The organism is Paenibacillus oceani (assembly GCF_014705615.1).
GTDB classification, from domain to species: Bacteria; Bacillota; Bacilli; order Paenibacillales; family NBRC-103111; genus Paenibacillus_AB; species Paenibacillus_AB oceani.
Genome location: NZ_JACXJA010000041.1, coordinates 1 through 107,396, shown reverse-complemented (window position 1 = coordinate 107,396; position 107,396 = coordinate 1). Strand labels below are relative to the sequence as shown.

At 51.3% G+C, this 107,396-nt stretch carries 74 protein-coding genes, 5 pseudogenes and 1 other annotated feature; of the genes and pseudogenes, 15 read left to right on the top strand and 64 right to left on the bottom strand.

The features are described 5' to 3' along the window. Window positions 1–114: 114 nt before the first annotated feature. Entirely contained in the window at window positions 115–720 is a 606-nt protein-coding gene (locus IDH45_RS25730) for a serine hydrolase domain-containing protein (RefSeq protein ID WP_190931009.1), read from the top strand. Window positions 721–1,476: 756 nt separating this feature from the next. Continuing rightward, a complete protein-coding gene (locus IDH45_RS25725; protein ID WP_190931008.1) occupies window positions 1,477–1,833 on the top strand; it encodes a hypothetical protein in 357 nt (118 codons plus the stop codon). A 314-nt stretch (window positions 1,834–2,147) separates the two neighbouring features. On the opposite strand, the gene IDH45_RS25720 is transcribed toward IDH45_RS25725, so the two are convergent. Then, a complete protein-coding gene (locus IDH45_RS25720) occupies window positions 2,148–2,948 on the bottom strand; it encodes an AraC family transcriptional regulator (RefSeq protein WP_190931007.1) in 801 nt (266 codons plus the stop codon). A gap of 279 nt (window positions 2,949–3,227) precedes the next feature. Here IDH45_RS25720 and IDH45_RS25715 point away from each other — a divergent pair, with 279 nt between their 5' ends. The 6 genes from IDH45_RS25715 (at window position 3,228) to IDH45_RS25690 (ending at window position 13,838) form a co-directional block, all read left to right on the top strand. Then, window positions 3,228–4,559: an ABC transporter substrate-binding protein gene (locus tag IDH45_RS25715; protein ID WP_190931006.1), complete on the top strand. Its 1,332-nt coding sequence runs from the start codon at window positions 3,228–3,230 to the stop codon at window positions 4,557–4,559. A gap of 806 nt (window positions 4,560–5,365) precedes the next feature. After that, window positions 5,366–6,805, top strand: a complete 1,440-nt coding sequence (locus tag IDH45_RS25710; protein WP_190931005.1) for an L-fucose/L-arabinose isomerase family protein — start codon at window positions 5,366–5,368, stop codon at window positions 6,803–6,805. A 21-nt stretch (window positions 6,806–6,826) separates the two neighbouring features. Further along, entirely contained in the window at window positions 6,827–9,355 is a 2,529-nt protein-coding gene (locus IDH45_RS25705) for a hypothetical protein (protein ID WP_190931004.1), read from the top strand. 185 nt (window positions 9,356–9,540) lie between these two features. Continuing rightward, the gene (locus tag IDH45_RS25700; RefSeq protein WP_190931003.1) at window positions 9,541–10,608 is read left to right on the top strand and encodes a Gfo/Idh/MocA family protein; all 1,068 of its coding nucleotides are present in this window, start codon (window positions 9,541–9,543) and stop codon (window positions 10,606–10,608) included. A 3-nt stretch (window positions 10,609–10,611) separates the two neighbouring features. After that, on the top strand, window positions 10,612–11,487 hold the full coding sequence (locus IDH45_RS25695) for a sugar phosphate isomerase/epimerase family protein (RefSeq protein WP_190931002.1): 876 nt from the start codon (window positions 10,612–10,614) through the stop codon (window positions 11,485–11,487). A 212-nt stretch (window positions 11,488–11,699) separates the two neighbouring features. Continuing rightward, window positions 11,700–13,838: a glycosyl hydrolase family 28-related protein gene (locus IDH45_RS25690; protein ID WP_190931001.1), complete on the top strand. Its 2,139-nt coding sequence runs from the start codon at window positions 11,700–11,702 to the stop codon at window positions 13,836–13,838. Between the two features lie 669 nt (window positions 13,839–14,507). On the opposite strand, the gene IDH45_RS25685 is transcribed toward IDH45_RS25690, so the two are convergent. The 16 genes from IDH45_RS25685 to IDH45_RS25610 all read right to left on the bottom strand — a co-directional run bounded on the left by IDH45_RS25685 (window position 14,508) and on the right by IDH45_RS25610 (window position 30,008). Then, on the bottom strand, window positions 14,508–15,446 hold the full coding sequence (locus tag IDH45_RS25685) for a hypothetical protein (protein WP_190931000.1): 939 nt from the start codon (window positions 15,444–15,446) through the stop codon (window positions 14,508–14,510). A 669-nt stretch (window positions 15,447–16,115) separates the two neighbouring features. Continuing rightward, complete coding sequence (locus IDH45_RS25680; RefSeq protein WP_317891289.1) at window positions 16,116–17,258, bottom strand: extracellular solute-binding protein; 1,143 nt, start codon at window positions 17,256–17,258, stop codon at window positions 16,116–16,118. Next, window positions 17,258–17,650 (bottom strand): VOC family protein, encoded by a 393-nt coding sequence (locus IDH45_RS25675; RefSeq protein WP_190930999.1) that lies wholly within the window; start codon window positions 17,648–17,650, stop codon window positions 17,258–17,260. The genes IDH45_RS25680 and IDH45_RS25675 overlap by 1 nt, the downstream gene beginning before the upstream one ends. 88 nt (window positions 17,651–17,738) lie before the next feature. Then, on the bottom strand, window positions 17,739–18,068 hold the full coding sequence (locus tag IDH45_RS25670; protein ID WP_190930998.1) for an ArsR/SmtB family transcription factor: 330 nt from the start codon (window positions 18,066–18,068) through the stop codon (window positions 17,739–17,741). A gap of 8 nt (window positions 18,069–18,076) precedes the next feature. Beyond that, window positions 18,077–18,706 (bottom strand): SRPBCC family protein, encoded by a 630-nt coding sequence (locus IDH45_RS25665; protein ID WP_317891288.1) that lies wholly within the window; start codon window positions 18,704–18,706, stop codon window positions 18,077–18,079. Between the two features lie 273 nt (window positions 18,707–18,979). After that, window positions 18,980–19,513, bottom strand: coding sequence for a hypothetical protein (locus IDH45_RS25660; protein WP_190930996.1), 534 nt, complete (start codon window positions 19,511–19,513; stop codon window positions 18,980–18,982). A 137-nt stretch (window positions 19,514–19,650) separates the two neighbouring features. Then, entirely contained in the window at window positions 19,651–20,166 is a 516-nt protein-coding gene (locus IDH45_RS25655) for a GNAT family N-acetyltransferase (protein WP_190930995.1), read from the bottom strand. A gap of 296 nt (window positions 20,167–20,462) precedes the next feature. After that, the gene (locus IDH45_RS25650; protein WP_190930994.1) at window positions 20,463–21,203 is read right to left on the bottom strand and encodes a creatininase family protein; all 741 of its coding nucleotides are present in this window, start codon (window positions 21,201–21,203) and stop codon (window positions 20,463–20,465) included. Between the two features lie 29 nt (window positions 21,204–21,232). Next, window positions 21,233–21,688, bottom strand: coding sequence for a hypothetical protein (locus tag IDH45_RS25645; protein WP_190930993.1), 456 nt, complete (start codon window positions 21,686–21,688; stop codon window positions 21,233–21,235). Beyond that, the gene (locus IDH45_RS25640) at window positions 21,667–23,487 is read right to left on the bottom strand and encodes a glycoside hydrolase domain-containing protein (RefSeq protein WP_190930992.1); all 1,821 of its coding nucleotides are present in this window, start codon (window positions 23,485–23,487) and stop codon (window positions 21,667–21,669) included. Before IDH45_RS25640 ends, IDH45_RS25645 begins: the two co-directional genes overlap by 22 nt. Before the next feature lie 180 nt (window positions 23,488–23,667). Further along, the gene (locus IDH45_RS25635; RefSeq protein ID WP_190930991.1) at window positions 23,668–24,522 is read right to left on the bottom strand and encodes a sugar phosphate isomerase/epimerase family protein; all 855 of its coding nucleotides are present in this window, start codon (window positions 24,520–24,522) and stop codon (window positions 23,668–23,670) included. Between the two features lie 14 nt (window positions 24,523–24,536). Further along, entirely contained in the window at window positions 24,537–25,262 is a 726-nt protein-coding gene (locus IDH45_RS25630; RefSeq protein WP_190930990.1) for a cysteate racemase, read from the bottom strand. A gap of 29 nt (window positions 25,263–25,291) precedes the next feature. Then, window positions 25,292–26,395 (bottom strand): Gfo/Idh/MocA family protein, encoded by a 1,104-nt coding sequence (locus IDH45_RS25625; protein ID WP_190930989.1) that lies wholly within the window; start codon window positions 26,393–26,395, stop codon window positions 25,292–25,294. Between the two features lie 115 nt (window positions 26,396–26,510). Further along, the gene (locus tag IDH45_RS25620) at window positions 26,511–28,184 is read right to left on the bottom strand and encodes an extracellular solute-binding protein (protein WP_190930988.1); all 1,674 of its coding nucleotides are present in this window, start codon (window positions 28,182–28,184) and stop codon (window positions 26,511–26,513) included. A 73-nt stretch (window positions 28,185–28,257) separates the two neighbouring features. Then, window positions 28,258–29,139: a carbohydrate ABC transporter permease gene (locus IDH45_RS25615; RefSeq protein WP_190930987.1), complete on the bottom strand. Its 882-nt coding sequence runs from the start codon at window positions 29,137–29,139 to the stop codon at window positions 28,258–28,260. A gap of 23 nt (window positions 29,140–29,162) precedes the next feature. Beyond that, window positions 29,163–30,008 carry an ABC transporter permease gene (locus IDH45_RS25610; protein WP_223836957.1) on the bottom strand — a complete coding sequence of 282 codons (846 nt, stop codon included), beginning with the start codon at window positions 30,006–30,008 and terminating at the stop codon, window positions 29,163–29,165. Window positions 30,009–30,395: 387 nt separating this feature from the next. On the opposite strand from IDH45_RS25610, the gene IDH45_RS25605 reads away from it, so the two are divergent. Both IDH45_RS25605 and IDH45_RS25600 read left to right on the top strand, forming a co-directional pair. Then, window positions 30,396–31,577, top strand: a complete 1,182-nt coding sequence (locus IDH45_RS25605) for an N-acetylglucosamine-6-phosphate deacetylase (RefSeq protein ID WP_190930986.1) — start codon at window positions 30,396–30,398, stop codon at window positions 31,575–31,577. Window positions 31,578–31,656: 79 nt separating this feature from the next. Further along, window positions 31,657–32,868 (top strand): right-handed parallel beta-helix repeat-containing protein, encoded by a 1,212-nt coding sequence (locus IDH45_RS25600; protein ID WP_190930985.1) that lies wholly within the window; start codon window positions 31,657–31,659, stop codon window positions 32,866–32,868. Between the two features lie 81 nt (window positions 32,869–32,949). Here IDH45_RS25600 and IDH45_RS25595 read toward each other — a convergent pair whose 3' ends face one another. The 9 genes and pseudogenes from IDH45_RS25595 to IDH45_RS25555 all read right to left on the bottom strand — a co-directional run bounded on the left by IDH45_RS25595 (window position 32,950) and on the right by IDH45_RS25555 (window position 42,537). After that, window positions 32,950–34,725, bottom strand: a complete 1,776-nt coding sequence (locus tag IDH45_RS25595; RefSeq protein ID WP_190930984.1) for a cache domain-containing sensor histidine kinase — start codon at window positions 34,723–34,725, stop codon at window positions 32,950–32,952. Beyond that, entirely contained in the window at window positions 34,715–36,364 is a 1,650-nt protein-coding gene (locus IDH45_RS25590) for a response regulator (RefSeq protein WP_190930983.1), read from the bottom strand. The genes IDH45_RS25595 and IDH45_RS25590 overlap by 11 nt, the downstream gene beginning before the upstream one ends. A gap of 397 nt (window positions 36,365–36,761) precedes the next feature. Continuing rightward, window positions 36,762–38,429: a 2-isopropylmalate synthase gene (leuA, locus tag IDH45_RS25585; RefSeq protein ID WP_190930982.1), complete on the bottom strand. Its 1,668-nt coding sequence runs from the start codon at window positions 38,427–38,429 to the stop codon at window positions 36,762–36,764. 77 nt (window positions 38,430–38,506) lie between these two features. Then, window positions 38,507–38,769: a binding site (T-box leader), on the bottom strand. A 199-nt stretch (window positions 38,770–38,968) separates the two neighbouring features. Continuing rightward, complete coding sequence (locus tag IDH45_RS34340; protein ID WP_223836964.1) at window positions 38,969–39,322, bottom strand: hypothetical protein; 354 nt, start codon at window positions 39,320–39,322, stop codon at window positions 38,969–38,971. A 19-nt stretch (window positions 39,323–39,341) separates the two neighbouring features. Further along, window positions 39,342–39,515: pseudogene (locus IDH45_RS35345) on the bottom strand (AraC family ligand binding domain-containing protein); the annotation flags it as partial. A 128-nt stretch (window positions 39,516–39,643) separates the two neighbouring features. After that, on the bottom strand, window positions 39,644–40,099 hold the full coding sequence (locus IDH45_RS25570) for a DinB family protein (RefSeq protein WP_190930979.1): 456 nt from the start codon (window positions 40,097–40,099) through the stop codon (window positions 39,644–39,646). Window positions 40,100–40,168: 69 nt separating this feature from the next. Next, window positions 40,169–41,404, bottom strand: a complete 1,236-nt coding sequence (locus tag IDH45_RS25565) for a sensor histidine kinase (RefSeq protein WP_190930978.1) — start codon at window positions 41,402–41,404, stop codon at window positions 40,169–40,171. Between the two features lie 208 nt (window positions 41,405–41,612). Beyond that, window positions 41,613–41,969 (bottom strand): PH domain-containing protein, encoded by a 357-nt coding sequence (locus IDH45_RS25560; protein ID WP_190930977.1) that lies wholly within the window; start codon window positions 41,967–41,969, stop codon window positions 41,613–41,615. Between the two features lie 16 nt (window positions 41,970–41,985). Beyond that, the gene (locus IDH45_RS25555; RefSeq protein ID WP_190930976.1) at window positions 41,986–42,537 is read right to left on the bottom strand and encodes a helix-turn-helix domain-containing protein; all 552 of its coding nucleotides are present in this window, start codon (window positions 42,535–42,537) and stop codon (window positions 41,986–41,988) included. Window positions 42,538–43,021: 484 nt separating this feature from the next. On the opposite strand from IDH45_RS25555, the gene IDH45_RS25550 reads away from it, so the two are divergent. Next, complete coding sequence (locus tag IDH45_RS25550) at window positions 43,022–43,966, top strand: helix-turn-helix domain-containing protein (protein WP_190930975.1); 945 nt, start codon at window positions 43,022–43,024, stop codon at window positions 43,964–43,966. Window positions 43,967–44,199: 233 nt separating this feature from the next. On the opposite strand, the gene IDH45_RS25545 is transcribed toward IDH45_RS25550, so the two are convergent. The 3 genes from IDH45_RS25545 to IDH45_RS25535 form a co-directional block, all read right to left on the bottom strand. After that, on the bottom strand, window positions 44,200–45,531 hold the full coding sequence (locus IDH45_RS25545) for an ABC transporter substrate-binding protein (protein ID WP_190930974.1): 1,332 nt from the start codon (window positions 45,529–45,531) through the stop codon (window positions 44,200–44,202). Window positions 45,532–45,724: 193 nt separating this feature from the next. Continuing rightward, complete coding sequence (locus IDH45_RS25540) at window positions 45,725–47,560, bottom strand: hypothetical protein (protein WP_190930973.1); 1,836 nt, start codon at window positions 47,558–47,560, stop codon at window positions 45,725–45,727. A 486-nt stretch (window positions 47,561–48,046) separates the two neighbouring features. After that, entirely contained in the window at window positions 48,047–49,642 is a 1,596-nt protein-coding gene (locus IDH45_RS25535) for a LamG-like jellyroll fold domain-containing protein (protein WP_190930972.1), read from the bottom strand. Between the two features lie 227 nt (window positions 49,643–49,869). On the opposite strand from IDH45_RS25535, the gene IDH45_RS25530 reads away from it, so the two are divergent. Beyond that, a complete protein-coding gene (locus tag IDH45_RS25530; protein WP_190930971.1) occupies window positions 49,870–50,805 on the top strand; it encodes an AraC family transcriptional regulator in 936 nt (311 codons plus the stop codon). A 195-nt stretch (window positions 50,806–51,000) separates the two neighbouring features. Here the strand turns inward: IDH45_RS25530 and IDH45_RS35340 are convergent. The 3 pseudogenes from IDH45_RS35340 to IDH45_RS25520 all read right to left on the bottom strand — a co-directional run. Continuing rightward, window positions 51,001–51,057, bottom strand: a pseudogene (locus IDH45_RS35340) (hypothetical protein); the annotation flags it as partial. 11 nt (window positions 51,058–51,068) lie between these two features. Further along, window positions 51,069–51,491, bottom strand: a pseudogene (locus IDH45_RS25525) (alcohol dehydrogenase catalytic domain-containing protein); the annotation flags it as partial. Between the two features lie 39 nt (window positions 51,492–51,530). Then, window positions 51,531–51,819: pseudogene (locus tag IDH45_RS25520) on the bottom strand (hypothetical protein). 179 nt (window positions 51,820–51,998) lie between these two features. Here IDH45_RS25520 and IDH45_RS25515 point away from each other — a divergent pair. Beyond that, window positions 51,999–52,886, top strand: a complete 888-nt coding sequence (locus IDH45_RS25515) for a LysR family transcriptional regulator (protein ID WP_190930970.1) — start codon at window positions 51,999–52,001, stop codon at window positions 52,884–52,886. 75 nt (window positions 52,887–52,961) lie between these two features. Here IDH45_RS25515 and IDH45_RS25510 read toward each other — a convergent pair whose 3' ends face one another. From IDH45_RS25510 to IDH45_RS25490, 5 genes are all read right to left on the bottom strand, one after another. Next, window positions 52,962–60,968: a cadherin-like beta sandwich domain-containing protein gene (locus tag IDH45_RS25510; RefSeq protein WP_190930969.1), complete on the bottom strand. Its 8,007-nt coding sequence runs from the start codon at window positions 60,966–60,968 to the stop codon at window positions 52,962–52,964. Window positions 60,969–61,227: 259 nt separating this feature from the next. Then, window positions 61,228–61,947 carry a YebC/PmpR family DNA-binding transcriptional regulator gene (locus IDH45_RS25505; protein ID WP_190930968.1) on the bottom strand — a complete coding sequence of 240 codons (720 nt, stop codon included), beginning with the start codon at window positions 61,945–61,947 and terminating at the stop codon, window positions 61,228–61,230. Window positions 61,948–62,318: 371 nt separating this feature from the next. Beyond that, window positions 62,319–62,504, bottom strand: coding sequence for a hypothetical protein (locus tag IDH45_RS25500; protein ID WP_190930967.1), 186 nt, complete (start codon window positions 62,502–62,504; stop codon window positions 62,319–62,321). Between the two features lie 131 nt (window positions 62,505–62,635). Continuing rightward, complete coding sequence (locus IDH45_RS35090) at window positions 62,636–67,123, bottom strand: FIMAH domain-containing protein (RefSeq protein WP_190930966.1); 4,488 nt, start codon at window positions 67,121–67,123, stop codon at window positions 62,636–62,638. Window positions 67,124–67,227: 104 nt separating this feature from the next. Continuing rightward, window positions 67,228–68,562, bottom strand: coding sequence for an ABC transporter substrate-binding protein (locus IDH45_RS25490; RefSeq protein WP_190930965.1), 1,335 nt, complete (start codon window positions 68,560–68,562; stop codon window positions 67,228–67,230). A 518-nt stretch (window positions 68,563–69,080) separates the two neighbouring features. On the opposite strand from IDH45_RS25490, the gene IDH45_RS25485 reads away from it, so the two are divergent. Further along, the gene (locus IDH45_RS25485; RefSeq protein WP_190930964.1) at window positions 69,081–70,499 is read left to right on the top strand and encodes an extracellular solute-binding protein; all 1,419 of its coding nucleotides are present in this window, start codon (window positions 69,081–69,083) and stop codon (window positions 70,497–70,499) included. Between the two features lie 456 nt (window positions 70,500–70,955). Here the strand turns inward: IDH45_RS25485 and IDH45_RS25480 are convergent, their stop codons facing one another. From IDH45_RS25480 to IDH45_RS25360, 25 genes are all read right to left on the bottom strand, one after another. After that, window positions 70,956–71,447: a 2Fe-2S iron-sulfur cluster-binding protein gene (locus tag IDH45_RS25480; protein WP_190930963.1), complete on the bottom strand. Its 492-nt coding sequence runs from the start codon at window positions 71,445–71,447 to the stop codon at window positions 70,956–70,958. Window positions 71,448–71,494: 47 nt separating this feature from the next. Then, window positions 71,495–71,680: a hypothetical protein gene (locus IDH45_RS25475; protein ID WP_190930962.1), complete on the bottom strand. Its 186-nt coding sequence runs from the start codon at window positions 71,678–71,680 to the stop codon at window positions 71,495–71,497. A gap of 355 nt (window positions 71,681–72,035) precedes the next feature. After that, the gene (locus tag IDH45_RS25470; RefSeq protein ID WP_190930961.1) at window positions 72,036–72,257 is read right to left on the bottom strand and encodes an FAD-binding protein; all 222 of its coding nucleotides are present in this window, start codon (window positions 72,255–72,257) and stop codon (window positions 72,036–72,038) included. Between the two features lie 135 nt (window positions 72,258–72,392). Beyond that, window positions 72,393–73,169, bottom strand: coding sequence for a LamB/YcsF family protein (locus IDH45_RS25465; protein WP_190931012.1), 777 nt, complete (start codon window positions 73,167–73,169; stop codon window positions 72,393–72,395). 36 nt (window positions 73,170–73,205) lie between these two features. Then, window positions 73,206–73,460, bottom strand: coding sequence for a hypothetical protein (locus IDH45_RS25460; RefSeq protein WP_397327105.1), 255 nt, complete (start codon window positions 73,458–73,460; stop codon window positions 73,206–73,208). A gap of 491 nt (window positions 73,461–73,951) precedes the next feature. Continuing rightward, entirely contained in the window at window positions 73,952–75,412 is a 1,461-nt protein-coding gene (locus IDH45_RS25455) for a serine hydrolase domain-containing protein (protein WP_190930960.1), read from the bottom strand. A 146-nt stretch (window positions 75,413–75,558) separates the two neighbouring features. Further along, entirely contained in the window at window positions 75,559–79,395 is a 3,837-nt protein-coding gene (locus IDH45_RS25450; RefSeq protein ID WP_190930959.1) for a stalk domain-containing protein, read from the bottom strand. A 413-nt stretch (window positions 79,396–79,808) separates the two neighbouring features. Next, the gene (locus IDH45_RS25445) at window positions 79,809–80,645 is read right to left on the bottom strand and encodes a zinc-dependent alcohol dehydrogenase (protein ID WP_190930958.1); all 837 of its coding nucleotides are present in this window, start codon (window positions 80,643–80,645) and stop codon (window positions 79,809–79,811) included. Between the two features lie 6 nt (window positions 80,646–80,651). Further along, entirely contained in the window at window positions 80,652–81,620 is a 969-nt protein-coding gene (locus IDH45_RS25440; protein WP_190930957.1) for a C-terminal binding protein, read from the bottom strand. Beyond that, the gene (locus IDH45_RS25435) at window positions 81,617–83,101 is read right to left on the bottom strand and encodes a sulfatase-like hydrolase/transferase (RefSeq protein ID WP_223836956.1); all 1,485 of its coding nucleotides are present in this window, start codon (window positions 83,099–83,101) and stop codon (window positions 81,617–81,619) included. The genes IDH45_RS25440 and IDH45_RS25435 overlap by 4 nt, the downstream gene beginning before the upstream one ends. 9 nt (window positions 83,102–83,110) lie before the next feature. Then, a complete protein-coding gene (locus IDH45_RS25430; protein WP_190930955.1) occupies window positions 83,111–84,310 on the bottom strand; it encodes an MGH1-like glycoside hydrolase domain-containing protein in 1,200 nt (399 codons plus the stop codon). A 107-nt stretch (window positions 84,311–84,417) separates the two neighbouring features. Further along, window positions 84,418–85,821 carry a nitrilase-related carbon-nitrogen hydrolase gene (locus IDH45_RS35085; protein WP_190930954.1) on the bottom strand — a complete coding sequence of 468 codons (1,404 nt, stop codon included), beginning with the start codon at window positions 85,819–85,821 and terminating at the stop codon, window positions 84,418–84,420. 75 nt (window positions 85,822–85,896) lie between these two features. Continuing rightward, window positions 85,897–88,125, bottom strand: a complete 2,229-nt coding sequence (locus IDH45_RS25420; protein ID WP_190930953.1) for a beta-L-arabinofuranosidase domain-containing protein — start codon at window positions 88,123–88,125, stop codon at window positions 85,897–85,899. Between the two features lie 110 nt (window positions 88,126–88,235). Then, window positions 88,236–89,798 (bottom strand): extracellular solute-binding protein, encoded by a 1,563-nt coding sequence (locus tag IDH45_RS25415; RefSeq protein ID WP_190930952.1) that lies wholly within the window; start codon window positions 89,796–89,798, stop codon window positions 88,236–88,238. A 69-nt stretch (window positions 89,799–89,867) separates the two neighbouring features. Beyond that, window positions 89,868–90,749, bottom strand: a complete 882-nt coding sequence (locus IDH45_RS25410) for a carbohydrate ABC transporter permease (RefSeq protein WP_190930951.1) — start codon at window positions 90,747–90,749, stop codon at window positions 89,868–89,870. 21 nt (window positions 90,750–90,770) lie between these two features. Further along, window positions 90,771–91,628 (bottom strand): ABC transporter permease, encoded by an 858-nt coding sequence (locus tag IDH45_RS25405; protein WP_190931010.1) that lies wholly within the window; start codon window positions 91,626–91,628, stop codon window positions 90,771–90,773. 352 nt (window positions 91,629–91,980) lie between these two features. Next, on the bottom strand, window positions 91,981–94,284 hold the full coding sequence (locus IDH45_RS25400; RefSeq protein WP_190930950.1) for a helix-turn-helix domain-containing protein: 2,304 nt from the start codon (window positions 94,282–94,284) through the stop codon (window positions 91,981–91,983). A gap of 176 nt (window positions 94,285–94,460) precedes the next feature. Then, window positions 94,461–95,093: a hypothetical protein gene (locus IDH45_RS25395; protein WP_190930949.1), complete on the bottom strand. Its 633-nt coding sequence runs from the start codon at window positions 95,091–95,093 to the stop codon at window positions 94,461–94,463. Window positions 95,094–95,723: 630 nt separating this feature from the next. After that, window positions 95,724–98,237, bottom strand: a complete 2,514-nt coding sequence (locus IDH45_RS25390) for a DUF4838 domain-containing protein (protein ID WP_190930948.1) — start codon at window positions 98,235–98,237, stop codon at window positions 95,724–95,726. A 52-nt stretch (window positions 98,238–98,289) separates the two neighbouring features. Next, window positions 98,290–99,042 (bottom strand): SDR family NAD(P)-dependent oxidoreductase, encoded by a 753-nt coding sequence (locus IDH45_RS25385; RefSeq protein WP_190930947.1) that lies wholly within the window; start codon window positions 99,040–99,042, stop codon window positions 98,290–98,292. Then, window positions 99,026–100,441 (bottom strand): neutral/alkaline non-lysosomal ceramidase N-terminal domain-containing protein, encoded by a 1,416-nt coding sequence (locus IDH45_RS25380; RefSeq protein WP_190930946.1) that lies wholly within the window; start codon window positions 100,439–100,441, stop codon window positions 99,026–99,028. The genes IDH45_RS25385 and IDH45_RS25380 overlap by 17 nt, the downstream gene beginning before the upstream one ends. Before the next feature lie 27 nt (window positions 100,442–100,468). Beyond that, a complete protein-coding gene (locus IDH45_RS25375) occupies window positions 100,469–101,935 on the bottom strand; it encodes a glycoside hydrolase family protein (protein ID WP_190930945.1) in 1,467 nt (488 codons plus the stop codon). Window positions 101,936–101,968: 33 nt separating this feature from the next. After that, window positions 101,969–103,267 (bottom strand): ABC transporter substrate-binding protein, encoded by a 1,299-nt coding sequence (locus tag IDH45_RS25370; RefSeq protein ID WP_190930944.1) that lies wholly within the window; start codon window positions 103,265–103,267, stop codon window positions 101,969–101,971. Window positions 103,268–103,307: 40 nt separating this feature from the next. Further along, window positions 103,308–104,528, bottom strand: a complete 1,221-nt coding sequence (locus tag IDH45_RS25365; RefSeq protein ID WP_190930943.1) for a Gfo/Idh/MocA family protein — start codon at window positions 104,526–104,528, stop codon at window positions 103,308–103,310. 232 nt (window positions 104,529–104,760) lie between these two features. Then, the gene (locus IDH45_RS25360; protein ID WP_190930942.1) at window positions 104,761–105,609 is read right to left on the bottom strand and encodes an AraC family transcriptional regulator; all 849 of its coding nucleotides are present in this window, start codon (window positions 105,607–105,609) and stop codon (window positions 104,761–104,763) included. Window positions 105,610–105,869: 260 nt separating this feature from the next. Here IDH45_RS25360 and IDH45_RS34315 point away from each other — a divergent pair. After that, window positions 105,870–105,986, top strand: a pseudogene (locus IDH45_RS34315) (transcriptional regulator); the annotation flags it as partial. Here IDH45_RS34315 and IDH45_RS34310 read toward each other — a convergent pair. After that, window positions 105,934–106,332 (bottom strand): S-layer homology domain-containing protein, encoded by a 399-nt coding sequence (locus IDH45_RS34310; RefSeq protein ID WP_223836958.1) that lies wholly within the window; start codon window positions 106,330–106,332, stop codon window positions 105,934–105,936. The pseudogene IDH45_RS34315 and the gene IDH45_RS34310 overlap by 53 nt on opposite strands. A gap of 730 nt (window positions 106,333–107,062) precedes the next feature. Further along, on the bottom strand, window positions 107,063–107,396 hold a 334-nt coding region (locus IDH45_RS25350; RefSeq protein WP_449583424.1), incomplete at its 5' end, for a hypothetical protein.

Genomic DNA, 107,396 nt, shown 5'->3' with positions numbered 1-107,396 from the left:
AATCCCCCTACGCAAGTAGGAGGATGGATACGCCGGAGGGTATAGGGAATCCCTTGCCCCATCTGCCTCGGCGAATGCCGAGAGGCTACGATGGATAACGGGAGGGATGCTGCTATGAATTTTTCTGTTTCGTCCGAATGCTCCGACCGGTCTTTTCTCGCTCACAACCATGAGACGTTGAGGACAAGGATGAACGAGTATCTGCAAGCTTACGAGAAATTGGACTATTTTAGCGGATCTGTACTGGTAGCGCACAATGGCGAGATTGTGTTAAACGAAGGTTACGAGATGGCCAACCGGGAGCATGATGTCAAAAACACACGTGATACGATCTTCCAGTTGGGGTCCTTAAGCAAGTCCTTTACAGCGGCCGCGATCATGATACTGCACGAGCAAGGCAGCATTAGCACGGATCATACGATCGGCCGGTATTTAGCGGATTTTCCGAATGGGGATAAAATCACCATTCATCATCTGTTGACGCATACGTCCGGTCTATCACATCCCGTAGGCCTGAACATGAAAGTACCCACGAGGCTGGAGAATGTTGTACAAAAATTTCGCGACCAGCCGCTTGCCTTTCCTCCAGGAGAGCAGTTCCAATACGGGAATTCCGGATATATTTTGCTGACCTATTTAATTGAGCAAATCTCGGGGAAACCGTTCGTTTTTTCCGGACAAACCCGAACATCTGGTACTGGAGCAACCCGCGTGTTATGAAGGATTTGCCGGAACCTATGAAGCGTTTATTCCGATTCATGTAACCGTGGAGCCGGGGCGTTTGTTCATTACCATATTCGGGTTCAAACTGGAGCTTTTCCTCCAATCGGAAACTGCGGAACAGATTGATTTTATGCGAAAGCGGCATATGTACGTATTTCTTTCCAGAAGAATGATTCCGGGAAAATCGACGGGGCGACCATACATTGGCTTGGGGAGGAAGGATATTACGCCAAAAGGAGAGAGGAGATTCAACATAAAAAATGGTAGAAGGCTGCGATTTTATACACAGTCCCGAAATTGAACCTTACGATGATGGACGGATGACAATTCCCTTGCTGAAGAGGAACGTGATTATCGTCTGTAAGGAAGGGAACATTGAAGCTGCTTAATGGAGAAATATATAGTTAACATAATATTTTTTATGTAAACTTATTTTGATGTGCATACATAACCCATAGTTGAGCAATCCCTATCAATGACTGCCTACTGCGAGAGCACGATATGTGGTTTGGTAAATATCGATTCTTGTCCAGGCTACAATCGATTTTCATTTTTCGTGAGCGAACGCCGGAGGAGAGCGGGAGGACCCGCTACTGTCACGGTTCAAGTAGTTAGCGCGGCCGCAAGGTACGACTGAAGGGGGAAGATTGAAATGTAACCACATACAATTTTGCGCAAGGAGAAGAGTCTCTCTAAAGAGGAGTCCGGGGAGAGGTGCCTACCGATTGGGTCAGCCGTAGGAGGCTGTGCCCCGTGTACGATGTACTAATTACTATGGCTACAATCAAAGTTGTCGTATATGTCAAAGATCTTCCAGTAAATGATGGTTTGCTTAATAAATTGATCCTTATTCGTAGTATGAATCAAAGTATGAATCAAATATTTCGAGATTACCCGGATTCATTATCCATTAGTATTTGGAATGATGAGGGGACCGCGTTAAAATATATAAAAGGGGATTATGTCAAAACTTCTCCCACAGGTTGGGAAGGGCTAGATCATCAAAAAGCTCGTATTTATAAAGACGACAAGGGTACTCATATTAGTTATGGAATAAGCCGTGACGATCATGAGCAGCTGCATTTCGGTTTGGGAAAGGTAACAAATTAATAATACCATTCCAGCATCCGCCGCGGGCATACGTAAGATCGACATTCCCATGCAATATCTGATACTAACGATACAATATATTTGTAAACGGTTCGCCACAGTTAATCGAGGAGAGGTAAGGCAGGAAGGGACTCGTTCGTTGACGTGGCGAGTCCCTTTGTACTTCCAGTTTGCGGTTTTGAAAGCAGCTCCCGGTAATGCGCAAACTTGCATCTCAAGACGAAATCCGTTGTTTCATTTCACTTTACAGACTGGATACTCAGCTGTTCCAGAATCGGTATGGGTCAACTGGATCCCCAACTCATTGATTTTCCCTAAGATAATGCGGAGTCCCGCCATACCTTCGTACGTTCTCTCAAGTAGGCCGAAGGCGGCAATCCGGTCACTTTCTTAAACACTTTGTTGAAATACGATTGTTCGCAAAATCCTAAGTAATCGGATATTTCGCCTATCGACATATGGGAGTGGATCAACATGTTGCACGCTTCGGCGATGCGGATTCGTTGAATATATTCGGTAATTGTCCGGCCTGTCACTTGGCGGAAGACCGTGCTGATATAGTTTGGCGTTCGGTCGACAAATCGAGCGAGAGTTGAAATGTTAATATCTGTACGGTAATGATTCATGATATAGTTTTGAATTTGCATGACGATGGAGTACGATTTCGTTGCCACTTGCCGCGAATCGGTTTCGCCGTTTACGACAGCCAACATTTCCAACAATACGCTGTGATAGATCGTTTCATAGTATTCGGGCTTACGTAGCCAATATTGTGTGAGATCGGAAAAGCGGTTTATCAAATAGTCGCTGTTAAACAGCCGTACATGTAAGTACTGGTTATTTAGCAGCATAGGAACGGTTGGCTCTACGCTTCCTTCCACACGGAAGTGAGCGACGTACCAATGCATATGGGATTGCAGGTTTTCAACGGAGCGCGTCACGCCTTTCGGCACGTAAAGGGCGTCTCCGCGCTTCAAGTGAAGATCATTTCCTTCGACTGTATAAATGCATGCGCCCTCCGTCACCAAAAGCAAAATATGGTTGCTAGTCAAACTTGGAGGCACGATCCAATTCGTTTCGCAGCGTTCGAAATAAATGGCTATTGGCGAAATCATCGGTAATCACCTTCTGATTTAGTATGAAACCAACCGTCGTGTTCGATCACATCATGCTCTTTATGTACCACACAAGTATAAATCGGAACCGTCTACCTTGTCCAACCGGGCGATTTCCGACCAATCAAATCGTAGATTCCTACCAATAACCGTAATCAGGTTCATTGTAATCAAGTTTCTTCGTAGATAAGATAAAACTATATGTGGCCGCATATGAAGTTGCAGTTGAACGGGATAGAGTAAGCGTTTTCTTGTCTACATCATTTAGGGGGGCTATGAATGAAAATGGGATTGAAACAAACGTCACTGCTTTGTGTTATCGGATTACTAGGAGCAGTACTTAACGCTTGTGGAGGCTCAGGACCGACACCATCTGCTGGGATAGCTGAGCCATCGGATGCAACGCAGCAGCCGTCCGTCAGTACGGCACCGGTCACACTCACTTTATTCGCCAATTTGACTCAGGAATACATTGATCAATACATCGTAAGTCATATTAAGCGGGAGCTACCGCACATTACGATTAAGACGATTATCGAAGGAAAAGGCTCGACTGCGCAGGATCTGGTTACGGCGGGAACGATACCCGATCTATTGTTTTTTCCGAATAATAAGCTGCTCGATTACAACGAGCTTGGGCTGCTAACCAATCTGGATCCACTGATCAAGGCGCATAATATCGATTTGTCGCGGATCGACGACGGACTGATTGACAGTGTCCGCAAATATTCCGAGAAGGGCGAACTGCTGACGATGCCGTTCGGAACGGCCAACTATGCGCTCTATTACAATAAAGACATTTTCGATAAGTTTGCCGTGCCTTACCCGAAAGATGGCATGAACTGGGAAGAGGTATACCAGCTTGCTGTCAGGCTTACCCGCAGCGAGGGCGGAGTGCAGTATAAAGGATTCAACTTTGCGCCTTCGATTTATCTCGGCTATAATCAGTTGTCCGCTCCTCTCGTAGCCGATGCGAAGGCGGGGAAAGCGTCGTTTACGACCGATGCGTGGAAGAAGCTGTTCGAGACTTACGGAAAATTCACCAATATTCCCGGCAATGAAACGGCAGCGATCAATAATGACGATTTTACGAAAAATCGCACGGTGGCGATGGGAGCGGGAACGACTTTGTTTCCTACATTGCTCGCGTTGGATAAGGAAGGCAATCCGCTAAACTTCGATATCGTTTCATTCCCGTCGTTCCCGGAAACGCCGAAGACGAGCTTGCAATTTTTGGCCAGTACGTTTGCGATCTCTCCGACAAGCAAATATAAGGATCAGGCGATGCAAGTGATCAAGGTGCTGCTGTCGGATGAAGTGCAGAAGCAAGGCGCAGGCATTCTTCGCCTAACCGCGCTAAAAAGCGAAGAAGTGCGCAAGGCGACTGGCAAAGACTATCCTTCCATTGCCAATAAAAATTTGAAGGCGCTCTATGCGAATAAGCTTGCGCCGACGAAGGAAGCGAGCAAGTACGACGAAATTGCCCGTAAGGCGCTGACAACTTATTTCAGCCAATATGTGCAGGGTCAAAAAGACCTGAACACTGCCCTTCGGGAAGCCGAAGAGGATGTCAATAAAAAAATTGCTGAAGAGATGGCAAAGAAGAAGTAATCCGACAGTACGAGTAAGCTGCATCAAATTTTCTCCTCAGACCGGTATGCCAAAAGCATGCCGGTTGTTTTTTATGTTCAGTTGAAGCTGGAAGCCGTTTCCGCTAATCTATTTGATTCTGGTCATCTTAACATCAACCTAGCTCCAATGAACTCTAAAAACATTCTACACCACGGCGAACTAAAACCAATCTGAGTACGTCCTGGTTCTCATCATTCAGCAATGTTTTAAGCAAAAACAAGTGTACGAAACGGCAACCGGGGAATTCATTATATCTCGAAATCCTTCTTCATTTAACACATATCGTAGTTTTACTCAAAATATCGTTGTTACAATCATGGCTCGTTACCGGATGAATAGCTATGATTAGGTTGTAAGGGCCCTTGCGTATGCGATACGGATTCAAACGTTTATTTCTACTTCTTCATTCCAAACGAGGGGGAAGATAGAGAAATAAAAAGGGTGGCTATCCATTGTCGGTTAAGCGCTTACATCCACCCACTGGCGCAGCTGCGGCACGGATGAAATTGCGAGGAGGGGAGAGCAACGGAGGCGCACTGAAGCAGATTAAGGATGCAATCCGCAGTATTCCGATTTGGTGACAATCGCCTAAGGGATGAATGGTCAAAACCGCCGGGAAGGCAGGGAAAAGGGGCAGCGTCGTACGGCTGGTTTGGTTCTAGCAGCATATGGAGCACCTGCTTAGAGTGGCTGGGGGAAGCTAACGATGCCAGACATGCTTTTACTGCTGCCCGCCTACCCAATCCGAGATGGATATTCAGCTCAAGTAGAGGAGATAGAGAGACATGCGACAATTGGAGAGAAAAAAGGCACGGATCGGCATCGTTACGGTAGGACACGAGCCTTACTGGGCGCAATTTCCGGGATTGAAGGAGGAATTGGAGGGCTACGGCAAGCAGTTCGAGCAAATGGTTAGTGGGTTTGGTGTTGAGGTGGTATACGCCGGATTCACGGACAATGTGGACCGATCGTTTCAAGCTGCGCAATATTTGAAGACGCAGGACGTGGATTTGCTATTTTGCTTCTTGAGCACCTATGTGACGTCGTCTACGGCAGCGACCGTCATTTTGCAGTCCGGCATTCCGGCAGTACTGGTGGCGCTGCAGCCGCAAAATCGGCTCGATTACCACAACACGACAACGTACATGCAGTTGGCCAACGACAACATTTGTTCACTTCCGGAAATCGGCGGCGTGCTCATCCGCGCGGGCAAGCCGGCCATGGGGATCGTCGTCGGAACTTTGCGCGACAACGAGCACGCCATAACCGAGCTGAAGCAATGGTGTCAAGCAGCAAGAGCGGTCCGGGCGTTCAAATATACCAATATCGGTTATTTGGGACATACATATGAGGGTATGTACGACATGAACTCCGACCCGACGGCATTCACGACCGCTTTCGGTGCGCATGTGCGCATGTTGGAAATGTGCGATTTGGCCAAGCTGGTGCGAGAGGTGAAGCCCGCGGAAATGACCGAAAAGCTTGAAGAAATCCACAGTATGTTTACGATAGCTGATCCGTTTATCGATCCGGTTACCCGGCCGGTATGCCGGGAAGATCTGGAGTGGGCAGCGCGCGTGGCGGTCGGGATGGATAGGCTGATCGTAGAATTCGATTTGACGGGCATGGCGTATTACTATCGCGGTTTGGATAACAACGAATACGAGCGGATCAGCTCCAATATGGTGCTCGGCAACTCTTTGCTAACCGGTAAAGGCGTGCCTCTCGCCGGCGAGGCGGACTTAAAGACGTGCGCCGCTATGCTGATCATGGAGAGGCTCGATGCTGGAGGTTCGTTTGCGGAACTGCACCCATGCGATTTTGAGGACAATATCGTATTGGTCGGCCATGACGGCCCGCATAACGTGAAGATCAGCGACGGACGGCCGATCATCCGAGGACTGGAACTGTTTCACGGCAAACGCGGCTCCGGCATCGGCGTCGAATTCAGTATAGCTGCTGGGCCCGTAACGTTGCTCAGCATTTCCCAAGACGAAAACGGTAAGTACAAATGGATTGCGGCGGAAGGAGAATCGATAAAAGGGCTGATCCCTAAAACGGGAAACACGAATACACGCTGTCGGTTTCATAGGGGAGCCGCCGAATTTGTCGAGCAATGGTCCATGGCCGGACCGACGCATCATTTTGCGCTTGGTGTAGGGCGGATGAACGCGCAGCTCGCCAAAGTGTCCCGGATGATGGGAATGTCGCTTGAAATCGTCTGATCAAGGGAGGAGAGCATGAAGATGCACGCAAATTGGGAACGGAGATTGGATTTCGATACGACGACAAACGTGGGAGTGTATCCCAACGAAGCGGGAGGGAAGCGGCCGCTTCGCCGCGTCTCACTGGAGATGAGCTTGAAGCCGTTTCGCCGTATGGAGCCGGCGTATATCGAGCAAGTATGCACAGAAGCGTTCCGGCAATGGCTGCCGCTGATCCGGATGGGGGACATGTGCACTATACTGCTGTGGGTGTCCGACGGCAGCGAAATATTGGAATGGGATGGTAACTTAGAGAGGGAACTGGAGTGGGCGAAATACATCGGCTTCGCAAATGAGGAGATGTTCGGCCATACTCCCGGCGACGGTAATCCACAGACGGCGATTCCTTATATAGATAGCCCGATGACGATCACGTACAGCGATTTGCGAGAAATCGTACGAACGTTGAAGCGTGTTGCCGCCGAACAATTTGGGGTGAAGCTGGAAGTGGGGGCGACCTTTGATCCCGGACCGGAATTCGCCTATTCCGAATTCAAATATAAGCGACATCCAGAAATCAACCGCGCCTGGCTAGGCGGACGCGAAATCGCCCTGAAAGACCACTATACGGTCGTTTGCCCGTGGTCGAAGCTTAATGCTGACCCGACGCCGTATGCCGGCTTTCCTCAGGGGATAGAAGAAGGGACTTCGTTTGGGACGTTTCTCGGCCGCCAATGCGCGAGCTTTCTCCCCAAGCTAGAATTCGACTATATTTGGTTTTCCAACGGTTTTGGATTTTCCTACTTTCCGTGGACATACCTTGGCGCGAACTTCGACGGGAATAAGATGCCGCTTGCCGATTACCGCGAGCTGAGTGGGCTCGTAATGTCGTTCTGGGACGATTTCAAGCGGGAGTGCCCAGGCTTTCGAACGGAGGTTCGCGGAACGAACTACGGATCGGGCATGGAAGCGGCCAAAGATTGTATTCCGCTACTTGAGCTGTACGACAAGCAGTACCTGGAGTTTCCACCTCCGAACTCGCCGTGGGCGGCCATGAATTACGACTTCGGCCTGGAACTTGCTGGGTATATGTCACGGATCGCCTATCTGCCGAAGGAGATGTTCATGTTTCGATTTTACGTTAATGATCCGTGGTTTTGGCAAAATCCGTGGTGGGATTTTTACGACCGTGAGCCGCACGACATTTATTGCCCATTGTCTGTTGGCCGGCTGAATGCTGACGGTCAAATCGAGGGGCCGAGCATTGTGGAAATCTTGTCCATCGACACCGAGAAGGGCAGTTTGTGGGCAGAAGGGCCGAACGAAGTTATCCCGCATATGCAGCGAGCGATCCGCGAGTTCCCGGACCAGCCTGGTTTGCTGACATGGCTTTATCCGTTCCGCGAATACCAGGAGGCGGTCGCCGAAGATGTCAGCCGGTCGGGAACAATATTTTTCGAGGAATGGCTGATTCGCAATGCCATCAATGAAGGTTTACCGCTGAATACCGTAGTGAGTACCGACAATGTCGCTCTCATGAACGCACAGCGGCTTGAGGAGCTAAAGAAGTCTACGGTGCTGCTCGTTCCGGGATCGTTGCTAAAAGGAAAATGGTCCGAATGGGCGACACGGTATATACGAGGCGGCGGCCGGATACTCATATACGGCAAGGTGGAGGACGAACAACTGTGCGCGATACTCAACTTGCGTCATACGGAAGTCGGCCTCGAGGGGGAAATGGATCTTGAGCTGCGAGTAGAACAGCCTGATTCGTCCCAGATATCCGAGCCTGCCTTGCGACTCAACCACGGCTTGCTCATGTCCGCCGGAGCGATCGACGAGACAGTCGCCCAGGCAAACGATCTAGGGACAACTGTACGCGCAGAGGTCCGGCAGGGCGAGAGCTCCCACGTGTTCGCGCTGACCCGGGAGCTGCCCGAATGGCAGGGAGGTCGCGCCAGTTGGGTCAGAGGTTCCTTGCCTTTCGTTGCCGGAGCGAAGCCGGGGCACCTGCCAGTACGTCAAGAAGGCTACTTCGCTGATTCATCGGTTTTGCTGCGCTACGCGCTTGACGATTTTGGCTGGACGCTGCGCCAGGCGCGCGTCGATGCCGAGTCCCGAGCGGTTATGCTATTCATCACCCGCAGCGACAACGCTTATTGGTTTACCGGCTGCGCCCAAGACACGTCGGTCGCCTTCCGGCTGGGAACTCCCGAAGGAGTGCCGCTGTTCCCGGGACAGACTGTGTATGTAGAAGATGGTATCGCGGATTATCGGCTGGGGCGGACGTTTCATGACGAATGCCGCATATTCGTGCGACAGCCGAAACCCGGTCTCGTGTTTTGCCAAGAAAAAAGCCCGTATCCAACTCGGGTAAAGCGCACGGTTAGAACGATCGCTGCATCCCGTTTGAAAGAGGCGGACTTGACCGTTTACCCGCCGCTTGAAGCTTTAAGAAACGGCTTGGTGGAAATAACTCATAATGGGGTACTGATTAAACCGGAGCTTCATCCGAACAACGATCGCTTGATCGTGAAGAACATCAGCGGAGCGATCGGCATCTCTTGGTAGGTTAAACCGAGCGGCTCTTAGCAGGAGGGATACGATCCAGGCTCTACATGAAAATTAGATTTCTTATATTTATATTGATATTTGTAGAGGACTGCTGCCAAATAATCGTTTTCGGTTAATGATTAGCTAGCCGTTATGGATAAATACACTATGGGCGCTACGAGCAGAAAGGAAGATAACCTGGTATGCCTAAACTGAAAGTAGGCGTTATAGGTACAGGAGGCATTGCCGATATTCATATGCGCTCCTATTCCGCAAACCCTGAAGTCGAAATGTATGCGATCTGTGACTTGGTGGAGGAGCGGGCCAGTGAAAAGGCCAAGCAATACGGCATAAGCAAAATTTATACCGATTACCTCGAAATGTTGAGCGATCCTGAGCTCGAGGCCGTAAGCATTTGTACACCGAACCATCTGCACGCTCTGATTTCGATTGCAGCCATTAATAACGGAAAACATGTCCTGGTCGAGAAGCCACTCTGCAAAACCGTCGAGGAAGCGGTCGAAGTCGAGAATGCGGTACGGGCGAGCGACCGCGTGTTACAGGTCGGATTCGTACGCCGTTATGGTAGCAACACGAAAATTGCAAACCGTTTTGTCGAAGCGGGAGAGATTGGCAACGTCTATTACGCTAAAGCGTCGTGCTTGCGCAGAATCGGTAATCCGGGGGGCTGGTTTTCCGACCAGAAACGATCGGGTGGCGGTCCGTTGATCGATTTAGGCGTCCATGTCATCGACCTGTGCTGGTATTTGATGGGCCGGCCGAAGGTCAAATCGATAAGCGGAAATTCATACCATAAGCTTGGAAACCGCTCCAATATCGAGAACCTTGCCTACTACAGATCGGCGGATTACGACCCAGACAAGAACGACGTCGAAGATTTAGCGAACGCCTTGATTCGCTTTGAGAACGGGGCTTCTCTACTAGTTGACGTAAGCTTCTCCCTTCATGCGAAGCAGGATGAAATCTCGGCCAAAATTTACGGAGAAAAAGGCGGCGTAGAGCTCGAGCCCGAGCTGCTGCTGGTCAGTGAAAGACATAATACGATCCTGAATGTTACGCCACAGGTGGACAATCGCGGCTTTGACGGCATCAAAGCCTTCGCGAATGAAATCAACCATTTTGTCGATTCGTGCTTCGGACGTACCCAAACGCTTAGTCCAGTAGAGGATGGCGTGGAAATGATGAAAATGTTATGCGGCATTTACGAGTCGGCTAGAATCGGCAAAGAAATTCAATTCGGGGAGACGTAGCAGATGAAGATGACGAATAAAATCGGTGTCATCGTGGACAGCTTCGGCGTCGGCGTGCGCGAAGGACTGAAAGAAGCGGCGGAGGTCGGAGCGGAGGGTGTGCAAATTTACGCCGTATGCGGAGAGATGGATCCGGATAACCTTTCGGCTGGCGCTCGCAAGGAGCTAAAAGTATATATCGACTCGCTAGGGCTCGAAATTGCCGCTCTATGCGGCGATATCGGCGGCCATGGCTTCCAGGATGCGGCGGCGAACCCGTTGAAGGTGGAAAAGTCCAAGCGGATTCTCGATCTGGCTTTGGAACTGGGCACGAACATTGTCACCACTCATATCGGCATCGTGCCGGAGGAATCACACCCGATTTATGGAAATTTGCTAAAAGCATGCGACGAACTGGCCAGTTACGCAGCGGAGCGAAATGCTTTTTTCGCAATCGAAACTGGGCCGGAAACGGCTATTCATCTCAAGCGGTTCCTGGATAAGCTTTCCTCCAAAGGAGTTGCTGTAAACTTTGACCCTGCGAATTTTGTAATGGTTACCGGAGACGACCCCGTCCAGGGCATCTATACGCTTAAGGATTACATCGTACACACCCATGTCAAGGACGGTGTCAAATTCCACAATTATGTTGATCCGATAGCCGTATACGGTTTCTTCGGACATAAGGGGATGTCGCATGACGAAATCGCCAACTTGGCAAGCGAGGGAGAAGCTTTCCGCGAAGTTCCGCTCGGAGAAGGGAGCGTCAAGTTCGATGATTATTTCGCCGCGCTTTCGGACATCGGCTATAAGGGTTATTTAACGATCGAACGTGAAGTCGGAGACAATCCGAAAAGCGACATCCGCCGCGCGGTCGAGTTTATTAAGAAGTACCGCTAGACGCATATTCAAACAGAGTACTACAACTCCACTGAATGTTGTATGGCAGATTTGTTAAGCCTTTATACGAATCTTCGGATATATTAACCCGCAAATTTGCTTGTTTACATCTCCCGAAATAACATATATTGGAAATAATATTCCAATCCAAAGCATCACTAAAATAGTTCAAGAAACCGAAACACTTATACACCAAACAGGAGGAATAGAACATGAATGGAAAAACCAAAGGAGAGCAATCAAATCGGAGAATAGAGATGAAGGAGAGATTAAGCAGAAGAGAACTCGTAGCTTCGATCGGAATTGCCGGAGCGACGATTGCAGCAGGCGCATTTTTAAGTAACAATATAAGCTTGGCGGCTGGCAATAACAATAGCGAAACTGTAACAGGAAGTGTTTACGGCAATGGGGGCGGATGGGAATCAAATTGCGTTCTTGCCATCACTATTGCCGAATTACGGACGATATCCACAGCAAAATCCGGGAATGTTTATTATGTTACGGATCAGGGGCAAGAGGGACCTTTTTATTATGACTCCTTCGATTCGAGCTCAGCAGATAACACCGGAACCATTATCGTTTCTTCAAGTGGATTGAGGTTCAAACGCATATTTGATGGTGCACTCGATGTCAAATGGTTCGGTGCTCGAGGTGACGGTGTCGCGGATGATACGGTAAATATCAGAAAAGCAATTGCCGCTTTACATGACGGAAGCAGCCTATATTTTCCCAAGGGGGAATATATTATTGATTCCGGATGCTTAGTAATCAGGGGATTAAATCGAGTCAGTATTTACGGTGATGGGGAGTCGTCTTGGATACATCCAAATGGACAAGGGCCGACAGGTGTAAAAAGTTATTTTCATACAACCGTCGCGATAGATCAGTGCAGCAACCTGCAAATCAGAAACTTACGTATCGAAAGTAAGGGAGAAAATTGGGGGAATTCCGACGCCGGCGTCGGTCAAGCATGGGGTGATGGCAGAACAAACTTCTGCATCGAGAAAGGAGGACACGCTCTTCTCGTGGCTCGAAGCACTTCGATTACCGTACAGAATATTACCGCCCGCTATTGCGGCTCTGTTGGAGTGATGTATTTCTCCTCTTGTGACGATATTTTGGTGAGGGATTGTTTTGCGAACGCCAGCTCATTAGGCTATGCGATGTATGCCATCGACAATTGGTGCGCCAATTCCATTAACATGAAAAGAACCTACAACTTTATTAATTGCAACGGTTGGAAGGAGCCGGGATATTCGATTTATTCGGGAAAGGGAGGGATTGTAGCGGAAGGAGACCAATCACTAGTACTGAATGTGAATATTCAGGGGGGAATATTCAAGAACTGCAGAATTGGGGGAGATGCGAAATCTCTTGGATGTGCCGTCTCGGCCATTTTTACCAATTTAACGATGCATGGAGTGGTATCCGACGATTGTCTCATAGGACTGTTCGCGGGAGCACGCGGCTTGAATGCGACCAAAACGGTTCATAGAGTGATCGGCTGCAGCTTTATGAATAATAAAGTGTCAGGTGTGTTTCTAGACTTTAAGAATCCCGGAAGTGGATTTCATCACCTTTATCTGAAGGATACTGTTATTCAGACGTCAGAAGAATCTGCCTGGCATTCTTTTGACGATTTGAGAGTCAAAAAATCGAGTGGCATTGTCAATACAAACTATTTGAGCGGTAGAATCCATCTTTCCAATGTGACCATTACTGGAGCCGAGTATGGAATTTATTCAATGGATTATCTCGACGTCAAATGTTTATCTAGCGAAATTCATGCCACTAAATATGCATTTAATATCTATGGAGGGGGTACATATCAATTATCGGGTTCAGACATCATTTCGGATAATGACACTGCTTTCTTATTCCGAACAGCCAACCTGAATATGTCTGGCGGGAGTACAAATACAAGAACTTTGCGCACTTACATCACGAACAATTATATCAATTCCAATGTCGACCAAAATCTTTTCTCCGTCACGGGAGCGATCTCGGACGTAGAAAGTTTAACCGTTAAGGACAACATCGTGCGAAACGGATATCTTTATTTCAATCCAGGCTCTGCTCAATTCGTACAATTGGATGAAATTTTAAGTTCCATTACGACTAAGGTTGATAGTATCGGACTAGCAGGGACGAATACATTCGTCATATTAAAATTGCCCAAAGACAAACAGTATAATTATACGAAAATTTATACTGAAGCTGGCACTTTATTCAACATTCTTGGTTCAGTTAACGATTATGGTGGCTCGCGAGGAACCTATCTTATTTATTTGCACGGCGACGTCCGTGCGTCTTTTCCGGCAGGTTCTATTTCCAGGGTAATAGGACTGTAGAGCAGTATGCGCATTTAGAACCTATTGTCAGATGATCTAAAAAACACAACATATTCAAAGTAATAGATCCGAGAAGGTCAACAGCCGGACGGAAGCGATACTTCTGCCCGGCTGGGTAAAATCGTAAAATGCTCAATCAGTTCGTTAAGTTCCCTTAGCATAACAAAATGAGGAACTTTGATTGACTATTGACTATACGAATAAACAGTGTTTGGAAATGAGTGGTCAGGATTGGAAGTAGTGCCGTTGTTGATAAATTTATTTCGATACAATGGATGGTTAGAGATGAATGGTTTGAACGGATGAGCGTTTCAGTAAAGGCGAAATCTTGCGTCATGTGATTGCTCATGAAATTAATTCAATCATATGGGGTCAGAGCTATCCCGTATGGAGAGACATTGAACTCCAACCCAACCAAACCAGTCTGTGCGTTGCGACGTCATATTCGAATTGAATACGTTCACATGTTCACAAAACCCGTATTTTATACATATGTCTATAATCGGGCAGACTGCGCCGATGATTTTTAGCTCTTGTCGGATGACAAGAACCTTATCCCATAAATGACAAGAACTTTATCCCATTCCCGACAAATTGTGCAGGCCTTACAAACGAAAAAACGAAAAAACCCAACGCAAATTCCGTTGGGTTTTCAAAACATTGTATTTCTTAAATTGTGAGCCTTGATACGTACTGATCGACGTAAACTTGTAATGATTTATCCTGTTCAGTATTCGGCTCTTCGAAATTTCTCATGGATACACTTTGTGGTGTGAACGAATTCATATTTCGTAATTCTTTCTTTACTCGTTTTGATTTGTGAGGACATTGCATGTTGTAAATTATTTTTTCTAGTTCTACTATATTTCTTGATTCTTTTTTTATTATGTGAACCTCTTGTGGCTCATTTACATTGAATTTGTGTTTAAATATCATATTGGGAATACTTTTTGTTGCCATTATTAAAACTTGATTCCAATCAGGAACACGAATTTGTTCAGATCCATCTTTTGCAATCTCAAGCCATTTATAGAAGTAATTTAAACATAAATCGGATGTGAATCGATTTACAATCCAGTCAAACAGTCTTCTGTTATCAAATTCATAAAGATTGGTGTGGCCAAACAACTTTTCTTTAAAGTCATTTATATGATTTTGGATAAGTTGAGTTGCAAATTCAAATCCATCATATGTTCTGCGATTAGTTTCATCTGCTCTTATAGCAGTGTGAAAATGATCTGTCTGCAGCAAGGTATGTTTCCAAAATACATAGGCAAATGCATACGGACATATTTGAGGAAACGCCCCTTCCTTCTCCTTCCGGAGCTGTTGTAGGGTATGTAAACAAATGTGGTGATTAGCTAAGTATTTTTTTCTTACAAATCTGTCTATGGCTCTGAAACATTGTTTATTTTCATCATATACATGTTCTTTGAACTTCTTACTTAAAGAATAGTCCCTCTTGGTTATCTTCTTTATATGTTCACCGCCAGGAAACCTTGAGGTGATGGCTGGTTTGAGATTAAACATGTCAACAGAAACAGACCGAGAAATAAACAGTAACCGATCTGTTTCAGTTTCAACTCCCCTCCTTGCTAACCAGTTCAACACGTTATCATCCACAATCTTTGCATGGAAATTCCATTCAGACCACTGTGCCAATGTAATATCGGATAATTTATATCCGCATTTACAAGTAAAAGGGTCACTGAAACTGTTGTCACTCAGTAAGAAGGGTATTTGATTCAAACAGCCCGGGCATGCACTAACCAAGTCGATTTGATGAGTGGGACAACATTTAACAAGTAAAAACTGATGCAACCAGCTGTGATAACCCTTCTTCACACACTCAGAACACCACTTCAATGATGGTGGAAACCAAGTATGACTATGCTTAGAAAAATATTCTAATGGTTTTAGGATTGACGAGATTGTGCATCGGTTATGCCTGATCAGGTCAAATTCCAGATATTCCAATAATTTGGCCGGATCAAATCCACTTAAATGAACAAACTCCCTTCTTTTAAATAGATTGAACAAATTATTATATAAGCATTTTAATGAAAAACTAGAAGAAATCATCAAAAGAACTGCGGTCCCATAATAAGCAATTCTTAAAACTACGGAAAAAAAGAACCATTCACTTATTTAGCGAAATGGCTCAAATTGTCCTATTAACACATTATTTCTCCAATAACAAAATCTAAAGACCTGAAGCTACAGAATTATTTAAACAAGAATACATCCAAAAGATAAACTATGCCAAATCTTGTATCTTTATTTATTTTTCTTTAATTCCGGTTCCGCTGACTTTGCTACTTCAGTCAAACTTGACTTAATATCCTGATTTTGTAAAATGGTTTGTTCCAACTTCTTTTGAATATCTGTCTGAATATTCATTAAATAAGGATTACGCCCATAGATATCATTCTTTATAAGTGGAAGAGATTCCATTAATACCGATATGAACTGATCCTTTTTCATTGCACTATATACAGATTTAGATATATTATATGAACTTTTAAACAGATCGGTTGTGATCTCATTACTATCCATCGTTACAAACTTCATAAACTCAAAAGCCAAATCTGCATTTTTAGAATCCTTAAGGATCCCCATTCCTGTAATACTACCATGAATCGACTTAGTTCTTTGAGAAAATGAAGGTTGCACAACCACACCCATATTTTCTTTTTGCTGGTCGGTGAGAAGAGAAAGTTCATTATATTTTGAAACATACATTCCTACCGTACCCTTCTCAACTTCGATCGGAGTATTCGTTATGTATTTGGGTTGAACAATACCTTCATGAACCATCTTGGAATACCATTCGATGGCAGATACACTACTATCGCTATCTAGATACCCTTGCATCGTCAAACCATCTGGAGAAAGAAAAGAACCGCCATTACTAAGAACCAATGATGACAAATGATGATTGGTTAATGGAAAGATCGTAGTGACACCATTTTTTGAAGATGAGGTATCGTTCTTAAGTCTCTTAGCGATCTCAGCAAAATTATCCCACGACCAATCACTTTTGGGTTCGGAAATCCCTAAAGAACTAAATATTTTTTTGTTATACATTACAACAATTGGAGTTGCCCCAACCGGAATTGCAAACAGCTTATCTTCATACTTAAAATTGCCCAATAGATTTGTATCGAAAAATTCGTTAAGATCAGTTCCATTTATTTTTGCTAGTTGTTCGATGTCAATAAATCCATTCTTACCTACAATCGATGGAAGAACGGCGCTACCAAACAAAACTAAATCAGGCGATTTTCCAGCATCAATTACCGCCTTTAATTCATTCGTAATACTTGTATTTGATATTGCATTTGTTGTAATAAATTGAATGGACACGTCGGAGTGCGAAGCTTCAAACTTTTCTTTGGCACGATTATATAGCTCCGTTATTATGGGAGATTAATTTGCCAAGCAACTCCGAATTTATCAACTACCCAACCAAACTTTCTGCTGAACGAGTAATCGCCTAATGGCATTAAGACAGACCCGCCCTCAGATAATTGTTTAAAAAGACGGTCAATTTCTTCTTCCGTCACAGCCGTAATAAAAAGAGAAAACGAAGGTGTAAAATTAAAACCATGCTTGACATGACTATCGATGCACATATATTCCCGGCCCTTTAACGTAAAGGTGGCCTGAAAGACGCTTCCCTCTTCACCTGCTTGATTGGCTCCATAACGAGAGATGCTCGTAATCGCCGAATCCTCGATGATAGAGGTGTAATAATTCATCGCTTCTTCCGCGTTTCCTTGAAACATTAAAAATGGCGTAATCTTTTCCATGACGGGAATGGCTCCTTTTTCTTATTTTTTTAGCGTCGCTGCGGCTGCAAGCAAATATACCACGATAGTCTGAAGGTCTACGAACTTTTTAACTTTTCCGCATCTTTTTGCCCCTCGCGATCTCCGTTTCAAGAGCGCTGAGCTTCGGTTCCCAGAAGGAGCGAAAACGATCGAGCCAAACGTCGACCTCCTGCAGCATCCTAGCGTCCAGCGAATAGATGCGACGCTGTTTATCGATCTTGACGCTGGCAAAACCGTTGTCTCGCAGAACTCGAAGATGTTGCGAAACGGCCGCCTGGGTAATTCCAAAATCATGCTGGATGACCTCAACAATATCACCTGAGCGTCGCTCGCCCTCAGCAAGTAGTTCCAAGATGCGGCGTCTTACCGGATCGCCAAGTACGTCGAAGGCATTCATACGGCCCCCTACAAACCGCTGCCTGTGTAGAAGTCCGTGACCTGCTTCGCTGCGGCCTCGGCCCAAGACGGATTCTCACCGGCTGCAACGGCCGCACGCCGCCAGTCCTCGCTGCAGTCAGCCATGAAAGATTTCCCTTCAATTGAGGCGCTAAAGGCGTTTTCATCCAAACGGTCCATCTCGCCAGTCGAAAGGTGAAACTCCAACCCGACCAAAGCCAGGTCCCAGCCGACACCGACCGCACCCGGTCCATAGTTTTTCCAGTGATCGTCAATCGGGCAAATGTGAGACAACGTCAGGCGGGACCGTTCCTCCCCTTCGGCGGTTATACGCAGCTCGACCCAACTTAAGCCACCACCGAATTCCCAGGTCACGGAAAAATAATGCGGCGGCACACATTCGGTAATTAAGCCACCGGCGTTATCCTTAATTTGATACCGGCCTCTGAGTTTCAAGTCTCCGCTTACCGGCGCAAACCAGCGGAGCAACCGCTCAGGGTTGGTCATCGCATCCCAAAGATCTTCCGGCGTCGTATCGTAAGAGCGCTCCAGCGTAACGTTACGGGCAGGCTTTCCCTCCCGCTCGAGCTCCGACACTGTTCGGGTTACAGCACCCAAACAAGATTCTAAACTGAACACCTTACTCAGCTCCATTACGAATTTTTTGCAATACAATATTTCGCTTATACAAGTTTATGCTTATATAAACTCTAGCTTGTATTTATGATTATGTCAAGTCCGCGGACGGTTTGACGATGTGCGGCCTGAACGTTGCATATAGGATGTATCGCGCAAAAGAAAAGGCGCCGCCAACTAATCCGCAGCGCCTTAATCGTTTGCCACGCTCGCATGGATAAACAAAACAAGCGGTTAGGACTTAGTGTCCCAACCGCTTGCTAATCTTGGTTATAATTATGACTGTAGCTTCATGCGACTCCCGAAACTGTGGCACAAGGCTTCCAACTCACGAAACGGAACGGTGTAGAACGTTAAGTCGTTCACTAGCGACTTCATCGAGCCGGGCAAGGCACAAAGTTTGGAGAACAGCTTGTCTGATTCCCCCTGGTCAGCCGAAGTCCAGAATTGAACTTGCACGACGTCGGGGTTGCCCGCTCTCATCTCGGCGACGAGCGCTTGCAGTCCTCTTATAAATAAAGAGGTTCGCCGATATTCGCTCCGAATAAAGGCAACCTCGACTTGGCATATATGCCGATCCTTATATTCATTGGCTCCCGTGCCGTACACGAACCCTGCGGCAGCTGCTAGTTCGTAAGGCTCTTCATCGATCACGAGCATGCCCTTCCCGAACATCAGAGGGCTGCTTATAAAGCTGAGTTTCATCGCAAATGGATACGGCAAATTCAGCTCGGCGTGATGCTGAAGCAGAAAGCGGATATACGCCTCATGGTCCATCTCCATGTTACAGGGGCGAAACTCGAACGACATTACTTCGGTTGTGCTCTCAAAGTATCGTTCAAGATCGCGATTTTTCCTAATTTGCCGCCGGTTTTCTTGTCAAATCGAGGGGGGATGACGATCATGGGGATCCTCCTTTGGTTGTATAATTCGGTTTCCTGTTATCATTATACCTTGCCGTATTTATTTAAGATACCCTGTAATTTGTTAATTTTGACACAAAACACGAGTTGTTCGAGTTCCGTTCCTTCTCGCGAATAGCTGGTATCGGTAAATTTGGAATACAACCTGCGCAAATATGGATTGTCCGCAAGAGCGGCCAGCCTGATTTCCTGCACTTCCGGATGCAGCTGCGCGATCTGGTTCACCGTATATTGCAGTCCGGTGAGGAATAGGCGCGTCCCCCGATAAGCTTTATCGGCAACAGCCATATCCAAGAAAGCGATGTCTTTGTCCTGAAAATCCCGTTCTGGAGTCCCGTGATAATAAGCGGTCGCCCCGATAACCTGGTTATTCGTGTCTTCAACGAATACCAGGTGGCCTTGAGTTAAATAGGTGTACAGAATTTCTACCATGTCCAGCGTGTAAAAAGATCGATGCAAGTCGTGCTTGTGATCGAGAACGAACACACACACTTTGGCGAAATCGTCATCGGTTGTACAGCGTTTGCATTGCATGGTCATAACATGTGTTCTCCTTCCTATTCCACAGAGCGTCGGTCCGACGGCATTATAATACTAGTAATTTCCGGTTTGATTGAGCAAAGACAGCCGATCGTTTGACGGCTGCCTTCTAGTTTTTTATTGATCTCTCACATTCGTTTATTGTAAGGGAATAAATGAATTAATTAACAGTTTATCATTATAATTCGATAATGATTTCTTGTCCAGAGTGGTAAAAAGATTCCGGCTGTAATCCTAAAACGATTCCAAAAACCTATCACAACCGAAAGGATTGCCCAGCTTCGGCCGCAATGTCGTTACCTCAAACTTGCCTTTAGACGTTTCAGCTTCTCCAGGTAATCGATGGCCCGCGGGACAAACCGTTCGGCGATCAGTCTCCCCTTCTCTGGCGTAGCGGAATCGGGATAACCCCAATATCCGTCCGCGCATAATTCAGTCATGTCCAAATAATCCAGCATACTTTGATCCGCTTCGGGCAACACACCGCCGTCGGGAACCGGCTGTCGGACAAGATCGGGACGCAAATGCATGATCAACGAAGTTTCTTTCTCACCTGCGTGTATATCGCTCGAACCGGGATGTTTGAATGGGCTGTCGTCTCCAATTGCGTTTATGATCGCTCCGCTCAGCAGCACGACCTCCATCTCTGCCTGCCGATCCGCGTAGTCCCGGTTCAGTTGTCGGATCGCAGGTTTTAAAATATAGTTGCCGCCATGCCCGTTAACGAGCAGCAGCTGCTTGAAGCCCGAGCTGTAGAGCGAGTCGGCAATATCGCGGATCACCAGCGCCAAAGTATCTGCACGCAGGTAAACGGTTCCAATTGCCTTGCGATGCTCGATCGAGGAACTGATCGCCAAGGTCGGAAGCAAAAAGGCATCCAGATGCTGCGCCAACTGTTCCGCATATTCGGCGGCGATCATGCTGTCCGTGCCTATCGGCAAATGACTGCCGTGCTGTTCGAGGGCGCCGACTGGCAATACCGCGATCTGCGGCTGCGCCTGCTCGAAGTCCCGCCGCGTGTTGTTCATGGATAACATGGAGCTTCCCTCCCGGGTTCAGGTCACTGTCAAATAAAATACGGCTCGCCGTATACCGACACCTCCAGCACGCCGACGATCTCCTCCTCGGAGTTGCGTACCGGGTAATAGACGGTTTCTTCGCCTCCCGAACGGATGCGCGAGGTCGGCATACCGGCAAATGCGCGGAAAAGCTCCGGCCCCATCTCGATAATATGATGTCCTTCGACCGGCAACGATCTGCCCCCGATCAGTGTCTCCGCTCGGCTCGGATGGTCGGGCCTCCGCACCCATAGACAGCAAGTGACGTCCCGGCGGCTGCGATCGATCCGTTCCGTCAGCAGCAGCGTACGCTTCAGCGCATTGAAGCTGTCCTCGTCAAAGTCAATATCGTCACCGCTGACATAGCTGCGGCGCTCCGGCGTCATTACCTGCTCCAGCCAGTCTCCGCAGAGAAATAGCGAACCGACTCTGGCGATCTCCATCAGCTCGTAAGTATGAGACATTCCCTTGCCTCCCCTTCAATGATCCGCCATAATCGATGCTTGAGCTGCTCGAACAACAGAGGTGACCGGCCGATATGGAGAGCCGACGGGGACGCTTCACTCAGCAGTTCGTTCGTCCACTCGTACGGGGGCCGATCGATAAATGCCGGAGGCTCCGGCCAATCGAATGTGCTGTCGCCGTCCAGGATGGAGCCTACGAGCCGGGTCATCTCGTTTCTGCTGGGCTCGCCGTGATCCCGGATCCACTTCTCCATACATTCCGAAACCTGCATTGCGTTCCGCAGCACCTTGAGCCGGATCGTCGGGATCGGACCCGGGATATCGAACAACCGATCGCCCGGATAAAACACGGCCGTTTTGCCGTTGCTGGCGGGCGTCCGATGCCAGTCGCTCCCCCAATCGACGTTGTTCCACAGCACAAACCCGTTCAGCCCTTGAGCAACGCTGGCCAGCGGCGCGATTGCCGAGCCGAGCAGATTGTGATCGATCGGTTGAGCGCCCAGATAATACCAGAACAAGCAGCCGCGGCTTTGCAGATACGACTGTCCTTCCGGATACCACTTCATAATATTCCGGTTAACGACCCAATGCCTGATCACATCCGCGTATTTCCCGTAATGCAGACCGTAATTCCAACTGGAGTCCGTGCGGAAAATAAAACGTGCCCCGTCTTTGCGCTCCAGCACGTCCGAAGCAAACCCGTAGAAGATGTCGTTGATTTTCTCATCCCAGATAAACCGGGTTTCGTCGCCGTCGTAGGGGAACAACTTGTATCGCTTCTTATGATTGAAGAACAGCTCGAACCGGGTCGATAACCAGCCGCGTTCAGTGAAATGCTCATAAAACTCGCGAAATACATTGGAGAACTCCGTAGCGTATCCCTTCAGCCCGAACTTGATATAATCAGCCGGCCAGTGGAAATTTTGCGGCAAATACATGTGGGGAATCGGAATCTCCCCCCGCTTCGTGCCCTTGAAAGCCGATCCGTCCAGATAAGCGGAGAAATGCTCGTCGAACAAGGACCAATCCTTAACGCGAAGCGACTTGCCTGCGCCTTCCAGCACCGGAGCGAAACTTTCGGGAATGCGTCCGTCATGCGAGTAAGGCAGATTATGAAACACAGTACGGTGTTCATGCGACATCCGATAAAATTGCTTTTCCACCGCAAAATACGATCCGTCGCGGTACCGCTCGGCACGGCGCTCGAGATGGGCGAATTTCCAGGAGATTGAATCGGCGTAGTTGTTCAGACTTGCGGTAATCGTCGATTCATCGGGTACGATCGCCTTCAAAACCGTCAATTGCCACTCATGCCTATCCGCGCTGGCTCCTCGCCGGATCGTAATCGTCCCCGAATATTCGCCAGGAGTCGTATCGGCAGGTACGAACAGATCCATCCAGATTCCCGCATATTGCTGATGCGAAACCGCATTCAAACGGGATACGGACGCAAGAGGGCTGCCGGCCGTTTTCCCTTGCCCCCATGGTACAAGCCCGTCGGGATAGTAACGCTTGCCAATGAGATGGTACCACTGTACATAAAGGGAGTATTCCTCTGCCGAAATGCCCGCATCGCCCTCTCCTCGCAGTAATTCCGGCAAAATGTCTATTTCCTCCGGTCCGTCCGCCGTCATGTCCAGAATAATCTGAAAGGACACATAAGCGTTCCGAGGCGAAACGGACCGAAATGGACGGTCGACAAAGATTGGCTGATTGCGCAGCTCCTCTTCCGTTTCCAGCGTTTGGCCGCTTTGCGGACAGACGCGCAGCATATCCGTGATCAACCAGCTTCGTTTCATTGCGGCTCCCCCATCTTCTTCGGACTAATAAAACCTGCCACTATCGTAGCACCGGCTGCATACGAGCTCTATACGCGAAACCCGGCGTTTACCCGGTCATTTTTATCGTATTTGCCGCGAACCGGTTCTGCCTAACGTTATAACGGAAAAGCTGCGGAACTGTAGTTCGGCAAGGAGGAGTTAACAGGATGAGATAACCTGCCTCAATCCTTCCAAGGACTCCCGGGAGCCGTCCATGATGGAGCCGCTATCCGGTTTGTAGTGGGTTTCGATGACGTAGATTCCCTTGTAGCCGTCTCGCTCCAGTGCCGCGAATTGTTCCTTCCATGGAACGACGCCCCGGCCGATCGGCGCTCCGGTGAACCTGCCGTCTCCGCTTCGCCGCGTATCCTTTAGATGCACATGTGCCAGACGCTTTTTGACCGCCTCGTACCCGTCCGGGAACGGACGCAGCCCGAGATATGCTTCGTTGCCGGGATCCCAAACGATCCGCAGCCATCGTGAGTTTACCCGATCCGCCATTTCTCCGGTTTCTCTCGCCGTACCGCAATTGCAGGATCCTTCATTTTCCAGAAGCAGGGTCATCCGCGCCCTTCCGGCGAGCTCGGCGGCTCGGCCTAGGTAAGCCGCGATTTCCTCGTTGTACCGCTCCGGCTCCTTCTCCCGCCAGAATGAAAATACGCGGATCATACTCGTATTCAACATCTGCGCGATTTCAATCAATCGCGGCAGCCGCTCCAGATGCCGTTCCGCAGACTCCTCTTCATGCCCGAATACATCGCCGAGCGCCGTCTGACGGGCCGGGTCGAGCTTGCACTTGAACAACGGCGAAGCAATCGCAGACACAAGCAGTCCACGTGACCGAATATCCCGCAATACCGTCTGCAGCTCCTCGTTCGTCAAGCTGCTTATGTTCTTCCCGTCGATCATCCGTAATTCGACATAATGCAAGCCTTGCACGGCGATCCAATCCAGCGCCTCTGAAAACCGTTCCGATACCTCATCGGTAATCACTCCGACTTGCTCCCATCGCATCGTCGTTCCTCCATTCAGTTTGCGTTTGCTTTATGAATTGCCAGCTTCGCCAGCGCCAGCGTCGGATCGAACCATTCGTAACGATTGTCCGCCATGAGAAAAGGAATTAACAACGGCAGTTCCGTGCAGCCGGCTATAAAGAGGCGAATGCCTGACGCTGCGTGCCGCTGCACGATTAGGTGGAGTGCGGGCAGCTCTTCATTGTTGTCCAGCTTCCCCGCCTTGACACCTTGGATGGAGTTCCCCACTACGCCTTGCTCCTCCTCCGACGGGAGGCGGATCGGATACTCCGCCAATGCGAATGCACGCTGATACAAGCCGGAGGCAATAGTAGCGTGCGTAGCGAACAGCATCGTCGCGCCCGCGCAATCCGCAAAATCCCGAGTTACCGCTTCAACGGTGCTCCCGATTATGCTGTACAGCGGAATGTCGATCGCCTTGGCGATTTGCTCGTGCCAAACGTGAGCGGTATTGCAGGGCATGACGAGAAAATCCGCGCCGGCCCGCTGCAAGACGAGCGCCGAATGTACAAGCGCCGGAAGCGGGCTCGGAGCCCCCGAGCAGATAGCCTGAACCCGGGACGGGATTTTCGGGTTATTGTTGATCAGAATGTGCAGATGATCCTGGTCCGACGCGGCGCAAGTACCGGCTACTAACTTTTGAAAAAAGTCGACGGTCGCCAGCGGTCCCATGCCGCCCAGTACACCGATGGTCTTGGTGCCGGCTTCAGCGTTCACCATGGACACTCCTCCCGGTACGGCGTCGTTCTTCACCTTGCGCGTCGCACATGCTTGAGGATTCCAGAAGTTGTATACCAGGGGTCCGCCGTATCGATAGGCAGCTGCACGCGTTCGCCCGTGGAAGCGGATTTGTAGATTGCCGTGATAACCTCGATGACGCGTCGGCCCTGCGCGCCGTTCATCGCCGGTTCCCGCTTCTCAGCGATGGCGCGGAGAAAGTCGTTCATAAGCCGGATCTGCACATCACCAGGCTCCTGATTCCCCGCCTGCTCCGATCCGTTCCCGATCCGCTCCAGTTCTCGCGCCGCCGCTTCATCGTGGGCGACGCTGTCGCCATCCCGAACGAGGAGAGTATGATAGCCGAGCGGATAACTTACAGCCTTCGCATAACCGGATATATCCATTCGAATCTCGGAGCGGACGGCGTTGACCGAACAGCCGAACAGCGCGGGTAAACCGCCCCGGAACCGCAGCATCGCCATCGCGACGTCCTCGACCTCGATGCCCTGCTGAACCGTCTCCATATCTGCCTGTACACTCTCGATCTCACCCAGCAGCCAGACGAATACGTCGAGTGCGTGCAGCGCCTGATTGATCGCCACCCCGCCGGATTGACGCTCCCATGTTCCGCGCCATGGCGCCTCGTAATAACGTTCTCCCCTCCAACAGGTCGCGTTTAGCTGGGCGAACCGAAGCGGCCCGAGCGCGCCGCTGTCCAGCACCCGTTTCATCCGCTCATAGTCCCGGTTGAATCGGGTCTGCATAGCGACTCCGAGCAGCCTCCCGTTTTCCCGGGCGGCAGCGATCATTGCATCGCAATCGTCAAGCGACGGAGCGAGCGGCTTCTCGCATAACACATGCTTGCCCGCACACAGCGCTTCGATAACCGGTCCGCGGTGCAAATCCGGCGGCGTGCAGACGGAAATCGCATGAATGTCATCCCGTGCCAGCAGATCTTCCCACGACGCGCATACCTCCGCACTTGACCCCTCCCATCTTGCCAGACGCTCCGCCTGTCTCGAATCGATGTCGTATACGGCCCGGACTTCACAAAGCCCCGCCAATTGCAGGTACGTCTTCATATGCATTCTCGACACGGCTCCGCAGCCGAGGATGCCGATCCCGATCGTCATCGTTTTTCCTCCTGAGATGAAATGTCCTTAATCGAGGTAATGGTGTCGGCCAGCAGAACAAACGCCAGCGGCAGCCGACTCGGGGCCCCGCCGGCGTTGGTGGTTCGCCCGCTTGTTACTTCGCCGCGTCTTTTTGCTTTTTATAGATCGCGTCAATATCGGCGTGATATTTATCCAGGCCTTTGTCTTTTAATGCTTTTTCCAGCGAGGCCCAGTTCGCCTCCATCTTCGACTCGGCCTCCAGAATCATTTTCGGTACCGCTTTGTTCCACTCGGCGATTGCCTCCGAGTTGAATCTTTTAATATCGTCCGTATAGGCCGAAGTCGTAAAAGGCAAATTTTTGACGGCAGGCTTGATCAGCAGATCCGTGAATGTCTTCGCGCCGTAGGCCTTCAGCGCTTCGCGCATCGGCTCGTTCATCGTTTTCTGGTTCCAACTGACCGAGGATGAATAACGGGCGAAATCACCGTCGGACAAATACGCTCCGGCCTGCATCATCTGCAGCAACGGACGCGGATAGGAGAATCCGAGACGATCCCAGGCATCCCCGCCTTTGCCCAGCTCGGTTACAACATAGTCGCTGACGACGCGTTTGCCTCCCTCCACGGTAAAGTATTTTCCTTCGATGCCCCAGCCGACGAGAATTTGGTTTTCCGTCTTGTACATCTCATCGAAGAATTGCAGGATCCTTACGGCATCCTTAGCGTTTTTCGTAATGCCTACCCACTGGTCGCTGCCGCGCAACGAGCTCGTGGATGTCGCGTTGGACACTTTGGTTCGGCCGGGCGCGACGATATCGAACGAGATATACGATTTGTCCGCCATATTCAACTTGACGAGATCGTTGGTGCAGCCGGAAGCGAACGACGGCCCGAACACGGCGAGCACGCGTCCCTGCGCGCACTTTGCATTGAATTGATCGGTGGTCTGCACGAGCGCTTCCCGATCAAATAGGCCGGCTACGTTCATCTTGTTGAAAAACTTGAACAGGTCCGTATACCCCGGCGCGAAGAAACGAAGCACCGGTTTGTCGTCATCGCCGATAAATACGTGCGGCAGCGCAGGCATACCCGCATACATTCGGGCTGAAGTATCGAATACGTTATAGAGCTGCGACGTCGCGCCGAAGTTCGAGAAGCCGATCGTTTTGCCTCCGCGGATTTCGGGATATTTCTTGGCGTGCTCGCTAATCAGCTTGTATACGTCATCCAGCGTTTTGAGCTGCGGATAACCGGCCTCCTTAAGCACGGACGCTTGGATGTGCAGCCAGCCTTTGTCCGCCAGATTTTCTATTTTGCTAGTCGGCGGCGCGCGTAATGCCCATATTTTTCCGTCGGGCTGCTTGAGGGAAGACAAATCGTTGTTAAACGCTTTCATAATGGAAGGCGCATGTTTCGGTATAAGTTCTGTCAGATCGACAAGCGCTTTGGCGTCGGCATAGGCCTTGTACGTATCGTCCCACATAGACACGACATCCGGATAATCGCCGGCGGCCAGCCAGACATTCATCTTTTGCCTCTCGTCGCCGGTCAGAACGTCCCACTTGATCGTTCCGCCGGTCCGTTTTGTAATTTCCCTGGCGATGTCGTTGTCCCAGTTCATCGTCGCGACCGTTGTGTTCATGGAAAACGTGATAGGCGCTTTGGACGCACCGGGCGCTTGCGAATCAGGCGAAGGCGATGGAGCTGGTGAGTTGTTCGAATCGCTGGAGCTGCAGGCCGTCAGCGCCAGAATGGCCGTCAACGCGAAGGCGCCGACCGAGCCGATCCCATATCTCTTCTTACTCATTGTTTCATGACCTCCTCATCTTATTTTATTTCATCCCGCTTAGCGCCGGAAAGTGGAGCTTGGCGGTGCGAAATCAATCCTTCATGGCGCCGAGCGTCATGCCTTGCACGAAATACTTTTGCAAAAACGGATAGACTAGCAAAATTGGTATGGTGACGAGAATCGTCAGTGTCGCTTTTATCGTCGTAGGGGAGATCGTCCGCTGAATCTCTTCCCCCGAGTCTTGATTGACTTGCTGTTCCACGATTTGAATCATTTTCTGCAGTTCGTACTGCAGCACGTTGAGATCCGGATTTCGGCTGTTATACAAATAATTATCGAACCAGCTATTCCATTCATTTACCGAAATGAACAGTGCGATGGTCGCGAAAACCGGCAGGCTGATCGGCATAATAATGCTTGTATAGATGCGAAAGTCGTTGGCTCCATCGATATAGGCAGACTCCACCAAGCCTTCGGGGAGCTGCTCGAAATAAGTCCGCATGATAAACACATGAAACGCTCCGACCAGCGAAGGAATGATATACACCCAGAAGGAATTGATCAGCCCGAGACTTTTGATCAGCAGATACGTAGGGATCAGGCCTCCGCTCACGTACATCGTCAGCACCAGCATAAAGCTGAACAGACGGCGCAGCATAAATTCCTTGCGGCTGAGCACATAGGCCAGCATTCCGGACAAGAAGACGGAGATCACCGTCTGCAATACCGTTCTCAGCACCGAATTGTAGGAAGCGCGAAGCAAGACCGGATTTTCAAACACATATGCGTAGTTTTCCAGCGTGAACACCCGCGGAAAAAAGGTTAAACCTCCCCGCATCGCATCCGTCGTTTCGTTTAACGACAGGACAAGCAGATAAATAAACGGGTAAACCGTCGTAACCGAGATGAGCGCAAGCCCTCCATACAAAACGGCGTCCGTTACGGTTTCGCCGGCGCTTTTTCTAAATAACAAGACAATGCCCCTCCTTACCGGTATTAAAAAATGTTGCTCTTGTAGCGGCGGGCGATCGCATTCACGACGAGCAGCATCGATACGCTTACCGCGGAATTGAACACGCCAACGGCCGTACCGAACGAGAAATTACCCTGGTTGATCCCGAGTCGAAGCGCCAGGATCGATAACACGTCGGAATATTCCTGCACGAGCGGGTTGCCCAGCAAAAACTGCGATTCGAAGCCGCCTGTTACCAGATTGCCGATAGCCAGAATCGTCAGCAGAACAATGGTCGGCACGATGGAAGGCAAAATAATGTACTTGATCCTCGCCCAACGGCCGGCGCCGTCAACCTTGGCAGCGTCGTACAGGCTGGGGTCGATTCCGGCGATCGCCGCCAAATAGATGATCGCACTCCAGCCGAATCCCTTCCAGGTGACGATCAGCGTATGAATGATCCAGAACCATTCCCCCTTGCTGAAAAAAAAGATCCCCTCTTGGATGAAGCCCATCCGGATGAGCATCGCGTTGATCAAGCCGTTGTCCGGAGACATCAGCATGACGGCGATGTTGGCGATAACGACCATCGATACGAAGTGCGGCAAATACGTCATAGTCTGTACCGTACGGACGAACACCTTGCTCTTCAATTCGCTTAAAACGACGGCAAGTCCAACAGCACAGATCGTGCCCAGCGTCAGAGACAGGACATTCATTGCGATATTGTTGCGCAGGGCATGGCGGAAGTCGCTGTTGCCGAACAACGTCCGAAAATGCTTGAACCCTACCCAGTCTGCTTCGAGCAGACTTTGACCCACGCGGTAATCCTTGAAGGCCATCAGCCAGCCCCATAGCGGCACGTATTGAAACAAGATCAGATGCAGCATAAGAGGAATGGACATCCATAGTAGGATATGCTGTCGTCTTATGCGTTTCCAGCTTCCGCTCCCATATGGCGCCGCTTTCAAGACTGCCTGGGCTTTCAAGACGGTTTCTTTTTTCAAGTCTGATCTCCTCCACTCGTCTTTTTTCCAGTATATAGCGGCGACTGTATCCGATTGTATCTAGGAAAGTTGTTGTTTACTGGGGGATTATTAATCAGCTGAATACGACACCTTCACAAGAAGATCCTCAGCGATAACGGCCCTGACGGTTTTACGGGACACCAAAGATGTCGAGCAAAAAGACGGAACAGCCTCATCTTCAGCGCTCCGTAAAGTTGTTATACTAGAGAAGCATCGCGTGAATCAGGTTGGGAAAGGAGCAATCCGCACATGAATACCGGTCAACGCAAAGAAATCCATGCCCTGCATTACCGCTCCGGGAAACCTATGAAAATAACGGTAGCAGGAAACCGATTCGAGTCGATCGAAGCGGCGTCCGACGAACCAGCGGGTATGAATTCTCCGCCGGAAGCGCTGCCGATGGTCGGTCCGGGACTTGTCGATCTGCAGATTAACGGATATATGGGGATCGATTTTAATCATTACCCGGTCTCTCCCCGTCACTTGTCGGATGCAACCCGCCTGCTGCAGCTGGCTGGCGTAACCTCCTATTACCCGACCGTGACGACGTCATCGGACGAATATATCGAGGACTCTCTGAAGGCCATCGCCGCCGCATGTTCTACCGATGCCGAATGTGCAGACAGTATCGCCGGCATCCATCTGGAAGGACCGTTTATCTCGCCGGAGGACGGAGCCAGGGGCGCCCATCTCGCCCGTTATACGAAAGCTCCGGACTGGGAGCTTCTCCAGAGGTGGCAGGACGCGGCCAAGGGCAAAATTCGGATCGTAACGATGTCTCCCGAGTGGCCGGGCTCCACCGCTTTCATTGAAAAATGTAAGCTAAACGGCATCACGGTCTCGATCGGCCACACCTCGGCTTCCCCGGAGCAGATACGCGAGGCAGCCGCTGCCGGCGCGCGTATGTCTACGCATCTGGGCAACGGGGCTCATCTGATGCTGCCTCGCCATCCCAATTACATATGGGAGCAGCTTGCGGACGACTCCCTGCATGCATGCCTGATTCCGGATGGCTTCCATGTCCCGTTGTCCTTCCTAAAGGTAGTGCTGAAGGTAAAGGGTCCGCTAGCGATGCTTGTCAGCGATGCGGTCTCTCTAAGCGGACTTCCGCCGGGAGCGTATCGGTCGCATGGTCGCATCGATGTGATCAAAACCGAGCAGGGCCGCCTGCATCTGGCGGATCAGCCGCAGCTGTTGGCAGGTTCGGCGCAACTGCTGCCTTGGGGAATCGACCATCTCGCCCGCAGCGGCGTTTGCTCGCTCGCGGATGCATGGGACATGTCGTCCATTCGGCCCGCTGCTTTTATGGACCTGCCTTCACAAGCCGGTCTGGAAGCCGGGGCCCCCGCCGATTTCGTCTTGTTTCATTGGACGGGAGAGCAGGTCCATATTCGGAAAACATTCAAGAATGGAATGGAAAGAAGCGGATAGAGGGAATGTGGCGGCAGGGCAACATGCAAGCCGCTCCATAAACCTGGATTACCCTTTTATCGACGGGAGGCTTTCCTTCATGGACATGGAGAAAATTAACGTATTCGTCAGTCCCGGCTCCGGCGACCTGACCGGAGGAACCCATCTGGCGATCCAGGCGGCGATCGACTATGTCTCCGGATTGGGTGGGGGTGTCGTGCGGCTTGGCGCCGGCATCTATGAGATCGACAGCGCGCTTCATCTGCGCACTGGAGTAGAACTGTGCGGCACGCCGGGCGAAACCGTGCTGCGCAGAGGCGAGGAACGCGTCTCGCCTCTGCTGGCCGACGCCGATCTGCATGAGCGCGAAGTAACGGTGCAATACCCGGATTACTTCCCGATCGGCCAGTCGATCATCGTCAAACTGGCCGATCGCAGCAAAGGATTTCTCGATACGACGGCTACAGTAATCGGTAAACGCGGCAGCGTGCTGTACCTGGACCGGGAGCTATATGCGACAATTTTCGTCCATGAAGGTGGCATCGTCTCGACATTAAGTCCTGTTGTCAGCGCCTACGAATGCCGAGATGTCGTACTGCGCCACCTCCACATCGAAGGCAACCGGGAACGCAACTCGCTTGCCAACGGCTGCCGCCTTGCCGGGATTTATTTGTTTCAATGCCACAACGCCCTGCTGGAGCATTGCCAGGTTTACCGGTACAACGGAGACGGCATCAGCTACCAGGGCGGCTCCGACATCGCCGTCGCCCATTGCGATTGCAGCGACAACAGCGGCAAAGGTATTCATCCGGGAAGCGGCACGGATCGCACGCGAATTTCGCACAGCCGGTTTGCCGGCAATGGGATGGACGGCATCTTTTTCTGCTGGCGGGTGCGCAGCGGCATCGTGGAGTATTGCGACTCCTCCGGCAACGGGATGAGCGGCTTCTCGATCGGCCACAAGGACACGGGCAATTGGATCCGGCACAATCGATTTGCAGGCAACCGCTACTACGGCCTATTTTTCCGCAATGAGCCTGATCCGATGGCCGCGAGCCAGAACATCGTGCGGCACAATCGAATTGAGGACAATGGAAGCAAGGAAATGGGCTATGTCGGCATTCGGCTGCGCGGCTCTACACGCGACGTCGAGATTGGCTGCAACGACATCCGCTTCCCGAAAGGCGCCGCCGGAACGATCGGCATCTGCATGGAAGAACACGTCCAGGATATTCGTCTGCTGGACAATACGTTTTTGAATTGCTGTAAAGACGTGCATACTCATTGGCTGCTTGACGAGGAAACCCATTAATTCCCGCCTAATCAAATACGCCAGCGGCTGCCGTATGAAGGCCCCTGGCGTATTTATGCCTATCAGGCTGCTGTGGTTGCCTTACCGATCCTTCAGAACCGGATGCGCGAACTCAACGATAGCTCCGCCGTTCGCTCCGTTCCTTACTCGCAATTGGTACGGCTCACCGAAATAGGTCAGCAGCCGATCGTGTACATTTCGCAGACCGACGCCCTGGCGGCCCGACAGCTCGCCCGCTCTATCGGACAGCAGCGTCTCCGCCCGCTCTCCGAACCCCGGACCGTTATCGCTAACCTCGAAGCGGATGCTTTGCCCGTCCAGTCTCCCTTTGATGACAATTTTGATCCCATCCTCCTTGACGTGGCCGATGGCATGCTTGATCGAATTTTCTACCAACGGCTGAAGCAGCAAGCGGAGACATGAAAGCTGAAGCAGCTCCTCCTCCACCAAATAAACGACGCGGATCGGCGTGTCGGTTCGGTTGTTCTGGATTTTGACATAGGCGCGCACATGCTCCAGCTCCCGATCGACCGTCGTCAGCTCTTTGCCGTCGTTCAGGCTGAGCCGCAGCAGCCTGCCCAGCTCGCTGACCATCTCGCTGATATCCGCCGCGTTGCGGCTCTCCGCCATCCAACGGATCGACTCCAGGGTGTTATACAGGAAATGTGGGTTGATCTGATGCGTCAGCACCTGAAACTCCAGTTCTTTCTTATCCTGGGCGGCTTTCTCCACACTTTGCACCAGATGATCGATGCGATGCACCATCTGATCGAAGCCGCGGTACAGCCAGCCGATCTCGTCGTTGCGGTTGATTTGCTGCCGATGACCGGCGAGATTGTTTTGCCCCACCTTGCGCATTGCCTTCACGAGATTCTGGATCGGCCCTGTGAAGCGGACGGTTATATACGCGAGGATGACGATCGACAGCAGCAGGTAAAAAAACAGGAACGACAAGCTGAGCGTCTCGATCCAGGCAACCGGCTGTTCCAGCACGGCTAGAGGAACCATACTCAACAGCTTCCAGCCGCTATCGAGCGTAGTAAACGAAGCCGCATATTCGGTCCCATCGATCAGGAACTCGCCGGCCCCCCGCCCTTCACCTCCGATAAAATCGATCAGACGTTCGTCGCGCAGCTTGAAGCCGAGCAGGCTCAAGTCCTGGTGATACAGAATCACCTGGTTCTCGTCGAGCAGCATCAGTTGCTGCGATTCCTGCATTTGCAATGGCGCCAGATAATGATGCAGCGTAGAAACCTTAATATCGACAAGCACAACCGCTGTTTCCTTGCGGCTCGTCAAATGATAGAGTCGTTTGATCTTGGAGAGGATCGGCTCCGTGTAGACGGCCGGGTTATGCTGCGGCAAAAACAACGCCCAAAACGGCGGCGAGCCGTCACGGATTTGGCGGAACCATTCCTCACGCTCGATGTCCAGCGAATGATATACAGAATGCTTGAATCGTTGAAACCGCTCCGGTTCAAGAGGGAAGATACGGATCGAGTAACCGTGCGTCTGATTTTGCAGCACGCCCATATAATTCAGCAATCGTTCGGTAAACGCGAGCTCCTCCAGCTCGTTTGGCACTTCTGCCGACATAAGCTCCTGCAGTTCGCTCGAGAACATCAGCTCGTTCTGGAAGGAGCTGGCCAGATTCAAATAATTGTCCAGGTTTTTCCCGCTCTTATCCAAAATCTCCAACGAGGCGTCGGTATTCGCCTGACGGATCGCCTCGATCGACTTGTGGTAAGAAAAGTATCCCACGAAGCCAAATGGGAAAACGATGAGGATAAAAAACAGGAAGATAAACTTGTGGCGGATCGAGAATCGGCTTACTTCGCGGAAACGATTACTTTTCAAGCACACTCACCCGGCTGTTGCGGTACTCTTGCGGAGTCATCCCGAACTTTTTTTTGAACAGCTTGGAAAAATGCACCTTGTCCTGGTAACCGACGATACCGCTGATCTGGTACACCTTCAGATTCAGATCCTTCAAAAGCTCGCAGGCTTTGTCCAATCGGGCGTCCGTTATATATTCGAGAAAATTTTTTTCCGTCACTTTTTTAAACAGCTTGCTCAGCCAAACTGGGGTCACATGCACTTGCTCAGCGACGTGTTGAAGTGTAATCGGCTCGCAATAGTGACTCGCGATGTACTTTTCCGCTTCGTATACAATCTGGTTTTGTCCCACGAATTGCTCCTGGATGCTGGCGGAAGCCCGAATCAGTTGAAGCGTTACTTGCTGCTGTAAGGAATCCAGCGTATCGAAGCGTTCCAGATGCTCCCACAATAAGATCGGGTTCTGATCCCATTCGGACCCTCTCCATCCCAGCTTCTGGGCGTGGCGGAATACGTTATGCATCCATTCGAACGTTTTTTGCTGCAAATCGTTCGTATGCCTGATTTCCCAGCTGCCTGCGAGTTCCGGGAAACCATGCATCATCAGCCGGATTTCCTCCTCGCTGCTGACGATCAGCCTCTCAGCGCTTGCTTTCACGCTCTGTAAAATACGGATCGAGTCGTTTCCCATAGCTCGCTCGTCGGGTTCGCGGTTAGCCTCCGGGTCCCAGCGCACCCTATGATACACAATTGAGGCCTCCGCTTCCCGAAGCATGGCGTATAAACGCTCGATACCTCCTAGTTCACCGCATACACCGCAGCTGACCAGAATGCCTGAGCGTCTTCGTACGTCATCCATAATTTGGACCCCTACAAGGTCCGGAACGAAGGAGTGCCCCTCCGTGTCCTGCTGCCCATCCGATCCGGCTGAATCTCTGCCTAGAAGGCAGATCCACACCCCTTGCTTCCTTCGCACCAGCAACGATTTCCGTTCTTGCCGATCATCGAGATACGATTGCACAGCAGCTTCGACAGTTGCTTCCATCTCGATGATCTCGCGATCGGTTTTACTTTCAGTTAGCGCTTTCATATTATCAATTCCGATTAGAATCAGCAGGAAAGTCGTACTCGGCAGCCACTCCAGACCAATTTGTCCGAAGCGATGATCCAGCCTTGCTTCATGCTCATTGCGAAAAGGACGCTCAAACAGCTCCAGCAGCGTTTCTGTCCGAAGGCGCGGAAGCGCTTCATCCAAACTCTTGTGCCATGCGAGATCTTGCTGCCGCTTGTGCAGTCCGGCGACGGCAATCTGCACCGCTGCGGCCAACTCCTGAAGATTGACGGGTTTCAGCAAATAATCGTTTACGCCCATCTTGAACGCTTCCTTGGCATAATGAAAATCATCGTAGCCGCTTATGATGATCATTCCCCCGCCATACCCGGCCCGATCGAGCTCGCGGATCAGCTCCAGTCCGCTCATCAGGGGCATACGGATATCCGTAACGACCAGATCGATCGAATGATGAGCCGCGATGTCCAGGGCGCCGGGCCCGTCATCCGCCGTATAGATGTGATCAAATCCCCATTCTCTCCAAGGCGCTTGCGAACCCAACCCGTTGCGGATTTCCTTTTCGTCGTCTACAACCAGCACTCCGTACATCGCGTCATCTCCCTCGTCCTGTTATTAAAACGATGCGACTCGCGTTTTGTAAACCCTTTCATTTTGTGCGAAACTTGTTTCTGAAGTAGGTCGGCTGCCAGAATTATACCATTAAGATGCACTTATGAGCCGAATTATTTGCCAAACGCCAAGGATCGGACGCAAAGACGAAACTGCCCCTTCCTCTAGGGTACAACCAGGCGAACGCTTCGAACAGGGGGCAAAGTAGAAGTTAGACGGGGTAAAATTGTCGTTTTCCATTTCTCTTGAGAGGCCTATTGCAAGACGCGGCATGCAACGCAAAACAAGCCTTTTCCCGCAAGGAAAAAGGCTTGTTTCGGTTTATACTTGAACGCTCCTGTCCGGGAGACTGGTCCCTAATTAGCCGTTCAAAGACTCAGGACTCCTTACGACACATTTGATTCACAGCGCTAAACAATGCTTTTATAGATGAGGTCATGATATCCACATCAATGCCGCATCCCCAATATACGGTACCGTTCGAAGCCGTGATACCGATATAAGAAATCGCTTGTGATTTTGAGCCCGTTTCCAGGGCATGCTCATTATAGAACAAATCGGTATATTCTACCCCAAGATGGGTTTGGAGCGCATTACTGATTGCATCCAGTCTTCCGTTTCCGGTGCCCGCAATTTCCTTGACTTCACTGCCGGATCGTATAGTGACTATGGTTTGAAAATCTTCATTGTCCGTAAATCGGTACTTGACAAACTCGACAGGATTCTTTATATTCACATATTCTTTCATGAAAATATCGTATATTTCATCGGGCATCAGCTCCTTTTGTTGCTGATCCGATACGTTTTTCACGCAGTATCCGAAATTTTCCCGCATTTTCGCCGGGAGATTGAGTCCGTACTTCAGCTGCAGAATGTACCCTATCCCACCTTTGCCGGACTGGCTGTTAATGCGAATAATATCGCCTTCATACTCCCTGCCGATGTCCTTGGGGTCAATCAGCAGATAAGGGACAGACCAATTACGGGGCTCCTCGTCCTCCCGCCATTTCATTCCTTTTGCAATGGCATCCTGATGCGAACCGGAGAAAGCGGTGAAAACAAGCTCGCCGCCGTAAGGATGTCTTTCGCTTACTCTCATTTTGGTCAATCGTTCATATACGGAGATGATCGCAGGGATGTTCTCAAAATTCAGCTTCGGGTCTACCCCGTGTGAGTACATGTTTAGAGCAAGCGTGACAATGTCCACGTTCCCCGTTCTTTCCCCATTCCCGAACAATGTTCCTTCAACGCGCTGAGCCCCGGCCAGTACTCCCAGTTCCGCATCCGCCACGCCTGTTCCCCTGTCGTTATGCGGATGAAGCGACAAAATAACATGTTCCCGGAAATTCAAGTGCTCGCTCATATACTCGATTTGGCTAGCATAGATGTGAGGCATCGACATGGATACCGTCGCAGGAAGATTGATGATCACCGGGTTCTCTGAGGTCGGCTGCCATACATCGAGTACGCGATTGCAGATGTCCAGCGCAAAATCAATCTCTGTACCTGTAAAGCTTTCGGGCGAATACTGGAACTGAAAATTCCCTTCTGTTTCTTCTGCACACTGCTTGAGCAGTTTTGCGCCGCTTACAGCGATGTCGATAATTTCTTCTTTGGATTTGCGAAATACCTGTTCCCGCTGCGCCACGGATGTCGAGTTGTACAAATGTACTACGGCTTTTTTCGCACCTTTAAGGGATTCAAAGGTTTTTCGGATAATATGCTCTCTCGATTGGGTAAGTACTTGGATCGTTACATCATCAGGGATCAAGTCCGTCTCGATCAATGTGCGCAAGAAAGTAAATTCGGTTTCCGACGCCGCGGGAAAACCGACTTCGATCTCCTTGAAACCTATATCTACAAGCAATTTGAAGTATTCCAGTTTTTCCTCCAAATTCATCGGAACGATCAACGCCTGATTTCCATCTCGAAGGTCGACGCTGCACCAAATCGGTGCCTCCGTTATATATTCCTTCCGGGTCCAATTCAAGCTTGTCTCTGCCGGCATAAAATATCCTCTTGCATACTTTTCAACATTTTTCATGGTTATCTTCCTTTCATCAATTTCTGCTTGAATTATCTAAAAGCGGACTAAACCCAAAAAAGCCTTTCATCTCCATAAACAGAGACGAAAGACTTTGACATCTTACGCGGTACCACTCCGAATTCATGCCATCGTCGGCATGCACTCTGCGGATAGGGTTGCAAAAAGAGCAACCTTGTATCCTCCTGATGATAACGGCCAGGCTCCGGCTCCACTTACTATAAATGGTTCAGCGAGCAACTCCAAGGTGAGTTCCGATTTTCTTCACGGCTGTTTTGCACCGCCCAACAGCTCTCTGTTCGCTAAGAAAAACCGTACTATTCCTTCTCAACGTGTTAAAATATTAAGGTTAATCTTAAAGCACTTAAACTTTGGTGTCAAGTACAATGTGAACGTGCCGGGTGTGATCCACCCGAAAGCCGATGCAACATGGGCATTTGGATTCCGAAAGGACTGCCTCGCCTCGGTTACTGCATTCATTTGGTGTCATAACTGGCTAACCTCAAAATTTCATGTTTACAAATAGTTGCTGATTTCCTTCAATTTTTGGCGATACCGTTGACCGCTCCTTTGACACAACCCGTATTGTGCAACCTCGCTTCGATGGCGTGGGCCGCATCGATCTGAAGCACCGACCCGGCATTCAGCGGAAGCTCCTCCGCCGGTTCTGTCTCAAGCGGGAGCAAGAGAGAGAGAACTTCCTGGATGATCAGCAAAATATGCCCCTGGAAAAACAAGCGATTCCGGTAGCTTAATTGAATGGCAAAGCGGTGGTCCGAGTCCGGCGAGGCGAGAAGAGGGGGCCCCGACTGCAGCAATTCCTTGGACAGCAATCCCTCCATCTCCCGGAAGTAGGCAGGCAGCCGTGTCCGCTGTATGCGATCTCGTTCCAAATACCGGTAAGCAGCCCGCGCGCAACACGATCGTCTCTTCGCCCACGGTCAGTTCCCCTACGCCTTCCCAGCAGTAACACAGCTCGAATAAATGATGATGATGCCTAGGATACGACCAGTCCGCCGACTTCACCCCGAATTGGCAGCCGACAACCTGCAGCGTATGGCTCGTATTGGAAATGCAAATTTCCATGCTCACGGATTCCCCTCCTCCAAAACGTATCAACAAGCAAGCAGTCGGTATAGCTGAGCAAAAACAGCCGATCGTTTTGACGGCTGCCTTCGAGTTTGCATGGATCTCTCGCATTCGTGTAAGCCCCGTTAGAGCCTCGCGAACGTGATGTAATCGATTTGGGCAGGCTCTGCCGATTCGTTCCGAAGTGCCCGGTTGATCTGTCCCCGGTGATATTGCCCGTGCAAGAGGACCTGTGACAGGATGTCCCGGACGGACGTACGGAACGGAACCCCGCTCTGGTTCGCATAGTCGATCATCTCGTCCAACCCGGACTCCTCGAGTCCTTCGATATAGACGCGATATAACTCGGCGTTACCTTCGAACATCGTCCGGATCGCCGCCAGATCTTCTGCTTGCTCCCACAACGAATATGCCGCGTTGCCCTTGCCCTGCAATCGGGACAACCAGACTCGCTCCGCGACCGCAACATGCCGAACCAGCTTCAGAAGGTCCTTGTTCTTCGTCTCACTCTCCTCGAGCGCGTCCAGGATGCGTGCGTTCGCCCAGTACAGATGGTCCATCATACACTTGATCGTTTTCATTTCGGTCCTCCCTCTCCGTCTCATCGATTATTAGAATTTGCTATCATCCTATACTCATAACGATAAAATTTATAGCAGCGGCAGGTCGATCGACAACTCGCAACCGACCGGCTCGCCTTCGGCATCGGCGGAGGATCGGATGTTCACTCTTCCGTCCAGCAATTGCACCCGTTCGATCATGGACGACAGCCCGAAGCCGGGAACGGCCGAGCCGTACGGCTCTCCATCGCTGACCAGCCGAAATAGCAGCATCCCGTTGGACAAGCGCAGCGAGAATCGAACGCGAATACACTTGCCATGGCGGGCGGCATTGGTCAATCCTTCCTGCAGCGCATGATACAACACCTGTTCCGTCAACCTGCCCGGCTTAATATTCGAGGACAATGAAATATCCGAATCGATGGCGATTTCCATCGTATCTTCCGTATATTGAATCAGCTCGCGGAGCGCCGCCTCCAGTGTCATCGTCTCCGCATCATCCGAGCGGATCAGCTTGACCGCCCTGCCGACATCTTCCAGCCCTTTCCGCACAAGCCCGCTCAGCAACTCCAGCTTTTCCCACGGAACGCGATCCTGTTGTTCCGCAATCTTCTTCGCCGCTTCCAGCTGGACGATCGCCGAGGTCAACGTGTACCCGACAGTGTCATGGATTTCATACGCGATACGGCTGCGCTCTTCCAGCACCGCCATCTCTGCAAGCGTCTCTGCCTTCTCGCGAAACGTCACGGCCAATGATCGGCTCGCCTTCTCCAGCGCGGCCACCCGCAGCTCCACCGTCTGTTCCAGGTTGTGTCGCAACTGCGCTAGCTCTACATGTTTCAGGTGCAGCTCCGCCGCACTTCGTTTCGCTTCCTGGAGAAGCAGAAGCATCCGGATCGAGATCGCCGTGAATCCGCACACGGATACGATAACAAACACGACATACGGCAAACGATCGGATAGTTGGGAATGTAAGTTTAGCGCTTCGGACACGAGACTTACGATCCGATACGGATCAAAAAGTCCCTTCGGGCCGAGCAGATACGCCGTGCAGGCGATCGCCAGCCACACGATCGGGCGGCTGCGGTCAGGCGGCAGAAGATCGTTATCGGCGCGAATCGCTTGGAGCGACCCTACCAATAAGGCGAATCCGGCATATACCGTTGCTGCGTTTCCAGCCATGGCCGACACTCCGAGCACCGGAGGCAGCAGCACGGCGACTATAGCAGTATGCGCGAGCCGATCCGTTCGATCCTTTGCGGCTGTGGTAGGCAGTTTCTGCTCCAAATTCCCCTTCCCTTTGATTCCGATATCGTATAAGGTCATCTGTTCATCACCTCGACATCATCCATCATACCGACGGTCCGTTCCCGACCGCAAGGGTCCCGTTCCCGGGAGGACTGGGAATTTTGCAGGGGCGGCCGGGAGGTTGCAGATTCAATGGAACCGCAGGAATTTGGGAGGGATACCATCGGGTGGATAAAGACTATTGGACGGTATTCGGATATGCCGAAGGGATGATGATGTGATTACACTATCGTTCACAAGAACTGCGTTGCAGCAGAGTGTTTACCAATTGCTCGGGAGCTTCGCTTTCAATTACGATTTTGTTAAATTCATGCTCTTGCAAATCAAGAATGACTACTTTCCTGGCATCACGATAAGATAACAAATGTTTCTTTCCATTAATGACGAAAACCCCGCTTTTATAAGTTAATGCAGAAATGCCGGTTCGCTTTACAGCGGTTATGGGAAACTCAAAATCACCCACCTGCAATTTATCAATCGAAGTGTAAGGAATTTCAATTTTGCTTCTCAAGTTAGTAATTGCCGCCCAGCCTGAAAAATTCAAGATTAGAGCATAATCACCCAAAGTAATCTGAATACTCATTTTCGTATCCGCCTCCTTATTCTTGTGATGGTCCTTTTGATTTTTGGGGAATAAACATGCCAGCAAAAATACGGGGATTGCGCTCGGGCGTCGGTTCGTTATGGATCGCTTTTTCGATGTAGGTATTAATCGAGTCGATGAGCTCCTGAAACTCGTCATTCGTCAAATGCATAGGCGCAAACCAATATCCGAATCCATTCTCTTTGTATTGAGTCGGGGAATTTTCCGTAATATAAGAAGTCGCAAGCTGAAGCAAATTAGCATGGAATGCAGAAAAATGCCGCAAATGATCCTCTTGTGAAGTGACCTCGGCCTCCTTATCCGAAATCTGTATTTGATCCTTCTTGACGGAGAATACCCGTTCTTCCGTTCCTTTCACTTTGTTCGTATCGACTACTTCGATCATATCCGCTTCGATCAACAGATGAATGTGTCGATACAACGTCGCTTGAGGAACATCGCCAAGCTCTTCCAACAGTTGTGCGGTCGTCAGCGGTTTGCCCAGCATTAATTGTTGGATAATCCGCATTCGGATCGGATGTAGCAGCAGATCCGCTTTTCTAGCCATTTCATGGTCCTCCAACATTATCATTTTATATAATGATAATATAATAAATCGGTTTTAATTTCAACAATTTCACTAGAAAGTTATTTCCGATCTTGCCTCCCCACCCCCGGTCGAGATTGGTGAACAGATCGGGTGACGGCCTCACACAGCAGCCTTCTTTGTGCACCGAATATACAAAGTCTTTGTAAGCTTCCACAGCTGCTTTAGTTAGGACTGAACTTCTCACTCCGTTCATTTGCCCGAAACGACCGCGCTCGGGACGGCGAACCTCGCTATCGCCAGCTTATTTCTCCATATACATTGTCGCCCGTTATGGCTTCATGGGGGGGTGCTTGTCGAACGACTTTGGAGCGGTCAGACGTGCCGTCCGCAAACGGTCATCGCAACTATCCAACCGGCACAAACTTTGTACATCGACTATACAAAGATGGCAAGTGTGCTATAATCGATAGTAACTAAAGTTGCATAGTGTGGAGGGATCCTTATGGCAATCGGTAAGGAACGCGCGGCACTGTCCTTCTGGGAAAGTCTGAATATGAAGGTTCGAATAAACTCCCTGTTGTTCGACTTCCAGCTTAATGACAACTTCGAGCCTTTGGTGATGAAGGAAACGCAGGACAAGCATAATCACGCGGCCATCGAGATGCAGTTCATTCTCTCCGGATCGGGACTGCTCCTTGTGAACGATCATGAGTACAGATTCGCACCATACTCCATCCACATCATCGGACATAACGTCTTTCATGCTGTCATCCCGGATTCGCAGTCTCCTCTCAATCGCTTCACCTTACGGTTTACGTTCCGACGCATCTGCGACAACGACGACTGGTTTCCCCATACAGAGGCGGAACAGATTAAGTCTCTGCTGTCTCGTCTCCGTTACAGCGGACTTTACAACAAAGACCATAACGAATCGATTTTCCGCCTGATCCAAGAAATCAGAAATGAATTGAAAACGCCTTCATTAGGGTCGTATGCGAATGCCCAAAGTCTGTTCGCACAAGTTATTGTACGGACGGTCCGGGAAATCGTGCGGGATAGCTACGCCAACACCACGTACACGATGCCGAGCAAAGCCAAGGATAATCAGCGCTCCAGCATCATAGACCGTTTTTTTGTAGATTACCGGCAACAGTTGACCTTGGAAATGCTGGCCGAGCAATTGAATCTAAGCACCCGCCAAGTTAATCGGTTGCTCAAACAGCACTATAACGTTTCTTTCAAGCAGAAGCTGCTTAGTACCCGGATTGAGGTCGCGAAAGATTTTTTGCGGACGAGCGACCTTCCCATTGAGCACATTGCACGTGAAATCGGGTGCGAATCCCCTCCCCACTTTTACTGTATATTTCAGGACAAAACGGGCATGACTCCCTCGGAGTACAGAACGATGATGCGCAGAGCACGCAAATCTGTTGCCCGCTCCTTGTGACTTTGGAAGGATTCCCGTCAACCGCCGGAAATCGGCGAGAGGCCAACAAGCGTTATACTTCGACCGCCGCAGCAGCCGATAGCATAACGCTTGTTGGTTACATCATCTTCCCCATTGCCGAAAATCGGACGATACCGAGCTGTGTATGGCCCTGATCCGGTCATCGGTCCAACAACGCGCATAACAGCGGTATTGATTCCGCTGCGCCTCTTTTCATGATGCCCTCCCTCAGCTTAAGGCTTCGCGAAGGTCGCCTTTAACGTTTCCATTAATTTGGTCGCCTCTTCCTCGGCTTCGCGAAACGCCGTGTTCCTGTCCTTTTCACCGAACATGACCGCAGTGGCATACTTCATGTATACATTTTCGATTGAAGTGGCGTAAGGACCTTTAAAGGGGACATTCGCCAATTTAGAGGCAAATACCGCTTGCCAGTTAATATCTTTAAACTTGGTGTCTTGTCCCAGATTCGATCGTACTTTCTCGCTGCGCAGAACGGGCAGCCGCCCGTTTCGGGCATAGGTTGTCTGAACCTCTTCCGACAACAAATGTTTGATCGCTTCCATCGCAGCGCCCTTGTTTTTGGACATGTTTGTTACGCCCATATAAACGCCGTACGGCTGAGTGCCGACCCCGGGCTGTTCGCTGAACGCCGGGGGTGAAACGATGTCGAAATTCAGCTTATCGAACTTGTCCTGCCAGCCGCTGATCAGGGCGGATACGTACACCATCATTCCTTGCCTGCCTTGAAAAAAACCTTCTTCGAGAACTTTAATAGCCGTCCTCGGCATTACTTTTTTGGCAGCCGGGTCGACATTGCCCGGAGGGGAAACCAGTTTGTCAAAAAACAGCTCCCAGCGGCGGTCCGTATTAATTGTCGGTTTCAGGGTGCTGCGATCGACGGCCGGGATCGAAAGCGGGTTCGTATAAAACAAATACTGCATCATCGGTAAATATCCGAAATATTGAGTGTCTCCCTCCATGCGACTCAGCTTTTTCGCCATCTCGTTAAACGAATCCCACGTCATGCCATTGCTAGGATACTTCACTCCGAATTTGTCAAACAAATCTTTGTTGTAATAGGTGACCATGCTGTCCGTGACGATCGGCAAAGCCAGTATCTTGCCGTCCGCATCGTTTCGAAACCCTTCGATCGTGACAGGCTCGATGCTGTTTAAATCCACTTTGTGCGTCTTGATTAATTCGCTCATATCGTATTGGATGGCGTTCGGCAAAGCGGTAGTCAAGAAGTAGCCGACGGAGTGGTAATAGACGTCTATCTGCGTACCGGCTGCCAGAAGATCTTTCAGGTAAGTTCCCGGGCCATGCTGCTCGATATACTTAATCGTGTAGTTCGGAAACTTTTTACGCAGAACATTTCCGAATTGTTGATCGAATGCTTCTTGAGAGCCTCCTCCTTCGGTGTAAAACACCAATTCCACTTTTTCCGCCGGCGCAGGGACCTCCTCCTGTCGCGCATTTGGCGGCGTCTCCTCCGGCTTGCTGCATGCGGAAAGGACGAGCATGAATGAGAGACAGCCTATCCCAATTTGTCGTAACGTTTTCATTTGTAGTGTTCCCCCTTGTATAAGGCTAGAATCGGTTTCCAAGCAAAGTGAGCTGTTCGCGCTGGTTATCAATATAGAATACGGGTGTACCCTATTGATTACGCAAATTGTAAAATCGCCCATTGCCGTACTTCCGTTGTAACTGACTTTCATCGAATCACCGTTAATAAGGAAACGTGCCGTTTATGATCGTTTAAGAAAACAGCACGAACCATACCGATCCCGGATCGGTTAGTACGCCTGAAGAATTGTAGGTTCGAATCTCGAAAACCGTAGTAGAGATCGGGACGAACTCCGCCGACATCTCCATACTGAGGCGCGCCGTTGGAATAACGACATAGTTGATGTCGGGCATCGGTTTCGCAAGCGTCACCGTTATGACGCCTACGGAAGTACGAGCAGCTGTGAACGGACGCCCAGTCGCCTTTACAACCGCAGCCGTACCGCCGGACACCGTGATCCGGCCGCGCGCAGCCGCCGTCCCTTCGCCGCCAATGGTGGTATAGGAATATAGGCTGATCGTGCCGTCCTTCAGCATCTCGCCTGTGCGACGGTTATTTAGAACGCCAAGACCTGTCGTTGCCAGCGAGGTGCTGGATGCGCCCATGACCGTAACGCTGCCCTCGAACGTGGACCCCACCTCAATCAGCTCTGGAACTGTAGCATTACCAGTTACTCCGGACAGCGTGTTCGTGCGGGGTTCCGAAGCTGCGATCTGACTTAGGCTTATGCCAACCGTGCTCTCTTCGAGGTGTACGCCGGATGCCACCAGATTATCTTTAGCCATCAGCACGCCCTGTCCCAGCTTGCCGCCGGTTACCTGGGCGCCGGTGATGGTGGCGTGCCGGAGCAGGACCAGGGCGCCGCCGGCGCTGGAGTAAACTCCGCGGCGGATTCCTGCGCTCGGGAGAACCGTGCTTGCATAAATCTCGACATCGGAGATCTCGAATAAGGCCGGACCGCCGTTGCCGGTGTTGTAATGGATGCCGAACGAGGTGAAGTCCCGTATGACGCATTCGAATACGCCGCTATGCTCATGTGCGCCGTCGGTGTACACCATGGCGCGATCCAAGCCCTTGTAAGTATTGCCGCCTGCGACGGTAAGCTTCTCCAGACGGGCGGCGAACACGTATTGACCCGGGGGGCGCGTAGGGTGATCAGGCCCGGTCGGTCCAAGCGTGATCGCATGGCCGCTGGCCAGCGTTCTGAAGTGAAGAATCGTTGCGGCCGTCCCCTCGCCCTGCAAGGTCATGCGATCGCGTACGTTCAGAGGCACACCGATGCCGTAATTTCCTCGCGGGAACTTGATGATGCCGCCATAACCGCCGCCTACAGCTTTTTCCGCGTAATCGAACAGCGGTTGCAGCACCACGTTATTGGCGCCGTTCAGAGTGGCGTCATTCTTGGCGCCCCACTGCAACACATTAAACGTATTGGAACCGTAGTTCCTGTGCACCCAGCAGCCTGTAGCGCCTGGGGAAGTTTCGCCCGTCCCGGCGATATAGGCGGCGAGCGCTGCCTCCGTGCCATCCCATGGCACGGTAGGACTGACAATATTCCCGCCGTTGTGCTGGGATCGTGGACGTGTAGAATCCCATACGAACTGTGCACCGCCAACCGGGCCGATCAGCGTACCCGCCCATCCCGGATGGTAGCTCGTTGTCTCGACGAAATCGCCTTGGCAACTGCCGATTAGACCGGACAGAGAGCTGACGTTGTCCACATGCCTGCATACCTTTCCTAAGTGGGCAGCGCCTTTGTTAACGTATACGGAATCTGTTACATCATCATCCTTGTCTCTCGCATATCCTGGAGTCATACTGCTCATTACGGTGCCTGCAGCCATGGCGACGCTCGCAAGACCTACCGACGCGAGCAGTTTTCTTCTGCTGATGGAAGCTCCCGTCGCTTGCCCCTCGGTACCATCCGTCCGGTCCGATTGTTGCATGATCGGCTGTACCTGTGGCCCGCTTCCGTTTAGCTGCTGCTCTTCCCCGGTTGGATCTTCATTGCGGTTTTGTTCCGACATGTTCATTCCTCCATTATGGATCATGTATATGACTGAACGATGGATGATCTTTTCTTTCGCGGCTATGTCAGGCGCGTTCCCTACATCGCTGCACCTCCGAATTTGGTTTGTTGAAAAACAGTGAACATTAATACGCTTTCAAATTGAATCTTGTCCGGAAACGGCTTTCCTCTGGTATGATTGATATCCCCCTCCTTGACCGGTCTCCTAAAGCGTAACAAAACTTATTTTTGCCCACAATTAGCAAACAGGACATGTTTTCCAAAAGCGTGTCCGGGGCAGTCGAACGATGTCGTTATGTGCGTCGAGGGTAGAATCCCGCGCAACGCAGCAAAGCCTGCCCGCATAACGGCACGGGCAGACTTGGTCACAGGAAGCGTCGAGTTCTTCCATCTGTATATGCGTGCAATCGACGGTTGAATCGCGCGGTTAACGGCGATTCCGAGTCACGGTCTCGACTGTGCTTCCTCCTTGATCGGTTCGTTTTTATTGGCGGTACAGCTCGGCTGCTTCTTGCTCGGATATAGCGCCATCCAGCAATTCCACTTCACGGATTTTGCCGGAAAAATGAGCTTGCGGCCCTTTGCCCAGCACAAGCGGCGTACGGCCCAATTCACCCCGTTTCGCCGGGTCGATCGGCGCGGAAGATACAAGTACCCCATCCAGGTACAGAGTGAGGCGCTCCAGATCATAAGTGATCACGGCACGATGCCACCCGTCTGGTACAGAACGATCCAGAGTCACAAGCGGATCATTTCGCAAACTCCACACTTTGCCGCCCGGCAATGTACCCGCATACAGTTCGCCGCCATATACAGCCATCGACCATACCCGGCGGTAACGAATGTCCGGATTTTCCGGTTCAAGGACGCCGGACAGCGTCCATTCGCCATCGCCGGCATAACGGTATACATGGCCGCCTGGCAATGTACCGCCGTACAGCTTGCCGCCAAACATGGAGATCCCCATCACTTCCAGCTCAGATCCCATCAACCCGTAATTGCTCCATTGCCGGTCTCCCTCATAACGCAGCATGCGCGCTTCCGGCCAGACCCCCATCAGCAGATCGTTATGGTACACCGCAAAACAATAAACTTGATCGCATTTTTCTACTTTCCCTTCATACACCCAGTCTTCATCCAACGTGCGGCTGTACACACCCTGGAGCTCGTTGCAGCCGATATACAATCGTTCCCGGTAAGCCGCCAAAGTCATGGTCCGCGTCTTTCCTTCCGGCCCTGGCGCGCCCAGATCCTCACATGCCCCCGTTTCATCATAAGCGTACACGCCCGGAGTATAAAAGGACATCGCGATCAGTTTGCCTTGATAAACCACCATCGAAGCAGCACTGTCCGAGCCGGGAAGCTCAGCGAACAACGACCACGTCCGACCGCCCTCATATCGGTATATTTTTCCGCCCGGCTCCATATTGGGCGACTCCGGCAGAGCGGAGCCGGACGCTTTGTAACGCATCGTACTCGCATACAGCTTGCCTTTATACTCGATTAACGACCATACCGAATTACTGTCATCCGGATTGCCGCAGTCGATCCATTCGTCGTTCTCACCCAGTTTGTAGACTCTGCCTTTGTTGTCCCGCGCATCATCGAACACTCCGGCATACAATCCTCCCTCATACACGCATAAGGTACAGATCAGACGGCTGTTGCCCGGGGTGCCGCGATCCTGCCACTGGTCCGCTGCCGATTCGGGCAAGCTCCAGCCAAGCTGCAAGTTCCGCCAGTTCGGTTGAGTGGACGTTACCCCTGCCTGCGTCAGCACGGACAAATGCCAGCCCGTCATCTGCTCCTCGGCATACCGGCTGCATATTCCTCCGGGAAGCGATCCCTTCTCATCATGAATTTCGAATTCCACGGAGAGAGTGAAGGGACGGGCGCCATGGGTCCACTCCGAATCCGGCAGCACAATGGCCGACTGCTCCCCGTCAAAGACGGCTCCGTCCTGGAATTGTACGGCTACCGCTTGCCCATGACGCTGATCCGTCGAGGCATCCCGGCAGTCCTCGCGCAACGGCCAATACCCGATACGCGCTCTGTTTGTTTTCGTTGCTTCTTGTTCCATCCCGATCATTCCTTCTTCTATATTTGGATGTATGCCGGAGAACATGATCCTTTCATCCGCTCCTGCCTCTATACTAAATCATGAAAACCGGCGACACATGCCGAAAATTTGATACCAGCTGCCATTTTTCGTTTCAACGGGTCCTGATTTCAGGTTTACAGTCCGGCGGATGTGAGGTTTAATGAAGGAAATCCTCGCTGTGAAATTGACGAATAAGGATGATCCTTATGGATAACACATTTTATCTGGAGTATCAGGGCGACATCGACGATATTCCGAGATTCCGGGAAACGCAGGAACGGTTTGGCATCCTTCATACGAACGTTTCACGGACCGAGCTGCACTATCACGACTATGCGGAACTATCGTACTTCACGAGCGGAAGCGGTTACGAAACCATCAATGGCGTCCGTCATCCGCTGCGGCAAGGCACGGTCTCTTTCCTCTTGCCCCATCACATGCATTCCATCTCAAGCGCACCCGGTCAGCAAGTTTCCAAGTACTGCTGTCTATTTGACATTCAATTGGTATTCGGACAGCAGGAGGATAGCGAGTTTTCCAGATTGCTTGACTCCATCGGCACCGAATTGCCTTCCTTCCTGGACTTCGAAGGTTCGGAGAAAGAGAAAATGAAACAGATTTTCGAGTTTTTATTAGAAATTTCCAGCGAACCCGATACTCCCATATACCGCCATCTGGTCCGCACCAAGCTTACAGAAGCGATCCTGATCTATATCCGCAGCGCGAGCCGCCGGCAATCCGATCCGAACCCGCTCATCACAGACAGAAAGTCAGCAGCACGCACACAGCTGTTCTGGCCCGTTCTGCGGTATGTCCATCTCCACTTTCGGAAGCCGCTCAGCTTGGAAGAACTGGCACAGCGGTTCGAACTCAGTGTCTCTTATATCAGTTTGTCTTTTAAAAAGTATACCGGCCATACATTTGTAAAATATATCCATCATCTGCGAATTGAAACTGCTGACATTATGCTGCAACACACGAATATCAGCATAACGGATATTGCTATGGAAGTCGGGTTCGAATCGTTTCGTACATTTGCCCGCGTATTCCGTGAAATGAAAGGGATTACTGCCAACCAATTTCGCAGCTTGTCCAAACAAAAGAAGGACAGTCATCCTGTCAAGGGGGGAGATGACTTATGAAGGCATCAGCAAAAGGGGAGTGGACCGACATGTCAGTTTTTACATTAATTGAATAGTTATATAGTCTTGAAATGCGCCGTTTGCGACTTGAAAATTCCGGATTACTTAGGGTACGGTTCCCCAATTAGCTGTAATAAAAGCTAAAAAGTCACCTCGCGTTGACTTTCAGTTGAATCTTTTTTCGACGGTCTTTACTTAGTTCATGGTGAGGACAATCTTGCCGCGGCCGTGTCCCGTTTCGATCAGCCGATGCGCATCCGCAGACCGTTCGAGTGGGCAATGGCTTTCAAGGCGATATGTGCGCCCTGGCCGTTGCCGGTCAGCCCCCCTGCCTCTTCCCAGGTCATGCTGCCGGGTTTGCTTACAATTTGGTCTGCGCCTACGACCACATATTCAGCGTAACAATTCAATAGCGCGAAGCCGAGTACTTCGCCGCCTACCTGAAAGCCGGTTACGCCTTCGCCCACTTGATCGATGATGCCCGCGAACTCGTTGCCCGGAATTTGCGGAAGCTGAATGGCGACGCCCTGCGGAGTCCACCCGTTCCGCACGCCACAATCATAATGCTGTACCCCGGCCGTTTTCACCCGGACCCTGACTTGCCCCGGACCGGCCTGCGGATCGGGAAATGACATGACCTCCATGACCTCGGGTCCGCCGACTAAGCGAAATACTGCTGCTCTCATTACGCAATCCTCCCCTGTTTCCCCCTATTGCAGCTTCGTTTATCTTAACGTTTTTAATGCGCCGCTCCATGCGATAAGTTGATCTAACATAGCGTTTATTTTACCAATGTGCAGTTCGGCAGGCTTAAATGTTTTGAAGCTTTCAAAATCCGTAAATATCGAAAATGTTGGATGCGCGCGAACGTCCGCTACGAGCAGCTATATCTACGATTTCATAATTCGCATCTCCGCGCCCATCGGCAATTCCTTTAACCCAATTTCCTACTTGTGGACTTACGCGTCCTTGACGCGTGCTTCCTAAAATAATGCCAATGCTTAATTGTTTCATTTTGATTCCTCCCATTAATCCATGTTCGCTCGTTTCAAATACTCCTTTTTTTGTGCGTTTTTTTACGCAAAGCTTATTGCTTTCCTTACATGCTATATTTTACAATCACTTATAAATAAACAAAAATATATCTTAAACCATAAGGTCTATATACTCAGGTATATGGGAGGGCGACATGTATGGAGCTGCTGCAGTTGCGGTATTTTCGAACGGTGGCCCGGATGGAGCACATGACGAAGGCGGCACAGGAGCTGTTAATCGCGCAGCCAGCGCTGAGCAAGACGATTTCAAGGCTGGAGGAAGACGTAGGGGTTCCGTTGTTCGACCGGCACGGAGGGCGGATTCACCTGAATACGTTTGGCAAGGCGTTCCTGGACAAAGTCGAGAAGGCGCTTGCCTTGTTGGAAGAAGGAAGGAAAGAAGTATCAGAGTTGGCGGGTCTCGAACAAGGGGGCATTCACCTCGCGACAACGACACTGGATCGGTTAACGGATGCGCTCGGCGAATTTCTCACGCTGCATCCAGAAGTTAACTTTCGAATTACGCAGGCTTCGATGGAAGAAATGACGCATTTGGTGGAGACGGGCGAGGTCGACATGTGCTTTACGGCGCTGCCGATCGATCGACCCGACATTAGCTCGGTATCTGTCTTGAAGGAAGATATTTATTTAGCTGTTCCCCAAGGACACCGGTTTGCCGGGAAAAAGAGCATCCGCTTGAGCGAGCTGGCAGAGGACCCGTTTATCGGGTACAAGGAGGGTTTTCCTTTTCAGCGAATGAATGATTTGTTATTTCAAGAAGCCGGGATAATGCCCAATTTCGTCTGCCGGGTCGACGAGCCTGCCGCCATTTCAAGTCTTGTCCGAGCCGGACTAGGCGTTGCGCTTGTGGGAAAGTGCGGCGGCCCGAACTCACCGCTGAACTTACTGCATATTGAGTTCCCAGTCTGCCAGCGTAATTTCCAAATCGCTTGGCACGAAAAACGGTATCTCTCCCTTGCTTCGCGCAAGTTTCGCGAATTTCTCATCGGGTACTTTGCCGAATCTGACTCTGTTTCTAGCGGATAAGATTGTAAAAAAGAGTAAGAAAGAGCCCAGCCTGCAGCCGATGAAATCTGACGGCTGCCGCCGGGCTCTAGCATTCTAATTTACATGGTGGAGCAGCCGTTTCATAATTGCGGCTGCTTGCGCTCTTGTCGCATGGCCAAGCGGATCAAACGCATCCGGTTCGGTTCCGAGAATGAGCCCTGTTTCGATGCACAGAGTAACGGCTTCCCGAGCCCATTCGCTAATCGTTCCGCGATCTGAGAACGACTGCAGCAAATTGTACTTGGCTTCCGCTCCCTTGATTTTGTAGATTTGTGCGTAGGCTCGCCAGACCATGACGGCCATCTGCTCCCTCGTAATTAGCGCGTTAGGTTCGAAACGTTCCGGCGTGACGCCGTCTATTAATCCGGCCGCGGCTGCCGCTCTGACATTAGCGCTATACCAAGCTTCATCGCTTATATCTTCAAAGCGGCCGCCGCTTCTGCCGGGCGATGACTCCAATCCGAGCGCTCTCACGAGCATAGTGGCGAATTCGGCTCGTGAAATCGTCTGATCGGGCAGGAACGATCCAGGCGCAGCCCCCATAACGAGAAGCCGCTGTCCCATCCAGCCTATGTCGGCCGCTCCCCAATGACCTGCGATATCTGCGAACGGGTTCTTATAGGCCATCACCGCGTAAGTGCCGGAAGATTGCATCTCTATCGTCGCGGAACTGCCGCTTTCGTTTATTTGGCCCCATACGTACGTCCAGGTAAGATTCTCCCCGTTCAGACGGTATATCGCTTCCTGGCGAACCGCGTTTACCGGAAGCTGTAAAATAATCGGATGCGCAGACGTAATCGCAAGGGCGGTCGTTTCTTGCCCTTGATTCACTTCAAGTATTACGACTATCGCATGCCCGACCGGGTTCAAGGCGTTCCCGCTCTGACTTGCGGCGGCTTCAAAGGCCGTCTTCTCCTCCAAGGCAGACGCTGCTCCGAAGCCGAACGAGATTGATGCGCCCGATGGAACTTGTGCGGCTTCTATCATTTCCCAAGGTAACAAGGCTTGCAGCGTCTTTGTTCTGAAAATGATTTCCGCTTTGCTGTTTTTCAGCTTTTCCAACACGTTTGCCGGCAGCTGGAGCACGTACTCGTCTGCTTGCCCGGTTACATCGACGGTCAGTTGCTTTTTGCCGTCAGCAGTAGTTTGCAAAGCTTTAGCAATCGCATCGCTTTGCAGCGTAATGCGCAGCCCCGATCCGCCGTTCCGGGCGGTGAACGGCTCCGCGTTGGTCAAAGCCGGCTCTGCCGGTATGTAGCCTACCTGATTCGAACTTCCCGGTGTTCGTTTCACGCGGACCGAGTACGTCATCTTCGTCGTTCCGTCTGCCGCCGTTACGACTACCTCAATTAGACCGCTTGCCGGAATCGTTACCGTTTGGACCGCTCCGCTCACTACGGCTGCCCCATTAATCGTCAAGCCCTGTGCCTTCGAACTGCTGGCAGTAGCCGTCACTTGCAGTCTCGTGACGCTGGAGCTTACTTCTATTTCATATGCCAACTTGGCTGGGTCAAATGCAGGTGCAAGAGTACCCGGCGTTACCGCGAGTCCAGACAATGCCGCGTCTCGATCCGGTTCGTTTGCACGGGATATTCCGATCGAGTACTCCCGAACAGTTGCGCCGTCTTCGGCGATGACGCGTACCGCGATTTCGCCATTATCCGGGATGATCACCGTTTTCGACACGCCGCTCACCGCTTCGACTCCGTCGATAACGAGCTTCGCTTTCGGATGAGCTGTCGTTGCGGTAATGCTCACCTGCTCCGCTGTCAACGGTACCGATGTTGAATAGCTCAGCTTCTCGGGATCGAAGGCCAGCGACAGCATGCCCTCCTCCACACGAAGCGAGTTCAGCCGCGCTTCTTCCGACAATACGTTTCTTGCCGCTTGCAGAGACTTTTCCACCGCCCCATTGCCTGCAGCATCGTATACCGCTCCCGGCAATACGGTCAATGACCCGCCGATGCCCATCGGTTCGGTCAAGGTGATCAAGATTGTCCTGAAGTCGTCTCCATAAGCGCTTTTCACTGCGGATGCAATAAGTTCGCCGCTGCCGTTCCAAGTAAACTTCGCCGAATCAACCGCGGCATCCAAGTTCTCATCGAACGTAAGACGAACGATCCGGCCTTCCGCCTCGACGCTTGCGCTTATGGCCTCCGGTCCGCGTTCGTCGCGCAACTGGACCGCAAACGCGCCGGTAAACCCTCCATTCATCCAAACGCCCGAGTAGCTTTGGAAATAGTTCGGATTCACTTTCACTGTATACCCATCACCGACGAAAACCGCCGCCTTCGGCGTAAATCTTGCGACTCGCGACAAATCGGCTCCGTCAGGATCGGCTGGATTGTTGACCGGACTAACAAAGGCAACAGTGCCTTCTATCGCCCTGCCATCCGTTCCCGTTACGGTTACTGCTTGCGAAGGGATAGCCGATTCATGCACCTTTACATATTTCGAAAACTCGATATCCACATTGCTGCCTCCGGCATAGGTCACACCGGTAACCGTCAGCACCTTGGGTGCCTCCCACGATACAAGTCCGGCGTTCACCTCGGTATGAGGCGGTGGAACGTCCAGTTCCGCGCTCGTTTGCGTCACGTACCCGTCCTTCTCCCAAACGACCTTCCATTTGCCTTGCGGCACATCCCAGCCGTACTTGCCGTGGTCATCCGTTTGATGCGGATTCACTTGCTCGTACGGTCTCGCATCCCATACGGTCCATTGTTTACTGTCCGGATCTTGGTAGAGAACGGTCGCTTTTACGCCGCTCAGACGGTTTTCCGGCACAGCTTCATAAATATATCCACTCGGGTCGTAAATCCAGCGCGGACGCGCGATTTTATACCGTTTCCGCTTGCTGGGGTCGACATCTTCTTTAAGACATTGGTTATAGCCGGTTCCGATCGCGTCGATCTGCTTGTCGACGTAACCGTCGATTTTCGCTCCGATTGCAGCCGAGGTGCCAGCCGCGGCTATCGCTCCCGGACCTGAAAGTCCCATTGCCGCGGTCCATGCGCCGAGTCCGAACTTGGCTACCTCCCCGCCGACAAGCGAAACTAACGCTTTGCCTGCCTGCTTGGCCGTGCGCGGCAGCTCGGCGAGGCAATCGAGACCGCTCGCTTGAACTTTGTAAGTAATTTTATTGACTTTTTCGGCGAATCCCTTCATGCCGTCGTACTGGCTTTTGACCGAATTGAATGTGCCGAACTTATCGCCATCCGGCCCAAACTGCACATAGTTCTCCGTTACTACGGCGGCAAAAACGGGATCCGCGTCAAGCACCTTTACGCCACCAAGCGAAGCTTTCATTTCCGCAGGCAAACCTTGCTGAAACAACACGTTCATGGGCATGTAACCTTTCGAGACGGTTTTGAACCCGTCCTCCGTTTCCGTAAGCGTGAAGGAGCTGTTATACATGGGTACCCCGGAACGTTCCGCTAATGCAATCTCCTCGCTCGTCGCCGAATAGTTCGCATTCGGCTCCAAGCGAAGGGTTACGGTCATCGTCATGTTGTCGAGCTGCGGGAAGGTCAGCTTCACCGTACCTGAATATTTGCCGTCCTTCAGCTCGAAGGGAGACGTTACTTCTGCCGTAAAATCGCGCATCGTGAGCGGCAGCGACGCCCGCACTTCATCCATCGTTGGAGATTTGCCGTCCAATTGGAGCGGCTCCGGCTTCGACTCGAAATCGACGTAAATGTTGCCAAGCGCTCCCTTATTCGTAGGTGCAAACGCCCGAAACACTCCTCCGTCCCGAACGGCCTTGACCGGTTCGCCTGCCTGACCGTCCATATAGACGTATGCGTTCTCGACTTTGTCCGGATCATCGAACTTCAACTCGAACTGGAACGGATTTCCCGGCACGACGGTGTAAAAAGGATTCGATATGCCGTCCTTGGTATCTATCGTGATCCATTTGCCATCCGGGGCCTGCGCCATAGCCATCTCCAGCAGCCTCGGCTTCTTCGTATCATAATTGACATAGGAAACCAAAGACTGCAGCTTGAGGCCGTTTGCTTCCACTTCGGCGCGCAGGGCGTGCATGCCGGGATCACCTAAATCCGGCAGCTCCACCTGGAGTATCCAATATCCGTTGTTCGCCGCCGTCGTACTGCCCAGCAGCTGCCCGCCGTCATATACCTTCACTACGCTTTGCTTCGGCGCCACTCCGCTGACCGCGAACTTCGGCTGATATACGCGTTCGGGCGCCTCGAGCGTTACCAACGGGGCATCCAGCAAGACGGTACCGATTGTCTCCTCCACCTGCTTCCCGCCGATTGTAGCCCGAATGCGGGCGGAAGATTTCGCCGAGCTTTGGTTAAACGTCGGATTGGCTTTGATTTGGAAGCCAACCGTTCCGGACTGTTTCTTTGCCAGCGAACCGATCTTGACCGAAAGCGTCTGGCCGTCGAGTACCGCCTCTCCGTCCTGCGGAAGTCCGTTCACGACCAGGCGGCCAGTTCCGTCTTTAACTACTGCCGTACCTTCCGGTATATCGAAAAGCAGCGTCACGTTCTCCACTTCGGAAGCGTCACTGTTCTTATATCCGGCTTTAAACGTCACCGTTTCTCCCGCTGCAATCCGGCTATTCAATACGTCGTACGTATTGCCGCTGTAGTTTGCAAAAACGTTCCTTTCGCTAAAGTTGACCGTCCCGATCGATAATATTTGTTTGTCCGCCACCGTAAACTGAACATTCGCATAGTGGTATTGGATCGGGCGCTCCTCCGTACGTCTAGACAGCTCCATAACGTAGGTGCCGGCTTCGGGCACGTTGATGTTAAATTTCCCATCCGAATGAACGTTGTCTTCTCCAAAGTACGTCGATTGCGATATGCGTCTCCCGTTTTCCATTTTGTACAGCCACCCGGATACGAAGCCTAGTCCGGCCGAAGCGAGCTGCCCTTGAACGCGCGCGCCTTTTTCCTCCAAGTACAATTTAGCCGTTGCGTTAGCGTTCGAATCGAGCGTCACTTGCGTGCAGGTGGTCATGTGCGCCGGCACGGTTCCGGTCACGCAGACGGAAACTTGATCGCCGGGCGACCCTTGGAAATGATAGGCATTATGAAAATATCCCGTCATCCACCCGGACTTCGTTTCCAGCTTGGTCAACATCCCCATCTGTTCCATGTTGACGGGTTCGCCGTAATCGGTATCCTCGAGATATTTCAGCCGTACCTCCAGATTGATGACGCCCCGGCTTGGCTGAAAAACGGGAATATCCACCACTGTCGTCTGGCCTTCCGTCACCTGCGCGGTAATTGAACGGTCCGTGCTGTACTCATAGGACGATTCGTATGCTTCGAGCCTAGTCTCGCCTTTCAGCAAAGATAGCACATACTCGCCGTCCAGATTCGTTCTCGCCTTGCGTACGATTTGCTGCCCCCGGTATGTCTGGGTCGACGTAACAAGCGCGTTGCTAACCCCCTTCCCGTTCGGCGATTTGACGTGGCCGCGCACGATCCCTTCGTCCGGCGCCTTTAACCGTATCGTTTGCTCATTCGCTCCCGGCTTTAGCACGACTTCTTGATTCGGCACCGGCTCCATCAGCATTTCCCCGATATCGAACTTGGCGACAACCTTGTCTCCGGCTTTCAAGTTTTCCATCCATCCGCTCCAGCCATCGCTGCCGCTGTTGTCGGAAAAGGGATATTGCTGTTGCGGGCCGGATAACTCCAGACGGACGCCGGATACAGGCATTCCCTTCGGATCGACGACCTGGAACCGGATCTTAGCCGGCTGCTCGATGAACATGTCAACCTTCTTGCGTTTTCCCGCCTCTGTCCGTACCTGCTCCAGCTTTCCCCATATGTGGCGGTAATCCGGCGAACGAAGAATGAACGAATAGTCTCTGCCCGGATACAACCCGTTTATGGCAAAAGGATCCGATTTGGTCAGTTGATAAACCTGCTCCCCAAATTGTCCGTTCATGACAGACAGCACACTGCCTGCGAGACTGGAGTCTCCCCGGTTAGCAAACTGAAGCTCGATCGTCCCCGCAACTTGAATCGGCAGTCCGTCGGCTTGCTTCTCCTTCGCCTCAGCCGGCCTAGCCGGGTCGGTCAGCTTCACGGTTAAGGAAGTAAGCTGGCTGACTCCGTCCGGGAGCGCCCAGTCCGCCCCGTAAGTGCCGGGTGAAGCAACTCGTTCGTCAAGTGTCAGCTCCGCTTTTCGCGTCTCCTGGGAGGTCTCATCCTTCCATACTGTATACACCAGCTCTGCTGCAGCCTGCTTCCCTGGCTCGTCGTTTGCTGTAATGTTCAGCTTGCCGTCCGGCATAACCAATCCGAAGCGCATGTTATCGACATCCCACGAAACGCGCAAGACGCTGCCCGGATTTTCTCCGCCCTGGCCAAGCTTGTAAGTCGGACCGCCGAAACTTTCGATGTACTCCGCATTTACGGCCTCGACTTGAAAAACATGCTCTGTCATGGGCATTAGGCCCGTTGCCGTGAACGCGTAGCCGCCGCCCGCAAACGGAACATAACCTATATTTTCGCCGTCTTTATAGACGTGGTAGCCTAGGATGCCTGCCGCATCCGATGCGTTTTGCCAGCTCAGCGTGACCGTCGTGTCCGTCCGGATCGTCGCTTCCAGCTTGCTGCCGGCCGGCCATGACGGGGCTGACCCGAGCGAGGCGATGAAGATGCCGGGAAGCGGGTCTTCTTCCGTCGAACCGCCAAACGATTCTAAATAATCCGAGCTGTATACAATGAGCTTTCCACCACTGCCAATCACCGGAGACATGCTCGGACCAACCAGACGGTAAGGCGCGTTTTGCACCGTGATCTTATATGCAACCTGAGCCGCAACGTCGGCGGCATAAGCCTCGTATGGAATATCATTGTCTCCATCTATGTATACAGAGTCCAGATGAAAACCGACATAACGCCCATCATCGCTGATCGACGGTTGTAAGCTGTCGCGGGTAAAAGGTACGCCGCCTGAACCAAGCGAGACGCGAACGATGGAGCCGGCCGGCCGATTGTAGACGAAAATATGTTTCGTATCTTCCCCACTCGTAGTGCCGTCCACCAAATTCGTCGCATAGGATTCGAACGCAATCGATGAACCGTCCGCGCTGATCGAAGGCTGCGTGCTCGGACCGTCAGCCTCTTCGCCGTTTGTGCCGACACTGATCCGTTCAAAAGGAGAACCGCCTCCTCCCAGACGATCAAATACATAAATGTCGCTCTGGCCGATATGCGGACTTTGTCCCGTCAGGTTGGCCTCCGAATGAAATGCGATATAACGCCCATCACCGCTAATTGACGGCGCTTCGCTGTTGCCGTTATCGAAATCCTGCATGCCGGCACGCGAGCTTATTCTTGTAAGCGAATTGACTGCTCGGTTATAGAGGAACACGTCGCGATACTCGTCGTTATCCTCCGGCACTAATCCTTTGGCATCGGAATCGAAGACGACATAATTGCCGTTATCGCTGATGCTGACCCGGTTGTTTTCTCCAGAGAAATCCGAAGTTTCAAATGGTACCGTTATCGGGATCAGCCTTCGTTCTTCCCGATCGAATACATAAACATGCATCTTTGGATTCATGGAGTAACGTTCGGCAGCATACGTAAAAGCCACGTAACGGGCATCTGCGCTCATGTCAAAATAAAGCATTTCATCGCCTAGGGAAGCGGCTGGAACTTGGATATCGTCCATGATGCCCGTTACCCGATCGTAGACGGTAATAACCGGTTTGACCGACACCGGATTATTTAGCAGCAGCATTCGTTTGAAACCGATAAACTGTCCTTTGCTGCTTAGTTTGAACTGCTGAAAGTCAGGCTGATAAATCAAGGGAATCATCCCCCGGTTCAGCTTAGTCAGCACGTTCCATGTGAGCGGCGGTGCTGGGACTGCCGCCGCTTTTGGCTTAACCGGTTGAATGCCGTAAACCGCATTCATCACCGCATTGGCGACCAGTTTACCGAGCGGATCTCGGTCCGCCGGCACCGCTGCCGCCGATACAACACCTAGCTCCGGCACCATTAACGCAACGGCCAGCAATAATACGGTCATCTTTCTCCAAAAACGTCTTCCGATTCGATTCATCGACTCGCAGCTCCTCATCACCAGATACATCATGTATTCAACAGATACATACTGTATCAGTATAACGAAGACACCAATGCTGCCCATAGTGACGTTAGACCTACAAATTCTGCTAGATTTTGCGTACAAGCCAAGGTCTTTGGACCTTATGATGAGTAACGAAAGACCCCGCCGAATTGCTCGAGAAGCTCCTGCTTCAGGATCATCTCATACTCAAAAAAGGCCGCCGTAACCGGCAGCCTGCAATAAAAGCATACATTTATTCTCCGAAATCTACGTTGTGGTACACTTGCTGGACGTCTTCCAGATCCTCCAGCGCATCGATCAGCTTTTCAAATTGAGCTTGGACGTCTTCCGGAATCGTGACGTAGCTCTGTGGAAGCATGATCAGCTCCGCGACGCTAAATTCCGTAACGCCCGCATTTTTCAACGCCTCTTGAACGGCGTGGTATTGGTCGGGCTCTGCATAGACGATTACGCCTTCGTCTTCGTCAAAAATGTCCCGCACGTTTACGTCCGCTTCCAGCATGATCTCAAAAACTTCATCAAGCGTTTTGCTTGTTAAGCCGAAAACCGCCGTCGCATCGAACATATAAGCGACCGAGCCGCTCACACCCATACTCCCGCCGTTTTTGTTGAAGGCGGAACGTACCGTCGAAGCCGTCCGGTTCACGTTGTTGGTCAAAGCATCTACGATAATCATCGAACCGCTTGGGCCGAACCCTTCATACCGCAGCACCTCGTAATTTTCGTCCGAGCCGCCCTTCGCCTTTTCGATGGCGCGGTCGATGATTGCTCTCGGCACATTGTACGTTTTGGCGCGTTCCAGAACGACTTTCAAATCCCGGTTCGATTCCGGATCAGGCTCGCCCTTCCTTGCGGCTACATAAATTTCTAGACCGAACTTGGAGTAAATTCGGCTTGTATTCACGTCCTTCGAAGCTTTCTTTTCTTTAATATTGTTCCACTTACGGCCCATCCTGCTCCCGCCTTCTATGTTTTGTTGAAAAGATCGTACATTTTTTTCACTTCCGGATACCTTATTATACAGGATATTTCTTCTGGATTATAGGTCATTTCTCAATGTCAATTTTGCAAAAAACCGAAATTTTAAGAATTGAATCACAGGGAGTGCGGCAGCTACTTTAAACACACATGGGATCGGTTCGATTTTTGATCCGCGATCCATTACAAATCAATGTCCGGATGCGAATAGAACGGCTCGCTCCACTGCTCCTCCGGTATCTCATGCCGTCCCACAACGATACACATGCCTCATAAACGGATTCGAAGGATCCGGGAAAACGAAGTCAGGATCAGTTCAGGGAAATCCCCTCCCGTAACGAGCTGCTATAACCCTTCGTCGCTTTTCGTATTGATCTGCAACTCCACGGTCAGATGAGGATATTTGGCTTTGACCGGAGCCTGCACCAAGGTCTGAATTTCCTCTTCGGTCATCGTTGCTCCGTCCTGAAGCAGGCGGATCACGGTCGGTTTTCGTTCCTCCTGCCGCAACACCGTCTTTTCCGTCTCCACTGCGGTTTTTCCTCAAGCACTCGCCAACATGGGCACACTCAGCAAAATCCCCGTCTTTATCCAGCCGTTTCTCAGAGCATGGATTTGACAGAACCAAAAGAAAAGCCCCTACATTATGTAGAGGCCTTCATCTAATCTTCCGCCCAAACCCGACTCAACTCCGCTGCATCCGCCTTCAGCACGTCAACCGCAGCAGACGAAGCCCACCCGTGGGCGGCCGCTTGGCCGACCCGGGCGACGAACTGCTCCATCTGCTGGAGCGCCTGGGCGCGAAGCACCCGGTTGGCGGCGAATTGGACGGCCAGCTTCAGATGAACGTCGAGCTGGATGAACGTCTGTAGGGACAAATCGCCCGATGCCTTGAACCCATCCAGCAGCTGCGCGAGCGACTGCGGGGTCACCGTGACGATAAATTCGATGGCGGTCATCGCCGTGTTCCCGGCGGCGTCGGTAGCGGTGACGACGATCTGGTGCGTCCCCGGACGTCCGGTCATGTCGAGCACCGCACCCGGCGTGTAGGTGACACCGTTCACCGTCATGCTCGTCTCCACCACCGCCGACCAATCGTCCACCGCCGTCGCATTGATGACAAGCGCATCGGTGTCGACGAACGTCTGACCGGCAGTCAGCGCCGCGCCGTTAACCATCACCTGTATCACCGGAGCGGTGGTGTCCGCCCGGGTCGAGGAGAGCGGAATCACGAATCCCGCTCCCGGCGCCACATCGTAGACAAACCCTTGGCTGAAATCGTTGGCGTCGACGTAGCGGCGAATTAAGGTCGTATCGCCGATATCCAGCTTGTAGCGGTTCGTTCCAAGCGGTTCGACGCCCTGGATCAGGTAAGCGGCGTTGCGCTCGCCGTCATTGTCGACGATGATCGTCATGCCGACCAGCCGGGACGGGTCGACGCTCCCCAAGTTCATCTGCACCGTCAACTCGTTCTCGACGGACAACATCTCCGTGAAGCTCTCCACGGTACCGGTGACGCGAGCCGTCTCTCCCGTAATCAGGAGCTGCCCTGTCGCACCGAGCTCGCTGCCTTCATTCGAAAACGCGTACACCGGCTGTCCGTCCCGCTCGGAGTAAACGCCGAACGCTCCCGAAAATCGGATGCGCCCGTCCACCGTATAGACAACGTTCGGATCAAGCGCGCTGATGACGGTATCCGTCCGGCCGTTTGTCAGCGCAACTCGGACCGCTTGGACGGAACCGTCGGTTATGACCTGTCCCCCCGCTTTCACTTCGAGCGGCGCGATCGATTCGATGTACCACTCGTCCTTGTAAGGCTCGATCACTGAAGTGAACAGCGAATCGAGGTCCGTACCGCTGCGGTGCGCGAGCATGTAGGACAAGCTCTCCGGGTTGCCTGGCTTGTTTCTCGGAGGAATGCCGTCGGCAATCGCCACATCGTCCAGCTCGCCTATCATCGTCAGGCGCAGGTGGACGTCCGCCGGCTGCTCCAGCACCTTCCACGTATCGGCCACCTGCCAATCAACGCTGAACTGACTGCCCGGCGCGTTGTCGCAGTCCACGTTCAGCAGATAATGAAAGCCCGGACCCATGTAATTGCTGCCGGCCACGCTGTCATCCGCCGGGCGCATCCCGAAGGGGACGTCCGGTCCGGCGTACGAGCCGACATAGTCGCCGCTTGCGTCCGCCTGCGGAACGAGGTTCAACCCTTCGACCGTCACCGGTCCCTCTCCACCGTGGAAGCTGAACACATGATCGTCGCCGCCTTGCACGCGGAAGAAGTCGACTGCGTACGAGTTGGCATCGTCCACGCGGATCATCGCCGTCGTCCGCTTGTACAGGTCGGTCTGCGGGTAGACGTCCGGCGCCTCCACGTCGATCAGCTTGACCTGCCCGGCGTCGGCGAAATGCCGCGGCTGTGCCACAAGTTGCGCCTTCTGCTTCGAACGGTCGACGACAACGGTATTATGGGAAACCGTATTGTTCATCCATTCCGTCCGGTGCGTGTCGGTGGACACGGCGTATTCGGGATAGCCGAGATCCGGCGCTATATCCAGGCCGAATGCATGAAGGCCGATATTCAGCGTATCGCGGTGTCCATGCCAGTCGGTGCGGCCGTAATACATCCACAAATCGCGCAGCGTGCCGAACTTGCCGTCTGCGCCGCCGATTTCATTGCGTCCGTCGCGCAGGGCGGTAAAGCCATAGCCGGTCAGGTTGACGCTTTTCAGATCGAGCGGACCGGACTGCGCGATAGCTTGTTGAATACCCGCGGCCACCTGCTCCGGCTCTTCATCGAAGATGTCGCCGTGAATGCCCGCCACGCTGCCGTTGTTCAGGAAGTACACGATCTGGGCGAAGATCGGATCGCCGTAACGCTGGAACGCCTTGATCATCTGGCCCTTTGTCAAATACATACTCGGGTTGCCGGTGTTGCCCGTGTCGCCAATTTGCGCCGTATATCGCTCACTGAGCGTCAACGGGTACAGCGCATGGAACATTTTGCGGAACTTCGGATTGGCGTACAGGTCGGCGGCGGGGTACAAATCGTAACCGCTTAATATATCCGCCGTCTCCAGATAGAAGTCGAGCCACAGTCGGTTATAGCCCGGGGCCGCCTCGTTCCCGCTGCCGTCGCGGTCGACGTCGTTGACGAACGTCGCGCCCATGTTGCCGCCGGTCACACGGTACGGATTGCTGATGAGCCCGCCGGATTGGAAGTTGAAATCGATCCACATCTGCGTCTCTGGCAGCGTGTCGTAGACGACCGCGGCGAGCGCCAGCGCCCGTTGGTGGAAGCCGTTGTTGCCGCGAATATGCGCGTTTTTGACACCGGGGAACACCATCTTCACGATGCCGTCCTCGATGTTTTTGCGGATGCCGGCCGCCGAATATTTCAGCGGGCCCAACTCGTATTGGTCGGATTTCGCGGTTAAAAAATTAATCAGCCCCGGATCGTCCAAACCGGGAAACAATGCGTCATAAGCATACAGCAAATCTTTAATGACAAACGTCTCCCAAATCGAGCCGACCGATTTGCCGACCCTCGTGCCGCCATGCGAGTTGATATACGTGAGCGGCGGGTAAGCCGAGATGTCGAGCGACGGGTAAATGTCCGCGATCCGGTCCAGCAGCGCGCCTCCCGCCCGTGCGTACTTGGCTTCGCCGGTATACAGGTAAGCGTCGCCGAGCGAGCGGAGCGCGTCCCGATACAGGCCGGTGCCGTTTCCGCCCCAGAGCGCCCAATGGACGTAATAGGCGATAAACGTATACCGGTTGCCCTGATCGTCCACCCAGCCGAGCCCGTCGTCGACTCCCCATTTGTGCAGCGGGTCGTTCGGATCGGGATGCTCCGTATTGTACAGCAGCGAGCCGTCCGCCAGGGAACGGTCGAATACGCCATGCTCGTCCAAGCCGCTTCGGTAATAGACTCCGAAGTCGTTTGTCGGGTATTTGCGCCCGTCCGTCGGATCGACGATTTTCCACGGTTCGCGGATCGGATCGTACTTGTACGGATAAGCGCCGTAGCTGTCGATCGCCTTGCCGGATAGCGGACTGCCCATCTGCTCGTTGACGGCGTAGCTGCGCGGCAAGCTTTGCGGTGCAACCGATTCCCAAAGGAAGTCGGGCCCGAGCGCTACAAATGGATCAGCCTTCGCCAAGGCGGCGTTCTTCTGCTTCTCCGCCCAATCGTACTGTGCGATATTGTCGCGGGCGGCCTGCACCTTGGCCGGCGTATAAATCGTGCTGCGCGTCTTGGCGTTCGTCACCGGGACAACCTGTACCGACAGATCGGCGGTCAACGTTTGCCCGTACGTCGCCACCGAAACGGAGACGGTCGTTCCCCCTTGCCCGACCGCCGTCAGCTTCCCCGTAGCGGTATTAACCGCAGCGACGCCTGGATTCGCGCTGGCAAAATTCAACTGCGCCCCGATGATATCCGCCGCGGTTCCGTCCGGCTCCGTTCCGTCCACGCTCAACTGCGCGACGGAGCCGACGTACAGATCCGGGTTGTCGATCGCGAGCGTCACCCCGGATAATACCGGCGGAGCGTCGAGCTTCTCCAGAATCAGCTCGCTCGCCGTCAGCCGATACGTCTCCGGCGCCGCCGCGTTTTTGCCGATCACGCGCAGCGTGAACATATGCGAGCCTTGCGCGAGCTCCAGGGTGCGGACCGACTCGACGAGGTGCGCGTTGGACGGCGAATAAAAATCGCGGGTGCCGATTACGCGGTCGTCGATTGACAGCTCTCCGATGCCGCCCATGCTGTAATTCCTTGCCTTAAATGAAATGCGATAAATGCCGGTTTCACTCACGTCGAACGTAAAAGAACGAAACTGTCCGATCTGGGTCGTTCCGATGTTCACGCCGTAGCCGGATTGAAAGCTGACGACAGGAGCTTTGCTCGGCAGTTCGTGGGCGAGGGTCCAGCCCGGTTGACTCGGTCTCGTGTTCCACGGCGCTGTCGTCGATTTCCCGTCAAAGTCCAGGTTTTGGAAATCGTATACGGTTACATTGGACGGAGAACCGTCCTCGTCCGCCGCCAGAGCGGGAGACGGGCCCGGAAGTACGCCTCCGAACGAAGACGAGACGAGCAGCATGACTGCAGCGACGAAAAGCGGCTTTCTGAACCGATTGGCGAAAATCACGCGCTTGCACCTTCCTTCATCATATACCGAGGGGAAGCGGATTACCGCACGGCGATTGCCGCCGGATAGCCGATCCGCCTCTCCCGTCGATCCTAATCATGATTCTACTTTTTCATCGCATCGGCGATCGCTTGATCGGCCTGCTCCGACATCATCCGCAGAGCGGTGTTCGTATCGGGAATTTTCCCGGTCAGGAACGCATTCATGTTCGCCGTATATTTGGTCAGCGCGACCGAGTTGAATTCGGTGTATACGCTCGGATTGGCGAGCTTCTCCGGGAACCGTGCTTTCAATATATTGCGGCCCTGCCAATGCGGCAAATCGTGCCCGAATGCCTGAATCACCTTCGGATTTTTCACCGCCGACATCGCCCCGCGCTTTGCTCTGGAGGTCAAGTACTCCTCGTCGGTTGTCAAGTATTGGATGACCTTGAACGCATTGTCCTTATGCTTGCTCGTGCCGGTAATCATCATATAGCTCGGGTATGGCTGCGAGCCGATGCCGCGCGCTGAAGAAAATTCGGGAAGCCGCACAATATCCCAATTCACCGTGACCGACTCCGCCGGAACGACGATTCCCGCATACATCGCCACCGTGCCTTCCTTCTGGAAGGCGTCCAGCTGCGCCGCCTGGGAGACCGTCTTGTCGTCCACCCCGTTGCCCGGAATCTGATAAAAACGGACGAGATTGTCGACAAACGTCCGCCACTTTTCATCGGACGCGTAGGTCGACTTTTTCGTTTTCGGATCGACCAAACTGAACGACAGCTGATTTGTCATCTCCAGATGCTCCAGCGACGAAGCGAAGCCCCTGTAGTGGACGCCGCCTTCCGTGCGGGTCATCTTTTTGGCCAATTCGTAAATGTCGTCCCAGGTCATGCCGTCGGTCGGATACGCTACGCCGAATTTATCGAAGATATCCCTGTTGTACAGCAGGTGCGTCGTATTGCTTCCGTAAGGCAGACCGAACATGGCGCCATTCGAGATTTGTTTGATAAGGGCGATCGTCGTCGGTTCGAACTGGTTCAGATCTAATTTGTATTTGTTTAGCTGCTCGGTCATGTCATATTGCATGCCGTTGGCCAAATAGCCGGAAAAAATGCCGGGAAGCGAGCTCATCACAATATCGGGCGTCGTGCCGGCCGCAATCAAGTCGGGCATCAACGTTCCTTTGCCGGTCGGGATGTACTTCGGCGTAATGTGCGGAAACTTCTGTTTGACCGCATTCCCGACGGTGTCCATGAAGCCTTGCTCCGTTCCGCCCGAGGACGAGTTCCAAAACATCAGCTCGATCGGCTCCTGCTTCTCTTCCGGCACCGGTGCCGGCGTTGCTCCTCCGGCGAGAGGATTGGCTTCGTTCGCCGCCGGCGTGCCTCCGTTAGAGCAGGCGGCGAGCAGCATCATACCTGCAGTCATAACCGTAAATGATCGTTTCAGCATCGTTAAATGGACCCCTTTTATATGCCGTCTTCCGGCATGTCGGCTGCAGACGCATTATTGAAAATCGCTGTTCGCCTCGAAACCAGTCAGACGCATTTTTTAATAGATTCCTGGACAATCTGTTACCCTGTACGTTCCAATCCTTGCGGCCTGGTACTGCGGCCATGGGGCGAACCCGCTCGTCCAAAACTGCTTGGGACGTATAGACGCGAATCATTGTCCGCGTCAAACCGCCTCCTTTTGAAGTAGTTTTAATTGATATATAATGCAATTTTACAAAAAATAATTCATTCCACCTCCGATATAATTCATATCATCATTTTATTTACAGGAGGAAGCGCTGTCAACCACAAAATAATAATCAGATATGCATTAGGATTACTGCAAAACTTATTTATTGTAATTGATTTTGTCGATCCCCATCTGCTAATTAGTCCCTTTCCGCCTTGAGTTCAACTATTTTAATTCAAATGTAATTGGTATATAATTTAGAAACCGAATTAGAAAAGAGGAGTTCTATGGCGAAGGAAAAAGCGAGCCGCAAAACATTTCGCAGCCGTCTGCAAGGCATGATTGATCAATTGCGGACTCAGATCACCGAAGGTCACTATGAGCTGGGCGACTATTTGCCGGCGGAGAGCGCGCTTGCCGAACAGTACATGCTAAGCAATAATTCCGTGCGCAAAGGGTTGGATGTTCTCGTCGGGGAAGGTTTCATTGTAAAGGTGGATAAAGTCGGCAGCCGGGTTGTCAAAGGGGTGAAGCGCAAGCAGACGGTCGTATCGGTCGGCTGCACGCCCTCGATCTCCAGGGATTTGGTATTCGAACGGCTTATCGATGATTTTCAAAGCTTGCACCCGTCGATTCGGGTTAAGCCGGTAACCGGCACGGCCGAACGCCCTTTCGCCAACAGCACGTACATTGAAGCGATCCGCGCACATATGGAGGCGGACGAAATCGACGTATTCACTATCAACACGATGAGTTTCAACGAATTGGCGGAAAGCGGGTACACGGGGCTGCTGGAGCCGCAGAAGGCAAGCGGGGATATGTATCCGTTCCTGAACGCGGCTTATTCGATCGACGACGTGCTGTACGCCCAGCCGCTCATCTTCTCGCCTGTCGTCCTGTGCTACAACCGGACGCATTTTCGCGAGGCGGGGCTGCCCGAGCCGGATTCGAGCTGGAGGTGGAGCGACCTGGTGCGGGCGGCCGCCCGCCTGACGACGCCGAACCAGAAACACGGCTTTTACTTTTTTCAGGTTTCGGAAAATCGCTGGCCGCTGTTTTTGCTGCAAAGCGGGGAATCGTTTGAGTGGGACGGGGACCGGCTGCGCAGCATCCGGGGAACGAAGCTGATGGAGGGTGTGCGGCTATGCGGAGAGCTGACGCGCAATCGGGATATTTTCCCGAATTATGTGTCCGAGAGCAGTACGGACGAGAGCCGACTGTTTTTGGAGGGCAAAATCTCGATGCTCCTGGCGCCGTATAACAGCCTGAACGATTTCAAGCACACCGATCTCGATTATGACATTTCGCCCGTGCCGTTTCTGGATCGGCCGGCTACACTGATGTTTACGGTCGGCGTAATGGTGAATCGGCAGTCGGGGCGTAAGGCCGCAGCACAGACGTTCGTCGATTATTTAGCCTCGGCGAGAGCTCAGGAGATCATCCGCCGGGAATCGCTGAGCATTCCGGCGATCAAGGCGATTGCCGAGGAAACCGACTTCTCGGATAGCGGCTTGAATCGGCCCAAACACTACGCGCTGTTCCGCGAAATCATTCCATCCTACAGGGTGCACGCGGAGCTGAATATACCGGTTCGTGTCTTCAAGCAGCTGCCGCATCTGCTGAAGCTGTTCTGGTCGGAGCTGATGGACGAGGAAACGCTGGACGAACGATTGAGCGCCCTGGTCGGCGGTACGACTGGCGAATAACGAAGCGTCCGGTGCAGCGTTCTGCGGCGAGAAGAACATTTGGAGTTTCTTGTGATAACCGCTCGAGCTATTCACCGGATGGTTTCTGAATACAACGAAGGCAAGAAAGACTTCAACAAGGCGCTTCTCGATGCCGGAGGAGGCCGTCAACATGAAAATAGGGCGAGGTCAAGGCCAGGTAAACAAGAAAAACCGTCCGGTAAAGCCCGTTCCGGACGGAACTTTGATCTGTAAACCCATACGATACGTTGACGCATGGAAGGGAACCTGTGCCTTCGCCCCAGCCGGTCGTTGATGAGGTTGTACGGGAACAACTCGGCTCCGAATGGAGCCCGTAAACCCGTTTTCTCAGAACCGGTCGCGCTGCGCTTCGCTGAGACGAAATGCATGCAGGTTACCCTGACCAGATAAGAGTCTCTGGCAACCTCTATTTTCGGCATATTGGGAGAAATGAGACTAATAGAAGCGGTTTGTATCCCTTATTTCCACCACTTGAAGGGGGCGGCGCCATTTTCGCGGATATAGCAGCTTCAAACCACTCTTATTCCGCGTCCAAGCCGGTTTTCGGACCAAATAAAGGCTGCAAACCACTCCTATTCTCTCCACCCCCGCTAATAGCAGGACAGAGAGCCGAACGCCCACGATGTATCGGATTCGAATGCAGCCCCAAGGCAGCGCTTTTAGCGGCTCGACCAGGAACCCCTGGCCGGGAACGGCGCGAACGGTGCACAAATATCCCGCCTTGCCGTTTACAAGGGCCGAGCATTCCTTGCAGGCATTGGCGGAGCGGCAAGAGTAACGGACGGGCAAAGAAGAATCGCGGTGCTCGCGAATCCAAAAAATCGCGTCCAGCAAACTCATTCCTCCCCGGAAGGGCACTTCAAAGCGTTTAACCACGGAACCGCTCTGCTGATCGCCCCGTATGACTTGCAGCGTGACGATGGACATCGTCCATCCCCCCCCCCCTTTATGGATTCGCCTTGTTGCACATTCGGCTAAATCTCCCACTGCCGGCGATCGTTCCAGCGAAACGTATAGCTGACCTGCCGTTCGTTTGTATCTTCATAATCGAGCCGGACATGCGCCCCTCGGGATTCTTTACGCTCCAGGGCGCCAAGGATGATCGCCTCTCCCGCCTGAAGTATACGGTCCGCTTCCACCTTTTCGACAAGAGGCAGCACGTACGTCGATTGCCGGGCAAGCGCGATTTGCTCTAATTCTTACTGTAAAACGCGGATCTCACCCAGCGCTTGTATCAAGCCGGCTTCGGTCAGAAGCGGTCCCGCCCCTTTCCACATAACATGCTGGAACTTGCGTTTGAACGCTTGCAGGGACGACTGGTCGCAGCCCGCCGGTATTCAATAATCGACGTGTACGCGGCGGGATTTGGAATGACCGGGGGCAAAAGCTTTCGACCGTTTCCCTTCGGTTATTCTCGACAGTTGACGCCGTACTTCTCGGTTTCTATAATCACTTCGGGGCCTCGTCCGACGATGGCCCTTACGATAACCAGGTCCGCAAGTCCGCAGTTGCCCTTTATCGCATCTTCAAATTGAATCTCGTATTGTCATCGTCGGCCTCGCCGAGCGCAACGGCAACGTTCATCTGGGCAAAAATCGTCGCGCCTCTGCGGCCGATCAAGCTTTTGTCTATAAGCAGCACCCGGGCTCCTTCATCCGCCGCAGCTCTGGCCGCCATCATGCCGGCCGTGCCGGAACCTACGATATGTACATCCGCCTGCAGTTGTAAAGGTTCCATGCCATCCTTCTCCTTCTCCTTCCACTTCGGAGCTTAAACGGAATAACGTACCTTGTCCGCTGAAGAGCAGGAGTCTAGAATCCATGAGTCTCCGTCGTCAGCTGGAGCGGTAATTCCGTTATAGATCATAGCCGTTTATAACTTCCGTTTCCCGGCACCGGCCGCTTGTACAAGCACCCCGGCCTGCTCCAAGGAACGGCGTATGCGTTCGGCAAATGCGATCGCGTGCGCCCCGTCGCCGTGAATGCAAATCGTATCGGCTTGAATCGGAACGTCGATTTGCTGCTGGGACATAACTTTGCCTTCCTTGACCATCCGGACGACCTGGTCGACCGATTGCTGATCGTCGGTTATGAGCGCATTCGGCAGCCTGCGGGAAGTCAGCGACCCGTCCTCCTGATAGGTCCGGTCGGAGAACACTTCGCTTGCCGTCCGTAGACCGGCCTTCCGGCCCGCCTGGATCAGCTCGCTGTTCGCGAGACCGAATAAAATCAGCTCGGGATCGAAACGGTACACCGCTTCCGCAATCGCTTCGGCCAGCCCCCTATTGCGGGCCGCCATATTGTACAGCGAGCCGTGCGCTTTCACATGCTGGAGCTTTGCGCCTTCCGCCCGCACAAAGCCCGATAACGCGCCGATTTGATAGACGACGATATCGTAAGCTTCCTCAGGCGATATATCCATATCCCGGCGGCCGAAGCCGATCAGATCCTGCAGCCCGGGATGCGCGCCCAGCGCGACGCCGTGCTCCAGGGCAAGCTTGACGGTACGGCGCATCGTGGCCGGATCGCCGGCATGGAAGCCGCAAGCAATGTTGGCGGAAGTGACATGCCGCAGCACCTCGGCGTCTCTGCCCATCGAATAAGCTCCAAAGCTTTCTCCCATATCGCAGTTCAAATCTACAATGTGCATCATTCTCTCCCTTTCCCGATCGATAGGATCGCCTCGTCATGAACGGGCCATTTGCTCCATTCCGCGGCGGAGCTTGTGCACAGCAAGCTGCTGCTGCACGTGTTTTTGCTTTGCTGTCCGCAGCGACACGAGCCGGAAGCTGACTTTCCCGCCCAAATTCGTCTGCGCCAGCAGCGGTAAATCCGCCGAGATGACTTGCGCTATTTTCGAATAGCTGCCTGTCGTCTGATGATCCGCCATCACCATGATCGGATTGCCGTCAGGATGCACTTGGACGGTTCCGAAGGTCACGGCGGACGAGATCGTCTCCCGCTGCTCCCGCAGCAGGAGCGGACTTCTCTTAAATGAAACCTCCCCTTAGAAGCCGATAGATGCAGCTGTATACTCCCATTTTTAGGGCGAAACCAAGAACTGTCAACCCTACATGTGCGAAGCCGGCATCTTGCTTATTGGAGGTTCATTATTTGCCGAAGCGAAACCGCCAGGAAAGCCCTGACGGTTTTTTATCAGATACTAATCCATATGCTATTTTTTCTTCTGTGCTTCGACAGCTTTGTTCATATTCTCTTCGACTTCCCTCAAAATCGTGTTAATGTCCTTTTTATTTTGTGTACATTCACTGAACGCTCAGGTCATCTCAGTAATCCCGATGGCGTCATATTTCGTGACCGAATTGGCCATCGGCGCCGGGGTGCTGGATACGAACGCGACAAAGTTTCTCCCCTAGACAACTTGTCAGCCGAGCTAAGCGTCGGGTTTAAGGTTCTCAAACACCAACTGACTTAGTGGCCGGTTGCAACTCCCTCATACTCGTCTAAAAACCATTCGGCGGCTTTGGCCATATAGACGGTTACTTCATTATCCTTGAATGAAAAGGTCATCTTAATCGAGCCAAGATATATATCCGTTATATAGACTAACATATTAAGTTTATGATCTTCTACCCATGCAGCCGATGAAAGGCAATCATAGCTTTTGCCGGATGGCGTCCCGATTTTTTCACCGAAATAGTTCTTTTGAGGAAACGGCCCTTGAATCGTTTTTCCGATACCAAATCTTAGCTGGTGTTCGCCCGAGGCATTCTCATATTCCCATATGCCTTCGTCCCCTAAAAAGCTGAACCGCAGCCGCTTTATCCCCATCGGATTCTCATTTAATGAATACCATTTGCCATTAACCTTCCGTTCAAATGAAGAGGTGTGATTACCTTGTTGAGGCAATATCTTAAGAGTTTTTATGGTTTCGTTCAGGATCGTATTGGTCGCATTATCATTAGGCAACGGAGACTCTTGAGTGGCGCTAACAATTTTTTCACGAAACGCATGAACAATGTTAACCTCTGCATGGGGGGAGCCTTGCGTATCAGCAATACAAGCAAATATTAGATCTATATCGGGAAAACAATAGGCAAGCTGGGACCCCATCCCTCTGAAAGAGAATCCGTTGTTCTTCTCCATCCATATTTGATAGCCGTACCCATGATTACCTGTGAGGGAGTTATCAATTTGTTTCGACGTTGCTTCACGAATATACGATTCTGAAATAAGCTGATGGTCGTTCCACCGACCTTTGTTCATGCAGACATAGGCCAGTTTGGCCATATCCCTTAAGCTGCAAATAACGCCGGACCCTCCCCACGATGTGCCTTCTGGAGTTTTAATACACCGGGCATCCTTGGAAAAGCCGATCGGATCAAGCAGCCGCTCACGCATATACGACAGAAAAGGAATCCCGCTTATCCGTTCCACAATCGTGGACAGGATCACTGTCGCCGAGGTGTCATAGGCAAAAAGGGTTCCCGGGATATGCGAAGGCTTGCTGTTAAAAAAAGCGGCAGCCCAGTCCGGATCGTAGCGAGTATACGCGGTTTTGATATGAGGACTAGCCATCATCAGAAGGTCTCTTACGGTTGCTTTAGCCAGATAAGGATCTATAGGTTGAGGCGATTTATCGTTGAAAAAGGTAACAACCCGGTCACTTGAAGTAATTTTACCTTCATCGATCAACAACCCTATAGCTAACGACACGAAGCTTTTGCTCACTGAATACATTCGATGCATGCTGGTCTCTGAATAAGGCGCCCAGTAGCCTTCAGCGGCAATTTGCCCATGTCGCAACAGTAAAAATCCATGCATGCAGATTTGTTCCCCTTGTATGGTTTCAATAAATTGAAGGACCGCCGAGGAAGAGATCCCTAATCGTTCGGGCGAGGATGACAGCGTAAACAACTCATTAAGTTTCATAAGATTATTCAGCTCCTTTAAATATAATGGAATACTTTTTAAAGTTTCTCCTCGCTCATTCCTCATGCCTCGGGTACAGGGAAAACCCTGCTCTCTTACCGAGAACAGGGTTGAACCTTTTTGACAATCGACTTTACCCGAATCGATTAATCGATAACGGTAACAATCGTCGTCCTTTGACTTGTGTTCCCTGCTTGATCTGTTACTGTTACTTGAATGACATGCGTTCCTAGCTGACCTGCCCAATTCAGTGGTGTTCCCGGCACGTGCGGCAATCCATCGACAGTTACCACCTGAGATGCCACACCGGATAAGCTATCTCCGCTTAGCACATTCAGCGTAACGGGCTGGCTGTCGTCAAACACCGCGCCGTCATGCAGCGGATTTCCGTTCGCCGATACCGTAAACGTCGGTGCAATCTTATCGGACTTCAACGTTATCGATTTGACGGTTTCGAGATTGCCTGCCTTATCTACGGAGCGATACTGCACTTCGTAAATGCCGTCACCAAGCACAATCGGAGTAGTGTAGGGCACAAACCCGCTCGTCGGCAGGACGCCGTAAACGCTCTGTACGACGTTTAACTTATAGTTGGTTGCATGTATACCGGCAATATCATATGCGGCAGAGAGCGAAACCGTGGCGTCCGACGTATGCCAACCGCCCGATCCGGCCGTTCCGGTTACGGCTGCAGTGGTAACAGGTGGAGTGGTGTCCGGCATCCATTTGGCATACAGGACGGTATCTGCTTCGACGGGTTTGCTGAAATCAAACTTGTGCGCGTACGTTTCGTCATACCAGCCTAAGAAGGCAAATAGTTCTTTTGTAGGGGTCGGTGGTGTAACCGTTTGGCCGAGCGACATTCCGTTTGCAAGAACCGTCACATTTTGAACAATGGCTCCATTAATATAGGTAAGGGTATGACTCGCATTATAGCTGCCTTCCGTAACATAAACCGAAATCGGCAGAGAAAGGCCATCGTCCAATTTAACAAGGAAGGCACCTTTACCTACTGCCGGTTGCCCCGTTAATACATTAGCAGGTGAATTAGCAAGGTCAGCAAGACCTTTTGTTATCGTTTTTCCGAATTGTTCACCCAAGAAATTTTTACCGATTTTCTTAGGATATCCTGTTACAGTGAGTACCAAGTCGACACCAGACGTTATCGTGCCTTTCGTATTCCCTAATGAATCTGTTACGGTAAACCAATCGTAGTCTCGGTTCTTCAACAAATCATACTGGGTTCCGGTCGGAACACCAGCTGTTTTTATAATGACTTGCTGAGTCGTATTCCCAGTAACATTAACCTGATACTTACCTCCATCTGATCTTAAAGCGGTTGGTCTGGTAGGAACGATCACGTCCTTGCCGCTTTCGAATGCTCCAATATCAGGGGCGGCTCCGGTGTAGTCGGTCGAAGTTACAAAATTGGGAATGGTTGTACCCGCATCAAAACCTAGACTCCCGCTTGTTTGGACATAGTTTCCTTCGTTTCTGTTGATGAATGTTGCCTTTTTGCTTGAATCAGGAGCAAAGGCGGTACCGGTTTTGACCCCGGTGACTCCATTGGGCTCCACAATAGGCGCAGGTCCGCCGGTACCAGTGGCGTTCGTGGATGTCGAAGCTCCGTTAATCAAGTCATAATCGTAGCTGACACCAGGATAATTGTAAATGTGTTTAAGTGTAATGACGTTTTGGCCGCCAACAGGACTATCGATGGACTCTATAATATTATTCCTATAAAACGGTCTGTACAGTTGACCGTCTTTCCGGGTGATATGACCCATTGAACTGAGAATGGTGTTGTTAAACAAATAGTTCACACCCAACCCCTTAGTCCATTCATTAGGAGCTGTTCCGTGCTTGGTAACTCCTTGAATCAATCCCCATTCGTCGCCCAGGTTTTGAATCAGATTTCTATACACATACACGGGACCTATATAAACCGAATCCATGCCTAAGCCGCCAGAGACACCCTCAATTTTGTTGTTGTAAAACCTTACGTTCATATTCGAGCCTTCCAATTCCATGCTGTCGGCTTGACCATACGCCAAGTAGTTTCCGTACACGTCGGAATCGACTCCAATACCGCCGGTTGTATCGTGATTTCCATACGTTTCAATAAGAGCGTTAAAACGGTGGTCGTCGCTACCAATAATATCGTTGTATCGAATGACGACGCCGACGCCTCCTCTAGCATACATGCCGCTTACACCTTGCGGATGTTTTTCGTTCCATTCGAAGAACCCTGGCACATTTTCGTACCATCCTCTGCCTCCGCCAGCGTTCCATGCATTGGATTTGGTTTTGGCATCATGAATATAGTTTTTTTCGATGACGAGATAGCTTGCATCGCTTACATGAATACCGGAGTCATTGTTGACGGGCATGGCGTTGGCAGCGTACATTTGCCCTGTGCGCAAGTCAACAGCCAGATTCGGATCCGCATGATTGGCAATCGTTTGCTTACCTAAGTATAGGGTCGCTTCTCTTCCGAAATTGGATATATCGCTATTGATAATTCGGATGTGGTGGCTGGAACTGAGAACCGATATCCCGCTTTTCTTGCCTCCCCGGATGATTAAGTTTTCCAAAATCACATATTCGGACTGCGCGATCAGGACCGCTTCCAAATATTCATCGGTTACTTCGATTACGGTGCTTCCGTCTCCTATAATGCGGATATACCCGTTTTCAGTTCCATGCAGCCCTTGAACGGACAGCGGTTTTCCCGGCTCATAGATGGATGCGATCGGGATCGTCGCAGCAATGGGGACGTTTTCTTTCCATGTTCTTATGGTTCCGGTGTATGTGGAATTGTCATTGAGGATTTTCACTTGCACTTCATATTCCGTATCGGGGTCAAGACCGACGATAGAGCCTCTGAAATGCTGGTTAATCGAATCAAAGGCCAGTGGAAGGCCCTCTTCCCATGGAACCGTTCCTACTTTCCTGAACTTCACCTCATTGACAGGGTCCAGGACCACTTGCATGGTGTTAGGAGCTGCGATCGGAAGTGTATACGTAATCTTATCCTCGGAAGTATATCCGAAATAATCCACATACACGCTTATATTATTGAACGTACTCCTTAAATGAAACGCGTAATCTGGTATATGATTATAACCTTGGCTGGTAGTGGAAACGATGGTTTTAAACACCTTATCCGGCGTAATACCGTCCGAGTATTTAATTTTCACTCGAATGACTTCGTTACTGCCGCCAACGCCGGCTGCGTAACTAAGACCTCCTTCGAAGGCGCCGGTTGCCGCATTATATCGAGGCTTTGGTGCTTCAACCCAAGCGTATCCCGTATTTCTGGGTCGAAGGGGGATAACATAGTTTTGCGGATCCGACGACTTCCGCCATACCGTGACTTGGGCGCTCAGATCGCTCACTGGAATGCTATAGTAGACGTCTCTCGATTTGCCCACAGCTGTTATATCCACACCCGGTACAGCTACCGGTACAGCGGCTTCGTCGGTAATATGCCGGTTTTCATCATATAGCACTTCTGCCGTATTGCTAGAGGCATTCCATGTGTATGTGGCTTCGAACGCGTACATGAGCGTATCCAGTGGGATAAAGCTTCTAATGCCTTCTTTAAAGGGCATTTCGGTAGGAATTGTAGTAATCGTGGAGCCGTTTTTTAAGGTGACTTGGTTGCTTCCGTAAATGGCGGTCATTTCATAATAATCGTTTCTCATCACAAATTGTTTGCGATCGATAGACTCATAAAAGACTGAATATAAATAATGAGCCATCGCCTCGGCAGACACCCATATTTTACCGTCGATAAACTTAGGCGGTACATCCGATTTCACGATTTTTCCGTTCACCGATATCTTGATCGGCGATGCCGGATTTTGAACCTCAACAGGCTCGTGCGTATAGGCCGCAAATATTGTACTTGGAAATACAAGCGAAATTAACAATGCAACAACAAAACATAATCTCATGTTTGGTCTCACTTTGTTCACCATACGAATACAATCCTCCCTTTTGATCTTGAGCCTGCTCACCTAAAAACCGTCTAAGCGATTGTTTCGATTCCCCTCCCCTCTCCACTAAATTCGTAAGTATTGTGTCGCATTGGGTTAGGATCCCATCGAGTTAAGAAAATCATAATTAACCGCTTACTTCTTTTCAATTAATCATTTTCCAAGCGGATTTATAATTCTACGTTTCTCCCGATTCCAGGACGGTCTTCTATTCTCACTTGGCACGCAAATTCTACAAATTCGTCAGATTCCACGTCGAGGCTACAAAAGCACTCATTCATTCGTACTCTCGCCCTTTTTTCGACGATAACCCACTCGCGGACTTCATACGACCCGGAAGGACGGCATTCACGCGGATCACCTGCTTCGCATATCTCATAGCATCGCATCCTTCTTTAGATCGACACCTCTTGCCGCACGAGGCGGCTCATCAGGACCGGAGATTCCTCATGCCCCAAGCCGACCATAATAATTTTTCCACCGGATTGAATCCATTGCAAAGCTTGCCTGCGAGTGGCCGTCACGCCCACACAATCAATGATCGTATCGATTCCTTGCGGCAAGCAGTCATTCGCTCCGTTGCCCAATCGTTCCGGCGTGACAACGTCCGCCCCCAGCGCCTTGGCATGGTGCATGCGCGCCTCTTGCCTCTCCACGACCAGAACTCGATTAGCTCCCATCCTCATCGCTGCTTGCACGGTGAGCAGCCCGATGGCTCCGGCGCCGAATATAAGGACATCCTCAAACGGCTGGAGACCCAACTTGACGGCATGGATGCAAACCGCGAGAGGCTCAGCCAAAGAGGCTATCGAAGCGTTCATCTCCTTGGGAACGGAGTACAAATTGCTCAAAGGTACCGCTACATACTCGGCAAAGGCACCGGGCCGATGAATGCCGATCAACTCGCGCCTGCGACAAAGATTTTGTTTGCCTTGTATACAGCGATCGCTGCTCCCGCAGGAGATAAGCGGATTCACAACGACCTTGTCCCCTACGGACCATTCGGATTTGTGGCCGGATTGTCCGACGACTTCGACTATTGTTCCGCAAAATTCATGTCCCATGATGAGCGGAGGAATCCTCACGCTGCTATGACCCAGATACCCTTCCAATTCGCTCCCGCAAATGCCTACAGATTCCACTTTGATCAGGGCTTCGCCAGGGCCCGCCTTCGGCATTTCATGTTCTTCGATACTTATTTGCCGAGGTCCGTAATAAACCAGAGTTTTCATCGTTTCCTACACCTCTACGCCATTCACGATATGCTTGGGACGCTCACCGCTGAATATACGTTTAATTTCTAGAGCTGCGTGTCGCTGCAATCGGTTTAACGAACTTTCCGAATACCAGGCACAGTGGCTGGTTATGAGACAGTTTTCGAATCGGAGAAGCGGGCTGCTTATCGGAATCGGCTGCTCTTCCAATACATCCAACGCCGCGCCCGCGATTTTATTGTTTTGCAATGCGTCAATTAAACTTTCGGTATTGATAACTCCGCCTCTGGAAGTGTTCACAAGGTAGGCGGTTGATTTCATTCGCTCAAAGGCTTCATCATTAAATAGATGTATGGTCTCTGGCGTTAAGGGAAGATGAACGGATATCATGTCGCTTCGCTCCAGCAAGGAATGCCAATCGACCTTCTGCGTTCTCCACTCGTTACAAGCGTTTTCCGGTATATAAGGATCGTAGGCGATCGTATCGATGCCAAAGCTTTGGGCTCTCCTTGCTACATCTTTTCCGATATTGCCGAAGCCTGCTATTCCGAGCGTTTTCCCTTGCAGACCCATAATCGGCCGGCACGGAGTCGTTTGCCAAACCCCTTCGCGCACCTGAGCAACAATTCGGGGGATTTTCCGAACGCTCGAGAGCAAGAGCAATATCGCATGGTCCGCGACTTCCCCGGTCCCATAGTCCGGTACGTTGACAACCGGAATATTTTTTTGTTTCGCCGCAACAATATCGACGCTATCGACACCGACGCCATACCTTACGATAATTTTGCAGCGCTGCAAGTTATCGATGACTTCTTTGGTTATCGGTGCTCTTTCAATTAAAATCGCATCCGCATATCGGGTTAACTGCATCACTTCATCCGGTGTTTTGCATTGTCCGGTTACAAATTCAAAGCCCATCGGGAGTAAAACCTCTTCTTCCTGATGCAAATCAGGGAAGCCATAGTCGGTCACCGCTACTGTATACTTGGTCATCTCGTCGTGCTCTCCTTTCCGTTGACTATAGCCGGACCATATTCTCCTGTCGTAACCGGAATATATTTCACCATATTCATATCCTCGGATTGAAAGGCATGCTCCCACATCTTGACGTACATTTCCTTCAAAAGAGCTTCCGATTCCGGCAGGTCCGCCATATTGCGCATTTCATACGGATCCGATTCCAGGTCATACAGCTCGTCAAAATCGGTAGGATTATAGACGAACTTAACTTTCTTCGTCTTGACCATCCGGCTGGTATAGTACAATTCCGTACCGTTACATTGAGCGTATATGCTGTCCCGCCAGTTATCCGGAGTTTCACCGGACAGAAACGGAACCAGGCTGCGCCCGCTCGTTTTGCCCAGCGGTTCCGCTTCGGCAAGTTCGATCAATGTAGGAGCTATATCCATGAGGGTCACAAATTGTTCGACGACTCTCCCCGGGTTTTTGACAAGCTTGGGAGAACTCAAAATAAGGGGAACGCGATACCCTTCATCGAACATACTGATTCCTTTGCAGTATAACCCGTGTGCCCCCGCATGTTCTCCATGATCGGAAACGACGACAATCAGCGTATTGTCCATCTGACGGTTCCGCACCAAAGCATCCAGGACTTCCCCGAATAAATCGTCAATCAGCGTGCAGTAGCCCCAATAATGCGCAATGGATTCTTTCACTTCTTGTTCGCTTAATTGGCTGAACACCTTCCGCATGCGTTGATAGATTCGGGGTTTATCCTGCAGATCGTCATAGTAATTGGGCGGCAATTCGATTTGATCGGGATCATACATAGTGGCATACTTTTCCGGAATAACAAAAGGATCATGCGGACCGTTCGGTCCGATGTACATGCACCAGGGAGCTTCGCTGTCCTGCAGCCTATCCAATTGCGATATGGCTTTATGCACGCATATATAGTCGTTTAACTCGGTGTAGGATTTGTCCGAACTTCCGTATAGGGTATAGCCTCCCCATCCGGGGCGTAAGATTTCCCCGCGTTTTCGGCTTCTTTTGCCTCTTTCGCAGCTCATTTCCCGGTATGCTTTTCTGCGATTTCCGTTATCCAATTCCTGTTCTTTCAGGTATAGTTCCGTCCAACCTCTGGATTTCGGAGTTTCTGTCGCCGAGACGTGCCACTTTCCGGCATAATACATTTGATAACCGTTCTCCGCCAGTTTCTCGGAAAAGGTTTCGATACCGGGGTTTAATTGCCTATGAATCGCCTGATCATTGGAAACGTTATTGTAGATCCCATGCTGCGAAGGATAAAGACTTGTCATGAATGAAGCCCTTGCCGGACAGCAATGTGCCATAGGCGGATATGCGAAGTGAAAACTGACGCCTGTTTCTTTGATTTTATCCATGTTTGGGGTTTTGCAGGGGTGACCGGGAAATGTGACTTGTGCCTGCATTTGATCGGGCATAAATATCAATAGGTTTGGACGGGGCTGGTTTTTCAACGGCTTACACCTCATCTATTCGATTTAGTTCAGGGAAGCCCATAAATCGGTCATGGCGATCAAAGGGTTATGGCCCATATAGTCGCGACACGGCTGATTATACTCGGTATATGGTTTTCTTTGGAGTTCGGTCTGTTGTCCTCCAAGAGGATGATAAAACTCCCATAATGTCCCGGTCTCGGAAAATTTCTCGGCTGTATGGTCCAAGGCGCGTTCCAGAATCACTTTGGCCGCATCGTTTCTCCCGTACAGGGTACAACCCCGGGCGACCCAATAGGAGATACTGTTCCAGGAAGGCCCCCGCCACATGCGAAGTTCAAATGCCGGATCCTCCAGAGCGATAGTCGGAGTCGGATGCTTGGTGAAAAAACGGTTCGGATTCAATACATTTTCATCGATCACGCGATTCGCTTGCTCCACAGTTGCCGCGCCTACCATCATTGGCCACATGCCCTCGAAAGTAAGGCGGCGGCTCTCGGGACGATCGACCGACCAAATATCGTGGAATAGAGCCGTTTCTTCATCGAACAAGGCACTGCTTATAAATTCAGCAAGATATCCGGCTCTAATTTGCCATTTCACGGATTCAGCAGTCAAATCAAGAAGACTCGCCCATTGTGCAGCATAGACATGCATTTGATACACATGCGCAGTCGCATCGACGCACGCATAAGGCCCCGGTGTGATCGAGTCATAACGAATGCCGTCATCGACACCGCTTTCCCATACCTTTTTCCACAGATCGAGATAATAATAACCTTCATTTTCAGCCTTCCGTTTGGTTTCAAACCAACCGATTTGACGAACCAGGGCAAGGTAGGCTGTTTTCAACAAATCGATATCTTCGTATAAGTCATAATAATCCTGCACGGGCACCGGCCAAAACGGAGGATGCCCCTTCACCGTACTCCATTTCACCTCGCCGCCGCGGAACCAAATGCAGCCGGGGATCAATCCGTCGGAAGTCTGCAGGTTTAAGTAGTTTAAGATTTGATGTTTGGCATGATCCGGCTGATAACGGAGGGTGTCCAAAGTCGCATGAGTTAGATCAATGTGACCGAATGCCGGACCGTAGCAATACCCGGTTCCGATTTCTTCCCATGGATAATGAAAGGGAGGCTCCGGTTCTCGAGTGCACTTTTTATGAAGCTCTACCGTATATTCCAGCATCGATTTCCACTCGGGCTTGCCCATGTCAACTACGTGATGTTTCAAGCTTCGCATGAACGTGTCTCCTTATTTTTTGACATAAGCAGTTTCGCTCCTCTTCAATTGAAATGGATCAAGCAAATTTGGAAACTGGCGAATGATTTCCGGTCCGGAGGATCGATTCAAATATTCCGCCCTCCCATCGTTTGGTACAGCTGCTCGTAGGCTTCTGCGATCGCTTCCGAAGCCCGGTAGGAGCGGACAGGCCAATATCCAAAAGCGTCTTGCGTTCGAATCGTGGCTACGACTAATTCTTCGGCGGGAGCGCCTGCAAGCTCGCCGGGAAAATCCGTCAACTTGCATTCCGAGCTGATGGCGAGCAGGTTGTCGAATTTTTTCGGTCCGATTATATAACTGCCCCCATCCGTAGAGGCTCTCAGGTAAAATGCGTGCGTGGTCGCTGTTTCATCTTTGGCCACTGCCTGTACAGCTACACGGGCACCTGTAACGAGTCCTCCATTAACCGGATGAATGATCAGACGTGAGCCGAACATGACAGGCAGCGTTCTCAGATCGGGATATCTTCGGTCATGGCATACATGCAGGCTGACCGGGACGCCGTAAATGTCAAATTCGTTCAGCATGTGCCCATGGTAATAGTGCCTTTCGCAAGTCCTGAATTTTAGATTGTCGCGCACGGTATTGCCGTCCGGATCGTACAATCTGCAAGAATTGAAGACAGGTTCGGACGAACCGGATCTCATCTGATCCCAATTCGGTCTCCCGACAATCAGGTAGGGCGAGTTTGCGGTTTCCCGCAAACAGGCTCGAATGATTGCTTCGGCCTCTTGCATCAGTTCCACCTGATCGAGCGTCGGCTTGGTGCCAAAAAAACCGAAAATACAGTATTCCGGCGCTACTAATAATTCAATACCAAGCTCCGCCGCGCTTCGTATCCCTTTGCAAATGGATCGAACATTGTCATTCACGTCGCGGGAATTCATCATTTGCCAAGCACCCGTCTTCAAATACTCTTTCATCAGCGCTGTCGGACCCTCATGCGTGAATCGCAGCAGCTCCACATCCGCATCCTCGACACTAATCCTTACCCCCAGCTGAGGGATGATATCATGATTGCCGCTGCGAATCACGCATTCGCCGTTCCAATAGATTGCCAGATCGGCCAGCTTGATCCGATTGCCGGCTCCTTCTGTTTTGACCAAAGTAACTTCGTTCTCTCCATGCACAGCAGGCGGCAACTCGACCCGAACGACGGGCTGTGGGCGATTCCACTCGCTGGTGAAAAGCGCAGCCTCGCGACGGGCGAGGTTGCATTCCACATAGGCGAATTCGAAACCGCCGTCAAAGCCGAATCGCACATAACCGGAGCCGCTGCCCTGATCTTTGAAAACGAAGCGAATGGCGTCGCCGTTGCGCGTATGAACACCCGGACCTTCAATCTCAATCGACGGTCCGCCCGAAGCCCGTACGGACAATCCGTTCTCCTGTCGTACAACCCGATCCGATTCCGGGATCACCCAAGCATCGGATTCTCTTGCAAAATCGAACTTGTTTATTACAATCACAGGATCGTCTCCTCCTTCATGAGATGCTCATTGACTAATGTTCCGTCCGGATCGAAACACACCATAATATTCCTTTTATAACTTGATCCCGGCTTTAAGGATCGTCTGATAGTAATAAAAGATCGGATAATAGTATTGGGCGAACTTTTTCGGACTGTCTCCCCAAAAAATGAGCGCATCGCCTGATCGTTCCCTTTTTTTCTCTCCAGCCGGAGCAACTCGGATGGCCTCCTCGAATGTGACTCGGCCTGCTTCCAGATAGTTGGTGTCGCCTGTAAATTCGTAGGCATACGAGAGCGACTCGAGACAGATCGGATTACTGTGCAGATGCTGAGTGCTCGGCAGCTCTTTATAATAGAACATGCCCGCTTCTTTCACGTAGCAATGCTCGACATAATCCTCTACTGCATCCACGATCATTTGCTTGATCCGCTCTTCCGGGCGGATTCGATAATACCGCATCAAGCTGTTGACAGCGATACAGATCATGAAGCCTGAACGATAGACCACATGGCCCGCAGCTGGAGCCAGCCATGCTCCGTATTTCTTTTTCCAGGCTTCGAAATGATCGACGATTCGATCTGCGGATTGCAGCCACTTCTCGTCATGGGTCTCGATATACAAGGCTCCCAGACTGCGAAGCGCCCAGCCGCTTTCTCTTGCGGAAATCCCCCCCTCGCCTTCGTAACGGGGAGTAGTCAACAGCCGCCTCACATTTTCTCCAATGCCGATTGCCGCCTCGAGTGCGGATTGTTCTCCCGTCAGGTGGTAATAATCAAGCAGCCCTTCCACCCACTCATGACAAACTTTCACTTCGCCCGTTACATGGCCCGCTGAATGCATCACTTGACCTTGATTACGCAGCGGATCGGGGCTGTAATGAACGATATCCACATCCTTCCAATGTTCCGCCGCTCTCAGCAAATAGTCGTAAAACCTTCTTTTCCCGGTTCTCGCATACAAATGCATCATCGCATGAGGCAGATCATACTCGTTATTCACCCAAACCCAATCTCCGCCGCCTCTGCCTTGGGACGTATAGTCTTTATCCGGGGCATCGCCCCAATACAGCATGCCGTACGTTCTCGTACGGCCATCAGCCATCCGATAAAATCCGCGTTCCACCCAATCGATCGTCCGATCGCCGGGAATCGATTCGAATATACCGGCGCGCTCGAACGCAGCGGACTCCAGAACAGGATGATCCGGAAGCTGGAATTGCAGACTGCGCACATGAACCTCTTCCAGCGTTTTGTCCCCGCCATGAACGTGCAGAAACAATCGATGTGTTTTGGCCATACCCTGCATCATAGGGATCGGATGTCCGGATGGAATGATGCCAACCGTTATTTCTTCACCTGTAACATCCAGCGATTTGGGGCAGTTTTGCAAAGCCTGAAACAACGTAACGCTAATTCCGCCCAGCTTCTCGTCGGACAAATCTGCCCAGAACGTTCCTGCAAACGTTTCCGGCTGGTCTTCGATAAATTCTTTTTCGAGAATCTCGGCTGTTAATTGACACGACAACCGGTCTCCCGCCGATCCGCTCTTCATCCTGCGGTCGACTCCGGCGCGGCTAATCCCCAATCGAAGCTGATCGGATGTCAGCCTATTATGCGAAGAACGAACATGCAGCTGGGCGGCATGAATCACTTGTTCGCTCTCAGGCTCCTTGTTGACGATCTGATAATCGATCATCAGCCAAGGTTTTCCGGCATACGCATAAACCCGGACTACAAAATCCAGCCAGCGGCTCTCATCTGCACGACTGCGGTGCTTTCCATTCGCCTCGACCGCGCAGCGGACCGGACCCGGTTCGATGATGCGCCAGCCTTCCGCGGAAATCTCGCATTCGTACTCCTGATTGGAAGCATCTCGAAGCGACGGCCCAACCACATCATGAGTAGGTACTCCTCCTATTGGTTTCAACGCTTGAAATAAACCCGTTCCTCCTGGGGCCGTCAACTCCGCTTCAATTGCTCCCGTGCGAATCACAAGTGCGCCATTAACCGGCTCGATCATTACAGGTTCCTTAGGCGTCGTCGTAACATCATCCGTCGATATGTTGAAACGTTTGCCCAGATTGGCCGGAAGATCGGCAAGGAAATGCAGCAGCAGCCACTTTATGGAACCATCGGGCCACTTGGCGGTAACTCTTGTTTGCGTAGGTACCGCCATTTTGCCGTCAAGAACGGATACTCTTGTTGAATCGGTCAGTACCCCTTTCGCGAAAGGCACCGAAATGATGCTCGGTTCCTCGTACCTGGGATACATGGAAATCTTCTCAAATTGGAGCGATATCATGAGCGCATCTCCTTCATAAACAAGCTTTGAACTATTAGACCGGACAATGAGATTCTAAATAAGAGGGCAGCAACTGCCCTCCGATTTAAATGTTTTATTGCCTTCTTGGATTATTGGGCGGCTTTCAAAGCACGTTGATACGCTGCATTATAAGTCTTGACCAACTCATCCAAGCCGCGCTGTTTCAATTCTCCGACGAATTTATCGAAGTTAGACAACGGTTCCTGGCCAATGATGAACTTGATCATGTACTCGCTTGTTTTGTCCTGAATCGGCTGCAGGTTTTTGGATACAAGTTCCTGCTCTGCTTGAGTAAAGCTCAGTTGCGGCTCCTGCTTGGTCCAATCTCGCCTTGAAGTCTCTACGGCATCCGCCATTAACGTGCCTTCATTGCGATCTTTGAACAGGTTCTCCATGGGAGCGGTAAAGAAATATTTGGTTGTACCTAAGCCTATATTGGTGAGACTATTCTGGATATTTTTCTTGAATTCATCTGTATATTGCGGTTTTCTGTCTTTCATGGTGTAGCTCGTTCCTTCAATGCCATATTGCGTCAGAAGCTTGCCCTCGGGGCTGTACAAGAAATTATAGTATTTTACGATCAATTCCGCGTTTTTGGACTTGGACGAAATCGCCATAACGCCTTTCAGGCTATAATCGGGCAGCAGCTCTCCTTTTCCATTTTTATTTTTGATCGCTCCGCCGCCCACCATCTTGGCTTTCGGATTTTCCTTCTTAAGTACATCCGTGAAGAAATCGGTACGGGCCGGGTTAAAGTAGATGGCTCCCACATGGCCTTTGCTAACTTTGGCTTCCCATTGCTGCTTGGATATGATCGCAAATTCAGGATCAATTAATTTTTCATTGTATAGATTGTTCAAGAAGGTCAGCGCTTCTTTCATCCCGGGGAGTGCAGGACCATATTGGTACTCGCCATCGCTATTCAGATACATGCGCGGATCCGTTCCAAACGACCTGAAGACCGGAAAGTTGTTAAATCCTTGCGGAGCGAACGGAATCGTGTCCTTACCGCCCAATTGGGCATCTTTGAAAGCCTTGAGTACTTTATAAAATTCATCCGGCGTTGTAGGGGCTTTCAAATTTACTTGATCCAACCAATCCTGCCTGTATTGCGGGACGGTAGCGGTGACTCCCGGCATCGTAAAATAGGGAATGCCGTAGATTTTCCCGTCAGAGGCCCGCAAAGAAGCATCCACTCCCTCATCCTTGATCGAGTTTAAAATGTTAGGACCGAACTTTTTGAGCAATTCGTCCAGCGCCAGGAAAGCTCCATCCATGCCGTACCTTTTCGCCGAGGCGACGTCCGAATCCATGACATCCGGCAAATTTCCGGAAGCCAGGGTCACCTTGAATTTATCGGCGTAGCTTGCATTGGGAATATTGATCAATTTCAGTTGTACATTCGTTCTCTTTTCAATTTCGGCAAAAATAGGTTCATTGCCCGATTGTGGTTTCGTATCGTGAGCGGCGGAGAAAATTTCGAACGAAGCCTTTTCCTTAAGCGGAAATACGGCTGTTGACGATGACACTTCTGTCGGCGCCGAGCTTGACTGCTTGCCCGAGTCTGATTCCGAGCCGCTGCATCCTGCCGCGCCGATCATGATAGCGGAACCAACCGCCATTAACCATAGGCCTTTCTTTAATTCCTTCATCTCCCGAACCCCTCCTAAAAAAATGAGATTTATATAGAAAAGCTTCTAATTGAAGCATTTTCCACTCTTTCACCCTTTCAGAGATCCGATCATGGCTCCTTTGACAAAGTACTTCTGTATAAACGGATATACGAGGATGATCGGCAAAGCAACAATCATGATGGTTGCATATTTGAGCGATTCCGCCATCAAGATCGTCTCCGTGCTCATCCCTTGCTCCCCCGTGATATCAGCCGTTTGACCAAGCAATACGATCTTTCGCAAAAATAATTGCACAGGATACAGGTGCTCGCTTTGCAAATAGATCATCGCCGGAAAATAGCTGTTCCAGTGACCTACGGCATAAAATAAGGCAATCGTTACTAAAGCGGGTTTCGATAACGGCAATAGGATTCGAAGCAAAATATGCATCGATGAAGCGCCGTCAATCGTGGCCGCTTCTTCCAACTCTTTGGGCAAGTTTTCAAAGAAGGTCTTCATCAGTATCAAGTTCCACGTACTTACGGCGCCTGGAATCAAGAGCGCCCAATAAGTATCCAACATGCCAAGCGACTTCACGATCAGGAACGTAGGGATCAAGCCGCCGGAAAACACAAGTGTGAACGTAATCATGATCATGAATGGTTTACGGAATACGAGATTTTTCCTGGAGAGTGGATAAGCCATCAAGCAAGTGAGCAGCATGTTGATTGCCGTACCGACCACCGTATAGAAGAGGGTGTTTACGTAACCAATTCTTAGTTCCGGGTAACTTAAAATGGTTTTATAAGCCTTCAAGCTGAAACCGATCGGCCATAAAAAGATTTGATTTTTCAGTACCGCTGCCGGATCGCTGATTGAGGACGAAAAAACGTATACAAAAGGATACAAGGTAACGATCACGACAAACCAAACCAGGATCAACGAAAGATTAGCAAAGATTCGATCTCCCCAGCTATCGGCGATTTTCATTGGACGTGCTCCCCACTCGGCTTACCATATACTGGTTTCCGTTACTTTTTTACTGATTTTGTTCGCCGTGAATACGAGAATGAGGCCCACTACGGAATTAAACAAGTCGACCGCTGCAGCAAAGCTGAATTCGCCGGAAATCAATCCTCTGCGGTAAACGTATGTCGACAGCACATCGGCCGTTTCATAGGTGACCGGATTGTATAACAAAATAATGGATTCTGCGCCGACGCTTAGGATATCGCCCAATTGCAAAATGAATAGGATGATGATGACCGGCATAATCCCCGGAAGCGTAACATACCAAACTTTTTTAAGCTTGCTAGCTCCATCTATGGAAGCGGCTTCGTAAAGTTCCGGGTTAATCCCTGCGATTGCCGCCAAGTAAATGATCGTACCCCATCCGACCGATTTCCAAATGCCCATGCTGATGAATATCGTTCTGAAATAATCCGGAATCAGCAAAAACGAAATCGGACTTATGTCGAAGAAACCCAGAAATTTGTTGGCGATCCCGGAGGACGGTGAAAGAAAGTTGACCACAAGTCCGGCAATGACAACGGTAGAAATAAAATGCGGCAAAAAACTGATCGTCTGACTAACCTTTTTGAACATGGCCTTTCTCAATTCATTGAAAGCAAGCGCTAAAATAATCGGGGCCGGGAAGGCGAATAGGAGTTGATAAATATTGATGAGAAGCGTATTTCGGATCAGCCGCCACATATCCGGCCCTTGAAAAAACTCAATAAAGTACTTGAACCCCACCCACTCGCTCTGAAAAATGCCCTTATACAGATTGTATTTCTGAAAAGCGATAACGACTCCGTACATGGGAGCATACTTAAAAACAAGAAAATAAAGAATTCCGGGAAGCAGCATCAACAAAAGCAAGCGGTCTCTTTTGATTAAACGAAATGTTTGTTTCAACTCATCACCCTCTTCCTGATCGCAACCATTCGCATACCTTTTTTTCGAATCGTGTCGGATCTGTCAACTCTTTGTTAAATCGATCATAAAAGCGGTTTCATTTCGATTCAAGCATTCAATTTCTAATGGGAATCCAAATTCTACATTGCGGGTGAACGGTCTCCTTACAAAGCCGGTCTTATTTTTCCCGCGATACTCCTTGTTCTACATTTGCATCACAATAACCCCCAACATAGTCATACCCACCGGCTAAGCCGGTGGGTATGACTACAACTAAAACAGCCCCGCTACGCGGGGCTGTTTATCAAGAAGATATGTCTCTGAATTTCCCTGGTGTCATCCCTTCCTGTTTTTTGAAGGTTGTTATAAACGTATTTTTGTTCAAATAGCCGACTTTTTCCCCAATCTCGTCAATATGGAGATTTTTTTCTTGCTGCAACAGCTGTTTGGCATGTTCTATACGCAACCGATTGACATATTGGACAAAATTAACTCCGGTCTGGTCTTTAAAGTAACGGCTCAAATATTTGGGATTCAATTTGAAATGATCGGCAAGCGTGGTCAAAGAAATATCACGGTTATAATGCGACCCGATAAAATGAATCATCTGGTTCTTTAAATCGTCGTTTTTGCTCTCCTTTTTCCCGTACAACGTTTCGATCATATACCGGTAGATGCCAAAAACTAAATCCTTCATGCTCTCTAGGCTCGAAATATCTTTATTCATGTAAATACCGATGACGGCTTCGTCAAACACCTCTTCGTTTTTCGCGCTGCTCCTTTGGATGATTTTGTTTGCCGTAGCCATAAGAGTGTTATAAAGATCATTCAGTAACAGATACGTGTTAATAGCCTGCCTGTTTCTGTCAATGATTTCATTCAATAACTGCTCGAGTTTGGCGTAATCGCCAGAAAGAACGTTACCGATAATTTGCTGTTCCACATCGATCGGATAATCTACAAATTTCTGTACGAAAATGATTTCTTTATGTTGAATCAACTGTATCGTTTTGTCCAGTTCACGGTAATGTAAAGCGTCCAACGCTTCTTCGTAAGATCGGTTGACGGTCTTTAAATCCTCACACGGCCTTCCAATTCCTAATACGATAGAATATCGGAAGTTTTCCGGCAATTCGGCTATTTGCTCTATAGCAGCATGCAAGTTCACAACTAGATTATCTTCGGTTTCATAATTCGCAAGAATAGAAATTTGATTTTTGCCAATATTCGTTACCATGCAAGAAATATTCTCTTCCTTGTTCAATATCTGATTAAACACTTCAATCATCCGGCTGTTGAAATTCATTTGTTGGAAGGTGGTATTTGAAGAATCGGTCATCTCGATCTTGACCGCGATAACCGAAAAAAGCGGATATCCAAAACCTGCTCCAGAGACCGGCTTGACCTTTATCGGTTCTTCCGGAATGCCCAGAATCATCGATTTCGCATAGTAATCTTTCAAAAGAGTAATATGTTCCGTTTCGCTTTGCATCAAATGTTGATTTCGCTCCGTTATGTAATGAATGTGGTTCGAGATCAACTCGAATTCGCTTATTTTTTTCTCCTTGTCCAAATCAGCCTCGGACTTATCGAATTCGAACGAACTCACAATTTCTCCGATAGGCTTATATAAGTTTTTGGCCAGAAATATGGACAGCATCACGCCTACGCTCAATAGGAATAAACTGGTGATCACCATCCAAATTCGCAAAAAGAAAACCGGTTTAAAAATATGTGCCGCCGATGAAAACGTGATATATTTCCAATCCATCACATTAGAGTGGAACTGCGATACGAAGAAATTGTTAAATCGAGCCGTATGGGCAGAGCTTTCAACTTCAGTCCCGTTCAAAAATTGCTGCAATTTCCGATTCGACAATCGTATATCCATATGGTTCGTATTCGATTCGATGATCGGCTGAAGCTGATCGTTTAAGATGTAAAATCCGGTTTGAGAGTCTGACGGATTCACAGAATTCATCATGGACAGCAATTTTTCCTCGTTAATTAAGACGACACTAGTCCCTCTAATCTCATTGTTGTAGAGGGGGAACGACAATAAAACAACGATATACCGCTTGCCTGACCCAGATCCATCCGTCAGCTTGTAAGTGCCCAGATCCTGAAAGACATTTCGATCTTGCAATTTCTGCAGCAGTTGTTCCTGCATATTTGATTCTGGTTTATACACGTAGTCGAAGAAATAATCCGGGTAATATAAACCCGATTCCGTAATAATCCAATTCCTATCCTTATAGAAAACGTATACATCATCAATAAAATTTTGCGTGCCTTTGATGCGATTTAACGTTTTGGATACGTCAAGCAATTTCGTTGGATTGCCTGAATCAACATCGACGGTCAACGAAACTTGATACAAGGTTTGCCTGACTTCCTCCATTTTTTGCTCAATGTTGACATAAACGTGCTTCAACAAGATATCGTTGTTTTTTTTTACTTCTTCTTGAAGCGCTTTCGAAAAAAGAAAGTATGTCAGACTCCCAAAGATAAGGATTGGAACCAGGATCAAAATAATAAATGAACTTAACAGCTTGAAAAAAACACTGCTCGTATTCGGAAAACGCATGCGCAGCCTTTTGGTTTTCATTGCTATGCGCCTCCTGGATAAACCGACTCTTCTCATCTGGTGCCAATATAAAATATAGCGGCACACAAAGTCAATACCATTTTTTGAAAAATACGCTTCTCTATATCCTCCAAAACACGAAGACCAAGGAGTTTTGGATAACGGCATCACGACATGACCGCCACTCCGGAATGAAACTATTCCTGTGTATACTCGATCAGAGCTTCACGCAGAAATGTATATTCCCGCAGCCCGCTCGGAATCAGGTAAAAGGGCAACACCGTTTGCATCTCTTGCATCACAGAATCAAGTTCCCCGACTGCCTGCGCGAACGTTTCGCAAACACCTTGCAACCTCCTCAAAACTTCCTCCTCATTCCGTCCGGCTTGCTCCGGTCTATCGACCGCATCCGCAAATTGCAGTAGGCATCGGATGACCACGATTATTTGCCGGCAATACCAACGATACACGGCCAGTTCCGATTCCCTGCGAGGCATGGGCATGCCGGCTTGAAACGACTGCAGCGCTTTCTCTAGCGTGATGACGATCGCTTTATAGGCGTAAGTCGTTCCTTTGGCGGCCCGCAAGCTCTCGATAATTCGAGCCGGATACGGGCGCTTCGGATCTTTCGTGCCAAAACCTACAGTTAGCTCCTTAAGCAGCCACATGGTCGGCTCGTTTCCGAAAATCGAGCGCATGCAGCGGAACCCTTCGGCCCATTGTTCGCGATGGTCCTTCACAAGGGCAGCTGTATAAGCGGGGATAAAGTCATCGGCTGCGGCGTTCGTATGCCAGCTTTTTTCGGACAAATAGGCGATATTGCGACGCAATGTCCACCAATGAACGACAATTTCCCTGTCAAGCCGTAACGCTCTAATAACGTCTCGAATTCCTCGTCAAAAAGGCCGAGATGCTCGGCGCAATCGTGCCATATAATGACCTTCTCCATTCCGTTCTTGACCAGATCTCCGATTTCTCCCAACATGAATCCGATAGGCGCCGACGGGTACGGCTTCCAGACTTTCGGCCGTATGCAGCTTCGTCGACCCTCCGCCCCGCATTTCGTTTAGTTCTTCATTTAGCTGGGCGATTGCGATCTCGGTCATTCGATGCAGCGGAGCTCCTTGAAAGACGATCGCGATCGGACGATATTCGGGAATTGCGGCATATCCGGTAATGGTCGAATGGCGCGGCCTGGGGATTATGATAGGGGGTTCCATGATATCATTCCTTTCCGTTATTTTGAAAAGCTCTATTGACATGTGGTCAAAACAGCCCGCGTACAGCTATTTAAGCGGCTTGTAAGGTAACAATGATTGTGACTCCCGACAAAAAAAGTCGGTAAATCCCAGTAAGAGCGCCTCCTTGATGGTGCTCCGGTATCATACCCTTCGACAAACCCATCAGAACGAGGCGCTCCTATTATGACAAAGTCCATTTCTTAGGGCGAACAGGAGTGTTTACAGCTGGTACAGCACGGCATCGTCGAGATATATGTCCGTACCGTATCCCGCTCCGTTGACCAGCAAAATCATTTGGATGCGGTTGACGCCCGTTCCTCCGATTTGCGCCGGTACGGACTCTAGCAGCTGCAGGGAGGCCCACTGCCCCGCTGTGTTTGCCAGCGGAATCGCTTCCGTGCGGAGTGCGCTCAGCGTTTTCCCATTTGTTCCGATCAAGTTCATGATCAGTTGGAATGTTCCCTCCGTTGCCGTCCCCGGCGGCGTGTAGTAATGGACTTGCGCAGCAGTCACTCCTGCCCCGACAGCAAACGTTTGGATCGGTCCGCCGCGCGCCATGTTTGACACTTTGACGCTCGCTGCTCCCGTATGGGCGATAGCTGTGGAGCGTTCGATCGTTCCAACTGACGTGATCCACGAGCTCCATCCGGTCGGACTCGCAGCGCCCGCTTCAAACGAGGGATTCGGATTTTTGGCTGAGGTTCCCGAAGCCGCTTTCTGCAACAAGCGCGCCAGGCTGCGTTTGTTGCTGGCTGCCGTCGCGTTCGCAGCTCCGTACACGGCGGCGCTCACTGTGCCTCCAGACGGCTCGTTCTGCTTGACGTAATCAGTCATTTGCCAAAAGTCGGGTCCAGGCCAACCGGTCCAATCCATCCGGGGCACCGCAACCATCAGCAACGACGGCTCATTCCGGAACTGCTCCATTTTGTCGTGGCGCGAAGCCGCCCGCAGCAGCCGCATATCAATCCCTTCGGCCATCTCGTTCCATCGTGCAAGCGCCGCAGTCTCGCCATTTGGCGTTTCCCGTTCAACCGGGTAACTGACAATCGTATCTTCAATATAAGAAAATGCTCGCGTAAAAAGCTCTGCCCGCTTCTGCTGTTCCGGTGTAACCGCCTTTGCCTCGACATCTGCCAGCAGGGTCTTGCTCGTCGTTAAGTCGGCAGGCGTGACCAGTGTCATATAGTCCGCCGTCTCAAACGGCAAATATGTCGCATATTTGCTGTTTTGAAACCAGTCGGAGGCTTGAATCCGATCGGTCCAGAAATGCTCCCAATGGGCGAAGTATGCCGCAAGTGACGGCGCAGCCGCCTCCCCAACCGCACGTGTATACCACTCCTCCAGCAGGTCATCTACATCCTGGTCCGGGTCCCATTGCAGCTTGGCGGACAACCACGCTTTCGGTCCGTCGATCAGTGAGCCGTACATTTCGATATAATGGCCGATCACGTCGTTATCGGCCGCAAACTGCATATTTTCCGCCATGCGGTGCGGAAAGATGCGCGGCAGCAGGTAGAAATTACCGTACTGGTAATCATAAAAACCGATTTGACTCGCCTTTGCCTGCCATGCCGCTACAAGCGCATGCCCGTCTGCCTCTACGCCGGTATCTTCCCATGAGAGACGATCCTTGGTCAAATAAGGCACGACTTGCGGACGAACCGGGAACGATGGCGGATCCATCGTTTCCAGATAGGCCAAAACACCGATTTTTTTATCCGGATGCACCAGAACGACCTGATCGACTACTTGATTAACCCAGTTATAATACAGTTCCGACATGTTCAGCAGACCAATCGAATTCCGTACCCCCGGATAGGCCGGATGGGATGGGTCGGCTTCGCAGTAACCGCCAGAATCGTTCGGGGACAGCGCAATTGACGGCTTCGATGGATTCGCGTTGAAATAGGCAATGATCTCACTAGCGGCCACAGCGATCGTAGCCGGATTGGAGTAGCAGGGCTGCCATCCGTTTTTCACTCCCGCTGCCGGTACGACGCCGTTCGGATAGTACTCCGGATGCGTCGCGCCATACTTTTGCGGATCGAACAGTACGTACATGTTGTGCATAAATTGCAGCTGCCGATTGGAACCGCTCTGCAAACGATTGCGTTGCGCCCAGATTTGGAGCGGCTGCCGCTCGTTCACATAAATCGGCGCCGCATTGATGGGACTGACCTCACGCGCCAGAAATGCCGGCTGCTGCACGACCGTCTCTTTCGGGATAATAAGCTCCGTCCGCTGCGGTACGTCTTCTCCGTCTTCTCCGGGAAACAGCCAACGTATATCGACATACCTTTCGAGAAACTCGAAAATCCCGTGGCGTACCCCCCACTCTGATGGTCCTGCAATGATGACATCCTTCCCGTGTCCATGAATCACGAGGGCATCGGCCGGCTTGCCCGCCAACAATGACGCCAGATGCGGATCAGCGGCCGCAGTCGCCGTCTCAATGTGAATCTGCGTCAGGCCGTTGTAGCCGCTAGAGGACAGATCGCTCTCCTGCACGAACGGCAGTGTGACTCCTGTCGATTTCTCTACATATTCCACGATTAGATGAGCGTTCTGGCGCAGCTCCGTATTGGTCTCGTCTCCTACGACAACAACTGCTTTTGCCTGTCCGTTGGTCACAATGTCCAGCGTCGGTCCTCGGCTTGCCGCCTCTGCTCCGATCGCACATGCAGCAAGCAACACCACAGCTGCCGATCCAATTCCGGTCCACCATTTGTTCATCGTCCGAACCTCCCACTAAGGGTAATGTTTTCTCCTGTTTTCTCGCTCATTCTCAGCGGGCCGTCCAGCCGTTATCGACAAACATAACGCTGCCCGTTATAAAGGCAGACTCGTCCGAAGCAAGGAACAATGCGGCATTGGTAATATCCTGCGGCGTGCCGATCCGGCCGGTAAAGCACCAATTTTCTACATAATCGCGGTATTGGTCCGGGTCGTTTACCGCTTTTTGCGTCAGCGGCGTTTCGATGATACCGGGGCTGATCGCATTGACGCGAATTTGATATCGGCCATAGTCGAGCGCCAAATTTTTCACCAGCAAATTCAGCCCGCCTTTGGCCGCGTTATACGCCGGATGTTCCGGAAAAGCGACGGTGCCGCCGACGGACGATGTATGGATGATGGAACCCCCGCCAAGCTCAATCATCGCCGGAATGACATGCTTGCTTAACAAAAACGGGCCGGTCAGCGTCACGTCCAGCGTCCGCTGCCAGTCGGCCAAATCCATCCGGTCGGCCGGAACGACGTTATACCACGTCGCATTGTTGTACAAAATATCAATCTTCCCATAAGCGGCCAACGTCCGCTCTACGACGGTACGCACCGCTTGCTCATCCGATACGTCGGCTTCGAGAAATATCGCTTCCCCGCCGGCTTGGCGGATCTGCTCCGCCGTTTCCTGCCCATACTCCGCGCGCAAATCGACAACCGCAACTTGTGCGCCTTCCTTGGCGAAGGTCAGGCAGCCGGCTTTGCCGATGCCCGAAGCCCCACCTGTCACTATCGCTACTTTATGGCGCAGCCGCATCGGCTTCGCTCCTTTCCGCGGCAACCTCCCGCAAAACGTTCACAACCGATTCGGCAAACTGCTCAGCAGCGCCTTCGGTAAAAATCGACGTGTCCACTTCATAGCCGCCAAAGGCATACTCGCCCTGAGGAGGCAAGTAGCTGATCAGACCGTTCGAGCAGCCGCTTAAGAACGTAAAACGAAACGGCGATTGTTCTCTGATCCATCGGCCCGTGCTCGAGAACGGCTCAAGCGGCGCGCTGACGAATGCGATATCGCCGTACGTCATAAACTGCGTCTCGACGGGAATCGCCGTCTGTCCGGCGTACCGCTCGGCTTGTTCCCACACTTTGTACGATCGCTTTACCATGAAAGTCGCTTCTTTGATCCGTTCCTCGGACGCGCCGCTCCGAAGCTGCTCGTACAGCTTTTGCTGGTAGCCTTCGAACATCTGCCGACCCTCGGCCGCTGCCATTAATCGCTTGATCGGCAGCATCACAGTCCGGGTAAAAAAGCGCAGCTTGCCAGTCTGAGCCATACGCGGCTCGCCGCGCCATATCGCAAGCGAAGCCCCTGACTCGACGACCCGCTCGTAATGGAAATCACGTTGACCCGCTTCCAGCGTCATCAGCGTTTTGGCCGCTTCGCAAGCGATCGTGCGTCCAATCCGCGACACCGCCTCATAATCGGCGAGAAAGCCTTCCGGCCCCGGACCGATATCGCCCGCTGCGCCTTGCAAAAATAAACAGTACCCGCCGACGAGCTGTTCCACCGTCCGTTTGGTCACCCCCGGATAGTCGGGGCTGACCAGACGATTGTCCGGCCCGAGTGTCGTCGGATGACAAGCGTAATGGACTAGCTGCGCCAGCGGCTTCCCCGCTTCGTCGACGATGCGGACAGCGCCGAGTACAGGATCGGTATCCCCGTCGGGACTGTAGCCTGTCACGACCTTGCCGTCCGCGAGACGCTGCCGCCGGTTATAGCCCGCTGCACAATGGCCGTATTCGGCGGCAATCCGTACCGGCACAGCCCGCTCCCGCGCCTGCCGGGCCGCTTCGACCACACTGTCCTGCACAAATGCGAGATAGTCGTCGATAACCGGCTCCAGCTCGCGGTAATAGTTGAAATGAATCAGCGGCCCCGCGTGCGTATGCGTCGTCGATATCCGGATGACCGATGGGTCGAATCCAAGCTCCCGTTCAAGACGGCTGCGCATCGCATTCGCTTGCTCGATGGAAAAATGGCTGAAATCAAGATCGACAAGCAAGCCGCAAATCGTTCCGTCGGCCACGTACAGCACCGTTGCCCATAAATCGCTTTCTATGCCATCCGGAAACACATGCGCTTGCGCTCCCCATCCGGCGTGAGGAACCGTCAAAGGCGGATTGATGACCACTCTTGCCACACCGGCGTTTAACATCTCCGCACCTCTCTTCTTCATCTCACGCTAACCTAACGTTCCGGTAATCGTAGCCGTGCCGCCGTCCGGCAAATCGTCCAGCTCAAGGGCGAACGCCATCTCGCCGGCCAATCCCGTTGCGGCTAAGGCCGACGAAGCCCGCGACTCGGCCGATACACGGATCGGTCCGGCCCATTCGATCGCCGGCAGCGCAGCTTCGTCCAGCGCTATGAGACGCACGCACGCCTTCAAGCCGCGCAGCGCTTCTCCGCTTTGGTTAATAAGCGTCATTTGCAGCCCGAGGCTCTGTTCGCCGTGCGTAACGATCGCGCGCAGCCGCAGGCCCGGAACAATCGTCTGTTCGTACCAGATCATCCCGTTTGCATCCGGTCCTTGCCAAGCCAGGGGAGATGACAGCCGTCTTACAGCGCTGCCCCATGCGACATATTCCGGCAAGCGAAGACTGCATGCCGAGCCGCTGCCGCTCGAAGCGATATGGGCGCCGTCATGATCGGCGGTAGCCCGCAGCCGGGTCGATACGGCCGTGCCGATCCCGGTCAACCCGTAATTGTTGGCCGTATAAAACAACCGCAAATGACCGTCCTCTTCTATGACGCTCGGGTATTCGACCATCATGCTCTCCCAATTGCCGGCCGTGCCGTGACGCGGACCCAGCTGCAAGTTATCGCCGTAATGCGTGCCGCGATTCCATGAGAGGCCATCGTCGGATTCCGCATAACAAATCGAATAATAGCCCCAGCGCGTGCCGATCGCCGAATACCACATCCGGTAGCTGTCGTCGGCTAGCTGCTGCACAATCGGTCCGGCGACCGCCACATTCTCATAATCGTGAAGCGGATTGCGCTGCATGATCGCCCCTTGCTTCTCCCATTCGATACCGTCCTGAGAAACCGCAAGACAAATTTGTTTTTGCTGGTTCAGAAAGACGTCTTTGCCAAGCGTCGGACAGCCGGTGTAATAAAACCGCCACTGCACGGTGCCGTCGGGCAGTCTCGCTTGGATGACCGAGCCCCCGGCGATGCCCTGCTGATCCGGATCGCCTTCTTGGCCGGTACGGGCGATAATCGGGTTGCGGTCGTGCTTGATGAAATGCTTTCCGTCTTCGGAAAATGCCATGCCAAGGCCGGGAAACATGTCCAGACCAGTTCCGATGCCGCTGTTGCCGGTGTAGTACAGCCGCCATTCACGGTCGTCCAGCTTAACCACATGCGGCAGGACGCACCAATTGCCGTCAAACTCGCCGTGTTCGCCCAGCTGGAGCACCGGCCCTTGCCGTTCCCACTCACCCGCTTGACCCACAGGGGCGGTCGCGAGGCAAACCCGGCGATGCCGGTCCGCCCCCCAACCGGCGTAGTATAAATAATACTGATCGCCTTCCTGCATGATCCATGGATTCATGCAGCCCCCGCAGTCGTAATCGCTGCCCGGCTGCTGCGGCAAAATCGGATTGCGCGCATCTCGCACCCAAGTCGTATTGCGCTTCAGCTTGCTCATCTGGCTCTCAGAGCTCCTTTCGAGTCGAAGCATTTATTTTTTCTTAGCCGCTTCAATGGCTGTATTGGCTTTTTCTTCCGCTTCCCGCAGCGCCGTATTGACATCCTTCTCGCCTTTGGCAGCGGCGGTGTAAGCGGCCAAAAAAGCATTTCTGGCAAGCGAATCGTAAGGCGTTATCGCGTACGGCTTGGCAAACGTCTTCGGCACCGCATCCTGCGCTTTTTTGTCGACCGGAATCGTCGGCACTTCCTTGGCGTAAGTCGCCATTACTTCGGCGCGGTTGCGCATGGCCGGTACAGCGCCGACCTTGGTCGCCGACTCCTTCTGGAATTCCTCCGAGCCGAGATACGCAGCCGCCTTAAACGCCCAATCGCGGTTAGCCGACGTTTTCCCGACGTAGAACAAAGGCACTTGTGCGCCGGGGCCGACACCGGGATATCCGGCAAATTCGGGCAGCGAGACAACGCCCCAGTCGACGCCCGCGTTCGTTAGCCCCGTCATCGCCGCCGCGCCGAATTGACCGGCGTACATCACGATGCGCTGCTCCTTCTGGAACGCGTTGTTGATGTCTCCGGCGGCAGGAATATACGAATTGCCGGGAATGGTGTAAAACCGGATAAAGTTATCCATGAATTTCCGCCAGTTGTCGTTGTTTAACGTCGCCTTGCCCGTCTTCGGATCGACGTAACCTTGCGACATCTGGTTCGCGTTGGCGATATAGGAGGTGTAGTCGACAAAGCCTTGGTACTGAACGCCGCCCTCGTTGCGGGTCAGCCGATTGGCCAGCTCAAACACTTGATCCCACGTCATGCCGCTCGTCGGATAGGAGACGCCGAATTTATTAAACAGCGTTTTATTGTAAAACAGTGCTACCGTAGCTACCCCGTTCGGGAAGCCGTAAATGTTACCGTCGCCGATTAGCTTGATCAGGTCGAGCACCGCTGGTTCCAGCTTGTTCAGATCGTAGTTGTACTTTTGGATCAGATCGGTCAAATCGTCCTGCAGCCCGTTGTCGATAATCAGCTCAGGCGCGGTCGATTGAATCAAATCGAGCTTGACGCCGGCCGCAACGAGGTCGGGTACTTTCTCTTTGTTGCCTCCAAGCACCTTAAACGTAACATTCGGATATTTCTTTTGAATGAAATCACCGAACGTCGTCATGAACCGCTCTTGCGTATAACCGGACAAGTAGGCCGTCAATTCGACCGGTTTATTGTCTTCCTGCGGTTTCAGCGCAGTCTGCGAGTTCTCCTCTTCCTTCGTTCCACTGCAAGCCGTAAGCGCAGATACCAGAAGCACGACCGTCCATGCAGACGCCAATTGTTTTGCCATTTTGAACCCCCAGATCATTTTCTTGAAACAGGTTTCAACTTCATACCGGCGCATTTTTCCGGAAATCGGGAAAGCGTACCGGCTTGCCTTGTTCCGCTACCGATTGTACGGATAACGGAAATACGCTGCTCCACAGCACCGCGTCATATACATCGATCGCGGGCCGGCGACGCTCCAATATCGCCCCGACAAACTCATCAATAATGAAGAAGTCGCCGCCGCCGTGTCCGGCCTTGTTCGCCTCTTCGTTCCATTTGCGCCATAACGGATGCTCGTAATCGGCTGCATGCGTCCATAGCGGCTGCCATTCGGCTGCCGGCTGGCCTTCCAGCCCTTCGGATTTACCTGGAGATCGGCCTTCCAGCCATACTAACGGTTCTTCGCCGTCGTGCCGCGCCGACAAATAGGCGCCTTTCGTTCCTTGCAGCCCGTAATGCGTCATATTATGCGGACGCGCCGACACCCAATCGAGACGCAGAGTAATGACGACGCCTTTCTTCGTGCGGATCAGCGTGGTCGCCGAATCGCCTTGTTTCCAGTACGAACCGTCTGAGGCTCCGGGATGCCGCTCGCCCAGATGCTCATCGTAATAGTGGCGCATGGCCGCAGTGCCCGACGTAAATGTCGTCATATAATCGAACGCGTCTCCGCCTTCCCTGCCAATTCCCAGCCATTGCGCCAGTGGACCGAGCGAATGAGTCGGATAGTTCATGCCGTTGTAAACACGCTGCAGTTCGCCTCTCCAAGTCAGCTCGCCATCCGGATGATGCGTCAATTTGCGGCAATCGTGCAAGTAAGCGCCCTCCACATGGGTAATTTGTCCGAACGCGCCTTGCCTCACCATCTCGCCCACCATCATGTTCGGACGCATGTAGCAATAATTTTCCGCCATCATGTACGTAAGGCCGGTTTGCTCCACCGCTTCGATCAAGCGCCAGCAATCGTCGAGCGTGTGAGCGGCGATCACTTCGCTGAGCACATGCTTGCCGGCACGCAAGGCGCGTATCGCTTGCTCGGCGTGAATGACGAGCGGAGTCGCCAGCAGCACGGCATCGACCTCGGGATCGGCCAACAGCGCATCGAAATTTGAAAACGCTTTTAATTCTGGATTGGATTGTTTCCAATCGGCCAGCATCCGTTCGTTTAACTCGCACACCGCCGTCAACTGCACCTTGTCGGCCAACACCGCCAACGCCCGATTGAAATGTTTGCCTCTGCGCCCACCGACTACCGCCAGACGAATGGGCTTATAGCTAGCCATTTGTACTACCCCTCCCCGTTTCTCTTCCTAAACATTGCGAGTCTGTCTAATCATGTCGATTTGCCGTCAGATTCGCCCCGCTCTCGTTCAGGATATTGAATATGGTTTACTATACGAACTTCACCTTCATATTACCATGCGCGTTGTTCCGGCAATTAACACATCTTGCTTGGATTTTTGCCCGATTTGATCTTTCTTGCATGTTTTGTACCAACCCTATCCGCTCACTCGATTATTGCTTCATTTTCCGGTACTGATTCGGGGACATGCCTACGAGCTTTTTAAATACGCGGCTGAAATGCGCAGGATGATTATAGCCCACACGGTAGCAAATATCGCTTACCGCATGCTCGCAGGCATGCTCGTGCAGCAGCCACTTCGCTTGTTCGATGCGTTTATGGCACAAATATTCGAATATGCTTAAGCCCGTCACTTCCCGGAAAATACGGCTTAAATGATATTTGCTCGTATAAAATTCGGCCTCCATATTTTCCAGACGCAAATCATCGGCAAAATGCCGCTCGATAAATTCAATCACTTCCCGGACCAGACGCTCCTTCTCCTTCGAGGGGGACGACCGTTCCAGCTCCGCTACTCCGCACTGCGCCCCGATAAACAGCAGCAGATCAAAAAAAGCGACCAGCATCCGGTTGAACTGCGTCTGATCTTGACGATGCAGCCGGTGAAACCGGTCGATTTGCGCCAAAATCCGTTCAAACTCTTCCCGGTCCTCAGCACCGAGCCGAATCCGGGCGTTGTTGACGGTTTTGAAAGGCTCCAGCGGGCTATAGCTCAGCAGGGATGAACTAAAAATTTGCGCCAGCTGTGCGTCGAACACGAACTTGCTGCCGATCATGTCGTGCACCCTGGCATGTACGCCATGTATGGTCAAGCCGCTCAATAAAATCAAATCGCCGCTTTCTATATCTATTTTGCGTCCACCCATCATGTAGCTGAATGATCCGGAGTGGATGTAACCGATCTCATATTGCGGGTGGGCATGAATGACAGGGGATTCATTGCAGCTGTCTTGACGGTAACTATAACGGGTAAACGAAAACATAGCGCTCCTCGCTTTCATTATCGGTCTCCCTAGTGCAACCTGCTGCCATGGCGTCATGACATCTGGACGCCGCTTCGTACTCTCGGTTCTGCACAATAAATCACATGTGATTTCCTTTATTATAGGAATGGAATCCCTTCCTTTGCTTTGGAGGCAATGCTTTGTTTGATGAATTCCCTCTTCACTCGGCAAAAGGTACAAGTTCTTGTCATTCGACACGAACGAACAGGCGAATGTCGGTGGACAAGAACTTGATCCATTCCCAGCCGTTTTGTTGATTATATAGTGAAGAAGTTGAAGTGACTATAAAAAAAATAGAAGCAATGGTTAGCCCATTGTCTCCTAAAGGTTCAATCCAACTGCTATTTTATGATTGGGAGGGTCGGTCTGAAATTCAGGCATATACCGATTCCCTTCTCGTCCTTCCACCAATCCGCGCTGATAAGCGACATGAATCTGTACTTTCGCCCAATCCGGAATATCGGCATCATCGGCAAATGCGGTTGTCTGCGTACGGTCCATGTCCCACTTCATGAGCCTGGCCATCATGACAGCCATCTCTGATCGGCTCACCGTCTGGTTCGGCCGGATTGTACCGTCCAGGTAGCCTTCCAAGCACGCCGAGCCCCCTGCATCTCTTACCGTCTCAAGTGCCCACGCAGGGACCGTATCCAGATCCGTAAGATGAGCTTCACCCAGGGTCACCACAACCAATCCGCCTGCATCCCTGCGGCCGTACATATCGCTTGTCGCATAGCTTTGTTCGATATTGCCATTGGAGTTAATACTGGCTGCTCCCCCGGCATAAGTATAACCTGCGTCGATCCGAACATGCGCATCGTTGTTTGTCAAATTGGCAATTGATAAATTACCGACTATGCCGCCAGCTGAGTAACCAATATCGGCGCGTATTTCACCGGTCACTGAAATACGGTCTAAGGCTGAGTAAGGAGTAGAAGAAGAAATAAGTCCAACAAGTCCCCCAACGTTGGCACCGGAAGTATTAGATGTAATATCCACATTCTCCAGTCGTACATGTGTAATCGTTGCAGGCTGTCTCATCACACCAAATAAACCGATATTGTTGGCTGACGAATTGATTTTCATTCCGCTAATGGTACCTTATACTAGGGCCTTTGACGGGACTGTGGCCGTCGAAGGCTCAGGCAAATACGTTCAGCGGCGGGGGAGGCGGTATCCCTGGAAATCCTTATATCCTTACAACAGCAGAAGATTTGGACCATGCACGGGATAACTTGACGGCAAGCTACAAACTTCAGGCAGACATTGATTTATCAGCCATTGATTTATCAGCCTATAGCAACTGGCAGCCGATCGGTACGGCTAGCGATTGGTTCAAAGGCCATTTTAAGGAGCCGATTCATCGTTCAGTATATTTTCTAAAATCAAAACCGCACACTCTTCGGAAGTGTTTAAATGTGTGTTAACGGTACAATTATACTGACATGACCTATGCACTTGGAGGTAATCCCTGGTAAATTTCCGGTTTAGGCGTAACCCAAAGAAGCACCAAATATTGCTCCGGCCAAAAAAGTTCAATAAGTCTTGCAAATTGCTGCACTTGTGTGTCACAATCAATAGAGATTCGCTGAATACCCTTGCGGTTGTTCACGCGGACCTGACAACGAGTGTGGAAGAGGCCACGAACCATTTCGCCGTGGGTGTAGCCTTCATCACTCGTTTTTTCTTTGTTCAGTTCAAAGAGCGCGACCGCTAATAAGGTTTCTGCGACAAACAATAGCTCGAAATGGGCATGGTGATGCGCCTCGGATTCGGAGTGGCAT

Bases quoted from the DNA above. Each gene is read 5' to 3' on its own strand.
- IDH45_RS25540 (WP_190930973.1), bottom strand. From the start codon at position 47,560: ATGTCGGAACAAAACCGCAATGAAGATCCAACCGGGGAAGAGCAGCAG.
- IDH45_RS25600 (WP_190930985.1), top strand. From the start codon at position 31,657: ATGGACATGGAGAAAATTAACGTATTCGTCAGTCCCGGCTCCGGCGAC.
- IDH45_RS25450 (WP_190930959.1), bottom strand. From the start codon at position 79,395: ATGGTGAACAAAGTGAGACCAAACATGAGATTATGTTTTGTTGTTGCA.
- IDH45_RS25390 (WP_190930948.1), bottom strand. From the start codon at position 98,237: ATGAACAAATGGTGGACCGGAATTGGATCGGCAGCTGTGGTGTTGCTT.
- IDH45_RS25535 (WP_190930972.1), bottom strand. From the start codon at position 49,642: ATGGAACAAGAAGCAACGAAAACAAACAGAGCGCGTATCGGGTATTGG.
- IDH45_RS25635 (WP_190930991.1), bottom strand. From the start codon at position 24,522: ATGCGATGGGAGCAAGTCGGAGTGATTACCGATGAGGTATCGGAACGG.
- IDH45_RS25660 (WP_190930996.1), bottom strand. From the start codon at position 19,513: ATGTCGTTCGAGTTTCGCCCCTGTAACATGGAGATGGACCATGAGGCG.
- IDH45_RS25560 (WP_190930977.1), bottom strand. From the start codon at position 41,969: ATGAGTATTCAGATTACTTTGGGTGATTATGCTCTAATCTTGAATTTT.
- IDH45_RS25690 (WP_190931001.1), top strand. From the start codon at position 11,700: ATGAATGGAAAAACCAAAGGAGAGCAATCAAATCGGAGAATAGAGATG.
- IDH45_RS25670 (WP_190930998.1), bottom strand. From the start codon at position 18,068: ATGAATGCCTTCGACGTACTTGGCGATCCGGTAAGACGCCGCATCTTG.
- IDH45_RS25720 (WP_190931007.1), bottom strand. From the start codon at position 2,948: ATGATTTCGCCAATAGCCATTTATTTCGAACGCTGCGAAACGAATTGG.
- IDH45_RS25515 (WP_190930970.1), top strand. From the start codon at position 51,999: ATGGAGCTGCTGCAGTTGCGGTATTTTCGAACGGTGGCCCGGATGGAG.
- IDH45_RS25360 (WP_190930942.1), bottom strand. From the start codon at position 105,609: ATGAAAGCGAGGAGCGCTATGTTTTCGTTTACCCGTTATAGTTACCGT.
- IDH45_RS25485 (WP_190930964.1), top strand. From the start codon at position 69,081: ATGGCGAAGGAAAAAGCGAGCCGCAAAACATTTCGCAGCCGTCTGCAA.
- IDH45_RS25400 (WP_190930950.1), bottom strand. From the start codon at position 94,284: ATGAAAACCAAAAGGCTGCGCATGCGTTTTCCGAATACGAGCAGTGTT.
- IDH45_RS25625 (WP_190930989.1), bottom strand. From the start codon at position 26,395: ATGACGATCGGGATCGGCATCCTCGGCTGCGGAGCCGTGTCGAGAATG.
- IDH45_RS25510 (WP_190930969.1), bottom strand. From the start codon at position 60,968: ATGAATCGAATCGGAAGACGTTTTTGGAGAAAGATGACCGTATTATTG.
- IDH45_RS25655 (WP_190930995.1), bottom strand. From the start codon at position 20,166: ATGACCATGCAATGCAAACGCTGTACAACCGATGACGATTTCGCCAAA.
- IDH45_RS34310 (WP_223836958.1), bottom strand. From the start codon at position 106,332: ATGTACGGCCGCAGGGATGCAGGCGGATTGGTTGTGGTGACCCTGGGT.
- IDH45_RS25630 (WP_190930990.1), bottom strand. From the start codon at position 25,262: ATGGTGAACGCTGAAGCCGGCACCAAGACCATCGGTGTACTGGGCGGC.
- IDH45_RS25380 (WP_190930946.1), bottom strand. From the start codon at position 100,441: ATGTTAAACGCCGGTGTGGCAAGAGTGGTCATCAATCCGCCTTTGACG.
- IDH45_RS25590 (WP_190930983.1), bottom strand. From the start codon at position 36,364: ATGTACGGAGTGCTGGTTGTAGACGACGAAAAGGAAATCCGCAACGGG.
- IDH45_RS25675 (WP_190930999.1), bottom strand. From the start codon at position 17,650: ATGGAAAAGATTACGCCATTTTTAATGTTTCAAGGAAACGCGGAAGAA.
- IDH45_RS25410 (WP_190930951.1), bottom strand. From the start codon at position 90,749: ATGAAAATCGCCGATAGCTGGGGAGATCGAATCTTTGCTAATCTTTCG.
- IDH45_RS25505 (WP_190930968.1), bottom strand. From the start codon at position 61,947: ATGGGCCGTAAGTGGAACAATATTAAAGAAAAGAAAGCTTCGAAGGAC.
- IDH45_RS25645 (WP_190930993.1), bottom strand. From the start codon at position 21,688: ATGTCTCATACTTACGAGCTGATGGAGATCGCCAGAGTCGGTTCGCTA.
- IDH45_RS25465 (WP_190931012.1), bottom strand. From the start codon at position 73,169: ATGCACATTGTAGATTTGAACTGCGATATGGGAGAAAGCTTTGGAGCT.
- IDH45_RS25385 (WP_190930947.1), bottom strand. From the start codon at position 99,042: ATGCGGCTGCGCCATAAAGTAGCGATAGTGACAGGTGGGGCTTCGGGC.
- IDH45_RS25700 (WP_190931003.1), top strand. From the start codon at position 9,541: ATGCCTAAACTGAAAGTAGGCGTTATAGGTACAGGAGGCATTGCCGAT.
- IDH45_RS25445 (WP_190930958.1), bottom strand. From the start codon at position 80,645: ATGAAAACTCTGGTTTATTACGGACCTCGGCAAATAAGTATCGAAGAA.
- IDH45_RS25610 (WP_223836957.1), bottom strand. From the start codon at position 30,008: ATGCTGCATCTGATCTTGTTTCAATACGTGCCGCTATGGGGCTGGCTG.
- IDH45_RS25695 (WP_190931002.1), top strand. From the start codon at position 10,612: ATGAAGATGACGAATAAAATCGGTGTCATCGTGGACAGCTTCGGCGTC.
- IDH45_RS25370 (WP_190930944.1), bottom strand. From the start codon at position 103,267: ATGGCAAAACAATTGGCGTCTGCATGGACGGTCGTGCTTCTGGTATCT.
- IDH45_RS25440 (WP_190930957.1), bottom strand. From the start codon at position 81,620: ATGACCAAGTATACAGTAGCGGTGACCGACTATGGCTTCCCTGATTTG.
- leuA (WP_190930982.1), bottom strand. From the start codon at position 38,429: ATGAAAAATGTTGAAAAGTATGCAAGAGGATATTTTATGCCGGCAGAG.
- IDH45_RS25480 (WP_190930963.1), bottom strand. From the start codon at position 71,447: ATGTCCATCGTCACGCTGCAAGTCATACGGGGCGATCAGCAGAGCGGT.
- IDH45_RS25730 (WP_190931009.1), top strand. From the start codon at position 115: ATGAATTTTTCTGTTTCGTCCGAATGCTCCGACCGGTCTTTTCTCGCT.
- IDH45_RS25430 (WP_190930955.1), bottom strand. From the start codon at position 84,310: ATGCGAAGCTTGAAACATCACGTAGTTGACATGGGCAAGCCCGAGTGG.
- IDH45_RS25545 (WP_190930974.1), bottom strand. From the start codon at position 45,531: ATGAAAACGTTACGACAAATTGGGATAGGCTGTCTCTCATTCATGCTC.
- IDH45_RS25640 (WP_190930992.1), bottom strand. From the start codon at position 23,487: ATGAAACGAAGCTGGTTGATCACGGATATGCTGCGCGTCTGTCCGCAA.
- IDH45_RS25490 (WP_190930965.1), bottom strand. From the start codon at position 68,562: ATGCTGAAACGATCATTTACGGTTATGACTGCAGGTATGATGCTGCTC.
- IDH45_RS25415 (WP_190930952.1), bottom strand. From the start codon at position 89,798: ATGAAGGAATTAAAGAAAGGCCTATGGTTAATGGCGGTTGGTTCCGCT.
- IDH45_RS25705 (WP_190931004.1), top strand. From the start codon at position 6,827: ATGCACGCAAATTGGGAACGGAGATTGGATTTCGATACGACGACAAAC.
- IDH45_RS25565 (WP_190930978.1), bottom strand. From the start codon at position 41,404: ATGACCTTATACGATATCGGAATCAAAGGGAAGGGGAATTTGGAGCAG.
- IDH45_RS25420 (WP_190930953.1), bottom strand. From the start codon at position 88,125: ATGATATCGCTCCAATTTGAGAAGATTTCCATGTATCCCAGGTACGAG.
- IDH45_RS25470 (WP_190930961.1), bottom strand. From the start codon at position 72,257: ATGGAACCTTTACAACTGCAGGCGGATGTACATATCGTAGGTTCCGGC.
- IDH45_RS25650 (WP_190930994.1), bottom strand. From the start codon at position 21,203: ATGTTATCCATGAACAACACGCGGCGGGACTTCGAGCAGGCGCAGCCG.
- IDH45_RS25405 (WP_190931010.1), bottom strand. From the start codon at position 91,628: ATGCTGCTTCCCGGAATTCTTTATTTTCTTGTTTTTAAGTATGCTCCC.
- IDH45_RS25605 (WP_190930986.1), top strand. From the start codon at position 30,396: ATGAATACCGGTCAACGCAAAGAAATCCATGCCCTGCATTACCGCTCC.
- IDH45_RS25620 (WP_190930988.1), bottom strand. From the start codon at position 28,184: ATGAGTAAGAAGAGATATGGGATCGGCTCGGTCGGCGCCTTCGCGTTG.
- IDH45_RS25710 (WP_190931005.1), top strand. From the start codon at position 5,366: ATGCGACAATTGGAGAGAAAAAAGGCACGGATCGGCATCGTTACGGTA.
- IDH45_RS25375 (WP_190930945.1), bottom strand. From the start codon at position 101,935: ATGAGCAAGCTGAAGCGCAATACGACTTGGGTGCGAGATGCGCGCAAT.
- IDH45_RS25550 (WP_190930975.1), top strand. From the start codon at position 43,022: ATGGCAATCGGTAAGGAACGCGCGGCACTGTCCTTCTGGGAAAGTCTG.
- IDH45_RS25570 (WP_190930979.1), bottom strand. From the start codon at position 40,099: ATGAAAACGATCAAGTGTATGATGGACCATCTGTACTGGGCGAACGCA.
- IDH45_RS25715 (WP_190931006.1), top strand. From the start codon at position 3,228: ATGAAAATGGGATTGAAACAAACGTCACTGCTTTGTGTTATCGGATTA.
- IDH45_RS25530 (WP_190930971.1), top strand. From the start codon at position 49,870: ATGGATAACACATTTTATCTGGAGTATCAGGGCGACATCGACGATATT.
- IDH45_RS25555 (WP_190930976.1), bottom strand. From the start codon at position 42,537: ATGGCTAGAAAAGCGGATCTGCTGCTACATCCGATCCGAATGCGGATT.
- IDH45_RS25455 (WP_190930960.1), bottom strand. From the start codon at position 75,412: ATGAAACTTAATGAGTTGTTTACGCTGTCATCCTCGCCCGAACGATTA.
- IDH45_RS25435 (WP_223836956.1), bottom strand. From the start codon at position 83,101: ATGAGGTGTAAGCCGTTGAAAAACCAGCCCCGTCCAAACCTATTGATA.
- IDH45_RS25365 (WP_190930943.1), bottom strand. From the start codon at position 104,528: ATGGCTAGCTATAAGCCCATTCGTCTGGCGGTAGTCGGTGGGCGCAGA.